The 113,335-nt window shown below is 72.1% G+C and carries 106 protein-coding genes and 2 pseudogenes (1 of these 108 cut by a window edge); 76 read left to right on the forward strand and 32 right to left on the reverse strand.

Annotated elements, in window-relative coordinates:
* From BIV01_RS12970 to BIV01_RS13005, 10 genes and pseudogenes are all read left to right on the forward strand, one after another.
* Positions 1-354, forward strand: a pseudogene (locus BIV01_RS12970) (ABC transporter substrate-binding protein); the annotation flags it as partial.
* An 80-nt stretch (positions 355-434) separates the two neighbouring features.
* On the forward strand, positions 435-1,499 hold the full coding sequence (locus BIV01_RS12975) for an LLM class flavin-dependent oxidoreductase (protein WP_071295311.1): 1,065 nt from the start codon (positions 435-437) through the stop codon (positions 1,497-1,499).
* A complete protein-coding gene (locus BIV01_RS12980) occupies positions 1,496-2,203 on the forward strand; it encodes a cysteine hydrolase family protein (protein WP_254791833.1) in 708 nt (235 codons plus the stop codon). Before BIV01_RS12975 ends, BIV01_RS12980 begins: the two co-directional genes overlap by 4 nt.
* A 5-nt stretch (positions 2,204-2,208) precedes the next feature.
* Positions 2,209-3,534 carry an NtaA/DmoA family FMN-dependent monooxygenase gene (locus BIV01_RS12985; protein ID WP_254791839.1) on the forward strand — a complete coding sequence of 442 codons (1,326 nt, stop codon included), beginning with the start codon at positions 2,209-2,211 and terminating at the stop codon, positions 3,532-3,534.
* 1 nt (position 3,535) lies between these two features.
* Complete coding sequence (locus tag BIV01_RS12990; RefSeq protein ID WP_254791834.1) at positions 3,536-5,257, forward strand: MFS transporter; 1,722 nt, start codon at positions 3,536-3,538, stop codon at positions 5,255-5,257.
* 53 nt (positions 5,258-5,310) lie between these two features.
* Positions 5,311-5,817: a flavin reductase family protein gene (locus tag BIV01_RS12995; RefSeq protein WP_071303097.1), complete on the forward strand. Its 507-nt coding sequence runs from the start codon at positions 5,311-5,313 to the stop codon at positions 5,815-5,817.
* Positions 5,818-5,977: 160 nt separating this feature from the next.
* Positions 5,978-6,109, forward strand: coding sequence for a hypothetical protein (locus tag BIV01_RS20365; RefSeq protein WP_302847426.1), 132 nt, complete (start codon positions 5,978-5,980; stop codon positions 6,107-6,109).
* A 43-nt stretch (positions 6,110-6,152) separates the two neighbouring features.
* Positions 6,153-6,344 carry a hypothetical protein gene (locus BIV01_RS13000; RefSeq protein ID WP_071303098.1) on the forward strand — a complete coding sequence of 64 codons (192 nt, stop codon included), beginning with the start codon at positions 6,153-6,155 and terminating at the stop codon, positions 6,342-6,344.
* A gap of 31 nt (positions 6,345-6,375) precedes the next feature.
* Positions 6,376-6,546, forward strand: a complete 171-nt coding sequence (locus BIV01_RS19845) for a hypothetical protein (protein ID WP_175473723.1) — start codon at positions 6,376-6,378, stop codon at positions 6,544-6,546.
* 6 nt (positions 6,547-6,552) lie between these two features.
* Positions 6,553-6,789, forward strand: coding sequence for a hypothetical protein (locus BIV01_RS13005; protein ID WP_071303099.1), 237 nt, complete (start codon positions 6,553-6,555; stop codon positions 6,787-6,789).
* 17 nt (positions 6,790-6,806) lie between these two features.
* Here the strand turns inward: BIV01_RS13005 and BIV01_RS13010 are convergent, their stop codons facing one another.
* Complete coding sequence (locus BIV01_RS13010; RefSeq protein ID WP_254791835.1) at positions 6,807-7,379, reverse strand: TetR family transcriptional regulator; 573 nt, start codon at positions 7,377-7,379, stop codon at positions 6,807-6,809.
* An 88-nt stretch (positions 7,380-7,467) separates the two neighbouring features.
* Between BIV01_RS13010 and BIV01_RS13015 the strand changes: the two genes are divergently transcribed.
* On the forward strand, positions 7,468-8,319 hold the full coding sequence (locus BIV01_RS13015; RefSeq protein ID WP_071303100.1) for an SDR family NAD(P)-dependent oxidoreductase: 852 nt from the start codon (positions 7,468-7,470) through the stop codon (positions 8,317-8,319).
* 316 nt (positions 8,320-8,635) lie between these two features.
* Here BIV01_RS13015 and BIV01_RS13020 read toward each other — a convergent pair whose 3' ends face one another.
* Positions 8,636-9,223: a TetR/AcrR family transcriptional regulator gene (locus BIV01_RS13020; RefSeq protein WP_071303101.1), complete on the reverse strand. Its 588-nt coding sequence runs from the start codon at positions 9,221-9,223 to the stop codon at positions 8,636-8,638.
* Between the two features lie 71 nt (positions 9,224-9,294).
* Positions 9,295-11,394: an MDR family MFS transporter gene (locus tag BIV01_RS13025; RefSeq protein WP_175473724.1), complete on the reverse strand. Its 2,100-nt coding sequence runs from the start codon at positions 11,392-11,394 to the stop codon at positions 9,295-9,297.
* Positions 11,395-11,504: 110 nt separating this feature from the next.
* Here BIV01_RS13025 and BIV01_RS13030 point away from each other — a divergent pair, with 110 nt between their 5' ends.
* The 3 genes from BIV01_RS13030 to BIV01_RS13040 all read left to right on the forward strand — a co-directional run bounded on the left by BIV01_RS13030 (position 11,505) and on the right by BIV01_RS13040 (position 15,445).
* The gene (locus tag BIV01_RS13030) at positions 11,505-11,981 is read left to right on the forward strand and encodes a MarR family winged helix-turn-helix transcriptional regulator (RefSeq protein WP_071303102.1); all 477 of its coding nucleotides are present in this window, start codon (positions 11,505-11,507) and stop codon (positions 11,979-11,981) included.
* Positions 11,982-12,095: 114 nt separating this feature from the next.
* Complete coding sequence (locus tag BIV01_RS13035) at positions 12,096-13,937, forward strand: DEAD/DEAH box helicase (protein WP_071303103.1); 1,842 nt, start codon at positions 12,096-12,098, stop codon at positions 13,935-13,937.
* Positions 13,938-14,128: 191 nt separating this feature from the next.
* On the forward strand, positions 14,129-15,445 hold the full coding sequence (locus BIV01_RS13040) for a fibronectin type III domain-containing protein (protein ID WP_071303104.1): 1,317 nt from the start codon (positions 14,129-14,131) through the stop codon (positions 15,443-15,445).
* Between the two features lie 80 nt (positions 15,446-15,525).
* Here BIV01_RS13040 and BIV01_RS13045 read toward each other — a convergent pair whose 3' ends face one another.
* The gene (locus BIV01_RS13045) at positions 15,526-16,452 is read right to left on the reverse strand and encodes an NAD-dependent epimerase/dehydratase family protein (protein WP_071303105.1); all 927 of its coding nucleotides are present in this window, start codon (positions 16,450-16,452) and stop codon (positions 15,526-15,528) included.
* 125 nt (positions 16,453-16,577) lie between these two features.
* Here BIV01_RS13045 and BIV01_RS13050 point away from each other — a divergent pair, with 125 nt between their 5' ends.
* The 5 genes from BIV01_RS13050 (at position 16,578) to BIV01_RS13070 (ending at position 23,086) form a co-directional block, all read left to right on the forward strand.
* Positions 16,578-17,297, forward strand: coding sequence for a TetR/AcrR family transcriptional regulator (locus tag BIV01_RS13050; protein ID WP_071303106.1), 720 nt, complete (start codon positions 16,578-16,580; stop codon positions 17,295-17,297).
* Between the two features lie 293 nt (positions 17,298-17,590).
* Positions 17,591-19,612, forward strand: coding sequence for a glycosyltransferase (locus BIV01_RS13055; RefSeq protein WP_071295305.1), 2,022 nt, complete (start codon positions 17,591-17,593; stop codon positions 19,610-19,612).
* Entirely contained in the window at positions 19,609-20,022 is a 414-nt protein-coding gene (locus tag BIV01_RS13060; protein ID WP_070416845.1) for an ATP-binding protein, read from the forward strand. Before BIV01_RS13055 ends, BIV01_RS13060 begins: the two co-directional genes overlap by 4 nt.
* Positions 20,019-22,529, forward strand: a complete 2,511-nt coding sequence (gene opgC / locus BIV01_RS13065) for an OpgC domain-containing protein (RefSeq protein ID WP_071303162.1) — start codon at positions 20,019-20,021, stop codon at positions 22,527-22,529. The genes BIV01_RS13060 and opgC overlap by 4 nt, the downstream gene beginning before the upstream one ends.
* Before the next feature lie 128 nt (positions 22,530-22,657).
* Positions 22,658-23,086 (forward strand): hypothetical protein, encoded by a 429-nt coding sequence (locus BIV01_RS13070; protein WP_139199356.1) that lies wholly within the window; start codon positions 22,658-22,660, stop codon positions 23,084-23,086.
* Positions 23,087-23,112: 26 nt separating this feature from the next.
* Here BIV01_RS13070 and BIV01_RS13075 read toward each other — a convergent pair whose 3' ends face one another.
* Together BIV01_RS13075 and pucL are read right to left on the reverse strand one after the other, a co-directional pair.
* Entirely contained in the window at positions 23,113-23,682 is a 570-nt protein-coding gene (locus BIV01_RS13075; protein WP_254791836.1) for a nucleotidyltransferase family protein, read from the reverse strand.
* Entirely contained in the window at positions 23,679-24,623 is a 945-nt protein-coding gene (pucL, locus tag BIV01_RS13080) for a factor-independent urate hydroxylase (protein ID WP_071303164.1), read from the reverse strand. Before pucL ends, BIV01_RS13075 begins: the two co-directional genes overlap by 4 nt.
* A gap of 284 nt (positions 24,624-24,907) precedes the next feature.
* Between pucL and BIV01_RS13085 the strand changes: the two genes are divergently transcribed.
* Genes BIV01_RS13085 through BIV01_RS13095 form a run of 3 tightly spaced genes read left to right on the forward strand, consistent with a single transcriptional unit; the run spans position 24,908 to position 29,492 of the window.
* Positions 24,908-25,726, forward strand: coding sequence for an FAD binding domain-containing protein (locus tag BIV01_RS13085; protein ID WP_071303108.1), 819 nt, complete (start codon positions 24,908-24,910; stop codon positions 25,724-25,726).
* A complete protein-coding gene (locus tag BIV01_RS13090; RefSeq protein ID WP_071303109.1) occupies positions 25,723-28,500 on the forward strand; it encodes a molybdopterin-dependent oxidoreductase in 2,778 nt (925 codons plus the stop codon). The genes BIV01_RS13085 and BIV01_RS13090 overlap by 4 nt, the downstream gene beginning before the upstream one ends.
* Positions 28,500-29,492, forward strand: coding sequence for an XdhC family protein (locus BIV01_RS13095; RefSeq protein ID WP_071303110.1), 993 nt, complete (start codon positions 28,500-28,502; stop codon positions 29,490-29,492). The genes BIV01_RS13090 and BIV01_RS13095 overlap by 1 nt, the downstream gene beginning before the upstream one ends.
* 20 nt (positions 29,493-29,512) lie before the next feature.
* Here the strand turns inward: BIV01_RS13095 and BIV01_RS13100 are convergent, their stop codons facing one another.
* On the reverse strand, positions 29,513-30,811 hold the full coding sequence (locus BIV01_RS13100) for an amidohydrolase family protein (protein WP_071303111.1): 1,299 nt from the start codon (positions 30,809-30,811) through the stop codon (positions 29,513-29,515).
* Positions 30,812-30,980: 169 nt separating this feature from the next.
* Between BIV01_RS13100 and BIV01_RS13105 the strand changes: the two genes are divergently transcribed.
* Entirely contained in the window at positions 30,981-32,378 is a 1,398-nt protein-coding gene (locus BIV01_RS13105; RefSeq protein ID WP_070416838.1) for an amidohydrolase family protein, read from the forward strand.
* Between the two features lie 9 nt (positions 32,379-32,387).
* On the opposite strand, the gene BIV01_RS13110 is transcribed toward BIV01_RS13105, so the two are convergent.
* Positions 32,388-33,341 (reverse strand): PDR/VanB family oxidoreductase, encoded by a 954-nt coding sequence (locus tag BIV01_RS13110; protein WP_083414022.1) that lies wholly within the window; start codon positions 33,339-33,341, stop codon positions 32,388-32,390.
* The gene (locus BIV01_RS13115; RefSeq protein ID WP_071295298.1) at positions 33,338-33,955 is read right to left on the reverse strand and encodes a helix-turn-helix domain-containing protein; all 618 of its coding nucleotides are present in this window, start codon (positions 33,953-33,955) and stop codon (positions 33,338-33,340) included. Before BIV01_RS13115 ends, BIV01_RS13110 begins: the two co-directional genes overlap by 4 nt.
* Before the next feature lie 187 nt (positions 33,956-34,142).
* Here BIV01_RS13115 and BIV01_RS13120 point away from each other — a divergent pair, with 187 nt between their 5' ends.
* The 7 genes from BIV01_RS13120 to BIV01_RS13150 all read left to right on the forward strand — a co-directional run bounded on the left by BIV01_RS13120 (position 34,143) and on the right by BIV01_RS13150 (position 41,247).
* Entirely contained in the window at positions 34,143-35,426 is a 1,284-nt protein-coding gene (locus BIV01_RS13120) for an amidohydrolase family protein (RefSeq protein WP_071303112.1), read from the forward strand.
* A gap of 37 nt (positions 35,427-35,463) precedes the next feature.
* The gene (locus BIV01_RS13125) at positions 35,464-36,231 is read left to right on the forward strand and encodes an ABC transporter ATP-binding protein (protein ID WP_254789361.1); all 768 of its coding nucleotides are present in this window, start codon (positions 35,464-35,466) and stop codon (positions 36,229-36,231) included.
* Positions 36,231-37,100: an ABC transporter permease gene (locus BIV01_RS13130; RefSeq protein WP_071295296.1), complete on the forward strand. Its 870-nt coding sequence runs from the start codon at positions 36,231-36,233 to the stop codon at positions 37,098-37,100. Before BIV01_RS13125 ends, BIV01_RS13130 begins: the two co-directional genes overlap by 1 nt.
* A 67-nt stretch (positions 37,101-37,167) precedes the next feature.
* Entirely contained in the window at positions 37,168-38,355 is a 1,188-nt protein-coding gene (locus BIV01_RS13135) for a nitrate ABC transporter substrate-binding protein (protein ID WP_071303113.1), read from the forward strand.
* Between the two features lie 86 nt (positions 38,356-38,441).
* The gene (locus BIV01_RS13140) at positions 38,442-39,806 is read left to right on the forward strand and encodes an FAD-binding oxidoreductase (protein WP_071303167.1); all 1,365 of its coding nucleotides are present in this window, start codon (positions 38,442-38,444) and stop codon (positions 39,804-39,806) included.
* A complete protein-coding gene (locus BIV01_RS13145) occupies positions 39,803-40,645 on the forward strand; it encodes a creatininase family protein (RefSeq protein ID WP_083295043.1) in 843 nt (280 codons plus the stop codon). The genes BIV01_RS13140 and BIV01_RS13145 overlap by 4 nt, the downstream gene beginning before the upstream one ends.
* Positions 40,646-40,674: 29 nt before the next feature.
* Positions 40,675-41,247 carry a pyridoxine/pyridoxamine 5'-phosphate oxidase gene (locus BIV01_RS13150; RefSeq protein ID WP_302847427.1) on the forward strand — a complete coding sequence of 191 codons (573 nt, stop codon included), beginning with the start codon at positions 40,675-40,677 and terminating at the stop codon, positions 41,245-41,247.
* Between the two features lie 26 nt (positions 41,248-41,273).
* On the opposite strand, the gene BIV01_RS13155 is transcribed toward BIV01_RS13150, so the two are convergent.
* The gene (locus BIV01_RS13155; protein WP_071303115.1) at positions 41,274-42,521 is read right to left on the reverse strand and encodes an MFS transporter; all 1,248 of its coding nucleotides are present in this window, start codon (positions 42,519-42,521) and stop codon (positions 41,274-41,276) included.
* A gap of 77 nt (positions 42,522-42,598) precedes the next feature.
* On the opposite strand from BIV01_RS13155, the gene BIV01_RS13160 reads away from it, so the two are divergent.
* Positions 42,599-43,102, forward strand: coding sequence for an AAA family ATPase (locus BIV01_RS13160; protein WP_217642557.1), 504 nt, complete (start codon positions 42,599-42,601; stop codon positions 43,100-43,102).
* Positions 43,103-43,115: 13 nt separating this feature from the next.
* Here the strand turns inward: BIV01_RS13160 and BIV01_RS13165 are convergent, their stop codons facing one another.
* From BIV01_RS13165 to BIV01_RS13195, 7 genes are all read right to left on the reverse strand, one after another.
* Positions 43,116-44,105, reverse strand: a complete 990-nt coding sequence (locus BIV01_RS13165) for a carboxypeptidase-like regulatory domain-containing protein (protein ID WP_071303116.1) — start codon at positions 44,103-44,105, stop codon at positions 43,116-43,118.
* Between the two features lie 165 nt (positions 44,106-44,270).
* Entirely contained in the window at positions 44,271-46,121 is a 1,851-nt protein-coding gene (locus BIV01_RS13170; protein ID WP_071303117.1) for a DUF7507 domain-containing protein, read from the reverse strand.
* A 161-nt stretch (positions 46,122-46,282) separates the two neighbouring features.
* Complete coding sequence (locus BIV01_RS13175) at positions 46,283-47,395, reverse strand: Gfo/Idh/MocA family protein (RefSeq protein ID WP_071303118.1); 1,113 nt, start codon at positions 47,393-47,395, stop codon at positions 46,283-46,285.
* Entirely contained in the window at positions 47,392-48,192 is an 801-nt protein-coding gene (locus BIV01_RS13180) for a ThuA domain-containing protein (RefSeq protein ID WP_070416827.1), read from the reverse strand. Before BIV01_RS13180 ends, BIV01_RS13175 begins: the two co-directional genes overlap by 4 nt.
* A gap of 58 nt (positions 48,193-48,250) precedes the next feature.
* Entirely contained in the window at positions 48,251-49,141 is an 891-nt protein-coding gene (locus BIV01_RS13185) for a carbohydrate ABC transporter permease (protein WP_071295289.1), read from the reverse strand.
* On the reverse strand, positions 49,138-50,088 hold the full coding sequence (locus BIV01_RS13190; protein ID WP_374115124.1) for a carbohydrate ABC transporter permease: 951 nt from the start codon (positions 50,086-50,088) through the stop codon (positions 49,138-49,140). Before BIV01_RS13190 ends, BIV01_RS13185 begins: the two co-directional genes overlap by 4 nt.
* A 62-nt stretch (positions 50,089-50,150) precedes the next feature.
* Complete coding sequence (locus tag BIV01_RS13195; protein ID WP_071303119.1) at positions 50,151-51,383, reverse strand: sugar ABC transporter substrate-binding protein; 1,233 nt, start codon at positions 51,381-51,383, stop codon at positions 50,151-50,153.
* A gap of 155 nt (positions 51,384-51,538) precedes the next feature.
* On the opposite strand from BIV01_RS13195, the gene BIV01_RS13200 reads away from it, so the two are divergent.
* The 4 genes from BIV01_RS13200 to BIV01_RS13215 all read left to right on the forward strand — a co-directional run bounded on the left by BIV01_RS13200 (position 51,539) and on the right by BIV01_RS13215 (position 55,977).
* On the forward strand, positions 51,539-52,555 hold the full coding sequence (locus tag BIV01_RS13200) for a LacI family DNA-binding transcriptional regulator (RefSeq protein WP_175473725.1): 1,017 nt from the start codon (positions 51,539-51,541) through the stop codon (positions 52,553-52,555).
* 286 nt (positions 52,556-52,841) lie between these two features.
* The gene (locus tag BIV01_RS13205; protein ID WP_071303120.1) at positions 52,842-54,161 is read left to right on the forward strand and encodes an ABC transporter substrate-binding protein; all 1,320 of its coding nucleotides are present in this window, start codon (positions 52,842-52,844) and stop codon (positions 54,159-54,161) included.
* Positions 54,158-55,129, forward strand: coding sequence for a carbohydrate ABC transporter permease (locus BIV01_RS13210; protein ID WP_175473726.1), 972 nt, complete (start codon positions 54,158-54,160; stop codon positions 55,127-55,129). The genes BIV01_RS13205 and BIV01_RS13210 overlap by 4 nt, the downstream gene beginning before the upstream one ends.
* Entirely contained in the window at positions 55,129-55,977 is an 849-nt protein-coding gene (locus BIV01_RS13215) for a carbohydrate ABC transporter permease (RefSeq protein WP_083414023.1), read from the forward strand. The genes BIV01_RS13210 and BIV01_RS13215 overlap by 1 nt, the downstream gene beginning before the upstream one ends.
* A 72-nt stretch (positions 55,978-56,049) precedes the next feature.
* Here the strand turns inward: BIV01_RS13215 and BIV01_RS19850 are convergent, their stop codons facing one another.
* Complete coding sequence (locus BIV01_RS19850; protein ID WP_156794753.1) at positions 56,050-56,205, reverse strand: hypothetical protein; 156 nt, start codon at positions 56,203-56,205, stop codon at positions 56,050-56,052.
* A gap of 160 nt (positions 56,206-56,365) precedes the next feature.
* Positions 56,366-56,812, reverse strand: a complete 447-nt coding sequence (locus tag BIV01_RS13220; RefSeq protein WP_070416822.1) for a MarR family winged helix-turn-helix transcriptional regulator — start codon at positions 56,810-56,812, stop codon at positions 56,366-56,368.
* Between the two features lie 119 nt (positions 56,813-56,931).
* Between BIV01_RS13220 and BIV01_RS13225 the strand changes: the two genes are divergently transcribed.
* Positions 56,932-57,921: a helix-turn-helix transcriptional regulator gene (locus tag BIV01_RS13225; RefSeq protein WP_071295287.1), complete on the forward strand. Its 990-nt coding sequence runs from the start codon at positions 56,932-56,934 to the stop codon at positions 57,919-57,921.
* Between the two features lie 73 nt (positions 57,922-57,994).
* Here BIV01_RS13225 and BIV01_RS13230 read toward each other — a convergent pair whose 3' ends face one another.
* Entirely contained in the window at positions 57,995-59,029 is a 1,035-nt protein-coding gene (locus BIV01_RS13230) for a LacI family DNA-binding transcriptional regulator (RefSeq protein ID WP_254789360.1), read from the reverse strand.
* A 148-nt stretch (positions 59,030-59,177) separates the two neighbouring features.
* On the opposite strand from BIV01_RS13230, the gene BIV01_RS13235 reads away from it, so the two are divergent.
* The 4 genes from BIV01_RS13235 (at position 59,178) to BIV01_RS13250 (ending at position 64,820) form a co-directional block, all read left to right on the forward strand.
* Positions 59,178-60,482 (forward strand): ABC transporter substrate-binding protein, encoded by a 1,305-nt coding sequence (locus BIV01_RS13235; protein ID WP_071303121.1) that lies wholly within the window; start codon positions 59,178-59,180, stop codon positions 60,480-60,482.
* A 5-nt stretch (positions 60,483-60,487) separates the two neighbouring features.
* Entirely contained in the window at positions 60,488-61,504 is a 1,017-nt protein-coding gene (locus BIV01_RS13240) for a carbohydrate ABC transporter permease (RefSeq protein ID WP_071295285.1), read from the forward strand.
* Entirely contained in the window at positions 61,501-62,376 is an 876-nt protein-coding gene (locus BIV01_RS13245) for a carbohydrate ABC transporter permease (protein WP_070416818.1), read from the forward strand. Before BIV01_RS13240 ends, BIV01_RS13245 begins: the two co-directional genes overlap by 4 nt.
* 110 nt (positions 62,377-62,486) lie before the next feature.
* The gene (locus BIV01_RS13250) at positions 62,487-64,820 is read left to right on the forward strand and encodes a glycoside hydrolase family 3 N-terminal domain-containing protein (RefSeq protein WP_083414034.1); all 2,334 of its coding nucleotides are present in this window, start codon (positions 62,487-62,489) and stop codon (positions 64,818-64,820) included.
* Positions 64,821-64,901: 81 nt separating this feature from the next.
* Here the strand turns inward: BIV01_RS13250 and BIV01_RS13255 are convergent, their stop codons facing one another.
* Positions 64,902-65,693, reverse strand: coding sequence for an SDR family NAD(P)-dependent oxidoreductase (locus BIV01_RS13255; RefSeq protein WP_071303122.1), 792 nt, complete (start codon positions 65,691-65,693; stop codon positions 64,902-64,904).
* Between the two features lie 91 nt (positions 65,694-65,784).
* On the opposite strand from BIV01_RS13255, the gene BIV01_RS13260 reads away from it, so the two are divergent.
* On the forward strand, positions 65,785-66,276 hold the full coding sequence (locus BIV01_RS13260) for a MarR family winged helix-turn-helix transcriptional regulator (protein WP_071303123.1): 492 nt from the start codon (positions 65,785-65,787) through the stop codon (positions 66,274-66,276).
* 1 nt (position 66,277) lies between these two features.
* On the opposite strand, the gene BIV01_RS13265 is transcribed toward BIV01_RS13260, so the two are convergent.
* On the reverse strand, positions 66,278-67,243 hold the full coding sequence (locus tag BIV01_RS13265) for an NAD-dependent epimerase/dehydratase family protein (RefSeq protein WP_071303124.1): 966 nt from the start codon (positions 67,241-67,243) through the stop codon (positions 66,278-66,280).
* A 55-nt stretch (positions 67,244-67,298) separates the two neighbouring features.
* Here BIV01_RS13265 and BIV01_RS13270 point away from each other — a divergent pair, with 55 nt between their 5' ends.
* From BIV01_RS13270 to BIV01_RS13285, 4 genes are all read left to right on the forward strand, one after another.
* A complete protein-coding gene (locus BIV01_RS13270; RefSeq protein WP_071303125.1) occupies positions 67,299-67,646 on the forward strand; it encodes a MerR family transcriptional regulator in 348 nt (115 codons plus the stop codon).
* A 55-nt stretch (positions 67,647-67,701) separates the two neighbouring features.
* Positions 67,702-69,270, forward strand: a complete 1,569-nt coding sequence (locus BIV01_RS13275; RefSeq protein ID WP_083414025.1) for an LCP family protein — start codon at positions 67,702-67,704, stop codon at positions 69,268-69,270.
* A gap of 37 nt (positions 69,271-69,307) precedes the next feature.
* Positions 69,308-70,069 carry a sulfite exporter TauE/SafE family protein gene (locus BIV01_RS13280; RefSeq protein ID WP_175473727.1) on the forward strand — a complete coding sequence of 254 codons (762 nt, stop codon included), beginning with the start codon at positions 69,308-69,310 and terminating at the stop codon, positions 70,067-70,069.
* Positions 70,070-70,131: 62 nt separating this feature from the next.
* Positions 70,132-70,707: a TetR family transcriptional regulator gene (locus BIV01_RS13285; protein WP_071303171.1), complete on the forward strand. Its 576-nt coding sequence runs from the start codon at positions 70,132-70,134 to the stop codon at positions 70,705-70,707.
* A 3-nt stretch (positions 70,708-70,710) separates the two neighbouring features.
* Here the strand turns inward: BIV01_RS13285 and BIV01_RS19855 are convergent, their stop codons facing one another.
* Positions 70,711-71,058 (reverse strand): DUF4190 domain-containing protein, encoded by a 348-nt coding sequence (locus tag BIV01_RS19855; RefSeq protein ID WP_071303128.1) that lies wholly within the window; start codon positions 71,056-71,058, stop codon positions 70,711-70,713.
* 87 nt (positions 71,059-71,145) lie between these two features.
* On the opposite strand from BIV01_RS19855, the gene BIV01_RS19860 reads away from it, so the two are divergent.
* Positions 71,146-71,535: a hypothetical protein gene (locus BIV01_RS19860; protein ID WP_071295279.1), complete on the forward strand. Its 390-nt coding sequence runs from the start codon at positions 71,146-71,148 to the stop codon at positions 71,533-71,535.
* Between the two features lie 20 nt (positions 71,536-71,555).
* Here the strand turns inward: BIV01_RS19860 and BIV01_RS13300 are convergent, their stop codons facing one another.
* The 4 genes from BIV01_RS13300 to xylA form a co-directional block, all read right to left on the reverse strand.
* Positions 71,556-72,596, reverse strand: coding sequence for a Fic family protein (locus BIV01_RS13300; RefSeq protein WP_217642558.1), 1,041 nt, complete (start codon positions 72,594-72,596; stop codon positions 71,556-71,558).
* 230 nt (positions 72,597-72,826) lie between these two features.
* Positions 72,827-73,813, reverse strand: a complete 987-nt coding sequence (locus BIV01_RS13305; protein WP_071303130.1) for an acetylxylan esterase — start codon at positions 73,811-73,813, stop codon at positions 72,827-72,829.
* Positions 73,814-73,952: 139 nt separating this feature from the next.
* The gene (locus BIV01_RS13310; RefSeq protein WP_139199358.1) at positions 73,953-75,422 is read right to left on the reverse strand and encodes a xylulokinase; all 1,470 of its coding nucleotides are present in this window, start codon (positions 75,420-75,422) and stop codon (positions 73,953-73,955) included.
* The gene (gene xylA / locus BIV01_RS13315) at positions 75,415-76,608 is read right to left on the reverse strand and encodes a xylose isomerase (RefSeq protein WP_071303131.1); all 1,194 of its coding nucleotides are present in this window, start codon (positions 76,606-76,608) and stop codon (positions 75,415-75,417) included. The genes BIV01_RS13310 and xylA overlap by 8 nt, the downstream gene beginning before the upstream one ends.
* A 97-nt stretch (positions 76,609-76,705) precedes the next feature.
* Here xylA and BIV01_RS13320 point away from each other — a divergent pair, with 97 nt between their 5' ends.
* The 14 genes from BIV01_RS13320 (at position 76,706) to BIV01_RS13385 (ending at position 91,283) form a co-directional block, all read left to right on the forward strand.
* The gene (locus BIV01_RS13320; protein ID WP_071295275.1) at positions 76,706-77,884 is read left to right on the forward strand and encodes a Gfo/Idh/MocA family protein; all 1,179 of its coding nucleotides are present in this window, start codon (positions 76,706-76,708) and stop codon (positions 77,882-77,884) included.
* Positions 77,885-77,935: 51 nt separating this feature from the next.
* Positions 77,936-78,583: a ThuA domain-containing protein gene (locus BIV01_RS13325; protein WP_070419197.1), complete on the forward strand. Its 648-nt coding sequence runs from the start codon at positions 77,936-77,938 to the stop codon at positions 78,581-78,583.
* Complete coding sequence (locus tag BIV01_RS13330; RefSeq protein WP_071295274.1) at positions 78,568-79,680, forward strand: Gfo/Idh/MocA family protein; 1,113 nt, start codon at positions 78,568-78,570, stop codon at positions 79,678-79,680. The genes BIV01_RS13325 and BIV01_RS13330 overlap by 16 nt, the downstream gene beginning before the upstream one ends.
* A gap of 31 nt (positions 79,681-79,711) precedes the next feature.
* On the forward strand, positions 79,712-80,761 hold the full coding sequence (locus tag BIV01_RS13335; RefSeq protein ID WP_070416804.1) for a sugar phosphate isomerase/epimerase family protein: 1,050 nt from the start codon (positions 79,712-79,714) through the stop codon (positions 80,759-80,761).
* 41 nt (positions 80,762-80,802) lie between these two features.
* Positions 80,803-82,065 carry an ROK family transcriptional regulator gene (locus BIV01_RS13340; RefSeq protein WP_071303132.1) on the forward strand — a complete coding sequence of 421 codons (1,263 nt, stop codon included), beginning with the start codon at positions 80,803-80,805 and terminating at the stop codon, positions 82,063-82,065.
* The gene (locus BIV01_RS13345) at positions 82,062-83,099 is read left to right on the forward strand and encodes an NAD(P)-dependent alcohol dehydrogenase (protein ID WP_071303133.1); all 1,038 of its coding nucleotides are present in this window, start codon (positions 82,062-82,064) and stop codon (positions 83,097-83,099) included. Before BIV01_RS13340 ends, BIV01_RS13345 begins: the two co-directional genes overlap by 4 nt.
* Before the next feature lie 109 nt (positions 83,100-83,208).
* Positions 83,209-84,585 (forward strand): MFS transporter, encoded by a 1,377-nt coding sequence (locus BIV01_RS13350; protein ID WP_071303134.1) that lies wholly within the window; start codon positions 83,209-83,211, stop codon positions 84,583-84,585.
* A 68-nt stretch (positions 84,586-84,653) separates the two neighbouring features.
* Positions 84,654-84,947: a hypothetical protein gene (locus BIV01_RS13355; protein WP_071303135.1), complete on the forward strand. Its 294-nt coding sequence runs from the start codon at positions 84,654-84,656 to the stop codon at positions 84,945-84,947.
* Complete coding sequence (locus BIV01_RS13360; RefSeq protein ID WP_071303136.1) at positions 84,944-86,815, forward strand: alpha/beta hydrolase; 1,872 nt, start codon at positions 84,944-84,946, stop codon at positions 86,813-86,815. The genes BIV01_RS13355 and BIV01_RS13360 overlap by 4 nt, the downstream gene beginning before the upstream one ends.
* A gap of 104 nt (positions 86,816-86,919) precedes the next feature.
* Entirely contained in the window at positions 86,920-87,333 is a 414-nt protein-coding gene (locus tag BIV01_RS13365; protein ID WP_071303137.1) for a hypothetical protein, read from the forward strand.
* Positions 87,334-87,435: 102 nt separating this feature from the next.
* Positions 87,436-87,915, forward strand: coding sequence for a hypothetical protein (locus tag BIV01_RS13370; protein ID WP_071303138.1), 480 nt, complete (start codon positions 87,436-87,438; stop codon positions 87,913-87,915).
* A 126-nt stretch (positions 87,916-88,041) separates the two neighbouring features.
* Positions 88,042-89,475, forward strand: coding sequence for a bifunctional UDP-N-acetylglucosamine diphosphorylase/glucosamine-1-phosphate N-acetyltransferase GlmU (gene glmU, locus BIV01_RS13375; RefSeq protein WP_071303139.1), 1,434 nt, complete (start codon positions 88,042-88,044; stop codon positions 89,473-89,475).
* A gap of 54 nt (positions 89,476-89,529) precedes the next feature.
* Positions 89,530-90,507, forward strand: a complete 978-nt coding sequence (locus BIV01_RS13380) for a ribose-phosphate diphosphokinase (protein ID WP_022907051.1) — start codon at positions 89,530-89,532, stop codon at positions 90,505-90,507.
* Positions 90,504-91,283: a putative protein N(5)-glutamine methyltransferase gene (locus BIV01_RS13385; protein WP_217637356.1), complete on the forward strand. Its 780-nt coding sequence runs from the start codon at positions 90,504-90,506 to the stop codon at positions 91,281-91,283. Before BIV01_RS13380 ends, BIV01_RS13385 begins: the two co-directional genes overlap by 4 nt.
* A gap of 82 nt (positions 91,284-91,365) precedes the next feature.
* Here BIV01_RS13385 and BIV01_RS13390 read toward each other — a convergent pair whose 3' ends face one another.
* A complete protein-coding gene (locus tag BIV01_RS13390; protein ID WP_071303140.1) occupies positions 91,366-92,949 on the reverse strand; it encodes a molybdopterin-dependent oxidoreductase in 1,584 nt (527 codons plus the stop codon).
* 242 nt (positions 92,950-93,191) lie between these two features.
* Between BIV01_RS13390 and BIV01_RS13395 the strand changes: the two genes are divergently transcribed.
* Complete coding sequence (locus BIV01_RS13395) at positions 93,192-93,818, forward strand: hypothetical protein (RefSeq protein WP_139199359.1); 627 nt, start codon at positions 93,192-93,194, stop codon at positions 93,816-93,818.
* Positions 93,819-93,912: 94 nt separating this feature from the next.
* On the opposite strand, the gene gndA is transcribed toward BIV01_RS13395, so the two are convergent.
* Positions 93,913-95,370: an NADP-dependent phosphogluconate dehydrogenase gene (gene gndA / locus BIV01_RS13400; RefSeq protein ID WP_083414028.1), complete on the reverse strand. Its 1,458-nt coding sequence runs from the start codon at positions 95,368-95,370 to the stop codon at positions 93,913-93,915.
* 111 nt (positions 95,371-95,481) lie between these two features.
* Here gndA and BIV01_RS13405 point away from each other — a divergent pair, with 111 nt between their 5' ends.
* Positions 95,482-96,021, forward strand: coding sequence for a gluconokinase (locus tag BIV01_RS13405; RefSeq protein WP_071303142.1), 540 nt, complete (start codon positions 95,482-95,484; stop codon positions 96,019-96,021).
* Here the strand turns inward: BIV01_RS13405 and BIV01_RS13410 are convergent.
* Positions 96,008-96,247, reverse strand: a complete 240-nt coding sequence (locus BIV01_RS13410) for a hypothetical protein (RefSeq protein ID WP_070416791.1) — start codon at positions 96,245-96,247, stop codon at positions 96,008-96,010. The two genes, BIV01_RS13405 and BIV01_RS13410, sit on opposite strands and share 14 nt — an antisense overlap.
* 214 nt (positions 96,248-96,461) lie before the next feature.
* On the opposite strand from BIV01_RS13410, the gene BIV01_RS13415 reads away from it, so the two are divergent.
* The 4 genes and pseudogenes from BIV01_RS13415 (at position 96,462) to BIV01_RS13430 (ending at position 100,024) form a co-directional block, all read left to right on the forward strand.
* Entirely contained in the window at positions 96,462-97,793 is a 1,332-nt protein-coding gene (locus BIV01_RS13415) for a sensor histidine kinase (RefSeq protein ID WP_071303143.1), read from the forward strand.
* Positions 97,790-98,482, forward strand: a complete 693-nt coding sequence (locus BIV01_RS13420) for a response regulator transcription factor (protein ID WP_071303144.1) — start codon at positions 97,790-97,792, stop codon at positions 98,480-98,482. Before BIV01_RS13415 ends, BIV01_RS13420 begins: the two co-directional genes overlap by 4 nt.
* 138 nt (positions 98,483-98,620) lie before the next feature.
* Positions 98,621-99,442: a sugar phosphate isomerase/epimerase family protein gene (locus BIV01_RS13425; RefSeq protein WP_071303145.1), complete on the forward strand. Its 822-nt coding sequence runs from the start codon at positions 98,621-98,623 to the stop codon at positions 99,440-99,442.
* Positions 99,439-100,024: pseudogene (locus BIV01_RS13430) on the forward strand (GNAT family N-acetyltransferase). Before BIV01_RS13425 ends, BIV01_RS13430 begins: the two are co-directional and overlap by 4 nt.
* Here BIV01_RS13430 and uxaC read toward each other — a convergent pair.
* Positions 100,014-101,453: a glucuronate isomerase gene (uxaC, locus tag BIV01_RS13435; protein WP_071303174.1), complete on the reverse strand. Its 1,440-nt coding sequence runs from the start codon at positions 101,451-101,453 to the stop codon at positions 100,014-100,016. The pseudogene BIV01_RS13430 and the gene uxaC sit on opposite strands and share 11 nt — an antisense overlap.
* Before the next feature lie 11 nt (positions 101,454-101,464).
* Entirely contained in the window at positions 101,465-102,502 is a 1,038-nt protein-coding gene (locus BIV01_RS13440) for a LacI family DNA-binding transcriptional regulator (protein WP_070416787.1), read from the reverse strand.
* 187 nt (positions 102,503-102,689) lie between these two features.
* Here BIV01_RS13440 and BIV01_RS13445 point away from each other — a divergent pair, with 187 nt between their 5' ends.
* The 10 genes from BIV01_RS13445 to BIV01_RS13490 form a co-directional block, all read left to right on the forward strand.
* Positions 102,690-104,048 carry an ABC transporter substrate-binding protein gene (locus BIV01_RS13445; RefSeq protein ID WP_175473728.1) on the forward strand — a complete coding sequence of 453 codons (1,359 nt, stop codon included), beginning with the start codon at positions 102,690-102,692 and terminating at the stop codon, positions 104,046-104,048.
* Positions 104,048-105,079, forward strand: a complete 1,032-nt coding sequence (locus tag BIV01_RS13450; protein WP_071303146.1) for a carbohydrate ABC transporter permease — start codon at positions 104,048-104,050, stop codon at positions 105,077-105,079. The genes BIV01_RS13445 and BIV01_RS13450 overlap by 1 nt, the downstream gene beginning before the upstream one ends.
* The gene (locus BIV01_RS13455) at positions 105,076-106,029 is read left to right on the forward strand and encodes a carbohydrate ABC transporter permease (protein WP_071303147.1); all 954 of its coding nucleotides are present in this window, start codon (positions 105,076-105,078) and stop codon (positions 106,027-106,029) included. The genes BIV01_RS13450 and BIV01_RS13455 overlap by 4 nt, the downstream gene beginning before the upstream one ends.
* Positions 106,030-106,122: 93 nt before the next feature.
* A complete protein-coding gene (locus BIV01_RS13460) occupies positions 106,123-106,959 on the forward strand; it encodes a sugar phosphate isomerase/epimerase family protein (protein WP_071303148.1) in 837 nt (278 codons plus the stop codon).
* Positions 106,956-108,152 carry a Gfo/Idh/MocA family protein gene (locus tag BIV01_RS13465; RefSeq protein WP_071303149.1) on the forward strand — a complete coding sequence of 399 codons (1,197 nt, stop codon included), beginning with the start codon at positions 106,956-106,958 and terminating at the stop codon, positions 108,150-108,152. The genes BIV01_RS13460 and BIV01_RS13465 overlap by 4 nt, the downstream gene beginning before the upstream one ends.
* Entirely contained in the window at positions 108,149-109,036 is an 888-nt protein-coding gene (locus BIV01_RS13470) for a sugar phosphate isomerase/epimerase family protein (RefSeq protein ID WP_071303150.1), read from the forward strand. Before BIV01_RS13465 ends, BIV01_RS13470 begins: the two co-directional genes overlap by 4 nt.
* The gene (locus BIV01_RS13475) at positions 109,033-110,319 is read left to right on the forward strand and encodes a mannitol dehydrogenase family protein (RefSeq protein WP_071303151.1); all 1,287 of its coding nucleotides are present in this window, start codon (positions 109,033-109,035) and stop codon (positions 110,317-110,319) included. Before BIV01_RS13470 ends, BIV01_RS13475 begins: the two co-directional genes overlap by 4 nt.
* Positions 110,316-111,668 carry a D-mannonate dehydratase ManD gene (manD, locus tag BIV01_RS13480; protein WP_254791837.1) on the forward strand — a complete coding sequence of 451 codons (1,353 nt, stop codon included), beginning with the start codon at positions 110,316-110,318 and terminating at the stop codon, positions 111,666-111,668. Before BIV01_RS13475 ends, manD begins: the two co-directional genes overlap by 4 nt.
* A gap of 17 nt (positions 111,669-111,685) precedes the next feature.
* A complete protein-coding gene (locus BIV01_RS13485; RefSeq protein ID WP_071303152.1) occupies positions 111,686-112,657 on the forward strand; it encodes a hypothetical protein in 972 nt (323 codons plus the stop codon).
* Positions 112,658-112,740: 83 nt separating this feature from the next.
* Positions 112,741-113,335 carry the 5' end (the start) of a sensor histidine kinase gene (locus tag BIV01_RS13490; RefSeq protein ID WP_071303153.1) on the forward strand. 623 nt of this gene lie beyond the right edge of the window, so only the first 595 of its 1,218 coding nucleotides appear in the window; the start codon lies at positions 112,741-112,743; the stop codon falls past the right edge of the window.

Consider the following 113,335-nt stretch of genomic DNA (forward strand, 5'->3'; position numbering starts at 1 on the left):
GCCGTCGAGGACGTCCTGCGCGCCGCCCTGCACGCCTACGACTTCTGCTCGTCGAGCGCCGCGAAGACGAAGCAGTGCGTCGGGTACGCCGCGAAGCTCTCCGGCGCGACCTACGACGAGGCGCAGAACGCGAAGATCTGGACGACCGAGACGAAGGTCATCGCGGACAACCCGACGCCGGGCCAGCCGCTCGGGGGCATCGACCCCGAGAACGTGTCGAAGCTCGTCGACATGCTGCACCAGTTCGACATCGTGAAGAGCTCGGTGACCGCGGACGACGCGAAGAGCTGGTTCACGAACGAGTACATCGACGCGATCACGAAGGACGGCGAGACCGTCTGGCCCGCGCCGTGACCACGGTGGGTCGCGCGGACGCGCGACCCACCCGGCACGACGTGACACGCACCGAGCAACGACCAGAGAGGCGGCGCACCATGCCCGCGAAGGAGTACGGGATCTTCCTCCCGATCGGCAACGGCGGATGGATGCTGTCCGACACCGCCCCCCACCCCGAGGCGACCTACGCCTGGAACAAGCGCGCAGCCCTGCACGCCGAAGCGATCGGCCTCGACTTCGTGATGTCGATGGCGAAGTGGCGCGGCTTCGGCGGGAGCACCGACCACTGGGGGCGCTCCCTCGAGTCGATGACGATGATGGCCGGGATCGCTGAGGCGACCGAGCGCGTGAAGATCTGGGCGACCATGCACGCGAACGTCCACAACCCGGCGGTCGCGGCGAAGATGTACACGACGCTGCAGGACCTCTCCGGGGGTCGGGCGGGCATGAACATCGTCAACGGGGCCTACGCGGCCGAGTTCGAGCAGTTCGGGATCTGGGACGCCGGCCTCAGCCACGCCGACCGGTACCGCATGACCGAGCTCTGGACCGAAGCGGTCACCCGCCTCTGGACCGAGGACAGCGTCACGATGCACACGCCGTACTTCGACCTCGACGCCTGCGAGTCCCGCCCGCACCCGGCCAGCAGGCCGACGATCATCAGCGCCGGCAAGTCCGAGGCCGCTCGCGCGTTCCAGGCGAAGTACGCCGACGGTGCGTTCCTCGCGGCGGACAGCCTCGACGAGATGCGCGACCTGTCCCGCGACGTCCACGACCGCGCGGCCGACGAGGGTCGGGTGTGCCGGACCTACTCGATGCTCACCGTCGTGCAGGACGAGACCGACGAGGCCGCGCAGCGGAAGGTGCGCGAGTGGGGTGCCGGCGTCGACCGCGAGGCACTGGCCTCGATGCGGGCGTCGTGGGGCGTCCCCGCCGAGCAGGCCCGTGCGTGGGCGGACGGTGCTGCGGGTGAGGACGCGTTCCAGACCGCCTACGTCGCCGGTTCCGCCGAGACCGTCACGGAGCACATCGAGTACATCGTCGACCGGGGCGAGCTCGACGGCCTCATGCTGATCTTCCCCGAGTACGACCAGGACATGGTGCGCTTCGGCGAGACCGTCCTGCCGGCACTCCGCCAGCACGACGCGGCGGTCGTCCGGTGACCGGCGGCAGCGGCGGGCTCGACCCGCGACTCGCCCGGTTGCTGGACGGCCCCTCGTCGTCCGGTGATGGTGGCCGCACGCCGGCGCTCGTCGTCGTCGACGTGCAGCGCGACTTCGGTGAACCCGCGCGCATCGCCGGCTACGGGCTCGACGACCGTGCGTTCGCCGCGGTGGACGCCGCGATCGTCCGGATCGGCGCCCTCGTCGACGAGGCGCGAGCCACCGGCGTCCCCGTCGTCTGGGTCGAGCTCGGCAGCGACCCGTCCGCCCCGTGGCACAGCAGCACGTGGCTGCGCGGCGGTGCGCTCGACGGACCGATGCCGGAGGACGAGCCCTGCCGCATCGGCACCGCCGGCGCCGAGTGGTACCGCACGGCGCCGGCGCCCGGTGAGACCCGCGTCGTCAAGCGCGGCTACAGCGGGTTCCTCGGCACGGACCTGGAGGCGCGGCTCACCACCGCCGGGATCGGCTGGCTGACCGTCGTGGGACTCACGTCCGAGTGCTGCGTCTTCGCGACGGCGCAGGACGCGATGCAGCTCGGCTGGCCCGTCGTGGTGCCGTCGGACGCCACCGTCGCCTACGACATCGACGTGCACGACGCCGCGCTCACGATGATCGAGCTCAACGTCGGTGTCGTCACGGACGCTGCCGAGACCACCGCGCTGTGGCAGGCGTGGGCGGCGTCGCCGGTGGGTGCCCCGTGAGCGGCATGCACATCGCCTACGACCTGTCCTTCACCCACACCGAAGGGCGCTGGGCCGCCGCCGGCAGCTGGGTCGGCCAGGACTTCCCCGACGTCCGCATGTACATGGAGGTGGCCCGGACGGCCGAGCGCGCCGGCGTCGACATGCTGTTCTTCGGCGACGGCTCCGGCGTCCCGAGCACGTGGCGCGGCAGCATCGACCCGGCGGTCGAGTGGGGGATCCAGTGGCCCCGGCAGGACATGTCGCCGGTCATCGCGGCGATGTCGACGGTGACCGAGCACATCGGGTTCGGACTCACCTACTCGTCGACCTTCACGCACCCGTTCTCCACCGCACGGCTGCTCAACTCGCTCGACCACGTCACGGGCGGCCGGATGGCGTTCAACGTCGTCGCGTCCTCGCGGGGTGCGGACGCCGCGAACTACGGCTCCGACCACCTGATCGACCACGACCTCCGGTACGAGCGGATGGAGGAGTTCATCGGCGTCTGCCGTGCGCTCTGGGACTCCGTGGCGCCGGACGCGATCGTCCGCGACCGGGCGACCGGGCGCTTCGCCGACCCGTCGCGCGTGCACCCCATCGACCACGACGGCCGGTTCTTCAAGGTGCGGGGGCCGCTCGCCAGCGTCCCGAGTCCGCAGCGCCACCCGGTCGTCGTGCAGGCGGGCAACTCGCCGCGGGGCATCGCCGCGAGTGCGTCGTTCGCCGACCTCGTGTTCGGGTTCGGGGCGAGTGTCGCCGGGCAGCTCCGACACCGGAACGCCCTCGACGCGGCACTGACGGACGCCGGACGGGACCCCGCCGGGGTCGGGATCCTCTGGGCGACCCAGGTGATCGTCGGCGCGACGCTCGCCGAAGCCCAGGCCCGACGGGACTCGCTCCTGTCGTTCTGGAACCGCGAGGCCGTCGGGACCTTCATCTCGCACAACGCCGGGTACGACTTCTCGACGCTGCCGGCCTCCTTCCGGCTCGGGGACCTGCGCGACGAGATCGTCGCCGCCCAGGCGAGCCCGGCCGGACTCGTCGGCAGCCTGGTCGCCGAGTTCGGGGAGGACCACACGATGGACCGAGACGACTTCTTCGAGCACGGGTGGCGCGCCGCGACCGGCCTCGACCACATGCTCGTCGGCGACGCCGCGGGGGTGGCCGACGCCCTCCAGGAGAACTTCGCCGCGACCGGTGGGCGGGGCGGCTACATGCTGTCCAGCCCGCTCGGGATGCCGTCCGGGTTCGCCGACCTCAGCGAACTGCTCGTGCCGGAGCTCCGCTGCCGCGGGGCCCTCGCGCCGCGGTACCCGGGGGCCACGCTCCGCGAGAACCTGGCGGTGTGAGGTGACCCCGGCCCGTCGGTGGCTCGCGCTCGGCGGGCTCTGCCTCGGCTTCTTCATGCTGCTGCTCGACAGCACGATCGTGTCCGTCGCCCTGCCCGACCTCGGGCGTGACCTCGGTGCCGACGCGTCGACGTCGGTGTGGGTGAACAGCGCCTACCTCTTCGCGTTCGCCGTCCCGCTGCTCGTGGCGGGCCGGCTCGGCGACCGGTTCGGACACCGGCGCGTGTACCTCGTCGGGCTCGCGGTCTTCACGATCGCCTCGGTCGGGTGCGCGGCCGCGCCGGGGATCGGCGCCCTCGTCGCCTGGCGTGCGGTCCAGGGCCTCGGCGCTGCGCTGCTCACCCCGCAGTGCCTGACCGTGATCCGGTCGCTGTTCGAACCGCCGAGGCTCGCCGTCGCGCTCGCCGTCTGGAGCGCCGGCGGCGGGGCGGCGACGGTCGCCGGGCCGCTCGTCGGCGGGCTGCTCGTCGAGGCGTGGGGGTGGCCGTCGGTGTTCCTCGTGAACGTGCCCGTCGGGATCGTCACGGCGATCGCGGTCCTCCGCTTCGTGCCCGTCTCCCGGCGCATAGCCGTCCCGCTGCCCCTGTTCGCCGTCGTCGGCGTGACCGTGGGGGTCCTCGGTGTGGTCGTCGGCGTGCAGGGCACGGACACCGGGCTGCTCGCCGACCCGGTCGCCCGTGGTGGTGGGGTCCTGCTCGGCGCCGCGGTGGTGGCAGCCGTCCTCGTCCGGCAGCGGCGTGCCGGCGACCGCGCCCTCGTCCCGCTCGCCCTCTTCCGCGACCGCGGTTTCGTGACCGGGTCGTGGGGCGCCACGGCCGCGTCGTTCTGCGTCGGGTCCGCCCCGATCCCGCTCATGCTCGACCTGCAGCAGACCCGCGGGCTGAGTGCGGGATCGGCGGCCCTCGTGCTCGTGCCGATGGGGGTCGCGTGCCTCGCCTCGGCGCCGTTCGTGGGCCGCATGACGAACACCGCCGGCCCTCGGGCGACCGCGACGGTCGGAGCCGTCCTGCTCGTCGTGTCGGTGGCACTGACCGCGGTGCTCGTCGGTGCCGCGGCGCCCCTCTGGACGATCGCCGCGGCCTTCACCGGGTTCGGGATCGCGAACGCGTTCGTCTGGTCGCCGTTCTCCCTCGCCGCGGTCCTCGGTGCGGGTCCCGCGACGGTCGGGGCGGCATCGAGCGTCTTCAACACCGTGAAGCAGCTCGGCGCCGTGCTCGGCAGCACCGCGACGGCCGTGCTGCTCGCCACCGCGGGTGACGCGGTCGCGCTCGGTGCGCTCGCGCTCGTGGCCTGCGGTGCCGTGGTCGCCGCGCGTGCGCTGTCCGGCCGTCCGGGTGCCCCGGTCGTCCTGACCGGCGTTATCGTCCACGGTGCCGGGGTCGGGCACGACCTGGGGTTCCCCACCGCGAACCTGCGGCCCGAGGACGAGTCTGCTGCTCCCGTCCCCGTCGACGGGGTCTACGTCGGATGGCTCGCGGCTCCCGTCGGCGCTCCGCCACGGCAGGCCCTCGTGTCGATCGGCAGCAACAGCACCTTCCCCGACCGACCGCGCACGGTCGAGATCCACGTGCTCGACTTCGACGGCGACCTGTACGGCTCGGTCGTCGAGCTCACCGTCGGTCGGCGCATCCGACGCCAGCGCAGGTTCCGCGGGCCGGACGCGCTCGTCGCCGCGATGCGGTCCGACGAGCGTCGGGCCCGTGCGGTGCTCGCCCGCTCCTGACCGTTCGTCCCTGACCGTTCGTCCCCGACCACTCGTTCCCCGAGGAGGACCCCGTGCACGACCACTTCATCGAGGACCCGCTCGACATCCGTGAGGCCATCGCCGAGGTGCCCTCCGTCGTGGCAGCGATCGCCGCGTGCGTCGACGGTTCCCCCGTGGTCATGGTGGCGACGTCCTTCACCGTCGGCGTCTCCTACGACCCGCCGTTGGCGACGATCGCCGTGCAGCACTCCTCCACGACGTGGCCCGACCTCGCAGCAGCGCCGACGCTCGGCATCTCGGTGCTCGGCGACGGACACGGGCCGCACACGGCGCAGTTGGCGTCCCGGGACCGTGCGCGGCGCCTGCACGGCATCGAGTACGTCGCCGCCGGGTCCGGTGCGGTCTTCCTCGACGGTGCCCACTCGTGGTTCGAGTGCTCGGTCGAGGGCGTCCACCGTGCGGGCGACCACGACATCGTGGTGCTCCGCGTCCTCCGGGTCGCGCGGGATGCCGCCCGGTCGGCGCTGGTCTGGCACCGGCCGGCGCGCTTGAGGGTCGCCGTCGACGCGCAGCCGTGACCACAGGGGCGCTGGCGCCGTCGTTCCTCCCCAGCGCGGGGCGAGCAGGAGCGAGGGAAGCTCGGTAGCGTTCACGATGCGTGCACAGGGCCGTCTCCTCACTGTGCTCGTCTGCTCGGCATGCAGCGTTCAGGAGGCGCCACGAACATCCTGGGAACACATGCCGCTGTCCATCGTCATCGTCGGTCTGCTCGCCGCTTCGGGTGGGCTGCTGTGCGCGCTCATCCCGCGACCGATCCCGCGCACGATGAAGGAATCCCTTCTGCTCGGGCAGAACGCCGTGGTGATCTGATGCCGTCCGGGGGCCGGACACTTCGCCCGGAGAGGGGCTTCCGATGTTCAGGATGAAGGGAAACCTCTTGCTGCCGACGGTCATCGCCTTGGTCGCGATCGCACTCGGTGTGGTCACGCTCCTCTCGCCCGGTCGCGCCGACGCCGGCGTCGCCATCTGGGGCGCGCTCGCGGGCTTGTTCGGCGTGTACGTGTTGTGCGGGGTCCTGGTCTCGTGGCGAGCCAGGAACAAGTGACGGAGTTCGCGTCAATGAGAACGGAGCCGCATTGAACGCACTCCCACTCGTCCTCGGGCTCGTGCTGGTGGTCGGCGGATTGGCGTGCATCCCGTGGGTGGCGCAGCGGAACCGCAACCACCCGCCCTCCGACCGTGGACGGCTGATCGCAGTCGTGATCGCACTCGTCATGCTCGTCGCCGGCGCGCTGCTCCTCCGGTGAACGTCGTTGACTGACTCGCTGGCGCTCTGGGTCCTCGGCGGCGCCTTCGTGCTCCTCGGCTGCGCGACCGCGGTGTCGCCGGAGGCGATGCACGACTTCCTGCGGCGGCAGATGCGCATCGTCCAGGGCAAGAAGGCAGCTGATCGTCACGCTCAGTTGCCCACGGCACTCTTCCGGGCCCTGGGCATCGCCATGCTCTGCGTCGGCATCGTGCTCGGCATGTTCGCCGCGACGGGCGGCTGAGCGCCGAAGGACCCCGCTCAGCCCCGCACGACCGCCGCCACCGTCGCCACGACGACCTCCCGCCGCCGCGCCGCCCCCACCTCGTCGGTCAGCCGGGCGTACTCCGGCGTCGCACCGCTCCACAGCGCAGCGGTGTGGATGACGATCCCGAGGAGCTCCGCCGCCGAGAACGTCGTCGGCAGCCGCCCGTCCCGCTGCGCGTTCTCGATCGCCCGGAGCTTGGCGGCGTTGCTCCGCACGACGGCGTCGATCGGGTGCGAGGTGTCGCCCCGCTCGAGCCGGTACCAGGTCGCCAGGCGCTGCACCCAGGGTCGGTGTGCGTAGGAGTCGTGCAGGCGTCCGGCGTACTCGGGCAGGTCGTCGGCGTCGATCGTGACCTCGTCGAGCGTCTCGGCGACCATCGCGTCGAAGACCGCGTCGAACAGGCCGTCCTTGCTGCCGAAGTAGTGGTAGATCTGCGCCTTGTTGCTCGCGGCGGCTGTGGCGATCCGGTCCACGCGCGCGCCGGCGATCCCGACCGCGGCGAACTCGTCGCGGGCGGCGACGAGGAGTCGGGCGCGGGTGGCGTCGGCGTCGCGGGGCATCGGCATCCGTCCAGGTTATCAACCGGACGGTTGACAAGTGAGAACCGGAGGTGTTCCATGAGTGCTGTCAACCAACCAGTCAGTTAGGAACACCATGTCCGTCTTCCTCGTCACCGGTGCCTCGCGGGGCCTCGGCCGCTCGATCGTCACCGCAGCCCTCGCCGCCGGTCACCAGGTGGTCGCCGGGGTCCGGGACCTCCACGCCCTCGACGACCTCACCAGCGCGGAGCTCGTCCCGGTCGCGCTCGACGTCACCGACCCCGACGCCGCCCGTGCAGCGGTCCGCACCGCGGTCGAGCGCTTCGGCCGACTCGACGTGCTCGTGAACAACGCCGGGTACGCGAACCTCGCCAGCATCGAGGACGTCGACCCCGCCGACTTCCGCGCCCAGGTCGAGACCAACCTGTTCGGCGTGGTGACCCTCAGCCAGGAGGCCGTGCACGTCATGCGCGAGCAGGGCTCCGGGCACATCGTGCAGGTCTCGTCCGTCGGCGGGCGCATGTCGACGCCGGGGCTCGGCGCGTACCAGACCGCGAAGTGGGCCGTCGGCGGGTTCTCCTCGGTGCTCGCGAAGGAGGTCGGGCCCCTCGGCATCCGCGTCACCGTCCTCGAGCCGGGCGGCATGCGCACCGACTGGGCGGGGTCGTCCATGACGGTCGCGCCGGTCCGGCCGGAGTACGAGGCGACCGTCGGGGCGTCCGCACGGATGCACGGGGGCACGAGCATCGGTGCGAGCGACCCGGACCTGGTCGCCGAGCTCGTGCTGCAGGTCGTGGCGATGGACGAGCCGCCGCTCCGCCTGCTCGTCGGCCCGGACGCGTTCGAGCACGGGACGGCCGCCGGCCGCGCGCTCCTGGCCGAGGACGAGCGGCACGAGGCGCTCAGCCGGTCGACGCAGGCGGCCGACGCGACGCCGGAGCAGCTGGACCCGCTGGCACGCGCCTGAGACGCGACCACCTGACGGACGGGAGGCGCGGTGCGAGCCGGCACCGTCCCTCCCGTCCGACAAGCGGTACCGTCTCCACGCGCTGGGCGACAGTCCACGGGCCGGTGCGCGCGTGACGTGTCGGTGAGCGCGAACGTTCACCCGCGTCGACGCGGACGCGTGGTCGCCCCGCGACACGCGCCGTTGCGCGCCGCGGGGCGAGTAGCCGGCCGACGGGTGCGGCCGGTGCGAGGAGCGTAGGCAGCCTCCGCGCCCGGTGGGAGGACCCCTGCGGGATGCCGAAACGGCCTGCGGGTCCACGCAGGCAGGCGTCCGGTCAGGCGGACGCGAGCGCGCCCATCTCGCCGACCACGGCGCGCAGTCGGACCGCGAGCTCGTCCGGCCCGCCGACGGTCTCGCGGTGCGCCACCTCGGACAGCGCGGACATGACGAGGGCCACCGCGGTGCGGGCGGTCTGCTCGTCGGTCCGCGTGCCGACCGTGGCGAGCAGGGACTGCCGGGACTCGGCCATCCACTGCATGACCATCGGCGCCATCTCCGGGCGGAGCACGAGCAGCTCCTTCATCCGGCGCCGGTCCTGCGAGAGGGGCACGGTGGCGGCGACGAGGCCGCACAGGTCGTCGATGAAGCGCCCCTCGGCGGTGGCGAACCAGGTCGCGGCGGCCGGCGGGACCTCGACCGTGTCGAGCCCGAGCGCCGCGTGCGCCTTCGAGGAGAAGTAGTTGAAGAAGGTCCGGGGGGAGACGTCGGCGTCGGCGCAGATCTGCTCCACGGTCACCCCGTCGAGGCCGTGCGCCGAGACGAGCGTCAGTGCGGCGTCGTGCAGCGCCGAGCGGGTCTGCTGCTTCTTCCGTTCACGCAGCGAGCACGGCTCCGTCGCCGTCGTCGCGGGGGTGGTGGTCACGGTGACTCCTGGTGCTGGTGGGGTGGGACGCCCGTCCACGAAGGGGGACAGCGGGCGGGCGCCCCGGTCGGTCACCGGCGCTGCGCGGGCTGCGTCGGGGTGGATCCGGTCATCGGGCCGGTGAAGGAGCCCGCCTCGGCGGCGGCCAGGCCGGCGGCCGTCTCGAGCTCGTCCTCCGCCGAGAGCCGGTCGTCGTCGGCGCGCTGCGCACCCGCGGCGTCCGCACGCTCCTGCAGCGCCGAACGCTGACGGAGCGGCGGCACCCGGAAGAACCAGGTGAGGACGAAGGCGAGCAGGATCACACCGAGACCGACCCAGTAGATCGTCACGGACGAGGCGTTGAAGCCCGCCATGAACGGCCGGGTGAGCCGGCTGTCCGCACCGGTCAGGAACGAGGTGTCGTTCGTGCTCATGGTGCTCGACCCGGAGCCGCTGCCGTCGGAGACCTGCTTCGCCACGGCCGGGGTGAGCTCGCCCACCCAGTAGGACCGCTGCGCCGCGTCCGACCAGTCGACGACGAGCTTGCCGTCCTGCACCGAGGCGTGGGCCTGGTCGGCTGCCGCGGCGAGGGCCTGGGCCTGCACGGCGGCCGGGGCGCTCGCGGTCGACTGCTGCACCTGGGCGGTGACGTCGTCGAGCGAGGCCTGCACGTTCTGCTCGAGCGGGGTGACGATCGGGGTCCAGATCTCGTCTATGACGCCCCGGTTCGCGGGCGCGGTGGCCACGGTCGGGTTCGTCGCCGCGTCGAGGGCTGCGCCGAGGTCCTTCTGGTTCGCGGTCGCGTGCAGGATGTTCGACGGCATCACCGAGAACAGGATCGACAGGAGCACGGCCGTGCCGAGCGTGCCACCGATCTGGCGGAAGAACGTGGCGGACGAGGTGGCGACGCCCATGTCCCGGGCCTCGACCGAGCCCTGCGACGCGAGGGTGAGCGACTGCATGACCGACCCGAGCCCGAGCCCGATGAGGAACATGCCGATCATCAGGAACCAGAGCGGCTTGTCGATGCTCATGAACGTCAGGACGACGTAGCCCGAGGACACCAGCGCCGTGCCGATCACCGGGAAGATCCGGTAGCGGCCGACCCGGGCGACGATCTGGCCGCTCGTGATCGACGCGATCATGAGCCCGCCGACGAGGGGGAGCGTCGCGAAGCCGGACTCGGTCGGGGTCAGGCCGACGACGATCTGCAGGTAGAGGGGGATGGTCAGCATGGCGCCGAACATCGCGAAGCCGACCAGGAACCCGATGACGGTCGCCATCGAGAACGTGCCGGAGCGGAAGAGCTTCAGCGGGATGATCGCGGCGTCGCCCATCTTCGACTCGATGAGCAGCAGCGCGACGAGGCCGACGACGCCGATGACGTAGCAGGCGATCGCGGCGGCCGAGCCCCAGCCCCAGGTGCGGCCCTGTTCGGCCACGAGCAGGAGCGGGACGAGCGTGACGATGACGGCGGTCGCGCCCCACCAGTCGACCTTCGGCTTCGCGGTGTCGCCACCGTGCACCTTCGGCAGGTGCAGGAAGACGAGCACCATGACGAGGGCCGCGATGCCGATCGGCACGTTGATGAGGAGCACCCAGCGCCAGCCGGTGATCCACAGGATCTCGGAGGAACCGGCGAGCAGGCCGCCGATGAGCGGGCCGATCACGGACGAGATGCCGAACACGGCGAGGAAGTAGCCCTGGTACTTGGCACGTTCGCGCGGAGCGAGGATGTCGCCCATGATCGCGAGCGGCAGCGACATCAGCGCACCGGCACCGATGCCCTGCACGGCGCGGAAGCCGGCGAGCATGAGCATCGAGGTCGACATCGACGAGAGCACGGCGCCGAGGATGAACACCACGATGCCGAAGATGTAGAGCGGCCGGCGCCCGAAGATGTCGGAGAGCTTGCCGTAGATCGGCGTCGCGATGGTCGAGGTGATGAGGTACGCGGTCGTCACCCAGGCCTGCTGGTCGAGCCCGTGCAGGTCGTCACCGATCGTCCGGATCGCCGTGCCGAACACCGTCTGGCCGAGCGAGGACAGGAACATGCCCGCCATCAGCCCGTAGATCACGAGGAGGATCTGGCGGTGGGTCATCAGCGGCTGCTGGCCGGGTGCGGCGGAGTCCGTGGGGACCCCGGCTGCGCGTCGGCCGTGCTGCACCGGGACGGGTGCGGTGGCGGTCATCGAGCTCCTTGCTTCGTGCTGTGTTTCCTGCTGTGAAAGTTTGCAGACCGCGCAACGATACATCCATTGCTTCCGACAAGCAACTAAATGTGGCCGCTACGCTGTCCGGCATGACCGAGGACCGGGACGACGCCGAGCGACTGCTGCGCGCGCAGCTCGACCGGCTGTGGGTCCGGCAGACCCTGCGGTCGTCGCTCATCGAGTCGCGCGGGGGACTGGACCCCACGGCGCGCGTGATCCTGCGGGCGGTCGACCACTTCGGGGCCGTCCGGTCCATGGCGATCGCGGACGCCACGGGGTTGTCGCGCCCGGTGATCAGCCGCCGCGTGGCATCGCTCGTCGAGTCCGGGTACCTCGGCACCGCCCCGGACCCGGCCGACGGACGCGCCAGCCTCGTCTCGATCGCCCCGGCCGGCCGGACGCTGCTCGACACGCTCGACGTCGCCGGCGCCGAGGTCTTCGACGACCTCACGGGGGCGTTCGCCACGGGGGAGCTGCACACCCTCGCCGGGCTCCTCGCCCGGCTCAACGACCGCGCCGACGCGGTCCTCGGGATCGGCGCCACGGACCGGCGCGACGCGTCCTGACCACGCGGCACGCGCCCGTGACGTGACCAGGAGGCGGACGGGAGGCGCGGTGCGGGCCCGCCCCGATCCTCCCGTTCGTCACTGCTCGCGCCGTATTCGAGATACCGTTTCCGCATGAGCACGGACACCGCCACCACCACTGAGACCCTCGACGACGGGCCAGTGGTGACCTTCGCCGACCTCGGCCTGAGCGATGCTGTGCTCAAGGCCGTCAAGGACATCGGCTACGAGACCCCCTCCGCCATCCAGGAGGCCACGATCCCGACCCTGCTCGAGGGGCGCGACGTCGTCGGCCTCGCGCAGACCGGAACCGGCAAGACCGCGGCGTTCGCGCTGCCGATCCTGTCCCGCATGGAGGCGGGCAGCAAGGTGCCGCAGGCGCTCGTGCTGTCGCCGACCCGCGAGCTCGCCCTGCAGGTGTGCGAGGCGTTCGAGCAGTTCGCCTCCCACATGAAGCACGTGCACGTCCTGCCCGTCTACGGCGGCCAGGCGTACGGCGTGCAGCTGTCCGCCCTGCGTCGCGGCGTGGACGTGGTCGTCGGCACGCCCGGTCGCATCATGGACCACATCGCCAAGGGCACGCTCGACCTGTCCGAGCTGAAGTACCTCGTGCTCGACGAGGCCGACGAGATGCTCAAGATGGGCTTCGCCGAGGACGTCGAGACGATCCTCGCCGAGACCCCGGACGACAAGCAGGTCGCCCTGTTCTCCGCGACGATGCCGGCCCAGATCCGCCGCATCTCGCAGCAGTACCTCACCGACCCGGCCGAGATCACGGTCAAGACGAAGACGAAGACCGCGGCGAACATCACGCAGCGGTACCTCATGGTGTCGTACCCGCAGAAGGTCGACGCGCTCACCCGCATCCTCGAGGTCGAGGACTTCGAGGGCATGATCATCTTCGTCCGCACGAAGAGCGAGACCGAGACCCTCGCCGAGAAGCTCCGCGCCCGCGGGTACGCCGCAGCGGCCATCAGCGGTGACGTCGCCCAGGCCCAGCGCGAGCGCACGGTGAACCAGCTGAAGTCCGGCAAGCTCGACATCCTCGTCGCCACCGACGTCGCCGCCCGCGGCCTCGACGTCGACCGCATCACGCACGTCGTGAACTACGACATCCCCGTCGACATCGAGTCCTACGTGCACCGCATCGGCCGCACGGGTCGCGCCGGCCGCTCGGGTGACTCGATCAGCTTCGTCACCCCGCGCGAGCGTCGCCTGCTGTCCGCGATCGAGCGGCACACCAAGCAGCCGCTCACGCAGATGCAGCTGCCGACGATCGAGGACGTCAACGAGACGCGCCTCACCCGCTTCGACGACGCGATCACCGCGGCGCTCGAGCAGCAGGACCGCATCACCGCGTTCCGCGACATCATCGCCCACTACGTCGAGCACCACGACGTCCCGGCCGACGACGTCGCCGCCGCGCTGGCCGTCGTCGCGCAGGGCGAGGACCCGCTGCTGCTCGACCCGAAGGCCGACGAGCTGCGGAACCGCGTCGACCGCGACGGCCGGAGCAGCGACCGTCGTGACCGTGACGACGACCGCGGTGCCCGTGGCGACCGGGCCGACCGTGGCCCGCGCCGCTCGCAGCCGATGACCGCCTACCGCATCGAGGTCGGGCGTCGGCACCGCGTCGAGCCGCGCCAGATCGTCGGGGCCCTCGCGAACGAGGGTGGTCTGCGCCGTGACGACTTCGGGGCGATCCAGATCCGCCCGGACTTCTCGATCGTCGAGCTGCCCGCCGACATGGACGCCGGGGTGCTCGACCGGCTGACGGACACCCGGATCAGCGGGAAGCTCATCGAGATCAAGCCGGACCGCCGTGGTGGCGGTGGCGGGGCGCGCCGGTACGACCGCGACGACCGTGGGCCGCGTGCCGGTGGTCGGGACCGTGACGACCGCGGGCCGCGTCGGTACGACCGCGACGACCGTGCGGAGCGCAAGCCGCGTCACTGACGCGCGTCCTCTCGACGGGAGGCGCGGTGCCAGCTGGCACCGCGCCTCCCGTCGTTTCCGGGTTGCGGGATGACGCATGAGGGCCTGCGCGGCCCGCACGATCCCGGCGCCGACGGGTCCGCGACGTCCGACCGGTGCTCTGATGTCCGTAGTCGTGGCGCATGGACCACGGGACGAACAGGGGAACGCACGTGTTCAGAGCCGTACTGACCGCCGCAGCCGCGGTGGCGCTCGTCATCGGGGGAGCCGCGCCGGCGACGGCCGCACCCTCGTCGGTGCCCGGCGCACCGACCTCCGTCCGCGTCACCGGAGCCGCGGACAGCGCGACCGTGACCTGGGGACTCCCGAAGTCCGGCGCGAAGGTCACCAGCTGGCGCGTCACCGTCTCGCCCGCGCAGCAGCAGCCGGACGCCGGCGTCGACCGGCTCCCGGCCGGCGCGCGGTCCGACCGGTTCGGCAACCTGACCGCGAGCACCGCGTACACGTTCTCGGTCCGTGCGGTCGGGACCCGGGGCACGGGCAAGGCCGTCTCGGTGCGGTACACCGCGCCCGGGTCGGTCCAGACCGTGCAGTCCCTGTTCGCACTCGACGGCGCGGGCTCGGTCGTGCGGTTCCCGACCTCCGGCACGTCCGCCCCGACCACGATCGCGCCGAACGCCGCCGGCTTCACAGCAGACGACGTGGGCGACGTGTTCGTGCCCTCGGCGGACCGCACCTCGATCGTGATGTACCCGGCCGGCGGCGCCGCTGCCCGGACCGTGGCGACCGGCCTGCGCCTCACGGCGGACCTCCGCTCGGACGTCGCCGGCAACCTGTACTGGGTCGACTCGGTCTCCGGTGCGATCACGAAGCTCCCGGTGTCCGGGGCCGCACCGACGGCGATCATCCCCTCGGCCGGCTCCGGCTGGGCGGTCGGACGCGACGGCACGGTCTCGGCCGTGACCTTCGGGACCCAGGGCGCCGCGACGAAGGTCGTCTCCGTGTCGCCGACGGGCGTCCGGACCACCCGGTCGATCCCCGAGACCGGCTACCGGATCTTCGCGGCGGTCATCGCGGACGGCGGCGGGAACCTCTACGTCAACTACCTCTCGACCGGCGCGTCCGGTGCGAGCGGATGGGTGCTGCTGGCGAAGGGCTCGAGCGAGCTCGTGTCGGCCGAGTCCCGGATCGGCTTCACCTACGCGGCGACGAACGGGCGGGCGCTGGTGTCCGCCAAGTCCGCCGGGTGGTGCGCCGCTCCGAGCGAGGGCAGCCCCGGCGGCTGCACCGCCGACAAGACCATCACCTCGCTGTCCTCGCGGACGGCCGACGGGACGACCACCGAGCAGACCACGAGCGGCGTGACCGCCCAGGGCCGTGGCGTGTGGATCGGTGCGGCGGACGAGGCGGGCAATCTGTTCTTCGACGTGAGCGCCGGCCCGACGACCGGCCTCTGGCGGCTGGACGCCGCAGGCGGCGTGGCGCAGCGGCTGTCCGCTGGACAGTTCTCGCGGTTGCTGGTGATCTGAGGTCGGACCCGACCAGGTGACTGACGGGAGGCGCGGTGCGGGCTCGCACCGCGCCTCCCGTCATGCAGTGCGCAGCCGGTTCAGGCGACGCCCTCGACGGTCCGTCGGCACACCTCGTCCCACGGGGTCGGCTCGATGCCGAAGTGGGCTCGGGCCGCCGAGTCGTCGACCACGTACGGGGCCGTCCACTGGTAGCTCATCTCGGCGATCTCGCGCATCATCGGTGAGAACAGGCCCATCGCGCGGAGCATGCCGGCGGGGAGACGCCGGACGGTGACCGGGGGCTTCGCCGCCGCGGCCAGTACCTCGGTGAGGGCCTGCACCTGCGACCGCGGCGCGTTGCTCGGCACCATCCAGGTGCGTCCGTGGGCGGTCTCGTCCGCCGCGGCCGCGACGAGCATCCGGGCGACGTCGAGCACGTCCGTGAAGGTGTGCGGCAGGTCGGTCCGGCCGATCATCGACACCGCCTTCCCCTGCAGCGCTGCCGGCAGGACGCGGGTGATGTGGCCGTTCTCGCCGATGCCGGCGCCGACGTAGTCCGAGGCGCGGACCTCGACGGCACGCAGCCGTCCCGCCTCGTGCGCCGTGCGTGCATCGGCCCAGAGCCGTGCCCGCAGGATGCCCTTGTGGTCCGTCGCGGCGTCCGGCAGGCTCTCGCGCATCGGTCCGTCGACGGGTCCGTAGGGGTAGAGGTTCCCGGTGATGGCGTACACCGCGCCGGTCCGCTCGGCTGCGGTGAGCAGCGCGGTCGCGAGCGGCGGCCAGGTCTGCTCCCACTGCGTGTAGTTGCCGGGGTTGGCGCAGTTGTAGAGAGCGACGGCCCCCTCGGTCGCCCGGGTGAGCGCGTCGGCGTCCGAGGCGTCCAGGGCGAGGTGCTCGACGCCGGAGACACCCGTGTCCCGGCCAGAGCGCGTGGCGACGGTGACCCGCTCGCCCCGTTCCGCGAGGAGTGCGGCGACGTGACGGCCCACCGGACCGGCACCGATGACGACTTGGTGCTGCGACATGGCTTCCTGCTTTCGTCTGTTTGCGAGAGCACCGCTCTCGGTTCTCAGCATGCACGAGCGGTCGCCGAATTGCAAGAGCAGTGCTCTCGATTGTGTGCAGTGCTCTCTCGTGTCATGGTGGAGGCATGACGGACAAGGCGCCCACTGCACGATCCCTCGCACGCGAGACCGTGCGGGCCGGCATCCTCGCCGCTGCCCGGGTCCGGCTCACCGAGGAGGGGCCGTCGCAACTGAGCCTCCGCGCCGTCGCCCGTGACGTCGGGATGGTGTCGTCGGCCGTCTACCGGTACTTCCCGAGCCGCGACGACCTGCTCACGGCGCTCCTCATCGCCGACTACGACGAGCTCGGCGGCGCGGTCGAGGCAGCCGAGGCGGCAGCGGGACCGGCACCCGGGGCTCGGTGGGTCGCGGTGTGCCGGGCGATCCGGACGTGGTCGATCGCGCACCCGGGGGACTTCGCGCTCCTGTTCGGCTCGCCGGTGCCCGGGTACGTCGCGCCGCGGTCGACCGTGGACCCGGCGTCGCGGACGACGCTCACGATCGTGCGGGTGGTCGCGGACGCGGTGGCGGACCCGGGGTACCGCGCACCGCTCCCGGCCGGGTCGGGTCCGGGGCCCGTCGCTGCGGCGGTCGCGGACGGGGTGGCGTCCCTGCGGGCGTTCGGCACCGAGCTGCCGGAGGAGGTCCTCGTCCGCACGCTGATGGCCTGGACGACGGTGTTCGGCACGGTGTCGTTCGAGCTGTTCGGGCATTTCGTCGGTTCGGTGTCGGACGGTGCGGCGTACTTCGACGAGGTCATCGCGCGGCTGGCCGAGGGACTCGGGTTCGTCGCCGAGTTCGACTGACGGGGTCGCGCTGCGGGTCGCGCCGTCCGTCGGTCGCGGGTCGCGTCGTCCGTTGGCCGCGTCCTGTTGTCCCCAGAGCGGGGTGCCGGTCTGACAGGGGGCCCGTTCCTGCGGTAGACAGGTCGTGGGCCCCGGTCGTACCCGACGACCGAGTCCACGCTCGGGACGGCACACCTGGAGTCTCCCCGGACGGACCACCACCCTCGGGCGCGCGCCGCGGCCGGGGGCCGACGGATCAGGGAGGCTCGCTTGCGACGCAGCACGTTCGGCGACGCCGTCGTCGGGGGCACCCGGTGACCGCGCTCGACGTCAGCCGGCAGGACCGCCGCCGTCTCACGACCGGGACACCCCGGAAGCGCCTCGTCGCCGTCCGGACCGTCGCCCTGCTCGCCTCGATCGCCGGCGTGAACTACATCGTCTGGCGCTGGGCCGCCTCGGTGAACTGGCACTCGTGGTGGATCGCCGTCCCGCTGATCCTCGCCGAGACGTACAGCGTGATCGACTCGCTGCTCTTCGCGTTCGGGGCCTGGCGGCTCCGTGAACGCGGGGAACCGCCGACCCCGCCGCAGGACCCCGTGACCGTCGACGTCTTCATCACGACGTACAACGAGCCCGTCGACCTCGTCGTCCGCACCGCGACGGCGGCGAAGGCGATCACGCACCCGCACACCACGTGGATCCTCGACGACGGCAACCGTCCGGAGATGCGCGCCGCCGCCGAGTCGCTCGGGATCGGCGTGATCACCCGGGGCGCCGACTGGATCGACCGACCGCGGCACGCCAAGGCGGGGAACCTCAACAACGCCCTGCTCGCGACCCAGGGGGAGTTCCTCCTCATCCTCGACGCCGACCAGGTCCCGGAACCGTCGATCCTCGACCGCACGCTCGGGTACTTCAAGGACTCGCGGATGGCGCTGGTCCAGACGCCGCAGTGGTTCGAGAACGTCCCCGAAGCCGACCTGCTCGGCAGCCAGGCGCCCCTGTTCTACGGGCCGATCCAGCAGTCGAAGGACGGGTGGAACGCCGCGTTCTTCTGCGGGTCGAACGCGATCCTCCGGCGCGAGGCGCTCATGCAGCTCGGGGTCACCCGGTACGTGCGCGAGGTCGAGGCGTCGGTCGCGCGGACGATCAAGACCTCCCGGAAGCTCCTCGCCCGTGCACGCGAGACGGAGACCGACCCGCGGGTGCTCGGGGCGCTCGACGAGGCCGAGGCCGTGGTCGACCGCGCCCGCGACCAGGTCCAGCGGGGCGAGCCGCTCGGCGACGTCACCTACGACTTCCAACGCGGCATCGACACGATCTCCTACCGGTTCGCCGCGTCCGACCTCGAATCGGTCCGCAACGACCTGCAGGAGCTCGCGGCGATGTCGACCGACGCGAACACCTTCGCGGGCCTCGACGACGCGGCACTCGACGTCCTCGGCCGCCGCGACGCCTCGCCGGTCGCCGCGATCGAGTCCATCGCCGTGCTCACCCGGGCGCTCGACGTCAACCGTGACGACGAAGCCCAGCCGATCATGCCCCTGGCGACGATCTCGGTCACCGAGGACATGGCGACCGCCATGCGCCTGCACGGCCTCGGCTGGAAGTCGGCCTACCACGACGAGATCCTGGCGAAGGGCCTCGCCCCAGAGGACCTGCCGACCATGCTCGTGCAGCGGCTCCGCTGGGCGCAGGGCACAATGCAGGTCTTCTTCCGCGAGAACCCGCTCGTGCAGAAGGGCCTGTCGTGGGGGCAGCGGCTCATGTACTTCTCGACGATGTGGAGCTACCTGTCCGGCTTCGCCGCGATCGTCTACATCGCGGCCCCGGTGCTCTGCCTGTCCTTCGGTGTGGTGCCGGTCCAGGCGTACAGCGTCGACTTCTTCGTCCGGCTCATCCCGTTCCTCGTCCTCAACCAGCTGCTCTTCTGGGTGGTGGCGGCCGGCAGACCGACGTGGCGCGGGCAGCAGTACTCGCTGGCGTTGTTCCCGGTCTGGATCGAGTCCGTCACGAGTGCGTTCGAGAACGTGTTCCGGGGCAAGCCGCTGGGCTTCCGGGTCACCCCGAAGGTCCGTGACGAGTCCGAGCAGAAGCCGCGGTGGGACCTCGTGAAGCCCCAGCTCATCGCGATGGGGGCCCTCGTGGCGGCGCTGATCCTGATCGGCATCCGGTACCTGACCGGCCAGGCGTCCGGCATCGCGCCGCTCGTGAACACCGCATGGGTCGTGTTCGACCTGTTCATCTTCAGCATCGTCATCCGGGCCGTGCTCTACCGCGGACCGGGCACCGCGCAGTCCGAGCACGAGTCGAGCACGGCCGGGGGACCCCTGTGAGCCCGGCGCGGGTCGAGTTCGACGTCCCGGCGGTGCCGGCGTCCCTCGACGAGGTGCAGGACCGCTTCGGCGCGTGGTGGGACACCCTCGGCATCGACGACGTCCGGCTCCGCTTCGGCCTCGAGACCGCCCTCGCCGAGATCGCCGCGAACATCGTCGAGCACACCCGACGCGCCGACCAGGAAGCCGGCCGGCGCTACACCGTGGAACTCGACGCGACCGACCACGAGCTCGTCGCCGTGCTCACCGACAACGGGCTGCCGGTCGACATCGACCTCGCTGCCGTGACGATGGCCGACGCCGACGAGGAGAGCGGTCGGGGCCTGGCCCTCGCGATCGCCGCGCTCGACCGGCTCGAGCACCGACACGAGGGTGGTCACAACGTCTGGACCCTGGTGTGCGCACGGTGAGCCGGACCGCTGCCCGGCTCGTCGCGTTCCTGGTGGTGCTCGCGACGTTCGCCCTGGGTGGCGCGCTGCCGGCGTCAGCGGTGCAGGCTGCCGCGACGAGCGGTGCGTCGATCGCGCCGTCCGACGGGAAGACCTGGTTCGGACCGGACATCGACTGGGGCGACGACGCACCGGCCGGGTACGCGGGACGACTCGGTGCGACACCGTCGATGTACGGCGTGGAGATCCAGTACCCGCTCGACCGCAGTGCCCGCAAGGAGTTCCTCCGGGCCACCCGCGCTGCCGCGACGCAGGGCGCCGTCCTCGTGGTGAGCCTCGAGCCCGACCAGTCGCTCCGGTCCCTCACCGCGGCCGACGCCCGTGCGGCGAACGCCCTGCTGGAAGAGGTCCACCGCCAGTACGACACCCAGGTGCTCGTCCGGTTCGCCCCGCAGATGAACGGCACGTGGGTGCGGTGGGGGCAGCAGCCGACACAGTTCGTCACGGCCTTCCGGACGCTCGCGACCGCGGTCCACGGCGGCAGCTCGGACGCGCTGATGGTGTGGTCCCCGTCCTACGGTGCGGGCTACCCCTTCGGCGAGTCCGCCGGCCGGCTGCAGGACCTCTCCGCGACCGACGTCTCGAAGCTCGACACGAACGGCGACGGACAACTCACCGCGGCCGACGACCCCTACGAGCCGTACTGGCCCGGGGACTCCGCCGTCGACTGGGTCGGGCTGTCGATGCTGTACTTCGGCAAGGGCAAGGCGACCGAGGCAGCCGGTCGGGACGTCCCGCTCACCCGGAACGACGTCCCCGAGGCCGGCGAGGTCACCGCTCGTTTCGACGAGACCTGGGGCTACGAGCAGCGACAGCAGGGGAGCTTCTACGACCGCTTCGCCGTGGCCGACGACCGGCCGATGCTGCTCGACACCGGGGCGCTGTACGACCACTCGCTCCGGGGTGCCGACGAACTCCCGGTGAAGCAGGGCTGGTGGCGACAGGTGATCGCCGCCGTGCAGGACCGCCCGTTGATCCGCGGCGTGACGTTCCTCGAGACGAACCGCCGCGAACCCGAGGCCGGCAACCGCGTGGCCGACTGGCGCGACACCGCCGTGCCCGGCATCGCCGGCTCGTTCCGCACCGACCTCGAGCGCGCGGGCGACTTCGTGTTCGGACCCGTGACGGACGAGGTCACGCCACGGGACGGTGCCGCGGCGACCGACCAGCAGTACGACACCGGCGGCGACCAGATGGCCTGGATCGTCTGGTGTGCCGTCGGTCTCGCGGTCGTGTTCCTGCTGAGCGGCCTGTTCGGTCGACTGCTGCCGAGCTGGCGCTACCCCGACGACGGCAAGCCCGGGCGCGACCTGCGGCTCGACCTGTTCCGCGGGTTCATCATCCTCGCCGTGGTGATCACCCACATCGAGATCGGCGGACCGTACTCGTACATCACGCTGCACGCCGTCGGCGCGATCACCGGCGCGGAGATGTTCGTGTTCCTGTCCGGCATGGTCCTCGGCATGACCTACCCGTTCGCCATCAAGAAGTTCGGCGAGTGGGCGGCCGCCATCGGGGCGTGGAAACGCGCGCGGAAGCAGTACCTCGTCACGCTCGGGGTGATCCTCGTCGTCTTCGCGCTGAGCTTCGTGCCCTTCCTGAACACCGACGCGATCACCACCTTCACCGACCGGGGGACCGGCACCGGGGGAGTCGGCGCCGAGGGGCGCGTGTACGACCTCTACCCGAACGCGATGCAGCTGCTGGCGTACCCGCCGCCCTGGTACGCGATCCGGCAGTTCCTGCTGCTCGAGATGGGCCCGTGGCCGTTCAACATCATGGGCCTCTTCGTGGTGCTGAGCCTGTTCATCCCGGCGTTCATGTGGGTGATCCGCCGCGGGTTCTGGTGGGCGCTGCTCATCGTCAGCTGGGCGCTCTACGTCTACCAGGCGCTCAACCCGGAGTTCCGGCCGCTGAACTCCCAGTTCGAGGCGGTCTTCCCGCTCCTCACCTGGCAGGTCGTGTTCACCCACGGACTCGTGCTCGGGTACTACCGCCGGCAGATCATCGGCGCACTGACCGGTCGCCTCGGCAAGGTCCTCGTCGGGGTCGGCATCGGCGGGTACGCCCTGTTCCTGGTCTACGTCTGGGCGGGCGACCACTTCGGGTTCACGCCCGTGCCGTTCCCGGCGACGATGTACGACCAGCTGTACAACACCGCCTACCAGCGCGTCGACCTGCAGTGGGGGCGCCTGGTCGACATCGCCTTCTTCGCGATCGTGTCGTACGCGATCCTCACCGTGTTCTGGAAGCCGATCGCGAAGGCCATCGGATGGCTGTGGATCCCGATCGGGCAGGCGAGTCTCTACGTGTTCGTCTGGCAGGTGTTCTTCGCGCTGGCGATCGCGTCGATCCCGGGTGTCGACTGGGGCAACGGCTGGATCGGCTTCGCGACCCACACCCTGCTGATCCTGCTGGCCTGGTACATGGTGCGGAAGCGGTTCCTGTTCTCGGTGATCCCGCGCTGACGCGCTGTGCGACGGACAGGAGGCGCGGGGCGGGCCCGCACCGCGCCTCCCGTCCGTCAGCTGGTCGCGGTGCGCTGGCACTCGCCGTCGCGTTCGGCGGCCTGTGGTTCCTGGTGACGATCGTCGTGATGCCGGAGCTCAACGCTGTCGAGCGAGCCGTGATCTCCGCCATCACGGGTGCCGCGTACGGCATCGTCATGGCGATCTTCCTCATCCGGCTGCGGCGCGGGTACGGCACCGTCCTGCAGGACGCGGGCTTCCGTCGAGCAGTCCGGCGCGGGGTCGTCCCGCCCGACGTCGACGTCGAGGGATGGCGACGTGCGGTGCAGCAGCACCGGAACCAGTACCACCCGCTGCGATGGGCGGCCCCGCTGGTGTACGTTCCGATGACCGGCCTCTCCGTCTGGGTCGCAGCGTCCGGACAACCGCTCTCCTGGATCTTCGTCGGCCTCTTCCTCGTCATGCTGGTCGCCTCCCTGATCGTTGCCCCTCGAGCGGTCCGCCGGACCGACGCGATGCTGACCGAACTCGACCGCCGTGAGCGGTCGGTCCAGTGAGACGCGATGGGTGACCGAGACCCCCGCTAGCAGCGGGGGTGGTCCTGGTCGTGACCGTCCCACAGGTCGCCGCACTCGACGGGTTCCGCGCCCGACGACGCGAGCCACGGCCCGGCGCCGTGCGCGGGGTCGCGGGACAGCGCGGCGATCAGCGCGGCGCGGTGCTCCGAGCCGACGACCACCGGGTGTCCCGGCACGCCGTGGTGGACCGCGCGGCGGAGCGCCGCCGGGCGGTCACCGTCGCCGATCACCCGCCGGACGGCCGACGCGGGGAGGCCGGGCAGGTCGACGAGGGAGACGCACGCCGACGCCGGACCGGTGACGGCCGCGAGCCCGACGGCGAGTGACGCGCCCGGACCCGCTGCCCAGTCGTCCGCGACGACGACGGTGACCGCGTCCACGGCGGGCACGAGGGCCCGCGCCCGGGCGGCGGCGGCGCCGAGGACGACGACGACCCGGTCGCAGCCCCCGACCAGGAGCGCGTCGACGCCGAGGTGCAGCCACGGAGTGCCGTCCGGCTCGGCGACCAGCGCCTTCGGCCGCCCCATCCGCGTCCCCGCACCGGCGGCGAGCAGCACGCCCACCACGTCGGTCACACGAACGCCGGCACCGACGTCCACGCGGCAGGGGCCTCGGCGACGCCGTCGCGCACGACGGTGCCGGAGATCAGACCGTAGGGCCGGTCGGCGGCGAAGAACACCTCGCCGGGGTTGTCCAGGCCGAACGGTGCGAGGTCGACCAGGAAGTGGTGCTTGTTCGGCATCGAGAACCGCACCTCGGCGATCTCCGGGAACGCCTCGATCGCCGAGCGGCCCATCGCGAACAGGGTCTGCTGCAGCGCCAGGGAGTGCAGCTCGGCGAAGGTCGCGAGCATCTGGTCGAGGACGCCCGCGTACACGGCGTCGTAGTCGATGCCCGCCGCCACCGCCTCGGGCGTGTAGCGCCAGCGGGCCGTCACCGAGGTCGCGAGGATCCGGTCGTCGGTCTCCGCGAGCGTCGTGTACCCGTCGCGCGGGAACCCGTGGAACTCGCTGCCGGTCGACTTCAGGACCGTCAGGTCGGTGACCCCGGCGAGCACGTGCACGTCGTCGCCGTCGACCTGCACCACGGCCGTGCGGGTTCCGCGGCCGGCCCGGACGAACGAGTGGTCGTGCTCCCGGCCGTCGACGACGATCCGCTCCCATGTGTGCTGCTCGGCGGACAGGGTGGAGCCGTCGTACCAGTCGAAGGCGGTGCTGAAGTGCCGGCCGAGGCGCAGGAGGAACTCCTCCGGCGTGCCCACCCCGTGCTCCTTCGCGAAGGCGTAGACGGTGTTCTTCTGCGTGTCCGTCGCGACGACCTTCGCGTTGTCGCCCTCGGTGTACGAGTCGGCGAGCGCCGCACCGCGCAACTGCGTCGTGACGGTCAGGTCCTCGATCTCGTGCCGGTCGGTGTCGCGCGTCACCCGGACGAGCCGGACCTCGGCCTTGCCGTACTGGTTCGCACCGAGGTGGACGGTCGTGGTGGTGGGGACTGGCTGGACGTCGGTGATCTCCATGGAGGCGACGATGACACCCGCGTGTTTCGGCGGTGGGTCGAACAGGTCACGAGCTCCGTCAGCGGCCACGGCCCGGTCGTGACGCAGCCGTCGAACGCCCGTAACCACACGGAAACACCCGTTCCATAGCGTTGCCGCCACGACGCACCCGATCGAGGAGGGCCCCGTGGCGCACACATCCGCACCCCGGCGGTCCTCGGCGTGGAACCGCGGGATGATCGCGCACGGACGACGGTCCGACGGCGCCACCGACACCCGTCCCACCATCCCGATCGGACCCTGCAATGGACCTCGTCTCCGTCCGCACCGTGCGGACACCGTCGCACCGCGACGACCTCTCGTTCGGTCCCGGTGAGCATCCCCTCGCCGGCGGCACCTGGTTGTACTCGGAGGAGCAGCCGGGCCTGACCGGGCTCGTCGACCTCACGACACTGGGGTGGCGCGACACCGAGCGCAGCGCCGGAGGGCTCCGGATCGCCGCGACGTGCACGATCGCGTCGCTGCTGCGCGTGGCGCCCGAGGACGACTGGCGTGCCTGGCCGCTCGTCGACCGGTGCGCCAACGCGTTGCTGGCGTCGTTCAAGGTGTGGAACCAGGCGACGGTCGGCGGCAACGTCGCGGTCGCCCTGCCGGCGGGGGCGATCACCGCGCTGCTCGTGACGCTCGACGCGATCGCGGAGGTCTGGACGCCGGACGGCGGGGAGCGCCGGGTCCCGGTGGCGGACCTGGTCACCGGGCCGCGGACGACCGACCTCGCGCCGGGTGAGGTCATCCGGGCGTTCGACGTGCCACGAGCGGCCCTCGTGGCGCGCACCGGGTTCCGACGGGTGTCCCTCAGCCCGCACGGCCGGACCGGTGCACTCGTCACGGCGCGGTGGTCGGCGTCGGGCTTCGTCCTCGTCGTGACCGGGGCGACCCCGCGGCCGCTCGTGCTCCGTCACCCCGGGGTCCCGACCGCCGCGGAGGTCGACGCACGACTGGAGGCACACGACGCCTGGTACGACGACCCGCACGGTTCCCCGGACTGGCGGCGCGCGGTGACCCGGCGGTTCGCGGCGGAGGTCGTCGCTGAGGCGCTCGGGACGACGGGCGGTGCGGCATGAGGTTCGAGGTCGACGGCGCGACGGTGGACGCCGAACCGCAGCCCGGTCAGGTCCTCCGCACCCTGCTCCGCGAGCACGGGGTGACGTCCGTGAAGAAGGGCTGCGACGCGGGCGACTGCGGTGCGTGCTCGGTGCTCGTCGACGGTGTGCCGGTCCACTCCTGCATCACGCCGGCGCACCGGATGGCGGGTCGTGCCGTCACCACGGCGGCCGGGCTCGGAACGCCGGAGGACCCGCACCCCGTGCAGCGCGCGTTCGCCGAGGCCCCGGGCTTCCAGTGCGGCTTCTGCACCGCCGGGTACGTCGTCACGGCGTCCACGCTCGACGAGGACGCCCTGGCCGACCGGCACCGCGCCTTGAAGGGCAACCTCTGCCGGTGCACCGGGTACCGGGCGATCGAGGACGCCCTGGACGGGGTCGCGAACACGGCGTGCGCGGCGGCCGGTCAGGCGATCGGCACGTCGGTCGCCGCTCCCGCCGCGATGGCGATCGTGACCGGACGCGAGGAGTACACGCTCGACGTGCGGCGGACCGAGGGTCTGTTGCACCTCGCGGTCCTCGGCAGCCCGCACCCGCACGCCCGCATCGTGTCGATCGACACGGCGGAGGCCGAAGCCCTCCCGGGCGTGCACGCCGTCCTCACCCACCACGACGACCCCGGCGTGCTGTTCTCCACCGGTCGGCACGAGTCCCGCCTGGACGACCCGGACGACACCCGGGTGCTCGACCGGGTGCTCCGTTTCCGTGGGCAGCGCGTGGCCGCAGTGGTCGCGGACAGCGTCCGGATCGCCGAGCAGGCCTGCGCCCTCGTTCGGGTGCGCTACGAGGTGCTGCCCAGCGTGCACGACCCGGACGCGGCCCGTGCCGCCGGCGCTCCGCTCCTGCACGCCGACAAGACGACCCAGGAGCACCGGATCGCCGAGCCGGGCCGCAACGTGGTCGCCGCCCTGCACGGTGAGACGGGCGACGTCGACGGAGCCCTGGCGACGGCCGCGGCCACCGTCGAGGGCACCTGGACGACCGGACGCGTCTCGCACGCCGCGCTCGAGACCCACGCGACCCGCGGGTCCGTCGACCGCGACGGGCGGCTCGTGCTCCGGACCGCGACGCAGGTCCCGTTCCTGGTGCGGGACGAGATCGCGCACGTGTTCGGCCTCGACCCGAGCCGAGTCCGTGTCATCGCGAAGCGCGTCGGCGGTGGGTTCGGCGGGAAGCAGGAGTTGCTGACCGAGGACCTGGTCACCCTCGCGGTGCTGCGGACCGGTCGCGCGGTGCAGTACGAGTTCAGTCGGCGTGACGAGTTCACGATCGCCCCGACCCGGCACCCGATGCGCGTGCGGGTCCGGCTCGGTGCCGACGCCGAGGGGCACCTGACGGCACTGCACGTCGACCAGACCATGGACACCGGCGCGTACGGCAACCACGGGATCGGTGTCATGTTCCACTCCGTCAGCGAGTCCGTCGCCGTCTACCGGTGCCCGTCGAAGCGCGTGGACGCGGAGTCCGTGTACACGAACAACCTGCCGTCCGGGGCGTTCCGCGGGTACGGGCTCGGCCAGGTCGTGTTCGCGATCGAGTCCGCCATGGACGAGCTCGCCCGGGAGCTCGGCATCGACCCGCTCGACCTGCGGCGGCGGAACGTCGTGGTCCCCGGAGACCCCCTGGTGGTCACGGACCCGCACGAGCAGGACGACCTGCGCTGGGAGGGCAGCTACGGACTCGACCAGTGCATCGACCTGGTGGAGGACGCCCTCCGTGCACCGGTACCCGAGGTCCCACGCATGGACGGGCCACCGCTGGACGACTCCGGGGACTGGGCGTTCGGCACCGGGGTCGCCCTTGCGGCGATCGCCACGATGCCACCGCGCGGGCACCACGCGCACGTGTCGGTCGAGGCCACGGCGGAGGGCCGGTACCGCATCGGCGTCGGCACGGCCGAGTTCGGCAACGGGACGACGACGGTGCACACGCAGCTCGTCGCCACCGCCCTCGGCACCACCACGGACCGGGTCGACGTGCACCAATCGGACACCGACGCTGCCCGGCACGACACCGGGGCGTTCGGGTCCGCCGGGGTCGTGGTCGCCGGCAAGGCGCTGTACGCCGCGGCACAGGCACTGCGGGAGGACATGACCGCGCGCGCCCTCGGGATCGTCGCCGCCCGGACACCCCGGACCGCGTCGGGTCCGCTCGGGCCGGCGGTCTCGATCGGGCCGGACGGCGTCCGCATCGGGGAGGAGCTCGTCGGGCACGCCGAGCTGCTCGCCGACGGCCCGCTCGTCGCGCACGGCAGCCACGACGGCACGCCACGGTCGCTCGCGTTCACCGTGCACGGCGCCCGGGTGGCGGTGCACCGGCCGACGGGTGAGGTCCGCGTGCTGCACAGCGTGCAGGCGGTGGACGCCGGCACCGTCCTGAACCCGGAGCAGCTCCGCGGCCAGGTGGAGGGCGGCGCCGCGCAGGCGATCGGCTCGGCGCTCTACGAGGAGGTCGTGCTGGACGAGACCGGTCGGGTGACGACCGACGCGTTCCGGGCGTACCGGGTGCCGAAGATCTCCGACGTGCCCCGCACCGAGGTGCGCTTCGCCGACACGCACGACCCGCTCGGCCCCCTCGGCGCGAAGTCGATGAGCGAGGCGCCGTACAACCCGGTCGCGCCAGCCGTCGCGAACGCGGTGCGCGACGCCGTCGGCGTGCGCCCCCACCGGTTGCCGATGACGCGCGACCGCGTCTGGGCGATGCTCCAGGACGCGACCGACGCCGGGGGTGCGTGATGTTCGAACTGGCACCGCGCCTCCTGGCCGCCCTCGACGCGGGGGAGCCCGTGGTCGTCGCGACGGCCGTCGCGATGACGGGCAGCGCGCCGACCGGCGTCGGCTCGTCGATGGCCGTCCTGCCCGGCGGCCAGGTCGTCGGCACCATCTCCGGCGGGTGCGTCGAGGGGGCGCTGTTCGACACGGCGGAGCAGGTCCTCGAGACCGGCGAGGCGGTGCTCGAACGCTTCGGGTTCGACGACGACCCGGACGACGTCGACGCGATGTGGGCACCGGCGCTCCGCTGCGGTGGTCGCGTCGAGGTCCTGGTCCGTCGCGTCCGTCCCGACGACGTCGACGTCGTGGACGCACTCCGGCGCGCGGCGTCCGGGGTGCCGACGTCGCTCGGCCTCTCGCTCGACCCGGCGACGCTCGGCGCGGTCGTGCACGTCCCCGACGGCTGCGGCGGCCGGCTCTTCGTCGAGCGGGCCGACGTCCGGCCGCGGTGCATCGTGGTGGGCGCGGTGGAGTTCGCCGTGGCCCTCACGAACGCGGCCGCGGTGCTCGGCTACGCCGTGACGGTCGTCGACCCGCGGCCGGTGTTCCTGACCGACGAGCGCTTCCCGGCCGCCGACGAACGCATCGTGGGCTGGCCGACGCGTGTGGTCGAGGCGTTGCCGGTGGACGCGACCACCGCCGTCGTGGTTCTCTCGCACGACGACCGGTTCGACGCCGCCGTGGTCGACTCGGCGCTCAGACGGGGTGCCGGGTACGTCGGGGCGATGGGCTCCCGCACGACGAACGCACGCCGGATGGCGGAGCTGCGGGCGCTCGGGACGCCGGACACCGACCGGCTGCGGTCCCCGATCGGGCTCGACATCGGTGCGACGACGCCGGCGGAGATGGCGGTCGCGATCATGGCCGAGGTGATCGCCGTCCGGACCGGCGCCGGCGGCGGTGCGCTCGTCGACGGTGCCGGTCCCATCCACCGCCGGGCGGTGTCCGCGAGCTGAGCCGGCGGCGCACGATCCGGTCAGGCGACGGCGGGTGTCCGGACCAGTCGTTCGGCGAGCCGCGCGGCGATCTCCCGCTCGTCCGCCGCGACGAGCGCCCCGTCACGCACCACCACGCGCCCACCCACGACGACGTGTCGGGGCCGCCGCCCGGGGGCGGCCCAGAGGAGTCCCGCGACGGGGTCGGCGACTCCCGCGTCCGCCACTCCGGAGACGTCCCACACGCACAGGTCGCCCGCGCTCCCGGCGCCGAGGTGCCCGAGCTCCGGACGCCCGAGCCCCGCCGCGGAACCCTCGGTCGCCGCGCCGAGCACCTGCCGCGCCGGCAGCTGCGGCCCGACGAGCGCCGACACCTGCATGGCCAACCGGGCGTCCGCGAGCAGGTGTCCGGCGTCGTTGCTGCCGCCGCCGCTCGTGCCGAGGCCGACCGGGACCCCGGCCGCGGCGAGCCGTGCGACGGGAGCGATGCCCCAGCCCATCGGCACGTCGCACCCGGGTGCGTGCGTGGCGGTGACGCCCGCTGCCGCGAGCCGGGCGATCTCGTCGTCGGTGACGTCGCAGAGGTGCGCGATCGTGACGTCCGGCGCGAGCCACCCCCACTCCTCGAGCAGGTCGAGCGGACGACGGCCGTAGCGCTCGAGCGCGATCGCGGTGTCGACCTGTTCGTTGGCCTGGGTCCGCCGGCGGAGTCCGTGCCGCGCCGCCACCTCGCCGAGCGCGCGGAAGGTCGCCTCGCCGTCGGAGTGCACGCCGGCCGGACCGACGGCGACCTGGAGCCCGCCGTCCGGGTCCACGCCGCCGACGGCGTCGCCGTGCAGCAGTCGTGACGCGATCGCGTCCGCCGAGGCCGCCGCGCGGTCCGGGTCGTCCCGTGCCGAGCCGCGGACGAAGACGACCCGACCGCCGAGACCGCGGACCGCGCCCACGGTGGCCGCGGCGAGCGCGACGGTGTCGTCCGTGGCCGCCTCCGCGGGCCAGTTCAGGTGGTGGTCGGCGATCGTCGTGACGCCGGACAGGAGGCCCTCCGCGGCTCCGGCGGACGCCGCCAGTGCGTACAGCTCGGGGTCGTGCCCCACCCGTCCGTACGCCGCGGCCATGGTCGGGAGCCAGTCCGCCATCGGCACGCCGCGAGTTCCGGGCAGGGTGCGGAACGCGGTCTGGAGGAGATGGTGGTGCGCATTGACGAGACCGGCCGTGACGACGCACCCGGACGCGTCGAGGGTGGTGACGAGGTCACTGCCGTCGTCGACGACGACGTCGCCCTCCCGTTCGGTCCGGGGGTCGACGAGGACGCGGAGGGCTCCGGTGACGGTCAGCATGGTGGTGTTTCTAGCAGTCCCCTGTTTCCGGTCCGTGACGGGGTGCGCTCGGACGGGGTGGGCACGGCCGGCGCAGCTGCTCCGTCCCGGCGTTCCAGGACCCTCGGTCGGCATCGCGGGGTAACCGCGCGGAAACACCCGGGGAACACGCGGACCGTAGGTTCGCCCCATGACGCAGACCCTGATCCGCGCCGGATGGGTGCTCACCGCAGCACCCGACGGCGCTGCCACGCCCGCCGCGATCCGCGACGGAGCCGTGCTCCTCGACGGCGACCGGATCGCCGCGGTCGGCACGTACGCCGAACTCGCCGCGGCCCACCCGGACGCACCGGTGCGCGGCGGTGCGTACGACATCGTCACGCCCGGCTTCGTGAACACCCACGGCCACTTCAGCGAGGGGCTCATCACGGGGATCGGTTCGCAGTACACGCTGTGGGAGTGGCTCACGGCGTTGATCGGGCGCGTCAACCCGGTGATGACCCGGGACAAGGCCTACGCGGGCACGGTGCTGCAGGGCATCCAGCTGCTCCGGAGCGGGGTGACGACGGCGAACGACATGTTCTGCGCCGACCCGGTGCCGGACGAACCGGCGACACCCGGCGTGGTGCAGGCGCTCGAGGACCTCGGGCTGCGCGGGGTCGTGTCGTTCGGCTCCGGCGACGTCGACCGCGACTTCGGCGCGACGCCCATCCTGGAGGAGTTCGAGGCCCTGCGCGAGGCCGCCGCCGCCAGCCGGTACAGCACGTTCCGGGTCGGCGTCTCGTCGATCGGGCGGTACACGGACGACACCTGGCAGGAGCACGTCGACTACGCGGTCGCCGGCGGCCACGGCGTGCACGTGCACTTCCACGAGGTGCGCGAGGAGGTCACCGCGGCCCGGCAGCGCACCGGACGGACGGCCATCGGGCACGCCGAGGCGACGGGCATGTTCCAGGTCCCGGTGATCGCCGCGCACAGCGTCTGGGTGGACCGCGAGGACCGGGAGCGGTACGCGGCCAACGGCGTCGGCGTGGCCCACAACCCGGTCGCGAACGGGATCCTCGCCAGCGGCATCGCCCCGATCGCGGAACTCCGTGCGCTCGGCGTCCCGGTGGGCATCGGGGTCGACGGCCCGGCGTCGAACGACTCCCAGGACTTCCTGCAGGCGATGAAGACGGCCGCGCTGCTCGCTCGGGTGCGGGACCTGCAGGCCACCGCGATGAGCGCCCGCGAGGCCTTCGAGATGGGGACGATCGGCGGCGCCCGTGCCCTGCGCATGGAGGACGAGATCGGCTCGCTGGAGCCGGGCAAGCGCGCGGACCTGGTCGTCCTCGACGGCGACTCCCCGACCCTCGCCAACGTCCACGACCCCTACCAGGCGGTGGTCTTCGTCGCCGGCAGTCGCGAGGTCCGCGACGTCTGGGTGGACGGCGAGCTGAGCGTCGCGGACGGCGACGTCACCCGGGTGGACGTCCGTGAGGCGGTCGAACGGGCGCGTCCGCTCGCCCGACAGCTCGTGGCCGAAGCGGGCCTTGAGCGCCTGTCCGCGCTCACCGGCGGCCCGCTCGACGGCACCGAGCGTCCGTAGTCCGTCCGGTCAGAGTTCGAGCACCAGTCGCGGGCAGCCGCGCCGGGCGCGGGACACGCAGACCATCATGGTGCGGTCGTCGGCCTGCTCCTCGGGGCTGAGCACGGTGTCCCGGTGCTCGACCGCGCCCTCGAGCACGGGGGTCTCGCAGGTGCCGCACGTGCCCTCCCGGCAGGACGAGAGCACGAAGGCGCCGGCGTCCTCCGCGACCTCGAGCAGGGTCCGGTCGGCTGGAACCGTCACGGTGACGCCGGTGACCGTGAGCTCGACCTCGAAGGCCTCGCCGGGGGCGTCGACGTCCGCGGCGGGCTCGAAGCGCTCGACGCGGACGCTGCCCGCCGGCCAGTGCGCGGCGGCGGCCTCGACCGCGTCCATGAGCCCGCGCGGCCCGCAGCAGTACACGACCGCGTCGCGCGGTGCGGCGAGGAGCGCGTCGACGTCGAGCCGGACGCCCTCGTCGGTCGCCGCCACGACGACCCGGTCGGGGTGCGCGGCGACGAGCTCGTGCACGAACGCCATGCGGTCGCGGGACCGCCCCGCGTAGTGGAGCTCCCACGGGGTGCCGGCGCGTTCGGCGGCGGCGATCATCGACCGGATCGGCGTGATCCCGATGCCCCCGGCGACGAAGACCGCGGGGAGCGCCGGGTCGTGGCCGAAGTGGTTCCGCGGCCCGGCCACCACGACCTCGTCGCCGACCGCCAGCCCCTCGTGCACGGCGACCGATCCGCCGCGGCCGTCGGGCTCGCGGAGCACGGCGATGCGCCAGTGCCCGTCGGCGGTCGTCGTGACGAGCGAGTACTGGCGCTCGGTCCCGGGGGAGACCTCGAGGTCGACGTGCGCTCCGGGTTCCCAGTCCGGCAGTGCCGGACCGTCGACCGGGGCCAGGTCGAGTGCGACGACGTCCGTGGCGACTTCGTGGCGGGCGGCGACGCGCAGCCGCCGACGCTCCGGCACGGCGTTCACGCGATCGCTCCGGCGCGCGGGGTCTCCTTGACCACGATCATGTGGAAGCGGCTGCCGTCCGCGCTGCACCACCGGTGGCCGGTGCCGCCGCGGTAGTACGCCGAGTCGCCGGGTCCGAGGTCGAGCGGTTCCCGTCCGCGCAGGTCGAGGTGCACGCGGCCGGCGAGCACGGTGAGGAACTCGTCCTCGTGGTGCTCGAAGTACTCGCCGAGGTCCGTGTTGTCGCCGACCCACTCCAGCGGCTCGAACGCGTGTGGGCCGGCGTGCACGAGCAGCCGGGCCTCGCCGCTCGAGAACGGTCCGCGGGCGCCCTCGCCGGCACGGATCACCTCGGGCAGGCGGACCTCGTGCTCCGGTCGCTCGGGGGCACCGGCGGCGAGCAGTTCGACCTGGGTCGTGCCGAGCGCCGCGGCGATCTTCTCGAGGGACACCATGCTGGCGCGGGAGTGCCCGCGCTCGACCTGGCTGAGGAACGGGTGCGACAGACCCGTCAACTCGGCGACCTGCACGAGGGTCAGTCGTGCGGCGCGTCGGCGGGCACGGATGTGCTCACCGATCCGCTGGGTCTGGTCGTCGACGACGCGGTCGGTCTCGGTGGTGGTGCCGGTGCTCACGCGCGCTCCTCTCGTCCTCGGTGGGGCCGTCCCGACCGCTCGGCCGGAACGCTCGTTCCCGCTCCCGGTCGCGTCGGGGCGGGCGTCACACACGGCAACCGCCTCGAAACGAGAGGGAAACACTGCCGCCCTAGCATCGGAGATGTTGATGCGATCAACATTCTCACACACGATCGAGAGGCTCCGGATGGACTCGTCAGTGCCCCGCCCGATCGCCCTCCTGCGCTCCGCGCTGCTGCCGGACGGCCGGTCGGTCGACGTCGCGATCGACGGCGAGACCGTCTCCACCGTGGCCCCGGCCGGCACCCTCGCGGCGCCGGCGGAGGAGACGATCGACCTCGGCGGCCGGCTGCTCCTGACCGCACCGGCAGAACCGCACGCCCACCTCGACAAGGCCCTCAGCGCCGACGTCATCCGGCCGCCGCTCGGCGACCTCGGTGCCGCGATCGCCTCGTGGACCGCGCACGCGACGACCATGACCGTCGAGGACATCGCCGACCGGGCCCGGACCGCCGCCCTCACGCTGCTCGCCGCCGGCACCACGGCCGTCCGGAGTCACGTCGACGTCCTCAGCGGCCGACACAGCGCGGCGGACCGGCCCGCCACCACGGAGCAGGCCCTGCGCGGCGCTCGTGCCCTCGTGCAGGTCCGCGACGAACTCGCCGGCCTGATGGACATCGAGCTCGTCGCCCTCGCCGGCCCGCTCGCCCCCGACGAGCACGTCGAGGCGGTGCTCGACCTCGGCGTGGACCTGGTCGGCGGCGCCCCGCACCTCGCCGAGGACCCCCTCGCGGACGTCGACCGACTCCTCGCCATCGCCCACCGACGGGGCCTCGGCGTCGACCTGCACGCCGACGAGAGCCTCGACGGCCCGGTGACCCTCGACCACTACGCCCGGGCATCCCGCTCGCTGCGACGGGACCGGCAGTACTCCGCCGGGCACTGCGTCCGGCTCGGCACCCTGGGGCCGGAGCGGCTCGCCGAGGTGGTCGCCGACGTCGCCGCAGCCGACCTCGGGGTGATCACGCTCCCGATCACGAACCTGTACCTGCAGGGCTGGCAGTACCCGGTCGCCACGCCGCGGGGACTGACCGCCATCCAGGCGCTCCTCGACGCCGGCGTCCGCGTCGCCGCCGGCGCGGACAACGTCCGCGACCCCTTCAACCCGGTCGGCCGGAGCGACGCCTTCGAGACCGCATCGCTGCTCGTCTCCGCCGGCCACGTGACGCCGGACCAGGCGTACGCGATGGTGAGCGACACCGCCCGGAGCGTGATGGGCCTCCCGGCCGCCGGTCCCGTCCCCGGGCGGCGCGCCGACCTGCTCGCCGTGGCCGCGACGAGCGTCACCGACGCCGTCGCGAACGCCCCCGCCGACCGCATCGTCCTGTCCCGCGGGCGACTCGTCGCCCGCACCGAGGTGCGACGGACCGTCGCCGCGCCGGCCGCAGCCGCGGCCGCCGTCCCCGCCTGACCCCTCCGCCCGCCCGCACCGAGAACCCGAGGTGATCGTGACCACCACCGCCCCGCCACCCGTCGCCACGACGGACACGCTGCTCGACTTCCGCAACGTCGAGATGACCTTCCCGAACGGCACCATCGCCCTGCAGGGCGTCGACCTCACCGTGGACCGCGGTCAGTTCGTCTCGGTCGTCGGCCCGTCCGGCTGCGGCAAGTCCACGCTGCTCCGCATCGCCTCCGGCCTCGAGACCGCGTCGGACGGGTCGGCCGGTGTCGCGGCCGACCGCATCGGCTACGTCTTCCAGGACGCCACGCTCCTGCCCTGGCGCACCGTGCAGGGCAACGTCGAGCTGCTCGCCGAGCTCGGACACGTGCCGAAGGCCGAGCGAGCCGCCAAGGCCGCCCACGCCATCGAGCTCGTCGGCCTGAACGGCTTCGAGACGAACCTGCCGAAGCAGCTGTCCGGCGGCATGCGGATGCGGGTCTCGCTCGCCCGGTCGCTCACCCTCGACCCGGAGCTCTTCCTGTTCGACGAGCCGTTCGGCGCCCTCGACGAGATCACCCGCGAACGCCTCAACGACGAACTCCTCCGGCTCTTCGTCGAACAGCAGTTCGCCGGGCTCTTCATCACGCACTCCGTGTCCGAGGCCGTGTACCTCTCCACCGAGGTGATCGTGATGTCCGGGCGCCCCGGCAGCATCGTCGGCCGGTTCGACGTGCCGTTCCCGATGCCCCGCGACCCCGACATCCGCTTCACACCCGAGTTCGCCGAACTGGTCGGCGAGGTCTCGCACGCGCTCCGGGAAGGACACCGCTGATGGTCACCCTGCAGGAGGCCGCCGAGACCCGCGCGGTCCGGGCCGCCGCCCGTCGCGCCGCTCCTCGGGCCCGCCGCGGCATCGCGTGGTGGCAGCCCGTCGTCGTCCTCGCCGTGCTCGTCGGCATCTGGTACGCCGCGGCCGCGTACTACGACCACGTCCGCGGCCTGGCCTTCCTCGTGCCGTACCCGCACCTCGTGGCGAAGGCGATCGTCGCGCCGACGATGCCGGACGGGTCGCCGTCCACGTTCGGCTCCGACCTCTGGTCCGCCCTCGGACGCACCACCGTCGTCTCGCTCACCGGCCTCGGCTTCGCGATCGTGATCGGCGTCGTCTGGGCGATGGCGATGGCGCAGGCGAAGTGGCTCGAGAACTCGCTGTACCCGTACGCGGTGGTGCTGCAGTGCGTGCCGATCCTCGCCCTCGTGCCGCTCATCGGCGCCCTGTTCGGCTACGAGTTCGTCAGCCGCGTGATCGTCACCGTGATGATCGCGCTGTTCCCGATGGTGTCGAACACGCTGTTCGGACTGCAGTCCGCCGACCGCGCGCAGCGTGAGCTGTTCCAGCTGCAGCGCGCCGGCCGGTTCGCCCAGCTCGTCAAGCTGCAGTTCCCCGCCGCGCTGCCGTCGATCTTCGTCGGCCTGCGCACCTCCGCCGGGCTGAGCGTCATCGGGGCGATCGTCGGCGACCAGTTCTTCCAGCGCGGCAACCCCGGGCTCGGCGTCCTCATCCAGGTGACCGCATCGCGCCTGATGGGCCCCGAGCTGTACGCGACCATCCTGATCGCCTCGCTCTACGGCGTCGCCGTCTTCCTCGTGTTCGGCCTGATCGGCCGCCTGGCCGTCGGCCGCTGGCACGACTTCAGCTGATCCCCCCCAGAACCCACACCCCTTCCCACCACAGCACCACGAGACCCGCACCACGAACGGAGCCTCCATGCGCACCACCTCCCGCCTCGGCGTCGCCACCGCCGCCCTCGCCGCCACCGCCATCGCCCTCACCGGCTGCGCGGCGGGGTCGTCCGGCAGCACCGGGACGACCGCCGCGACCTCGTCGACCGCCTCCGGGCCGAAGGTCGACCTCGCCGGCGCGTGCCCCGCGACCGTCGTCGTCCAGACCGACTGGAACCCCGAGGGCGAGCACGGCCACCTCTACCAGATGCTCGGCCCGAACCCGGTGATCGACTCCTCCGGCAAGACCGTCACCGGCGACCTCTACGCCAACGGGAAGAGCACCGGCGTCAAGCTCGAGATCCGTGCCGGCGGCCCGGCGATCGGCTACACCAAGGTCGCGTCGCAGATGTACCAGGACAAGGACATCACCCTCGGGTACATGTCCACGGACGAGCAGGTGCAGTTCTCCGGCAACCTGCCCACCACGGCGGTGTTCGCCGAGAACGACCAGTCTCCGATGTCGATCATGTGGGACCCGAAGACGTACCCGGAGGTCGACAGCATCAAGGGCCTCGGCAAGGCCCTCGAGAAGGACGGCGGCGTCGTCCGCTACTTCAACGGTGCCGCGTACATGACCTACCTGGAGCAGTCCGGGATCCTGCCGAAGAAGGTCCTCGACGGCAGCTACGACGGCACGCCGTCGAAGTTCGTGTCCGCAGGCGGCAAGGACGCCCAGCAGGGCTTCGCGACCGCCGAGCCGTACATCTACCAGAACCAGGTCGCGGCCTGGGGCAAGAAGGTCGACTACGCGCTCGTCTCGAGCACGGGGTGGAACCCCTACCCCGAGGCGATGTCGGTCCGTACCGGTGACCTGAAGAAGCTCGAGCCGTGCCTGCAGAAGCTCGTGCCGGTCATGCAGCAGGCCGACGTGGACTACCTGAAGTCCCCGGGTGCCACGAACGACCTCATCACGAAGCTCGTGCAGCAGTACAACAACGGCTGGACCTACGACTCGAAGGTCGGCGCGTTCGCCGCGGCCCAGATGGTGAAGCTCGGCCTCGCGAAGGACACCGACGGCTACATCGGGTCGATGGACGAACAGCGCATGCAGGACTTCATCGCCAAGGCGACGCCCGTCTTCGCCGGCACCGGTGACGTCAAGAGCGGCCTGAAGCCCTCCGACCTGTACACGAACGAGTTCCTCGACAAGTCCATCGGTCTGGGTTCCTGACCAACAAGCGGACGGGAGGCGCGGTGCCACGCCGCCCCGCGCCTCCCGTCCGTCGTCCCCGCACCACCCACCCACCAGGAGTGAGCATGACCACCGTCACCCCCACCTCCGTCGAGGCGCTGCGCGCCGAGCTCGTCGCTCTGCTCGGTGAGCGCGGCGTGAGCGCCGACGAGCGCACGCGGGCCCGCGCCTCCGTCGACGAGGCCACCATGAGTCCCATCCTCAGCGAGCAGCTGCCCCTCGGCCTCGCCGACCTCGTCGCGTCGCCGGCCAGCGCCGACGACATCGCCGCCACCCTGCAGGCCGCGGTCCGGCACGGCGTCCCCGTCACCACCCGCGGGAAGGGCACCGGCAACTACGGCCAGGGCATCCCGCTGCACGGCGGCCTGGTCCTCGACACGTCGCGGGCACGCGCGGTCGTCGAGGTCGGCGACGGCTGGATCACCGCCGAGGCCGGCGCATCCATGGTCGCCCTGGAGCAGGCGGCCGCCGCCACGGGCCAGCAGCTCTGGATGTACCCGTCCACCGCCCAGTCGACCATCGGCGGCTTCCTGTCCGGTGGTTCCGGCGGCACCGGGTCGATCGCGCACGGGTCGAACTGGCAGGGCTTCGTCACGGCGCTCGACGTCGCGCTCCCCGGCGCCGACGAGCTGCTGCACGTCGAGGGCGACGAGGCGCAGCCGTTCGTGCACACCTACGGCACCGCCGGCGTCATCGCCCGCGCCACCGTCCGGCTCGAGCCGCTGCAGGAGTGGCGAGCCGTCTACGCGGCGTTCCCCACCTTCGAGGACGCGCTCGTCGCCGTCCGCACGCTGCGCGGACTCGACCCGGTGCCGCGGCTCGTGAGCGCCGACCGTGCCGAGATCGCCGCGACGCTGCCGTCCGACCTGGCCATCCCGGACGACCGGGCGAGCCTGCGAGCGATCATCGACGACGTCGTGCTCGACGAGGCGCGGGCACGCATCGAGGCCGCTGGCGGTGAGGTCCTGGACGTCCGCGAGGGCCTGCAGCAGACCACGAAGGTGTCGATGCTGTCGTACAACCACCCGATCTGGTGGCTGAAGCGGAACACGAGCGACACCGAGTACTTCCACGTCGAGGTCGGCGGCGAGGCGCTCATCGACCGGATCGCCGAGGTCGAGGCCGTCTACCCCGGCGGCATGCTCCACATCGAGGCCGCGCACGTCGGACCGATCGGGATGCTCACCGCGCCCTACACCGGGGCCGAGGACGTCTACGCCGGCTACCCGGTGCTCCGCGAACTCGGCGTCCGGGTGCACAGCCCGCACCAGTACTACGTCGACCACGGCGTCGAGGAGCTCGTGGCGCTGAAGCAGCGCACCGACCCCGCGGGGCTGCTCAACCCCGGGCACGTCATCGACCCGTCGCTCGTGGTCAGCGGTGGCTCCACCGCGTCCGCGCAGCCCGTCGTCCCGGGGTTCGGCAAGTGAGCGCCGGAGTGAGTACGGTCCGCTCGCGTCGGCTCGCGGAACTGTCCGGTCCGGCCGTCGCGGCGGGCTTCGGGCCGGACACGATCGTCGTGCAGCCCACCGGCGCCGTCGAGCACCACGGCCCGCACCTGCCGCTCCTGACCGACCACCTGCTCGCCGAGCACATCGGCGGGGCGGCGGTCGAGCAGGCGGCCGCCGAGGGGCTGGACGTCTGGCAGCTCCCGACGCTGTCGTTCACGAAGTCCGACGAGCACAGCTGGGCACCCGGCACGGTGTGGCTCGACAGCGACACGATGTTCGACACCGCCGTGCAGATCGGCCGCGCGGTCGCCCTCACCGGTGCCGGCACCCTGGTGTTCGCCAACGGGCACGGCGGCAACGTCGCCCTGCTGCAGGTCGCCCTGCGTGAGATCCGGAAGCGCTACGGGTTGAAGACCTTCCTCATGCCGACCCTCGCCCGTGTCCCCGGCCCGGACGGCGAGGACGCGGACGAGCTCGGGCTGGGGATCCACGGCGGCGCGGCGGAGACGTCGATGATCCTGCACCTGCGCCCGGACCTGGTCGACATGTCGCTCGCGGAGCGATGGGTGCCGGAGCACATCGCCGGCTTCGAGAAGATCGCCTTCAACGGCGGCCCGGTGTCGTTCGGGTGGTTGTCCGACGACTTCGGGACGCCCGGGGTCGTCGGCGACGCCAGCCGGGCGACGGCGTCGTACGGTGCCGTCCTCTGGGAGCACTCGGTCGCCGAGGCCGTGGCGTCGCTGCACGAGATCGCACGGTTCGACCCGGCGGTGAGCCGTCCGGCGGTGGCCCGCCCCGCCGACGCCGCGGTCTCGTGACCGTGCCGCGAGGGGTCGACGATGAGCCCGTGCCGGCGGACCCGTTGACCCTCGCGGCATCGTGGCTCCCCGCCGCGTCGGACGCCCCGGGTCCGACCATGACCCTCTCCACCGTCGGGCTCGACGGCTACCCCGACGCCCGGACGGTCCTGCTCTCCCTGTTCGACGGGGAGCGCCTGCACTTCCACACCGACTCGCGCAGCCGCAAGGCCGCCGAACTCGCGGCGGTGCCCCGTGCCGCGGTGACCCTGCACTGGCCCGAGGCCGCGCGACAGCTCGTCGTGGTCGGTGACGTGGCGCCCGTCTCCGACCACGAGGCCCGTGCGGCCTACGCGGCCAGGACGCGGTACCTGCAGGTGCTCGCGTGGGTCAACGACCACGCGTCCGCTGCGGACACACCGGCCCGGCGCCGGGAGGCCTGGGCGGCGTTCGGCCGCGAACGGGCCGGCACGGACCTCGAGCCGCCGAGCACGTGGGCGGGGTTCGCGCTCACACCGGTGCGGATGGTGTTCTGGCGCGGGGCGACGGACGCGGCGAGCAACCGGCTCGCCTACCACCGGCGCCCGGACGGGTCGTGGTCGCGGGAGTCCTGGCCGGGGTGACCACCCCTGTGTCGGGTGGAGCCTTCCTAGCGAACGGTGGCGCTGGGCAGTGGAGACCACGCAGCGACGACGACGGCGGCCGCGAACACGACCGTCACGGCGAGCAGCGCGAAGCCGTCCCCGGTCAGGGTCACGAGGGCACCCCCGCCCACTGCTCCCACCGCGGCGAGCGTCCGGTTCGCGCTGCGCATCGTGCCGTTCACCCGGCCGAGGAGGGCATCCGGTGTGACGGTCTGGCGGAGGACCATCTCGTTCGCGTTCTCGCAGCCTGCTGCGGCACCGTGCACAGCGAAGGCGACGAACAGGACCACGACCGTCGTCGGCCGTGCTGCGCCGCCGGTACCGAGCGTCACGAGCGTGATGGCCGCCCAGGCGATCGGGTAGGCGGCTCGTGCGGCGATGATCGTCCGGCCGGCACCGAACCGGGTGCCGAGGCGTGTCGCAGCGGTCGCGCCGACGAGCATCGCGATCCCGCTGACCGCGATGACGGCTCCGTACAGCGCTGCGGGAAGCGCGAGCGTGCGGAGGGCGAGGGTCGCGAACACCGTCAGGCCGGCGGCGTTGGCGAGGAACCAGACGTGGGTGGACAGTGCCAGCGGTCTGAGCACGGCGTTGCCGTACGTCCAGCGCAGACCGTCCACGATGTCACTTCGGAGGCTCGTTCTGGCCGGCCGCGCCGGCTGGTGCTCGACGACGCGGACCCGGGCGATGAGGAACGCGTCGACGAAGTAGCTCACCGCGTCGAGCGCGATCGCGACCGGCGCCGTCACGATGCTGACCAGGACCCCGCCGAGCGCCGAGCCTGCCGTCTGCGCCGCCGCGTCGCTCTGGTCCACCCGCGCGTTCGCCGCCAGGAGGAGCGGGCGCGGCACGATCCTGGGGAGGAGCGACTGCGTTGCCGCGAACCCCACGACGGACAGGATGCCGAACAGGAACAGCACCGCCGCAGTCGCCCACAGGTTCAGGAGCCCGGTGAACCACAGCACCGGGATCGCACCGAGGCTCACGCCGCGACCGATGCTCGCCCAGATCAGCAGCGGCTTCCGCCGGAAGCGGTCGACGTACGCGCCGACGACCAGACCGAACACGGCGTACGGGAGGAACTGGGCAGCGTTCACCAGTCCGAGCTCGAACGGGCTGGCGTGCAGCACCGTCACCACGAGGACCGGCACGGCGACCGCGCTCACGGCTGATCCGAACGACGAGACGGTCGCGGCCGACCAGTAGGGGAGGAAGCCCGGCACGCGACGGAGCGTGGTCACGTCGTCGCCCATGTCCCAACGCTGTCAGACCGTGACACCGCGAGCAAGGGCGCAGCCGTCAGCGCTCGACCTGGTCGTAGTGTGGTGCCGTGTCGAAGGTGCTGATCACCGGGATGTCGGGGACCGGGAAATCGTCCGCGCTGAGCGAGCTCGCGTTGCACGGCTACCGGGTCGTGGACACCGATGATCCCGGGTGGCGCGAGTACCGGGCGCTGCCGGATCCACCCGACGAGGCGCACCAGGGCGAGTGGATGTGGGTCGAGGCGAAGATCTCCGGGCTCCTGGACGCGGTGGACGACCGCTCGCTCTTCGTGCAGGGGTGCGTCCGGAACCAGTCCGAGTTCTCCGACCGGTTCGATGCGATCGTGCTCCTGAGCGCTCCGCTCGACGTGATGCTCGATCGGGTCGCGCGCCGTACGACGAACCCCTACGGGAAGACCGCGCTCGAGCGCCGCATGATCGAGGCGGATCTCGTCGAGGTGGAGCCGCTCCTCCGCGCCGGGTGCACGCACGAACTCGACGCGGCTCGACCGCTGCACGAGGTGGTGTCCGACCTGATCACCATCGCGTCGTCCGTGAGCGCGTCCGGCTGAGGAACGTCGCCGGTCAGCGCGACGCTGCCTCCGGCACCGTTCCACCCCACCCGTTGAACCCGCCGAACACGACCTTCACCGGGACGGCCTGCGCCCGGTCGGTCACGTACCGGTACACGCCTCCCGGACGGCCGAGCCACAGGGAACCCGCCGGCGTCGTGGTCGTCGCCGTCGTCCGGAGCTCGACCACGTACTGCCCGGAGGGGATCTGGAACTGGGCCGTCTGCTCGTCGTCGAGCAGCGTCGAGAACCGGGTCGAGAACGACGCTCCGCTCGTCGCCTCCGTCACCACGACGCTCGCGCCACTGAGCTGCGGCGAAGGTGTGCGGGACGCCGTGTTGGCGAAGACGGCCAGGTCGTAGTCGCTGTGCGCGTAGTGCTGCGACAACGTCACCTGCGACGCCGGGAGCGTCCCCCGCTGCTGGTACACCCGCGTCTTCCACACGGCGGGCGACGCCGTGCCGCTGGCGTACGCCTCGATGCGGTACTGACCGGTGCTCAACCCGAGGAACCGGTACCGTCCCGCGCTGTCCGAGGTCGTCCGGAACACCTGCGAGGTGTCCTCGTTCCACGCGTACATCAGCCGTCCGGCAGCGGGACCCGAGGGGCCGACCACCCCACCCTGCACGGTGGCGCCACGGACGAGCGGCACGGTCACCGCGACCGTCGTGCCACCGCGGACCGCGATGTCCGAACGGAGTCCGGGGGCGTAGGTCTCCGTTCCGCGCGGAGGCAGTTGCCGTGTGGTCACCGTCACGGTGTCCGGGGCGGGGATGCCGGCGAACGTCGCGGTGCCGTCGACGTCGGTGGTGGCGGTCCCGACGACGGCGTCGGTGCCGATCGCGGCGAGTTCGACGTCCGCCAGCCGGATCGGGGTGCCGTCCGGCGTCGCGAGCTGCACGGCGATCGTGCCCGACCCGGCCGCGTGCGCCGGCGGCGCCACACCGATCAGCGCGGCCGTTGCCAGCGCCACGACCAGTGTCGTCCCGATGATCTGTCGCATCGCGTTCCCCGATCGCCCGCCAGCCACGTGTTGCGTGGGACTGTACGCGCACGGGAGGCGCGGTGCGGGTCCGACCCGCACCGCGCCCGGCGCGACGGTCGCGTCGAGAGCCGCACCGCGCCTCCTGGACCGGATCGCGTCACACGGCGCGACCCGGCGGCCGGATCAGGCGCGTCGCCGACGCGCCGCCGTCCAGATGCCGAGTCCCGCGACGAGGACGAGCACGCTCCCGACGGCGAGCGGCAGCAGCTCCGCGCCGGTGTAGGCGAGCGCGCCGACGTCCGAGCCGGTGTCGCGCCCGTCCCCCGCGTCCGGCGAGCGCTCGGCACCGGACTGCGCGGCGTCCGCGGACCCCACGACGACACCCGGGGTCGCGCTGCTGTCACCCGGTCGGCCCGAGCCGGACGACTGTCCGCCGTCGGCTTCGCCGGTCACGTCGCCCGGCACGGTGGCGACGGTCACCGGCACGGACACCGACGAGGCCGCCGACGACACCCGCTGCGGCTCACCCGCGGGGAGGGCGCTCGCCGTGGCCTCGTTGGTGATCGCGGGCGTCGCGGCGTCCTCGGTCGTGACGGTGTAGCGGACCGAGCACGAGGTGGTCTCGGCCGGCCGCAGGTCGGTCGCCGCGCAGCGGACGGGTCCGAGCAGGCCCGTGCCGGAGAAGCGGCCCTCGTCGATCGTGAGGCCGGACAGCGCCGCGTCGCCGGTGTTCTCGACGTCGAACGAGTAGACGAGGGTCTGCCCGGCGCCGGTCACCGACGCACGATCGGCGTGCTTCGTCATCGCGAGCGACGGGCGCTGCGCCGCGGAGGTCACCGTGGTGGCGTTCGACGCGGGTGCCGTGTCCAGGTCGGCTCCGGAGACGAGCGCGGTCGCGGTGAGGGCGGCGTCGCGGTCGGAGGGGGTCGTCGCACGCACCACGATCGGCTGGGCCGATGCGCCAGCGGCGAGCACGGCGTCGGCGGTGCCGTTCGGCGTGGTCAGCGCCGCGAAGGTCGGCACGGTGCCGCTGGGGGCGAGGGTCGAACCCGCAGGTGCGACCGTGCAGGTGACCGTGGTCCCGGCGACGGTGCACCCGTCGGGCGCGACGATGTCCGTGACGCCGGCGGGGAGTTCGGCCGTCAGCACGTACCCGTGCGAGGCGTTCGCGCCGTCGTTGCGCACCGAGAACGTCCACTCGGCGGTCCCCGCCGCGGGCAGGAGCGCCGGGGCGGACGCCTCGGCGACGAGGTCGGTCGTCGGCAGCAGGACCTGCACGGCGACGCCCTGGAAGGTCGACAGCACGTTGGTCGGACCCCCGTAGTTCACCATCGCCCGGAACGCGTTGTCGAGGTGCAGGGACCGGACGACCCCGTGCACCTGCAGGTACATCGCGCCGCCGATCGGCGGGTCGCAGGCGGACGCGGCGGACTGTGCGGGCCGGGTGATGGTGTCACCCTCGAGCGTCCAGCCGTTCGGCGAGGTCAGCAGGCTGAGCCGAGCGGCGTCGGTCGGTGCGCCGTCGATCCCGGAGACGGCGACGTCGTACCAGTCGAACGTGCACCGGCCGGCGGTGGAGCTGTTCGCCCCGCCCGACGCCGAGAGTCGGAGCACCGGGTCGACGACCGGGGCCGGGAACGTGATGTCGCTGCCGTACGTCGCACACGTGACCGGGGTGAGGTCCGGAGCGCCGGAGAGGCAGTTCGCAGCCGCACCCACGGCAGCGGCGGTGGGCCGGAGCTGCAGCGAGCCGACCGTCGCCGCGAGCGACCCTGCTCCGGCGACCGACACGGCCTGTGCGGGGTCCTGGTTGACGGCGACGACGTCGCCGAGGCCGGCGAGGTCCCCGGGCAGGGTGGTCGTCGCGCGCTGGCCGTCGACGGTCCAGGTGTCGGCCCGGAGGTGGTCGACCGGGTCGGCGATCGCCGCGGGGGCGATGACGAGGGTGCTCACGACGATGCCGCCGCCGGCGGCGATGGTCGCGGCTCGGCGGAGGCGGGCGCGTGTCCGCGCGGGCGGGTTGGTGTCGGTCAAGGCGGCTCCTGGGGCTGATCCGTGCCAGTCGGGATCGACTGACCGGCAAGATCTTTCCAGTGACCAACTGATATGGCAAGTGTTTGCATACATACGGATGGCAGACGGGAGGCGCGGTGCGGGTCCGACCCGCACCGCGCCTCCTGGACCGCCTGCGTCGCTCAGCCGAGCGCGGCCGTGTCCGGCGACCCCGTCGCGAGCGCGCCGCGCACCGAACCCCACGACGCGAGCCGCTCGCGGATGGCTTCGTCCTGCTCGACCTCGAGCGCCGTGGCGTGGGCCTGCTCGAGCACCTCGTCGATGACGATGCGCCGCCCGGTGCGGGCGGACGCGATCGCGGCGTCCACCATCGTGAGGCTCATCACGTTGCCGTGCACCTCGCCGTCGGGGCGCTCGCCGGAGCGGACCGCACGGACGAAGGACGCGAGGGCACCGGCGATCTCGTTGCCGACGCTCGGGGCCGCGTCCGGTGCGCCCGGCGTGCCGTCGAGGTCGCTCCACGGGTCGTGGTCGCCGTCCCACAGCGCCGTGCCCGCGGGGCCGGAGGCGCGCCAGTCGCCGTTCCACGAGGTCTCGGCACCCGGTGCGCACCACGAGCCGTCGTGCACGTAGCGGACGTCGTCCTCGAACGTGAAGACCGCGGCGGCCGCGGCGTCGCCCCGGTACCAGGACCACGACGGGTTCCACGACTCGCAGTACACCGACACCGGGTCCCGCTCGAGCACGTAGCGTGCGGAGTCGAACGCGTGGATCGCCATGTCGAGCAGCAGGACGTCGTCCATCTCCTCGCGGAAGCCGCCGAAGTGCGGGGCCTTGGCGAAGCGCGTGCTCAGCCCGCCGACGCCCCCGAGCCCACGGACGTGCTGCCGGAAGGCGACGAGGTGGTCGTTGTACCGCCGGGACTGCGACACCATGAACAGCTTGCCGGTGGCCTCGGCGGCGGCCGCGAGCGACAGTGCCTCGGCGACCGTCTGCGCCGCGGGCTTCTCGCCCAGGACGGGGAGCCCGGCGCGGAGGGCCTCGAGCGTGACGGGGTGGTGCGCGACCGGGACGGTGATGTCGAGGACGGCCTCGGCACCGGTCTCGGTGGCGAGGGCGGTGAGGTCGGTGCCGACGGGGATCGTCGGGTCGCCGGCGACCGCGGCTCCGGCCCGGGCGGCGTCGAGGTCGAGGTCGACGATGCCGACCAGCTCGACGTCCGGGTCGGCCGCGACGGTGGCGAGCCAGGCGCGGCCCATGCCGCCGGCGCCGACCTGCACGACGCGGAGGGTCATGCCTGTGCCCCTTCGTGCTCCTCGACCGGTGCGTCGTCGAACGGGCCGCGGTAGTGCTGGCCGTCGAAGTACTCGCCGAGGTCGTACCGGCGCAGCGTCGGGATCTCCCGCTCACGCTCCGGCCGCGCCCATTCGGTGGCGTTCGCGATCACGCGTCGGACGTCCTTGTGGTGGTACACGGGGAAGTCCTGGTCGCCGGGGGAGAAGTAGAAGATCTTCCCGAGACCGCGGCGGTAGGTCATGCCGCTCCGGAACACCTCGCCGCCGGTGAAGCCCGAGATGAACACGAGCTCGTCGGGGGTCGGGACGTCGAAGTACTCGCCGTACATCTCCTGTTCGGGGATGACGATCGGGTTCGGGACGCCGCGCGTGATGGGGTGCTGCGGGTTCACGGTCCAGACGAGCTCCTGGTCGTGCTCGCTGCGCCACCGGAGCGTGCAGGTCGTGCCCATCAGCTTCCCGAAGATCTTCGACCAGTGGCCGGAGTGCAGCACGACGAGGCCCATGCCGGACAGGACGTGCTTGTGCACGCGGTCGACGACGGCGTCGTCCACGTCCTGGTGTGCGGCGTGGCCCCACCAGGTGAGGACGTCGGTCTGGGCGAGGACCTCGTCGGTGAGGCCGTGCTCGGGCTCCTGCATCGTGGCGGTGCGGACGACGGCGTCCGGGAGGTTCTCGCGGATGCCGTCGGCGATGGCGCCGTGCATGCCGTCGGGGTACCGCTCGGCGACGTGCTGCTCGACCTGCTCGTGGACGTTCTCGCCCCAGACGGTGATGCGCAGCGGGGTGGTGGTCATGGTGTGCCTTTCTGGCTGGGGTTCGTGGTCGTCGCCGGCCGCCCGGCGTGGGCTGCCGTCACTTGACGGCGCCGCCGAGTGCGCCGGCGGAGATGTACCGCTGGGCGACGATGAGCAGCACGGCCGCCGGCAGCGACGCGAGGACCGACGTCGCCATGACGGGCCCCCAGTCGGTGACGTTCGAACCGATGTAGTTGTAGATGCCGAGCGTGATCGGCCGGACCGCGGTCGTCGACGTCAGGGTGAGCGCGATGAGGAAGTCACCCCAGGCGCCGAGGAACGTGAACAGCGCCGCCGTGACGATGGCGTTCCGGCTGATGGGCAGGACGATCGAGACGAACGCCCGGAAGTCGTTCGCCCCGTCGACGAGCGCGGCCTCGACCAGGCTCGGCGGGATCGACTCCATGAACGCACGCATGAGCAGCACGGCGAACGGCACCTGGACGGCACTGTCGGCCAGGATCAGCCCGATGTAGCTGTTCAGCAGCCCGACGTTGTTGAACAGCGTGTAGAGCGCGTTCGCGATGACGATCGCCGGGATCATCTGCGTGATGAGCAGCACGAGCAGGAACACCCGGGTGCCGCGCATCTTGAACCGAGCCAGCCCGTAGGCGGCCGGGGTCGCGATCGCCAGGGTCAGCACGACGGTGCCGAGGCCGATGATCATGCTCGACAGGAAGTTCTGCCCCTGCTGGGCGAACGCCGTCTCGTACCCGCGGAAGGTGGGGGAGAACGGGAACCAGGTCGCGGTGGCGGCCCCGGACGTGGCCTGCAGGCTCGTGTTCACCATCCAGTAGACGGGGAACACCATGATCGCGAGGAACACGCAGCCGAGGATCGTGAGCGGGATGCCCTTGACGCCGCGCTTCGGTCCGGGGACCCGTGCACTGCGCTTCGTGGTGATCGCCCGGGTGGCGGTGACGGTCTGGTTCGCGAGTCCGACGCTCATTCGTCGACCGCCTTCCTGGAGATCGCGATGTAGACCATCGCGAAGACGAACGAGACGACGATGAGCACGTTGCTCACGGCGGCTCCGATGCCGAACTGGAAGTTGATGAAGGACTGGTGGTAGGCGTTCGTGGCCAGGGTCTGCGTGGAGTTCGCCGGGCCGCCACCGGTGAGGCCGAGGATGATGTCCACGACCTTCAGCGTGTAGACGACCCCGAGCACGATCACGACGCTCACCACGCTCCGGATGCTCGGCCAGGTGATGTACCAGAACGCCTTGAAGCCCGTGGCGCCGTCGAGCGCGCCGGCCTCGTAGAGCTCCGGCGGCACGGACTGCAGCCCGCTGTAGAGGATCGTCGTGTTGAAGGGGATGCCGAGCCAGACGTTCACGCCGATGACGGCGATGAGGGCGAGGCTCGGGCTGACCAGCCACGGCACCGGGGCGATGCCGACCACGCCGAGGAGCTGGTTGAGCGCGCCGCTGTCCTGGTCGAGGAGCCACTTCCAGACCGCGCTGGACGCGATCAGCGGGAGCAGCCACGGCAGGAGGAGGAGTCCGCGCAGGAACCCCGACAGCGGGAAGTGCCGCCGGAAGAACAGTGCGAGGGCGAGGCCGATCACGAACTGCAGGATGATCGAGCCGGCGGTGAACAGCGCGGTGTTCACGACGCTCGTCGCGAAGACCGAGCTCTGGAACACCTGGATGTAGTTGCCGAGCCCGACCCACGGGGCCTCGCCCGTGAAGAAGGTCTTGGTCGTGTAGTCCTGGAAGGACATGATGATGTTCTTCACGACCGGGTAGCCGAAGAACACGGCCACGAAGAGTGCGGCCGGGATGACGAAGAGCCATCGGGTGATCCCGATCCGCATGCGCGCGCGGCGCTGGCCGGGTCGTGGTGGTGGGACGGACGCCTGGGTCCGTGGTCGGGTCTGTGTCGTGGCGCTCATGCCGGAACCGCTCCTTCCGAGGGTGGGGAGGGAGCCGGCCGGGTGGCCGGCTCCCTCGTGCACTACTGGCTCTGGGACTGCGCCTGCTTGAGCGCTGCCTCGGGGTCGGCCTTGCCCGTCAGGGCGAGCTGGACGGCGGTGTAGATCTTCGTCGCGGCCTTGGGCCAGTCCGGTCCGAGCTCACCGGTGCGGGCCCGGGCGGTCTTCACGGTCGTGACGAACGAGGCCACCTGCGGGTGGTCGGACGCCCATGCGGCGCCGGCCTCGAGGTTCGTCGGCACGTTGCCGCTCACCTCGGCGAGGGCCTTCTGCGTCTTCTCCGAGTGGAGGCAGCCGACGAACTTGGCGGCGAGCTGCATCTTGTCCTTGTCGCCGGTCTGCGGGACGGTGAACGCCTCGCCGCCGAGCGGTGCGACGGTCTCCGAGCCGGTGCGGGTCGGGATCGGCACACTGTCGAACTCGAGGCCCTTCTTCGCGTTCAGGGCGGGCAGCTGCCACGGGCCGTTGATCATCATCGCGGCCTTGCCGGCGAGGAACTGACTGTTCACGTCGGCCTGGGCCCAGTTGATCGAGCTCTTCGACATCGAGCCGTCGTTCTGCAGGTCCTCGACGAGCTGCAGGGCCTGCGCGGCCTCGGGCGTCGCGATGTCCTTCTCGTCACCGCCGTTCGACCAGAAGAACGGCAGGAACTGCCAGGTGCCCTCGTAGGTGTTGATGTTGCTCATCGCGAAGCCGTACGTGGACCCGGAGGTGAGCTTCTTCGCGGCGGCCTTCAGCTCGTCCCAGGTCTTGGGCGGCTGCACACCGGCGTCCGCCAGCAGCTTCTTGTTGTAGTAGAGCGCGATGGAGTTCGTGTTCGACTGCAGGCCGTAGAGCTTGCCCTTGTAGGTGCTCGCCGCCTTCACGCCGGGGACGTCGCCCTCGGCGCTGAGGCCGTAGTCGCTGAGGTCGGAGAGTGCCCCGGAGGCCGCGATCTGCTGCACGTCGGGGTTGTCGAGCATGAGCACGTCGGGCAGGGTCCGCGAGGATGCCTGCTGCAGCACCTTCGAGATCAGACCGGCGCCGGCGACGTGGTTGATCGTGACCGTCGCGTCGACCTCCTTCGCGCACTGCTTGTACACGGGGTTGTAGGTCGCGTCGTAGTAGTCCTCGATCGTCAGGGCCTTGCTCCCGCCGGACGAGGCCGATCCGGAACCGGAGCACCCGGTGAGGACCAGGGGGATCGTGGCGAGCACGGCGACCGCGCCGACGAGGGCGCGGGTCCGGCGCGACGGGGAGGGGAATCTTTGCTTCATTGCAGAGCTCTTCTCTTGACGGATGCAGGGGGCAGGCGCGCAACCACGAATCCGCTGACGTCATCGTCGCTGTGTTCCTTGGGGCGAGAAGCTAACAGAAAAGCGCTTCACCTGTAAAGCGCTTTTTTCGCATCCCGGACGGTAGGCTGAGCGGCATGGCCACGATGCAGCAGGTCGCCGATCGGGCGGGTGTGTCGATCGCCACCGTGTCCTTCGTCGTGAACGGCACGAAGTACGTCACCCCCGCGACGACCGCCCGCGTGCAGGCGGCGATGCGCGAGCTGAAGTTCCGCGGCAACGTCGTCGCTCGGGCGCTCGCGAGCCGCCGCACCCGGATCATCGCGCTGCTGTTCCCGACCACCGGCAACCGCTTCAGCCCGACCACCTCGCAGTTCTTCATGAGCGCTGCCGAGCGGGCGTCCGAGCGCGGGTACCACCTCGTGCTCTGGCCGGTCGACCCCGCCGGCGACGACCTCGACGACCTCGTCTCCGGGGGCCTCGTCGACGGTGTGATCCTCATGGAGGTGCGGATGGACGACCCCCGCGTCGCCGTCCTCACCGCGCTCGACGTCCCGTTCACGCTCATCGGCCGCACCCGGGACAGCAGTGGTCTGCCGTTCGTCGACATCGACTTCGAGACCACGATCGAGTCGAGCATCGACCACCTGCAGTCGCTCGGGCACCGGCGGTTCGCGCTCGTGCTCGAGGACCTCGAGGGCACGCCGATGGCCGGCTACGCGCCGCACCTCCGCGCCGAGGCCACCTTCCGGCAGGTGACGGCCGCGCGGGGACTCGGCGGCACCGTGGTCACCGCGGGTCCGGGGAGCGACGGCGGACGTGCCGCGGCGAGCGAGATGCTCGCGCTCGACCCCGGCGTGACCGCCGTGCTCGTGATGAAGGACGACTCCTCCGCCGGGCTGCTCGTCGGCCTGTACGCGGCCGGGCGCCGGGTACCGGAGGACGTCTCGGTGCTCAGCATCGCCTCGTCCGAGGCCAACGCCGACCAGCACTACCCGCGGCTGTCGACGATGGTGGCTCCGGGGCGCGAACTCGGGACCCGTGCGGCGGACGCGCTCATCGACCAGCTCGACGGGAAGTCCGACGAGCTGCCGCACTTCCTGCTGCCGTGCACCCTCCGCACGGCCGAGTCGACGGCACCCGCGCCCGCCTGACCGGCGCGCAGGGCGCGCGGGGCGCTCGCCGAGTCTCGCCTGGGCGGACACGTTCGCGGCTCCGACACCGCGAATGTGTCCGCATGGCCGAGTCTCGGGGCGTCGCCGCGCGCGGACGCGACCACCCGACGGACGGGAGGCGCGGGTCGGCCCCGCACCGCGCCTCCCGTCCGCCGCACCAGCGGCACCGCACCGCGCCTCCCGTCCGTCGCACCCACCGGGCACCCAGGGTGCGTTGGTTGTGTAGACGTACAGGTTCGCACCAGGGGACGTCGAGGAGGACGGGATGGCGATCGACCGCAGGATGTTCCTGCTCGGGGGAGCGGGGGTGCTGCTGCTCGCCGGCTGCTCCACCCGACCCGAGCGCACCACGGTCCAGGAGTGGCCGACCGACCCTCCCGAGGGTGACGTCACGATCAGCTGGTGGGCGGGGCAGGTGGCCTCGAAGGACGGCGGCGACCTGCGGCGTCGGCTCATCGCCGAGTTCCAGAAGGAGCACCCGAACATCCGGGTGCGCATCGTGAGCGCCCCGAGCGACACCGACACGAACCGCACCAGCCTGACGACCCAGATCGCCGCGGGCAGCAGCACCCCGGACGTCTACCTCGGGGACGTCGCGTGGCCCGGGCAGTTCGCGAAGAACAAGCTCGCGACCCCGGTGAACGAGCTCGTCGGCGCGGACTTCTTCGACCAGTTCCCCGAGGGGCTCCGGCAGGCCGCGAGCGTCGACGGCACGTACTACATGTTCCCGCTCTACATCGACGAGTCGTTCTTCCTGTACCGGAAGGACCTGCTCGCCAAGCACTCCCTGCAGGTCCCGAGGTCGTGGGAGGAAGTGCGCGAGACCGCGGCGAAGCTCGTCGACACCGGCGACGTCAGCTACGGGTTCGCGTTCCAGGGCGACGTGTACGAGGGACTCACCTGCAACGTCACCGAGTTCGTCGCGGACGCCGGCGGCTCGCTGCTGAACGACGACCTGACGAGACCCGAGACCACGAGCTCGGAGACGAAGCGCGCGTTCGAGTTCATGCGGTCCCTCATCACCGACGGCGCCAGCCCACGCGCCACTCTGACGTACCAGGAGCAGGACACGAACGACGCGTTCTCGGGCGGCCGAGCGGCGTTCCTCCGCAACTGGTCGTACGCGTGGGGCATCGCGAACGGGCCGGACAGCCAGGTCGCCGGCAAGGTCGGACTCGCCGCGCGGCCGACCTTCGACGGGCAGGACGAGCACCACTCGACCATCGGCGGGTGGGGCAACTACATCAACCCGCACACGCAGCAGCCCGCCGCGGCGCTGACGTTCGCGAGCTGGATGTCGAGCGAGACGGCGCAGCAGTTCCTCACCCGCGAGGGCGGGGTCCTGCCGGCCCGGAGCGAGTCGCTCACGAGCCAGGACGCGAAGCGCCAGCAGCGCCCGACGTACGACACCGCCGCGGGCATCACGCTCGTGCCCCGTCCGACGTCGACGGCCTACTACCCGAAGGTCTCGCAGGGCGTGTACCAGAACGGCAACAGCATCCTCGGCGGCCAGGCGTCCGTCGACGGCGGCACGAGCACGATGGCGTCGGCCATCGCGCTGGCCCTGAAGGGCGAGGCACTGTGAGCGCCGGGACCGCGACGCGGTCGTCGACCCGTCCAGGAGGCGCGGGTCGCCTCGACCCGCCGCCCCGCCTCAGCGGGCGGTCGCGGCTCGACCGCATCCGTGCGCGGGGCGCGTGGGGCTTCGCGGCCCCGGCGCTCCTCGTCGTCGCGGCGGTGACGATCTTCCCGGTGGTCTACTCGATCGTCCTGAGCTTCGCGGACGTCGAGGTCGGCTACGAGGGGTTCACGATCCGGTCGTTCGGCCTCGGCAACTACGCGGCCCTGCTGCAGAGCGCGGACTGGTACCGGGCGCTCGGGTTCACCGTGCTGTACACGGTCGTGACGGTGTTCGTCGAACTCGTGCTCGGCATGCTCGTGGCCCTCGTGCTCGAGCGGCTCGGGGCGACCCGGGGCTGGATGCTGGCGCTGATGCTCATCCCGTGGTCGCTCGTCACGATCGTGAACGCGCAGCTCTGGAAGTACATCTACGACTCGACGTACGGCGTCGCGACCTGGTTCTTCGGGCTCTTCGGCGAGGCCCCGGTGATCCTCGGCGAACCGGTGCCCGCGATCACCGGGCTGATGGTCGCGGACATCTGGAAGACGACGCCGTTCGTGGCGATCATCCTGCTCGCCGGGCTCGTGCAGATCTCCGAGGACCACTACGAGGCCGCTGAGCTCGACGGTGCCAGCACCTGGCAGACGTTCTGGCGGGTGGTGCTGCCGCAGCTCACCCCGACGCTGACGATCGCGGTGCTGTTCCGCATCCTGCAGGCGTTCGGCGTGTTCGACCTGCCGTTCGTGCTGACGAACGGCGGCCCGGGCACCGCCACCCAGTCGCTCGCGATCATGGGCTACAAGGTGCTCTTCCAGGACATCAACATCGGCCCCGGTGCGGCGATCGCGACGTCCACGGCGATCATCGTCGCGGCGGGGTGTCTGCTGTTCCTCCGGGCGTTCCGGAACCAGGCGAAGGGAGGGGATGCCTGATGCCCCGTCAACGCGTCCGCAAGGGCTGGCGGAAGTGGGTCAACACCGTCAACGTCAGTGGTGTCGTCATCGCAGTGCTCACCGCGCTGCCGCTGTACTGGCTCGTGTCGACGTCGCTCAAGCCGGCGTCCGAGATCGGGCAGTCGCCGCCCACCGCCGTCCCGCAGTCGTTCACCCTCGACAACTTCGTGGTGGCGTTCCGCGACAACGCGCTGGGCCAGTACATGGTGAACAGCGTCATCGTGTCGGTGTCGACGACGGTGATCGTGCTCGCGCTGTCGTTCCTCGCCGGCTACGCGCTCGCCGGGCGGTGGATCCGCGGGCGGACGGCGATCATGACCTCGTTGCTCATGCTCTCGGTGTTCCCGGCGATCGCCGTGCTGACCCCGCTGTACCTGCTCGAGCGGAACCTCGGGCTGCTCAACTCCTACCCGGGGCTGATCGTGCCGTACGTGGCGTTCAACCTGCCCTTCGCGATCTGGATCATGCGGAACTACCTCGTCGGGATCCCCTCGACGATCGAGGAGGCCTCCGAGATCGACGGTGCCGGAGCCTGGCGCACGGTGCTCTCCGTGATCCTGCCGATGGCGAAGCCCGGGCTCTTCACGGTCGGGGTGTTCACGTTCACGGCGTCGTGGAGCGAGTTCCTGATGGCGCTGACGTTCAACAGCGAGAACTCGTTCCGGACGATCCCGGTCGGGATCGCCCTGTTCGGGACGCAGTTCACCGTGCCGTTCGCCCAGATCTTCGCGGCGAGCGTGGCGGCGACGGTGCCGATCGTCATCCTCGTGCTGGTGTTCCGCCGGTCGATCGTGTCCGGCCTGACGTCGGGCGCGGTGAAGGGCTGAGCCGGGCCCGGAACGGGACGGGAGGCGCGTGGCGGACCCGCCACGCGCCTCCCGTCCGATCGCGACCAGTCGTCAGCGGCGACGCGGGTCGCGGGCGGTGTCCGTGAAGAAGTCCTCGTAGAGGCCGGCACCGTCCTGCAGCTCGCCGTACTTCCACCGCTTGCGCATCCGACGGAACGTCTCGATGCGCACCGGGTCGACGCCCTGCTGGGATTCGTACTTGCCCATGGTTCCTCCCCGCTCGTGGTCGTACCCCCGATCGGGGGCATCCGATCGTGACGGTACGGGTGCGTGGCCCGTCCGTCCGGCAAGATAGGTAGGGAAGTTACCTAACTGCGCTTGGTGGACAAACGTTCGAGGTGCGTCCGCCCGCGCCCGTACTCTGCCGTCAAGGGGACGGGGCGCCGAACTCGAGCGCCTCGATGACCCGGTCGATGACCCGGACGTACTTCGCCCGCTCCCGTTCCGTGAAGGAGGACAACAGCTCGTGCAGATGCTCGTTCGTGCTGTCCATCGCCGTCGCGTAGGCACGCTCGGTCTCGGGGGTCAGCTCGATGTAGCGACTCCGCCCGTCGTCCGGGTTCGGCACGCGGCACAGGTGTCCGGCACGCTCCAGTCGGTCGACGGTGCCGGTGACGGCCGGGCCGCTCAGGCCGAGGTGCGACGCGAGGTCCTTGACCCGCACCTTGCGTTCGGCGGCCTCGGCGCGGGCGACGAACTGCAGCACCGTCAGGTCCGAGCCGGAGACGTCCATCCGCTCGCGGAGTCGTCCCCGCAGCGCTCCCATCGCGGCTTCGAGCCGGGTGATGGCGGCCGTCAGGTCGATCTCACTCACGCGGTCGCCCCTTCGGTGCGGATCGGTTCCGCGCAACGATACGCCGCGCTCACCGGGACAGCGTATCCAGATAACGAGGGGGACCGCGGGATCTGGACATCCGAGCCGTGGGGGTACGCATGGCCGACCCGCTGACCGACGACTTCGCCGAGGGGCAGACCACGACGCCGGCGACGGTCCGGTTCGAGGTGTCCGGCGGACATCCGGACGACGCCGTGCGGGACCTCGGCGCGGTCTACGGCGGCACGCAGTGGGTCGCGCGGCTGACCGACGCGCCGTTCGACTACCGGTACACGGCGATCGGCGACGCCGAGGTGACCATCCGCCGGTCGCAGTTGCGCGGCGCCCTCTCCGGGGTGGTGCCGGCCGGTGGCGACTACGTCGTGACGTGGATCAGCTCCGGCACGGCCGAGATCGAACGGCTGGGGGAGCGGTACGCCCTGCCGCTCGACGCCCCGGCACTCTTCCCGCCGGACCACGACTACGCCTTCCGCACCGCGGACTACGACCAGCGGGTCGTGCACCTCGACCGAGCATTCGTCCGCCGGGTCGCCGTGACGCGCACCGACGTCGGCGACCACGCGCTGCGCTTCGACGACCGGCACGTGCCGGGGTCCGAGACGGCGCGGCGCTGGCAGGGGGCGTTGACGGCGCTCGCACGGTCGCTGCGCGTCGGCGGCACGGACTCCGTCGCCTGGCAGACCGCCAAGGTCACCGCCGCCGAGGTCTTCCTCGACATGTTCCCGCCGAAGCTCGACGACCTGCCCGGGGTGCTCGGGCAACCGCGCAACGCCCGTCTCCGTGCGGCGGTCGAGTACGTCCACGACCACGCCGCGGAGCCCGTCACGATCGGCGACCTGTCGGCGGCGTCGGGGTTGAGCGTGCGCTCGGTGCAGGAGTCGTTCCGTCGGGTGTTCGACGTGTCCCCGCTGACGTACCTGCGGCAGGTGCGCCTCGACCGGGTGCGCGCCGAGCTGCTCGACGCCGATCCGCTCGCCGGGGCGGTCGGGGACGTCGCTCGTCGGTGGGGGTTCGCGCACCTCGGGCGGTTCTCGGCGGCGTACGCGGAGCGGTTCGGGGAGTACCCGAAGCAGACACTGCGGCGCTGACGGTCGCGGTGCGGCGCTGACGGTGCGGTCCGCCGCGCGGTGCGGCGCGGACGGTGGGGTCCGCCGCGCGGTGTCAGCGGTCCGCGGGCGCCGGTCCGGTGCTCCGGCGCACGCGCAGGGTCGTCGGCAGCCGGACGTGGTCCGACGTCGGCTCGCCGCGCAGCATCGTGAGGAGCATCTCGACCGCCCGCGAGCCGAGCTCGACCAAGGGCTGCGCGACGGTGGTCAGCGGCGGCGTGGTGGTCGCGGCCTGGGGCACGTCGTCGAACCCGACCACCGACAGGTCCCCGGGCACGTGGAGTCCGAGTTCGGCTGCGGCGCGGAGCACACCCACCGCTGACGAGTCGTTCGCCGCGAACACCGCGGTCGGACGGTCCGGTCCGGCGAGCAGGTCGCGGGCCACCTCGGCCGAACGGTCCTCCTGGTAGCCGCCGTCGCGGACGAGTGACTCGTCCACCGACAGGCCCGCTGCCGCCAGTGCGCGTCGGTAGCCGGCCTCGCGCAGCTGTGCCGACGCCAGGTCCGGACGACCCCGGAGGTGCGCGATCCGGGTGTGCCCGAGCGCGACGAGGTGCTCGACGGCCTGGACGGCCCCGGCCTCGTTGTCCGAGTCGACGGTGGCGTGCCCCTCGGGGCCGGTGTGCGGGTCGATCGCCACGACCGGGATCGACGAACTCGAGAGCGCCGTGCTCGGGGTCACCACGATCGCGCCGTCGATGAGCGTGCCGGACAACCGCGAGAGCGACCGGCGTTCCCACCCCTTCTGCTCGGCACCGGTCACGAGCCCGGCGTACGCGAGCAGTTCGTACCCGGTGCCGGTGGTGGCGCCGGACACTCCGCGCAGGAGCTCGGTCGAGAACGGCTCGAACTCGGTGACGAGGATGCCGATGACGTTCGTCCGCGAGCTGCGGAGGCTGCGTGCGACGAGCGAGGTCTCGTAGCCGAGCTGCTCGACGACCTCCTGCACGCGCAGGATCGTCGCGGGGGCGACGCCGTCGCGTTGGTTGATCACCTTCGACACCGTGGGGATCGAGACTCCGGCGGCGCGTGCGACGTCCGCGATGGTGACCCGGCCGGCTCCGGGACGCATGCCGAGAGCCGTGTCCATGTGCACACCGTACCGCTGAGCTGACGCTCGAATTGGTAAAGAAAACGTTATCGATATCGATTGACACGGCTCGATGGCACCTGGCACGCTCTCCGCAGCGGCAGTCGATGTCGCTGATTGTCAACGACGACACTTCAGGAGATCCACGATGACGAGGAAGATCCGTGCCACGGCAGCCATCGCGCTGATCGGGGCGACAGCACTGGTGGCCGCAGGCTGCTCGGCCGGCAGCGACGCCGCCGGGGGCGACAGCGGCGACGGGAAGGTCTCGATGACCTTCTGGAACAACTCGACGACCGGGCCGGGCAAGGCCTTCTGGCAGGACACCGTCAAGGCGTTCGAGGCGAAGAACCCGAACGTCACGATCACGATCCAGGCGATCCAGAACGAGGACCTGGACGGCAAGCTCCAGACCGCCCTCAACTCGAACTCCGCCCCGGACGTGTTCTCGCAGCGCGGCGGCGGCAAGATGGCCGCGATGGTCAACGCCGGCCAGCTCATGGACATCTCCGACTCGATCGGCTCCGGCGCCAAGAGCGGGATCAGCGACGGATCGTTCAAGGCCTTCGAACTGAACGGCAAGACCTGGGCGATGCCGACGAACGTCGACCCCGAGGGCATCTGGTACAGCCAGGACCTCTTCGAGGAGGCCGGCATCGAGGGCACGCCGACCACGATGGACGAGCTGAACGCCGACATCCAGAAGCTCAAGGACAAGGGCATCCAGCCCGTGGCCGTCGGTGCGAAGGACGCCTGGCCGGCAGCGCACTGGTACTACAACTTCGCACTGCGTGCCTGCTCGTCGAACGTCCTCAACAAGACCGCGCAGGACCTCAAGTTCGACAACAAGTGCTGGAAGCAGGCCGGTGAGGACACCAAGGCCTTCTTCGACACGAAGCCCTTCAACGACGGCTTCCTGACGACCTCGGCCCAGCAGGGTGCCGGCAGCTCCGCCGGTCTCGTCGCGAACCACAAGGCCGCGATGGAGCTCATGGGCGCCTGGGACCCGGGCGTGATCTCCTCGCTCACCCCGGACGGCAAGCCGCTGCAGGACCTCGGCTTCTTCCCGTTCCCGGAGGTCTCCGGCGGCAAGGGTGCGCCCGGCTCGATGATGGGCGCCGTGGGCGGGCTCTCCTGCTCGGCGAAGGCCCCGAAGAAGGCCTGCACCGACTTCCTCAACTTCGTCACCACGAAGAGCGTGCAGGAGAACTACTACAAGGCGTTCAACTCGATCCCCGCGAACAAGGACGCGCAGTCGGTCGTGACCGAGCCGTACCTGACCACGGTGCTCAAGGCGTACAACGACGCCCCGTTCGTCTCGAACTACCTCGACACGCTCTACGGCCAGAACGTCGGCAACGCGCTCAACACCAGCGTCGTCAACCTGCTCGCCGGCAAGGGGTCCGTCTCGGACATCGTGTCGACCGTCAACCAGGCCGCGGCGAAGGGCTGAGACACATGACCACCTCCGTCGCACCGCGCTCGAACGAAGCGCCGGCCGGGACGGGGCGTCGCACGGGCGGGGCCGACGGTTCGCCGTCGGCCCCGGCCCGACGGGTCCGCAAGGGCACCGACGTCCGCACCCGGGTCGAGATCGCCGTCCTCGCCGGTCCGGCGGTGATCATGTTCGTCGGGTTCGTCATCCTGCCCGTCGCACTCGCCGCCTACTACGGCTTCTACAAGTGGCAGGGCTACGGCGCCCCGGTCGACTTCGTCGGCCTGCAGAACTACACCGTGATCTTCACCGACCCCGACTTCCGGGCGGTGCTCTGGCACAACCTGTTCATCGTCATCGGCTCGCTCGTCGTGCAGGGCCCGATCGCGATCGTCCTCGCGCTGCTGCTCAACCAGCGGATCCGCGGCCGCGGGCTCATCCGCGTCCTCATCTTCCTGCCGTACGTCATCTCCGAGGTCATCGTCGGCACCGGGTGGAGCCTCATGCTCCAGTCGAGCGGTGCGCTGAACGACCTGCTGCAGAGCATCGGCCTGGGCGGCCTGCGGAACGACTGGCTGTCGAACCCCGACATCGCGCTCTGGACCCTGCTCGGGATCATCTCGTGGAAGTACATCGGCTTCGCGGTGATCCTCTTCCTCGCCGGCCTGCAGAGCATCCCCGAGGAACTGTTCGAGGCCGCGCAGCTCGACGGTGCGAGCTACTGGCAGATCCAGCGACGCATCACGCTGCCCCTCCTCGGACCGACGCTCCGCATCTGGGCGTTCCTGTCGATCATCGGGTCACTGCAGCTGTTCGACCTCGTCTACATCATCTGGGGGCAGTACATCGCCTCGACCGCCGGGACCTCGACGATGGCGACCTACATGGTCGGCAACGGCCGCCTGTCCGGCAACTACGGGTACGGCAACGCCGTCGCCGTGGTGATCTTCCTCATCTCGCTGGTCGTCGCCCTCGTCTACCAGCGGTTCGTCCTGCGCCGCGACACCGCCGGCGCCCTGACCGAGAAGAGCGACCGATGACCGCCACCGCCTCCATCGTCGCGCCGAAGCGCCGCCAGCGTGACACCGGACCCGTCCGGCGTGAGCGCAACCTCGGCACGTACTTCATCGCGCTGCTGTTCATCGCCGTGTGCATCGGCCCGGTCGCGTACATCGTGCTCGGCGGGTTCCGCACGAACTCGCAGATCACCGCCAGCCCGGCAGGACTGCCGAACCCGTGGCAGATCGGCAACTACGTCACCGTCCTGACCAGCGGCGTGTTCTGGCAGCAGCTCGGCAACTCGGTGATCGCCGGCGTCACCACCACCCTCGGCGTGGTCGTGCTCGGCCTCATGGTGAGCTTCGTGCTCGCCCGGTACCGGTTCCGGGGGAGCGGCGCGCTCTACTCGCTGTTCGCGGCCGGCCTGATGTTCCCGATCACGGTCGCCATCACGCCGCTCTACATCCTCGTGAAGGACCTCGGCCTGACGAACAACCTGGCGGGTGTGATCCTCCCGCAGATCGCGTTCGCCCTGCCGACGACGGTCATCATCCTGGTGCCGTTCCTCCGGGCGATCCCGGACGAGCTCGAGGAGGCGGCCGCCATCGACGGCGCGAGCAAGCTCGGGTTCTTCTTCCGGATGGTCGTCCCGCTGTCGCTCCCCGGTGTCGTGACGGTCGGCATCCTCGCGTTCATCGGCAGCTGGAACAGCTACCTCCTGCCGCTGTTCATCCTGAACGACGCGTCGACCTACACGCTGCCGCTCGGGGTCCAGGCGTTCGCGTCCCAGTACTCGGTCGACACCGCCCGGGTGCTCGCGTTCACCTCGCTCTCGATGATCCCGGCGCTCGTGTTCTTCGCGATCTTCCAGAAGCGCATCGTCGGCGGCCTGACCGGGGCGGTGAAGGGGTGACGGCGACGGACGCGACACGGACCGTCGGACGCGAGCCGCGCCTCCAGTCCGACCCGCGCCGTGTCGAGGACGCGACCGGCGCCGACCGCGCGACCGCCCTGCTCGCCGCCATGACGCTCGAGGAGAAGACCGCGCAGCTCGTCGGCTACTGGCTCGACCAGAACGGCGTGGTCGCCCCGATGCAGGGGGAGATGGCGGCCCACGACGACGCCGACGGCCGCACCCTGGCCGACGTCACGCACCACGGCCTCGGCCAGTTCACCCGCGTCTACGGCACCCGCCCCGTCGAGCCGGACGAGCGCGCGGCCTGGCTGTGGTCGGAGCAGCGACGACTCAAGCGCGAGACGCGACTCGGGATCCCGGCACTCGTGCACGAGGAGTGCCTCACCGGGCTCGCCGCCTGGAAGGCCGCCACGTTCCCGACGCCGCTGGCGTGGGGCGCTGCCTTCGACCCGGAGCTCGTCGAGCAGGTCGGCGAGGCGATCGGCGACTCGATGCGACAGCTCGGCGTGCACCAGGGCCTCGCCCCGGTGCTCGACGTCGTCCGCGACCCGCGGTGGGGGCGGGTGGACGAGTGCATCGGCGAGGACCCGTACCTCGTCGGGACGATCGGCACCGCCTACGTCCGGGGCCTGCAGCGCGCCGGGGTGGACGCGACGCTCAAGCACTTCCTCGGGTACTCCGCGTCGCAGGCGGGGCGGAACCACGCTCCCGTGCACGCCGGGCCGCGCGAGGTCGCGGACGTCTTCCTGCCGCCGTTCGAGATGGCGCTGCGCGACGGCGGGGCCCGGAGCGTCATGAACTCGTACGCCGAGGTCGACGGTGTGCCGGTCGCGGCGAACGGTGACCTGCTGACCGACCTGCTCCGTGGCCGGCTCGGGTTCGACGGCACGGTGGTCGCCGACTACTTCTCGGTCGCGTTCCTCGAGGTCATGCACGGCGTCGCCGCCGACCGTGGCGAAGCGGCCGCACTCGCCCTCACCGCGGGCATCGACGTCGAGCTGCCCACCGGGGACGCCTACCTCGGGCCGCTCGTCGACCGTGTCCGCTCCGGTGACGTCGACGAGGCGCTGGTCGACCGTGCGGTGCTCCGCGTGCTCCGGCAGAAGGAGCGGCTCGGGCTGCTCGACCCGGACGCATTCGAGGACGAGCCGCCGACCGGGATCGACCTCGACACCCCTCGGCACCGGGCGCTCGCGAAGGAGCTCGCGGCGCGGTCGCTCGTGCTGCTGTCGAACGGACCCGAGGCCCCGGTCCTGCCCCTGGCCCCGGGTGCGTCGGTGGCCCTGATCGGGCCGAACGCCGATCGCGCCGAGGCCCTGCAGGGCTGCTACTCCTTCGCCAACCACGTGCTCGCCGCGCACCCCGACCTGCCGCTCGGCTTCGCCATACCGACCGTGCGCAAGGCGCTGACGGAGTCGCTCGGAGCCGACACCGTCCGGTTCGCCGCGGGCTGCGCCGTGACCGGCGACGACCGCTCCGGGTTCGACGACGCGGTCGCGGTCGCGGAGCGCTCCGACGTCGCGGTGGTCGTCGTCGGCGACCAGGCCGGACTGTTCGGCCGCGGGACCGTCGGCGAGGGGAACGACACCGAGTCCCTCGACCTGCCGGGCGTCCAGCGCGAGCTCGTCGAGGCGGTGGTCGCCACCGGCACGCCGACCGTCGTCGTGCTCCTGACCGGACGGCCGTACGCCATCGGGTGGGCGCTCGACGGCGACGCTCCCCGTCCGGCCGCGGTGGTGCAGGCGTTCTTCCCCGGCGAGGGCGGTGGTCTCGCGATCGCGGACCTCCTCACCGGCGCCGCCGCACCGTCCGGTCGCCTGCCGGTCTCGCTCCCGCGGGCCGCCGGCGCGCAGCCGTACACGTACCTGCACCCGCGCCTCGGCGGGCCGTCCGACGTGACCGCGACCGACTCGACGCCCGTCCGGCCGTTCGGGTTCGGGCTCTCGTTCACCTCCTTCGCGTACGAGGAGCTCGTCGTCGACCCGACCGTGTCCAGCGCGGGGGCCTTCGACGCGTGGGTGACCGTCCGGAACACCGGGGAGCGTGCGGGCGAGGACGTGGTGCAGCTGTACGGGCACGACGTGCAGGGGAGCGTCACCCGGCCGGTCGCCCAGCTGCTCGGGTACGCCCGGGTCGCGCTCGGACCGGGGGAGTCCGTGCGCCTGCGGTTCAGCGTGCCCGTCCAGCGCGTCGCGTTCACCGACCGCGCCCTGCGGAAGGTGGTCGAGCCCGGGGACGTGGAGGTGTGGGTCGCGTCCCACGCCGCGGCGTCCGGACCGACCGGTGGGGTGCGCGCCGACGGGATCGTCGCGGTGGGCGGCGGGACCGGCCCCGCGCCCGTCCCCGGGTCCGCCACGGCGCGTGCGGTCGTCCGCGTCACCGGGCCGGTGCGCGAGGTCGAGCCGTCCGACCGGCGCACGGTCACCTGGGAGCGGGTCTGACCGGACCGACGACGGCACGGACGGGAGGCGCGGTGCGGGCTCGCACCGCGCCTCCCGTCGCGTCCGTGGCGGGCATCCAGGTCAGAGCATCCCGGTGAGCACCCCGCCGTCGGCGCGGACCGCCGCACCGTTCGTGGCGGACGCCCGCGGGCTGGCGAGGTAGGCGACGAGGTCCGCGATCTCGTCGGGCCGGATGAACCGTTCGAGCAGGGTCGTGCGGTTCTGCCCGATCACCGCGGCCTGCACGGCCTCGACCGGGGCGTCCTGCGCGGCCGCGATCGTCTCGATCGTGGCCGCGACCCCGTCGGACCAGGTCGGGCCGCCGAGGACCGTGTTCACGGTGACGCCCGTCCCGCGGGTCCGCTTCGCCAGGCCGTTGCCGAGCGCGATCACCGCGGCCTTCGTGACGCCGTAGTGCACCATGTCGACGGGCACGTTCACGCCGGACTCGCTGCTGACGAACACGATCCGGCCCCAGCCGCGCTCGACCATCGGGTCGAGCAGTGCCCGGGACAGTCGGACGCCGCTCATCAGGTTGACGTCGAGGTACCGCCGCCACTCGGCATCGTCGACCGATCCGAAGTCGGCCAGGCCGAACAGTCCGACGTTGTTCACGAGCACGTCGACCTCCGGGAGCTGCTCGAGCAGCGCGTCCACCTGCGCCGGGTCGGCGAAGTCCGCCGGGATCCCGGACACCTCGGCGCCGGGAAGCGCCGCTCGCAACCGGGCGACGGCGGCGTCGACCCCCGTGCGTTCCCGTCCGTTCAGCACGACGCGGGCTCCCTCCGCCGCGAGGGCTGCTACGACGGCGTACCCGATGCCCTGCGTCGAGCCGCTGACGAACGCCGTCCGGCCCCTGATGTCGAGATCCACGTCGTACTCCTGTCGTGTCGTTCACTTGCCTGAGCAAGTCAATGTACGCAGGATCACTTGCCTGAGCAAGTCACGGTGGTACGCTCTCCCCATGCCGGACGACGTCGCCACCACCGGGCTCAGTGCTGAGGAGCTCGAGGTCTGGGTCGCCCTCGCGACCGTGCTCGAACGACTGCCGACCGCGCTCGACGCGCAACTGCAGCGTGACGCCGGCCTGACGCACTTCGAGCACGGCGTCCTGTTCGCCCTCGACAGCGAACCCGACCGGACGCTGCGGATGAGCGTGCTCGCCGCCGCCGCGAGCTGCACCCTGTCGCGGCTGTCCCGCGCGGTGACGCGGCTGGAGCAGAAGGGGTGGGTCCACCGCGTGGTCGACCCGACCGACGGGCGGTTCACCCTCGCGGTGCTCACCGACAGCGGGCACGAGCAGGTCGTGGCGTCCACGCCGGCGCACCAGGCGCTCGTCCGGCGGGTGGTCTTCGACGCGCTCACGCCGGCCCAGGTGCGGCAGCTCGGCGCGGTCAGTCGACGCATCGCCGAGGCCGTCGGCGGGACACCGGTCTGGTCCCCGCCGACGCGGTGAGTCAGGGGCGCGGCGGAGCCGTGTAGGACCCGTTCCGGACGTCCTCGACGAGTGACCGCTCGGACGGCTGCCAATCGAAGGTGGCCCGTGCCTTCGTCGCGAGGAGGTGTGTGGACGTCGTCAGCGTCCGGACCGCCGGGCCCATCTGTGCCTCGGCGACCTCGAGCGGGACGGAGACGCTCGGGGTGCCGGTGAGGTCGCCGATCGCCTCCGCGAGTTCCCGGAAGGTGAACGGCACCGAACCGACCGCGTTGACGACGCCGGCGACCGGGTGCTCGATCGCCCGGACGTACAGGTCGGCGAGGTCGTCGACGTGCACGGGGTACCAGGCGTTCGCACCGTCGCCGATGTACGTCGCGGCGCCGTTCGCGACGGCGGCGTCGATGAGGCCGGTGACGAGCCCGGTCCCGCCGCGGCCGAAGACGAGTCCGGCGCGGACGGCGATCCCGGTGATGCCCGGCGCGCCGAGCACGATGCGTTCGGCCTGTGCCTTGACCGGCTGGGCGCTGACCTCGGGGAGGACCGCGTCCTCGGTGACGTCCGTCGGGTCGAAGCCGTAGACGAGTCCGGTGGAGGTGTAGACGACGGGCTTCGGGGAGGTCCCGGTGGTTCCGGGCGTTCCGTTCGTTCCGGGCGTTCCGGGCGTTCCGGGCGTTCCGTTCGTTCCGGCGGCTTCTGCTGCTCCGGCGGTGACGGCCCGGACGGCCGCGAGCTCGTCCTCGGTCGACTGCGCGGTCGGTGCGTAGTCCGAGGCGGCGTACACCACCGCGTCGGCGGCCGCGGCTGCGGTGCGGAGCACCTCGGTGTCGGTGATCGAGCCGGCGACGGGTACTGCGCCGGCCGCGCGCAGGCGGGCGGCGCTCTGCTCGGAACGGGCGAGCGCGGTGACGGAGTGGCCGGCGGAACGGAGGTGTTCGACGAGGACCGAGCCGAAGTAGCCGGTGCCGCCGATGACGAAGATCTGCATGGACGGCACGCTAAACTCTGACATCAGTGTCAAGGTCAAGCGAGGAGCAGCGACGATGCAGATCGGCGATCTGAGCCGGGCCAGCGGGGCGAGTGCCCGGTCGCTGCGCTACTACGAGCAGCTCGGGTTCATCCGACCGGAGCGCCGGGCCAACGGCTACCGCGACTACGACGAGTCCGACGTCGAGACCGTCGGCACGATCAAGATGCTCCTCGACCTCGGGCTGCCGACGGCGCTCATCGAACAGGTCCTGCCGTGCACCCGCGGCCGGAAGGTCGAGGACCAGTGCCCGGGCATCATCGACCAGGTCGTCGCGATCCGGGACGACATGGACGCGCGGGCGCAGCGGCTCCTCGCGACGAGGGACGCCCTGTCGGAGTCGCTCTCGCGCGTCGGACGCTGAACCGCTCCGCAGGCGGATTCCGTAGGCGTGCAGCGACCGTCCCTAGGGTGACGCCATGCATGACGAACCTGACGGGGGACAGCACCCGATCGTGCCGACCGAGCACGGTGCCGTGCGCCACGGTCGCCAGCGGCGCGCAGCCCGCACCCTCTTCCCGGCGATCGGCGGCGTCCTCGCGATGGCACTCGTGCTCACGGGCGGGTACGCGGCCTGGTCGTACGCGCAGCTCGACAGCGCCGTGACCAAGGTGCACGTGGCGCTCCCGCACCCCTCGGCGTCCGCCGACGTCGACGGGTCGGCCGAGAACATCCTGCTCGTCGGGGACGACCACCGTCCGGCCGACGCCACCCCGCAGGAGCTCGCCGAGCTCGGCACGCAGCTCGACGACGGGGCGACGAACACCGACACCATGATCGTGCTGCACATCCCCGCGGGCGGGGGCAGCGCGACGATGATCTCGTTCCCGCGCGACTCGTGGGTGCCGATCCCCGGCCACGGCACGTTCAAGCTGAACAGCGCGTTCTCGGACGGTGCGGCGAACGGCGGCGGCGACGCCGGTGGCATGCGCCTGCTCATCCAGACCATCGAGAACATCAGCGGCCTGCAGATCGACCACTTCGTGCGCGTCTCGCTGCTCGGCTTCTACCAGCTCGTGAAGGCGCTCGGGCCGATCCAGGTCTGCCTGAACGAACCCGCCCACGACCCGAACTCGAACGTCGACCTCCCGGCGGGGAACTCGACGCTGAACGCCTCGCAGGCGCTCTCCTTCGTCCGGCAGCGCGACGGGCTCCCGCGCGGTGACCTCGACCGCGAGGTCCGCCAGCAGTACTTCCTCTCGCAGGAGGCCCGCAAGGTCCTCTCCGCCGGCACCCTCCTCAACCCGGTGAAGGTGTCGGACCTGCTGCACGGTGTCGGGGACGCCGTGCAGATCGACGACGGCCTGAGCATCCCCAGCCTCGTCAACACGTTCCGCAGCATCGACCTGTCGAGCATCCGGTCGACGACCATCCCCACCGCGGGGACCCCGACCATCGACGGCTACTCGACGGTGGCGGTGGACTTCGGCGCGGTGCCGGCGTTCATCCAGGGCATCGTGGGCGCGCCCGCGGCGTACACGGCGGCGAAGGCGGCGTCCCCGTCGAGCGTGCACGTGTCCGTGCAGAACGGCGGCTCCCTGCCGGGCGGTGCGACGGCCGCCTCGGCAGCGCTCACGGCGAAGGGGTTCGTGGTCGGGGCGCCGAGCGACACCACCACCACGGCGGCCACGGTCGTCGAGTACCCGAAGGGCGCCGAGGCCGCGGCGAAGGCCGTCGTCGCGGCGGTCCCCGGAGCCACGGCGGTCCGCTCGGCCACGGTGTCGGGGGTGACGCTCGTGCTCGGGACCGACGGGCGCACGGTCGGGGCCGCGGGGGCTGCCGGGTCCGGTTCCGGCTCCCGCGCGGCTTCGGCCGGTTCGGGCTCTACCGGCTCCGGCTCGGGTTCGGCCGGCTCGGGCGCTCGCTCCGGGTCGTCCGGGTCCGGCGCCTCCGGGTCGTCCGGTGCCGGGTCGTCCGCGCCGGCGGCCACCCCGTCGTCCACCCCGGTCGGCAACGCGTACGGCAAGCAGGGCACCTGCATCAACTGATCGCACCCCCGGCCACTGCGCCGTGTCAGCATGGAGCGTGCTGACCGTCGGGATCCTCGTCGTCGCGGGCGTGGTGGCCGGGGTGATCGGCACCGCCGGCGGGATCACCTCGCTCGTGGCCTACCCGGCGCTGCTCGCCGTCGGGGTCCCACCGCTCGCCGCGAACGTCACGAACTCCGTCGCGCTCATCGGCAGCGGTGCGAGCTCCGCGTTCCGCGCGCGGCACGAGGTGCGCGCCGAACCAGCTGTCCTGCGTCGCTGGATGCCGACGACCGTCGCCGCCTCGCTCGCGGGCGCGGTGCTCCTGGTCGTCACGCCGGCGCACCTCTTCGACCGCATCGTCCCGTTCCTCGTGCTCGCCGGGGGACTGCTCCTGCTGCTGCAGCCGTTCATCGACCGTCGTCGTGCACGGGCCGCCGGTGCCGCCGCGGGTGGGCACGGCGCCGCCGCCTCGGCCGGGATCGTCGGGGTCGGCGTGTACAACGGGTACTTCGGCGCCGGGTCCGGTGTGCTCATGATCGCCGTGCTGCTGCTCACCGGGGAACCGTCCCTGCACCGTGCGAACGCCGTGAAGAACGTGCTGCTCCTCGCCGCGGACCTGTTGCCGGCGGTCGTGTTCGCGCTGTCCGGGCACGTCGTGTGGTCCGCGGCCGTGGCCCTGGGCGCGGGGGCGGTGGTCGGCGGGCTCATCGGACCGACCGTCGCCCGGCGGGTGCCGCACGGGGTCCTCCGGGTCGCGATCGCGTGCTGCTCGGTCGCGCTCGCCGTGTACCTGTTCGTCACGGTGGCGTCGTCCTGATCCGCGGGGACGGTGGTCCCTGACGACCCGGGACGACCGTCCGGATCGGTACGGTGGTCGGCATGGCACGATTCACGCCCCCAGCCGCCGACGCCGTCCGCGCACGCCTCCTGCTCGCCGCGCGCGACGAGTTCGCCGCGGCGGGGCTCGTCGGCGGCAAGGTCGAGCGGATCGCCGCCGCCGCGTCGAGCAACAAGGCGCAGGTCTTCCACTACTTCGGCAGCAAGGAGGGGTTGTTCGACGCGCTCGTCGAGCAGACCGTCGCCGAGACCTTCGACCTCGTCCCGCTCGACACCGACGACCTGCCCGGGTTCGCCGGCCGGTTGCACGACTCGTGGACCGAGCGGCCGTGGGCCCAGCGGCTGGCGACCTGGCACCGGCTCGAGCGCGCGTCGACCGCTCCGCTCGAGGCGATCGTCGAACGTCGAACGTCGATGGTCGCCGAGGTCGAGCGGGCGCAGCGGGCCGGCGTCCTGCCGCGCAGCTACCGACCCGCCGTGCTGCTCGGCCTCGTGCTGCACCTCGCGGCGTTCTGGAGCGAGGCCTCAGCAGAGTCCGAGGCCCTGACGCGCGCGGTGGTGCCGGCGCGGCGACGGCAGATCGTCGTCGACGCGGTCACGTCACTCGTCGGCAGCTGACGGTCAGGAGCCCTCGCCGAACGGCAGGCCGAGGCCGAGGCCGAACGGCACGCCCAACCCGAGGAAGCCGGACGCGGCGACGGCGGCCGGCAGCACGACCGTGACGAGCGTCAGGGTCGCGCCGATGAGCACCGCCGCGAAGGCGAGGCCGTCGCCGCGCTCGCCGGTGCGCCGGACCTCACGGCGGGCGATGAACCCGACGACGACCCCGCCGATCGGCGCGACGAAGGCGAGCGCGATGGCCACGACCGCGATGAGGCTCAGCGGAGCGACCGCGGTCGGAGCACCCGCGGTCGGCGCGGCGTCGGGTCGGGTGGCGGGCACGTGGGCTCCGGGAGCGATGTCGGTCACGGCGACCGAGCCTACGAGTGCGACGACCGACGGGGGAGTACCCAGTCCTGGTGGCGTGGAGGCACTCCGGTGTGCCACGCTCGGTCCGTGGACGACGGACTCCTCTACGACCTCTGCAGCCGAGCGCGGCGCGTGCACATGCGAGCCGGCGGGTCGGAGCCGGCGCTCCGCGGGCTGACGGACTTCATCTCCGCCGCAGCCGACCCCCGGGGGACCTACTCGGACGCGGCGCTCGTGGCGCTCGTCGAAGCGGCGCCGGACCCGGTCGGGTTCCGGTGGGGGCTGGAACGGCTCGAAGCGGTGAGTGCCATCCGGACCGTCCCGCCGTCGGACTACTCCGCCGACGAGGTCGCCGAGTACGAGGACGCCCAGGCTGCCCTCCTGCGCCGGATCGGCCGCGACAGCGGGGAGCCCGCGCCCGGCCCCGTCCAGGTCGTGAAGAACGTCCTGGAGCAGTTCGTCCGCCGCTGGTACTGACCGCTGCGATCGCGCCCGGCTCAGCCGCGTCGTCCGGCGCGTGCGGCGAACGCATCGAGCGCCCCGAGCACCTCGTCGTTCCGGAAGAGGATGCCCTGCTGGTACTCGTTCTTCTTCGTCAGGATGCCAGCGGCGACGAGTCGGTCGAGGTGGGGGTACACGTTCTTCGCGTCGACACCCATCTCGGCTGCGAGGGTCGATGCGTTGAGGACGGGCTGCCGGGCGACCACATCGAGCGCCTGCCAGATGCCGGAGTCGCGACGGGCCGTGACGGCCGTTCGCCAGCGCGCTCGGATCGACGAGATCTCGTCCACGAGCTCGCGGGCGTTGCCGATCGCTTCGAAGGAGGCTTCGGCGACCAGACGGATGATCGGCTCGATGTCTCCCCGGCGGTAGTCGGTGAGCGCTCGGACGTACCCCGCGGTGTCGGTGAGGAGGCCGGCGGAGACCGGCACCGTCACGTTCTGGGTGAGTTCGTTCGACCGGAGCATCGCCTGGAGGAGCGCCCGGCCGGTGCGTCCGTTGCCGTCGGTGAACGGGTGGACCGTCTCGAACTGGGCATGCGTCACCGCGACCTGCGCGAGTCTGGGCAGGTCGAGTCGACGCGCGAACTCCATCACGTCGTCGACCAGCGACGGGACGCGTTCCCAGGCCGGCGCCACGTAGTCAGCGCCGACCGGCGTTCGCCCGCTGGTGCCGATCCACACGGCCTCTTCGCGGAACCGCCCGGCCTCGTGCCGGCGGTCGCCGCGGAGCAGCACTTCGTGCATGGCCAGCACGGTCTCCGTCGTCAACCGGTCGGACAACTCGATCGCGGTGCGCATCGCGCGGGTGTTCGACACGATCTCGCCCGCGTTGCGCTTCCCGACGCCGCCGAGTTCCGCAGTGAAGATCTGCCGCGCGCTCGCCGTCAGGTGTTCGATCTGCGACGAGGCAGCCGCTTCCGAGCGGAGCAGGAGCGGAGCGAACGGCGCGACCTCGCTCCCGAGGGACTCATCGAAGCGCGTGAGTGCTGTCGACGCCTCGTCTGCGAGGACCGACACGGCGTCGGACAGCCGCATGGAACGATGCGCGATGCGGGGTGGAACCGCTGCTCGGTACGGCTCGGTGGTCGTTTCCCGGCGCGCGGCTCGTGGACCGTGCTCCGCGTACCGGCTCTGCCACTGCAGATCCTCGAAATTGAGCGACGGCCACGCTTCGGGAAGCGACGTCATGAGTCGGACCTCGGATTTTCTGTGATAGGTCATTATCTCAGAAAATCTGCCGTCCGCACACTGCGATCGCGCCCGGCTCAGCCCCGCTCGCGCAGGAACGCCACCTGCCGCTCCCAGTGCGCGAACCCACCACCCTCGTGCCCGTTGTACGGGTACACCTCGATCGCCTTGTCCACCGAGCCGAGCGCGTTGTACGCCGCGAAGGTCGTCCGCGGCGGGACCACGTCGTCCATGAGCGCGACGGAGAACAGCGCCGGCGCGGTGATCCCCGCCGCGAAGTGCACGCCGTCGAAGTAGGCGGCCGTGTCCCACACGGTGTCGATCGCATCGCGGTGCACGGACAGGTAGCGCGCGAGCTCGAGGTACGGACCACCCACGGCGACGGCGGTGCCGTTCTCCCAGTCGCTGAGGAACGCGACGTCCGGCAGGAGCGCCGTGATCGGTCCGACGTGCGCCTCGACCAGCGCGGCCGCGGCGATGGTGATCCCGCCGCCCTGGCTCCCGCCGGTCAGCGCGATGCGGTCCGGGTCGACGCCCGGCAGCGAGCGGACGGCGTCGACGAGTCGGACGGCGTCGGTGTACGCGCGCCGGTAGTAGTGGTCGGCGGGGGCCCCGATGCCGCTCGTCATCCAGCCGCCGATGTGCGGGCCGGAGCCGTGCGGGTCCGGGGTGTCGCCGCCGGATCCCCACCCGCTGCCCTGGCCGCGGGTGTCCATCACGACGTGCACGTACCCGGCGAGGGCCCACGAGACCCGTTCGCCCGGCAGCCCGCGACCGCCGTTGTAGCCGAGGAACTCGATGACGACCGGCAGCGGCCCGGCGGCGTCGACCGGTCGTGAGACCCAGGCCCGGACGGGGTCGCCGGCGAAGCCCGGGAAGGTGAGGTCCTCGATGACGAGTCCGGTCACCGGGGTGTCGGCGGCGGCGAGGACGGGGTCGGTGCCCGACCCGGCGGCCCGTGCGTCGGCGACGGTCTCGGCCCAGAAGGCGTCGAAGTCGTCCGGCCGGCGGACGTCGGGTCGGTAGGCGCGCAGGGCGTCGAGGGGCAGGTCGGTGTACGGCATGTGGTCTCCTCCGGGGACGATGATGCCCCCGACGCCGTGGTGGACGGCGTCGGGGGCGGGAGTGTCCGCGAACGGACGAACGGACGAACGGACGAACGGACGAACGGACGAACGGACGGACGAACGAACGAGCAGCCGCTCAGCGCGCGGCGGCCCGGTACTGCTCGAGCACCTCGGGGTGCGGGTCGCCGGCCACGACCGTGGTCGCCGTCTCCCACGCCGGCAGGCTCCCGGTGAGCACCCACGCCGCCTGCTTCGCCGCGCCGGCCGCCACGTACTCGCCCGGCTCCGGCACGAGGACGTCACGGCCGAACACCTGCGCAGCGACGACCCGCACGGCCTCGTTGCGAGCGGCGCCGCCGATGAGCAGCAGCCGCTCGACGGTGACACCGGTGCCCTCGACCGCCGCGAGGCCGTCCGCGAGCGCGCACAGCATCCCCTCGACCGCGGCCCGGGCGAGGTGCGCCCGGTCCGTCGTCCCCGGCGTCATGCCGAGCAGCGAGGCCGTCGCGTCCGGTCGGTTCGGCGTGCGCTCGCCGACGAAGTACGGCACGAGCACGAGCCCGTCGGCACCCGCCGGCGCCTGCAGCGCCAGCTCGCCGAGCGCGTCGTGGTCCACGCCGAGCAGGCCGCCGATCACCTCGAGCACGCGCGCCGCGTTCAGCGTCGTGACGATCGGGAGGCGCGACCCGCTCCCGTCGGCGAAGCCCGCCACGGTCCCGCTCGGGTCGCGCACCTCGGCGTCGGTGACCCCGAAGACCGTGCCGCTCGTGCCGAGGGACACCGCGACGTCACCCGGGCCGAGTCCGAGGCCGAGCGCTGCCCCGGCGTTGTCGCCGAGTCCGGCGCCGACGAGGAGCCCAGAGGGTGCCACGGCGCCGTTCGGCAGCTGGACGTCCGCGGTGAGCGTGCCCATCGCCTCGTCGGGCAGGACGACCCGCGGCACGACGACGGAGTCCGGGGAGCCCGTGGCACCGGCGACGCGCATCGGTCGTCCGAGCGCCGACTCGAACAGCTCCGCGTCGTACTCGCGCCGCACCGGGTCCCAGTAGGCCGTGCCGCTGGCGTCGGAGCCGTCGGTGGCGAGGGCGTCGAGGTCGGGGCCGAGCGGACTCTCGTCGGCCGGACCGTACCCGCGCAGCCGCCACGACAACCAGTCGTGGGGGAGGGCGACGGCCGCGACCCGGCCGGTGTTCTCGGGCTCCGCGTCGCGGAGCCACCGCAGCTTGGTACCGGTGAACGACGCCACCGGCACCAGACCCGTGCGGGCGACCCATGCCTCCTGGCCCAGCTCCGCGACCATCTGCGCGGCCGCGTCGGCACTGCGGACGTCGTTCCACAGCAGCGCGTCGCGGACCACGCGGCCGTCCGCGTCCACCGCGACCATGCCGTGCTGCTGCCCGGCGATCGCGACGGCACCGACGTCGGCGAGCCCGCCGGCGTCCGCGACGGCGGTGCCGAGCGCGTCCCACCAGTGGCGGGGGTCGACGGACGTGCCGTCCGGGTGGGACGCGCGTCCCTCCCGGACGACGGCGCCGGTCGCGGCGTCACGGATCGTGACCTTGCAGGACTGGGTCGACGAGTCGACCCCTGCGACCAGGTCAGCCACGAGCGCCCATGAGGTGCTCGATGGCGAGCTGCTGCAGCTTCACGAAGCCGAAGCCCTTGCCGCCGAAGTACGCGTCGGCGTCGAAGTCCTCGTACGCGGAGCGGTCCGCGAGGAACGCGTCGTACGACTCGCCGTCGTTGAGGGTGGGGGTGCTGAGCTCGCCGACCTTCGAGGCCTCGAGCGCTGCCTGCACCTCGGGGTCGGCGCGGAACGCCTGTGCGCGCTCCTTGAGCAGGAGGTACATGCGCATGTTCGCGGACGCCGAGTCCCAGACGCCCGTGATGTCCTCGGTGCGGCTCGGCTTGTAGTCGAAGTGGCGGGGGCCGTCGTACGCCGGGCCGCCCTGGGGTGCACCGTGCTCGAGCAGGTCGACGAGCGAGAACGCGTTCTGCAGGTCGCCGTGCCCGAAGACGAGGTCCTGGTCGTACTTGATGCCGCGCTGACCGTTGAGGTCGATGTGGAAGAGCTTGCCCTGGTAGAGCGCCTGGGCGATGCCGGCCGTGAAGTTCAGCCCGGCCATCTGCTCGTGGCCGACCTCGGGGTTGATGCCGAAGAGTTCCGGACGCTCGAGCGTCTCGGTGAACGCGATGGCGTGGCCGAGGGTCGGCAGCAGGATGTCGCCGCGGGGCTCGTTCGGCTTCGGCTCGATGGCGAACCGGATGCCGTAGCCCTTGTCGGTGACGTACTGGGCGAGGAGGTTCACGGCCTCGCGGTAGCGCTCGAGCGCCGCCTGCACGTCCTTCGCGCTGTCGTACTCGGCACCCTCGCGGCCGCCCCACATCACGAACGTCGACGCGCCGAGCTCGGCGGCGAGGTCGATGTTGCGCAGGACCTTGCGGAGCGCGAACCGGCGCACCTGGCGGTCGTTCGAGGTGAAGCCGCCGTCCTTGAACACCGGGGCGGAGAAGAGGTTCGTCGTGACCATCGGCACGACGATGCCGGTGGCGTCGAGAGCACCCTTCAGGCGGTCGATCTGCGTCTGGCGCTCGGCGTCGGTCGAACCGAACGCGAAGAGGTCGTCGTCGTGGAAGGTCAGGCCGTAGGCGCCGAGCTCGTCGAGCTTCTCGACGGCCTCGACCACGTCGAGGGCGGGGCGGGTCGGGCCGCCGAAGGGGTCGGATCCGTTGTAGCCGATGGTCCAGAGACCGAAGGAGAACTTGTCTGCACGGGTGGGCGTCGTTGCCATGGTGGTCACCGTTCGTCGTCGAAACAAAATGTTGCCGCGCCCAACATAAGCGGTAGTGTTGACTCTGGCAAGGACGTGATCGCAAGGGAGCGAGCGGATGGCACAGGACCGACTTCGAGTGGCCATGGTGGGCCACGGCTTCATGGGAGCCGCGCACTCACAGGGGTGGCGCACCGCACCGAGGTTCTTCGACCTCGGGGTCGAACCGGAGATGGCCGTCATCGTCGGCCGTGACCCGGAACGGACCGAGGCGGCGCGGCAGCAGTACGGCTGGCAGGCCGCGTCCACCGACTGGCGCGCCGTGGTCACCGACCCGGACATCGACGTCGTCGACATCTGCTCGCCCGGCTCGTCCCACGTCGAGGTCGCGATCGCGGCGCTCGAGGCCGGCAAGCACGTCCTGTGCGAGAAGCCCCTCGCCAACACCGTCGCCGAGGCCGAGGCGATGACCGCGGCGGCCGCCGCCGCACGGGCGGACGGCGTCCGCGCGATGGTCGGCTTCAGCTACCGCCGGGTGCCCGCCATCGCGTTCGCGAAGCGGCTGGTGGAGGACGGGAGGCTCGGCACCGTCCGACAGGTCCGCGCGCTCTACCTGCAGGACTGGCTCGCCGACGAGGACGGCCCGATGACGTGGCGGCTCGACAAGGCGCTCGCCGGCTCCGGCTCGCTGGGCGACATCGGCGCGCACGCGATCGACCTCGTCGAGCACGTCACGGGCGCACAGCTGTCGACCGTGTCCGGCACCCTCGAGACCTTCGTGACCGAACGTCCGCTGATGGCCGAGGGTGTCGGGCTGTCCGGCACCGCCTCGACCGAACGCGGGCAGGTCACCGTCGACGACGCCGCCTTCTTCCTCGGACGGCTCGCCGGTGGCGCTGCCGACGGGGCGATCGGCACGTTCGAGGCGACGCGCTACGCGACCGGCCGGAAGAACGGCCTCACGCTCGAGATCAGCGGGTCGGCGGGCGCGATCCAGTTCGACCTCGAGTCGATGAACGAGCTGCGCTTCTACGACGCCACCGCACCCGCGGGCGAGCAGGGCTTCCAGCGGATCCTCGTCACCGAGCCCGAGCACCCGTACATGGCCGCCTGGTGGCCGACCGGGCACCTCATCGGGTACGAGCACACCTTCAGCCACGAGGTGAAGGACTTCGTCGAGGCGATCGTCGCGGGCACCGACCCGTCGCCGTCGTTCGAGGACGGGCTGCACGTGCAGCGGGTCCTCGACGCGGTCGAGCGGAGCGCCGCCGACGGCAGCGCCTGGACGGTGATCTGAGTGGCTCCGACGAAGCACGCCCTCGTCGTCCGCGGCGGGTGGGACGGGCACATGCCGGTCGAGACCACCGACGCGTTCGTGCCGTTCCTGCGGGACAACGGGTTCGACGTGCAGGTGTCGGACTCGACCGCGGTGTACGCCGACGAGTCGGTCATGGCGGACGTCGACCTGATCGTGCAGGTCGTCACGATGTCCACCATCGCCGACGACGAGTTCGCCGGGCTGCAGCGGGCCGTCCTCGGCGGCGCCGGCCTCGCGGGCTGGCACGGCGGGATCGCGGACGCGTTCCGCAACACCGCCGACTACCTCCACATGATCGGCGGCCAGTTCGCGCACCACGCGGGCAAGCACCCGTCGGAGCGCACCGGCGAGCAGTCCGACAACTACATCCCGTACACGGTGCACATCACCGACCTCGGCCACGAGCACCCGATCACGCAGGGCATCGAGGACTTCGACCTCGTGACCGAGCAGTACTGGGTGCTCTCCGACGAGTACAACGACGTGCTGGCGACGACCACGCAGGAGGCGCGGGACTTCGACGCCTGGAACCGTCCGGTCACGGCGCCGGCGATCTGGACCCGGCAGTGGGGCGAGGGACGCGTGTTCGTCTCGGCACCCGGGCACCGGCTCGAGGTCGTCGAGTCGCAGCCGCTCCGCACGATCATCGAGAGGGGACTCCTGTGGGCAGCCCGGTGAACGGTCCGGCACTGCGGGTCGGTGTCGTCGGTGTCGGCAACATCAGCCAGCAGTACTTCGAGCACTTCCCGGCCCTGCCCGGCCTGGCGCTCACGGCCGTGGCGGACCTCGACGTCGACCGCGCCCGGTCGGTCGGCGACGCCCAGGGCGTCCGGGGCACGAGCGTCGACGAGCTCCTCGCCGCGGACGACGTCGACGTCGTGCTCAACCTGACGATCCCGGCCGCGCACGCCGAGGTGGCCACCCGGGCCCTCGACGCCGGCAAGCACGTCTACGGCGAGAAGCCGCTCGCACTCGCGACGGCCGAGGCCGCACCGGTGCTCGAACTGGCCGCACGATCGGGCCTGCGGGTCGGCAGCGCGCCGGACACGGTGCTCGGGACGGGGATCCAGACCGCGCGCGCAGCACTCGACGACGGGCTGATCGGCGACCCGGTCGGTGCCGCGGTGTCGTGGAGCGCCCCGGGGCACGAACTCTGGCACCCGGCGCCGGCGTTCTACTACCAGCCCGGCGGCGGCCCGCTGCTCGACATGGGGCCGTACTACCTGACGAGCCTCGTGCAGTTCTTCGGCCCCGTCGCCCGGGTCAGCGGGAGCGCCACCCGGTCCACTCGTGAGCGGACCATCGCGACCGGGCCGTTCGCCGGCGCACCGATCCCCGTCGACGTCGACACCCACGTCGTCGCCGTGCTCGAACACGCCAGCGGAGTCGTCTCCACGGTCACCGTCTCGTTCGAGGTGTGGGCGACCCGGGCGCCGCTGTTCGAGGTGCACGGCACCGCGGGCAGTCTCGCCGTCCCGGACCCGAACCGCTTCTCGGACCCGGTGTCGATCGCGACGGCCGACGACCGCGAGTGGCGCGAGCTGCCCGTGTCGGCCGGGTACGCCGACGCCGGCCGCGGGTACGGACTCGCGGACATGGCGCACGCGATCGCGACCGACCGGCCGCACCGGGCGTCGGGGGACCTCGCGTTCCACGTGCTCGAGGTCATGGAGGCCGTCCAGACCGCCTCGCGGGAGCACACCGTCGTCACGGTGGCGTCCCGCGTCGACCGGCCGGAGACGGTCCCCGCCGGCGCGACCCCGGGATCATGGTGACCAGCACACGCAGCGAGGAAGGACGACGACGATGACGACGACGGACGGAACCGACGAGGCGGGGACGACCCGCGCCTCCAGGCCGGTCACCCTCTTCACCGGCCAGTGGGCCGACCTGCCCTTCGAGGAGGTCGCACGTCTCGCCGGCGAGTGGGGGTACGACGGCCTCGAGATCGCCTGCTGGGGCGACCACCTCGACGTCCGCCGCGCCGCGACGGACCCGGCGTACGTCGCGGACCGCACGGCGATCCTGGAGCGCAACGGGCTGCAGGTCTGGACGATCGCGAACCACCTCACCGGCCAGGCCGTGTGCGACGACCCGATCGACCAGCGGCACGAGGACATCCTCGCGCCGCACGTGTGGGGCGACGGCGACCCCGAGGGCGTCCGGCAGCGTGCCGCCGAGGAACTGCAGTGGACCGCGCGTGCCGCCGCGGCGCTCGGCGTCGACACCGTCACCGGGTTCTCCGGATCCTCGATCTGGAAGACCGTCGCGGGCTTCCCACCCGTCCCCGCGTCGATGATCGACGCCGGGTACCAGGACTTCCACGACCGGTGGTCGCCGATCCTCGACGTGTTCGAGGAGGTCGGCGTCCGCTTCGCGCTCGAGGTGCACCCCTCCGAGATCGCCTACGACTACTGGACGGCGAAGCGGACGCTCGAGGTGTTCGCCGACCGCCCCGCGTTCGGGTTCAACTTCGACCCGTCGCACTTCGTCTGGCAGGACCTCGACCCCGCCGCGTTCCTGCTCGACTTCGCCGACCGCGTGTACCACGTGCACTGCAAGGAGTCGGTGAAGCAGCTCGACGGGCGCAACGGACGACTGTCGTCGCACCTGCCGTGGGGCGACCCCCGGCGCGGGTGGGACTTCGTCACCGCCGGGCACGGGGACGTGCCGTGGGAGCGGGTGTTCCGCGTGCTGAACCACATCGGGTACGCCGGGCCGACGAGCGTCGAGTGGGAGGACGCCGGCATGGACCGGCTCGTCGGCGGGCCGGAGGCACTGGCGTTCGTCCGGAAGCTGGGCACGATCGCGCCGCCCGAGGCCGCGTTCGACGCGGCGTTCTCGCGCTCGCGGTAGCGCGCCGCCACCACCCGCCCACCGACCACGACGAGGGACCGATGACGAGCACGACCGCCGCGACGCCTGCGCCCGCGCCGGGCAACGCGGCGCGCGTCCTCCGGCTCGTCCACGAGGAGGGGCCGATCACCCGCGCCGAGATCACCCGGCGCACCGGCCTGAACCGCTCGACGACCCTCGCGCTCGTCGGCGAACTCGTCGACCGCGGCCTCCTCCACGAGGACCTCCCAGCAGCCGGTGCACCGGGGACCGGCGTCGGGCGGCCGAGTCCGGTCGTCCGGGCCGCGCCGGACGTCGTGGCCGCCGCGGTCACGGTCGAGGTCGACGCCGTCTCGGTCGCCCTCGTCGGGCTCGACGGCACGGTGCGGAGCCGCCTCGTCGAACCGCAGCACCGTCCGCCCACGCCCGCAGAGGCCGTCGGGACCGTCGCCGGGCTGCTCGACCGGATCCGTCCGGGGTCGGCCGGCACCGCGACGCTCCGGCTCGTCGGGATCGGGGTCGCCGTGCCCGGGACGGTCCGGGCGGAGGACGGGACCGTCCAGTACGCACCGCACCTCGGCTGGCACGACGCACCCTTCGCCGGGCCCCTCGCTGAACGGACCGGACTGCCGGTGCGGGCCGCGAACGACGCCAACCTCGGCGCCTGGGCGGAACGACTCGCCGGCAGCGGCCGAGGTGTCGACGACCTCGTCTACCTCAACGGCGGCGCGAGCGGCATCGGCGGCGGGGTCATCACGGCCGGCCGGCCGCTGAGCGGTGCCGACGGGTACGCGGGCGAACTCGGACACACCTTCGTCGCGGCGAACGGCATCCGGTGCCACTGCGGTGCCGTCGGCTGCCTCGAGACCGAGGCCTCCCGTGACGCCCTGGCGACCGCGGCCGGGACCGCTCCGGACGACCTGGTCGCCCTCGCCGCGGCGCTCGCCGAGGGCCGACCCGAGGTCGAACGGGTCGTGGACCGACAGGTGACCGCCCTCGCCACGGCCCTCCGCAACGCGATCCACACCGTGAACCCGTCGGTCGTCGTGCTCGGCGGCTTCCTCGGCGTGCTGCTCGACCACGTCGGCGACCGGATCCTCGACGACGTCCGAGCGCAGTCGATGACCGGGACCGCCGACCGGCTCCGCATCGTGCCGGCAGCGCTCGAGTCCGACGTGCTCGTGCACGGGGCCGCCGAGATCGCGTTCGGCGCCCTGCTGCGCGACCCGGACCGGATCACCGACGCGGTGTCGGCCACGGCCACCCCCACGACCACCCACCCGTCCGGCCGCGACGACGCGGCCGAGGAAGCGAGAACCGCATGACCTCCACCCAGCGCGTCAGCGTGCTGCTCGGCACCCAGGACCTCACCGTCGAGGACCGTCCCGTCCCCGCCGTCGACCCCGGCGACGTCCTCGTCCGGGTCGCCGCGGTCGGCGTGTGCGGCTCCGACGTGCACTACTACAGGCACGGCCGGATCGGGGACTTCGTCGTCGAGGAGCCCCTCGTGCTCGGCCACGAGCTCTCCGGCACGATCACCGCGGTCGGCGAGGGCGTCGACCCGTCCCGCGTCGGGGAACGCGTGGCGATCGAGCCGCAGCGACCGTGCCACCGCTGCGCCCAGTGCCTCGCCGGGCGGTACAACCTCTGCCCGCACATGCGCTTCTACGCGACGCCCCCGGTGGACGGGGCGTTCGCCGAGTTCGTCACGATCGAGTCCGAGTTCGCGCACACGTTGCCCGACTCGGTGTCGTTCGAGGCCGGAGCCCTGCTCGAGCCCCTCTCCGTCGGCATCGCCGCGGTCCGCAAGGCCGGGATCGTCCCCGGGTCGAGCGTGCTCATCGCCGGGGCCGGTCCGATCGGCATCATCTGCGCGCAGGCCGCGCGGGCGTTCGGTGCCTCGCGGATCGTCATCAGCGACCTCGTCCCGGAGCGCCGCGAGCGCGCGCTCTCCTTCGGCGCGACCGAGACCGTCGACCCCACCGTGGTCTCCGTGGCGTCCGACCTGCCGCCGTTCGACGCCTTCATCGACGCCAGTGGTGCACCGCGGGCCGTCTCCGACGGCATCAAGGCCGTGGGACCGGCCGGGGCCGCCGTCCTCGTCGGGCTCGGCAACTCCGAGATGACGCTGCCGGTCGAGCACATCCAGAACCTCGAGGTCACGGTCACCGGCCTCTTCCGGTACACCGGCACGTGGCCGGTCGCGATCGAGCTCGTCGCGTCCGGACAGGTGGACCTGGACTCGCTCGTCACGGGTCGTTTCGGCCTCGACGACGTCCGCGAGGCCCTCGAGAGCGACACCGACCCCGAGTCGCTCAAGTCGGTCGTCTACCCGGGTGGCGCGCCGTCCGCGACGTGACCGGACGACGGACGGGAGGGACGGGGCGGGCCCGCACCGTCCCTCCCGTCCGTCCTGTGGTCCCCACTGGGGCCACCGCCGCGACACCCGGACGCGCTACGGTTCGCGCATGACGGCTTCACCCGCGGCTGCCGTGCCGCAGCGCACCGACCGCCGTGCCCTCGTGTCCTGGGCCCTGTGGGACTGGGGATCCGCGGCGTTCAACGCGGTCGTGACGACCTTCGTCTTCAGCACGTACCTGGCGAGCCGCGCGTTCGTCGACCCGGCGCTCGTCGCCGACACGTCCGCCGCCGGGAAGGCGGTCGTCGAGCGGGAGCTCGCGCACAACGCGGCCGTCGTCTCGACGGCACTGACGATCGCCGGCATCGTCGTCGCGCTCGTGGCCCCGGCGGTCGGCCGCCTGGCGGACACCTCCGGGCACCGGCGCCGGTCGGTGCTCATCGCCACGATCGGCATCGCGCTCTCGATCGGCGGCATGGTGTTCGTCGCGCCGAGCCAGCCGTACCTGCTGCTCGGGGCGGCCCTGCTCGGCATCGGGACCGTCGCCTACGAGATCGCGAGCGTCGGCTACAACGCGATGCTCGGACAGGTCGCGTCGGGGGAGCAGACCGGACGCGTCTCGGCGATCGGTTGGGCGGCCGGGTACTTCGGCGGCATCGTGCTGCTCGTCGTCCTGCTCGTGCTCTGCATCCAGGACTTCGGCGGAGGCGACGTCGCGGGACTCCTGCAGCTCCCCGCGACCGTGGCCTCGGGGCAGTGGGACGTCCGCGTCGCGATCGGCATCGCCGCCGTGTGGCTCGCCGTGAGCTCGATCCCGCTGTTCGTCACCGTCCCCGAGGCCGCGCCGGACCGTTCGCGCGCCGGCAGCCTGCTCGGGGCGTACCGGGACCTCGGGCGGGACATCGCCCGGCTCTGGCGCGAGCGCCGGAACGTCCTGGCGTTCCTGCTGGCGAGCGCCGTGTTCCGCGACGGCGTCGGCGCCGTGTTCACCTTCGGCGGGATCGTCGCCGCACAGGTGTTCGGCTTCAGCCCGTCGCAGGTGATCCTCTTCGCCATCGCGGCCAACATCGTCGCGGGCATCGCCACGTTCCTGTCCGGCAGGCTCGACGACCGGTTCGGTTCACGCGCGATCATCACGGTGTCGCTCGTCGGGCTCGCGGTGTGCGGGATCGGCGTGTTCGCGGTGGGGAACGTCACCGCGGGCTTCTGGGTCCTCGGCCTGACGCTGGCGCTGTTCGTCGGGCCGGTCCAGTCGTCCTCGCGGGCGTACCTGGCGCGGTTGGCGACGCCCGGCCGCGAGGGCGAGCTCTTCGGCCTGTACGCCACGACCGGGCGCGCGGCGTCGTTCCTCGCGCCGGCGCTCTTCGGGGTGGCGGTGACGGTCGGCGGATCGACGCGGTACGGGATCCTCGGGGTCGTCGTGGTGCTGGTGGCGGGGCTGGTGCTCATGGCGTTCGTGCGGCGGGAGCCGGTGGACGGGCGCTGAGTCCGAGCGTGTCGGAGACCGTGGTGCTATCGTCTCCGACGTCCACGGGGGAACGACGGGGGGAACACATGGGGGCCGCAGAACTGCGGATCGAGTCGGAGACGCTCGTGGCGGTCGCGACCGCGCTGACCGACGCCCGGACCGCACTCGGTGCGGACACCGCTCGGTTCACGGGCCTCGACACCGGTTGCCTCGGCGTGACCGAGGTGGTCAGCCGCACCGCCGGCCTGTCGCTCGCCCACCAGGGCATGATCGACGCCGTCGACGCAGCCCTCGAACAGGCCGCGACCTTCCCGCACGACCTCGGTGCGCAGGTCGACGCGCAGGAAGCCGCCCTCGCGAAGCAGGCGGACGGCAAGTGAGCGGCGAGGAGCCGGACGTCGGCGACCCCGCCGGCATCACCGCCCTGGGGAAGCACTGGCACGACCGGGCCGACGCCGTGCAGGACGCCCTGGCGAAGATCGCCGGGGCGTCCGACGTCACCGCATCGCCGACGTGGAAGGGCGACGCGCAGACCCGCTTCGCAGCACTGCTCGACGAGATGCGGCCGAGCGCGTCCGGCCTCGTGGCGCTCTTCGACGCCGCCGGGGACGCCTTCGACCAGTACGCGAAGGACGTCCAGCGCATCAAGGACGATGCGGACGCGATCCGCCTGCAGCGCGGGACCGTCGCGGCCGAGCTCGCCGGACAGCAGTTCACGCTGCCGACGCTGCGCTCCGCCGCGAAGGCCGACGACGCGACCGAGGCGGACGCCACGAGCCTCGCGAACGCGGAGCGGGCGATCGCCGACGCCGGCGACCGGTCCGCAGCGCTCGACGCCCAGTGGGAGCAGCTCGTGCAGGACCGCACGACGGCCGACCAGGCGCTGCTCCGGGTGATCACCGGCCCCGAGACGCTCGGACGCCTCGGCAGCATCGAGGGACGTGGTGTCGGCGCGTCCGACGAGGACCTCGCGTCGATGCTCGCGGGCCTGTCGCCGACCGAGCTCGGCGCGCTCCTGATGCTCGACCGCAACCTCGCCGACCGCATCGCCGACATGTCGCCCGACGAGGTCGCCGCGCTCTGGAAGACCCTGGGCGGTGGGAAGGACACGACCGGCGCCGAGCACAGCGCCGCCCAGGACGCGCTCATCGCATCGCTGCCCGCGGTCGTCGGCAACCTCGCGGGGCTGCCGGCCTGGGCGCGGGACCGGGCGAACCGGATGACGCTCGTGTCGGCCGTGGCCCAGGCCGAGCAGGACCTCGCGGACGCGAAGGAGCGGCGCGTGGGGCTCGGGTGGCCGGCGTCGCAGGCGGCGGACCAGTCGATCGAGGCGGCGCAGGCGAACCTCGACGCGTACCGGAACATCGAGAAGACCCTGGCGTCGACGGCGAAGCCGGGTCGCGCGCTGCTCACCCTCGCCACCGACCACCAGCCGCCGCTCGCTGCGGTGGCGGTCGGTGACCTCGACACGGCCACGAACGTCTCGTACATGGTGCCGGGGATGGGCACGACGACCAAGGACACGACCGGGTGGACCACCGCGGCCCAGAACCTCTGGACGGCGCAGGAGGGCAAGAACGCGACCGGCGCCGAGCACGCGGTCGTCGCGTGGATGAACTACGAGGCGCCGCCGGTACCGAGCGGCCTCACCACGATGGGTGTCCTGCACGGCGACGCGGCCCGGGCCGGGGCGGACCGGCTCAGTGCCGACCTCCTCGGCTTCGGGGCGGCGCGTCCCGATTCGCCGACACTCAACGTGGTCGGGCACTCCTACGGGACCACGGTGGCATCGGACGCGCTCCACGATCACGGTGTGCACGTCGATTCCTTCGTCAGCGTCGCCTCGGCAGGCATCGAGCAGGACGTCGGAGGTGCGTCTGGTATCGCGGCCGACCACGTCTACGCCGGCCAGGGGAGCCCCGGTATCCCGTTCACGGACGACCCGCGAGACCAGTGGGCCTGGGTCGGCCGAGCAGGCAGCGGTCGCCAGGACCCGATGGACGCCTCGTTCGGCGCGACGACCTTCGGGACGAACGGTGGGGACCCCGGCGAGGGTGCCGGCGTGACCACACACGACCCGATCGGCTACGGCGGCAGCCAGGGGTACTTCAACCTCGGGACCGAGTCGCTCGACAACGTCGCGCAGGCTACGTTCGTGGGAGGCAAGGACCTCACTCCCGCGGACGACGCCGGGGTGAGCGCCCTGCAGCAGGACTACTTCGACAACCTGATGGGACCGACACTGTGATCGGACGCCCGCGAGGCACGGCAGCCGGGCCCGCACTCGCCCTGACCCTCGCCCTGACACTGGCGCTCGCCGCGTGTTCGGGTCCGCCGACAGGAGGCACCTCCGTGGAGACCACACCGAGCACACCGACCGTCCAGCACCAGCGTGATCTCGCCGCCGCCTACGTCGACGCGACCATGCGGACGTCGGGCGTCACGTGGGACGACTCGCAGGCGAACGAGTACGCCCAGGAGTGCCTCCTCGTTGACGGCACGTCCGGAGCGCTCTACAACCTCGCCCGCATCGGCGCGGGAGTTCCCGACCCCGAGGCTGCGGTGCGGACCGTCGGCCGGTCGTGGGCTGCGGACGGGTTGACCGTCAAGTACTCGGAGTCGTCGCTCAACGACGGCAGCCGGCAGTTCGTCGTCAAGGGGGCGGGTGGTGCCGTCGAGCGCATCCAGTTCGGGGCGGCGACCGTTCGAAGCTCGCTCGCCGCGGTCTCCCGCTGCGGGACGGGTGACGCAGCGGACCTCGGCTGAGGTGCGGGCGTCCGTGCGCGCCCCTGCGGTCGTCGTGGCATCGGAGCTCGGGTGAGCGTGTGGGGGCGGCGTTCGACGCCGATCTCCTCCAGGCGACCGACGGTGATCGGGACGGTGCTGCTCGCCGCGATCCTGCTCGCGGGCTGCGCGGCGGGCGCCCCGACCAAGGAGGACACCGTGCAGGCTGCACCGACCGCAGAGCACCAGCGCCGACAGGCGGCAGACTCCGTCGAGGAGACGATGCGCCGTTCGGGGGTCGACTGGGACGCGGACCAGTCCGACGAGTACGCGCAGGACTGCGTGCTCGCGGACGGCTCGGCGGGCGCGCTCTACAACATCGTCCGGACCGGTGCGGGCGTCGACGACCCGGAGGCCGTGACGAAGGCGGTGGGCACGGCCTGGGTGGCGGACGGACTGAAGGTGGAGTACTCGACGGACGAGATGACGTCGGGTGCGAAGCGGTACCTGGTGAACGGCGGCGGCGGCGCCGTCGAGCGCATCCAGTTCGGCGCTGCGACGACCAAGACCACCATGAGCGGCGTGTCGAAGTGCGGCACGGGTGACGCGGCGGACGTCGGCTGACGCCTCCCGTCGGGCGGTGCCAGGAGGCGCGGTGTGGGCCCGCCTGCAGGCTGCGGTTCCGCGCACGGTTGCGCCCCGGGCGCGGTTCCGCCGGACTCCGCAGCGAGCGTGCGCCAGGATGGAGCCATGACCGACCAGCGCATCGCCGTCGTCGTCCTCGCCGCCGGGCAGGGCACGCGCATGAAGTCGTCCACCCCGAAGGTCCTGCACCGCCTCGCCGGGCTGCCGCTCATCGCGCACGTGCTCCGGACGGCGTCGTCCCTCGAGCCCGAGCACGTCGCCGTCGTCGTGCGCCACGAACGGGAGCTCGTCGCGGCCGAGGTCACCGAGCGTGCCCCCGACGCCATCGTGGTCGACCAGGACGACGTCCCCGGCACCGGCCGTGCGGTCGAGGTCGCGGTCGAGGCGCTGCCGGCGGACTTCGACGGCGCCGTCGTCGTGCTGTCCGGCGACGTGCCGCTGCTCGACGCGGCGTCGCTCCGAGCACTCGTGGACGCCCACGTCGGCGGCGGCAACGGCGCCACCTTCGTGAGCGCGATCGCACCGGACCCGACCGGCCTCGGCCGCATCGTCCGCGACGCCGACGGGGCGTTCGTCGGGGTCGTCGAGCACAAGGACGCGACCGCCGAGCAGCTCACGATCACCGAGGCCAACGCGGGCATCTACGCCTTCGACGTCACGCACCTCCGTGCGGTCCTGCCGTCGCTCACCACGGCGAACGCGCAGGGCGAGAAGTACATCACCGACGCGCCGGCACTCATCGGGGCGCGGGGCGCGCGCATCGACGTCGTCACGCTGACCGACCCGTGGCTGGTCGCCGGCATCAACGACCGGGCGCAGCTCTCCGACGCCGCCCGGGTGCTGAACGCGCGCATCGTCCGTCGGCACCAGCTCGCCGGCGTCACCGTGCAGGACCCGGCGACGACGTGGATCGACCTCGACGTCTCGATCGAACCCGACGCCGAGGTCCTCCCGGGCACCCAGCTCATCGGCGCCACTGCGATCGCCTCGGGCGCGGTCGTCGGGCCGGACACCACCCTGCGGGACACCGAGGTCGGCGTCGGCGCCGTGGTGAACCGCGTCGACGCGACCCTCGCGGTGATCGGTGACGGCGCCTCCGTCGGGCCGTTCGCCTACCTGCGTCCGGGCACGATCCTCGGCGACGGAGGCAAGATCGGCACCTTCGTCGAGACGAAGAACGCGACGATCGGCCGGGGCAGCAAGGTGCCGCACCTGTCGTACATCGGCGACGCCGAGGTGGGCGAGGACTCGAACATCGGCGCGAACACGATCACGGCGAACTACGACGGGGTGCACAAGCACCGGACCGAGGTCGGCTCGAACGTCCGTACAGGGTCGCACAACGTGTTCGTCGCCCCGGTTAGGATTGGTGACGGAGCGTACACCGGCGCGGGTACGACCGTCCGCAAGGACGTCCCTGCCGGGTCGCTGGCGATCAGCTACGCCCCACAGCGCAACACCGACGGATGGGTCGAGGAACACCGACCCGGTTCGCCGGCTGCCGAGGCCGCTCGGCGCGCGAACGGCGAACAGATCTGACGGCTCTCGGGCCGATCAACACGGCCCCGCGGGGTCAGGGAGTGAGCACCGCACTTGTCCGGAATCAAAACGACCGGCCAGAAACGACTCGTCCTCGTCTCAGGGCGAGCACACCCGGCGCTCTCGGCCGAGATCGCCGAGGAACTCGGCGTGGACCTCGTCCCGACCGATGCACGGACCTTCGCGAACGGGGAGCTCTACGCCCGCTTCGACGAGTCGGTCCGCGGCTGTGACGCGTTCGTCATCCAGTCCCACACCGCGCCGATCAACGAGTGGCTCATGGAGCAGCTCATCATGGTCGACGCCCTGAAGCGCGCGTCGGCGAAGCGCATCACCGTCGTCGCGCCGTTCTACCCGTACGCGCGGCAGGACAAGAAGGGCCGTGGTCGCGAGCCGATCTCGGCGCGACTCGTCGCCGACCTGTTCAAGGCCGCTGGTGCGCACCGCATCATGAGCGTCGACCTGCACGCCGCACAGATCCAGGGCTTCTTCGACGGCCCGGTCGACCACCTGTTCGCCATGCCGGTCCTGCTCGAGCGCTTCCAGCAGACCCTCGACCCGTCGACGCTGACGGTCGTCTCGCCGGACATGGGCCGCGTGCGCGTCGCCGACATCTGGTCGGAGAAGCTCGGCGCGCCGCTCGCGATCATCCACAAGCGCCGCGACCCGCTCGTGCCGAACCAGGTGTCCGTCCACGAGATCGTCGGTGACGTCTCGGGTCGTGTGTGCCTGCTCGTCGACGACCTGATCGACACCGGCCGCACCATCGCCAAGGCAGCAGAGGCGCTCAAGGCCGCCGGTGCCACCGGCGTGGTCGTCGCGGCGACGCACGCGGTGTTCTCCGACCCCGCGACGGAGCTGCTCCAGAGCGAGTTCATCGACCGGGTCGTCGTCACCGACACCCTGCCGCTGCCGGAGGACAAGCGCTGGGACCGCCTCGAGGTCCTGCCGATCGCACCGCTCATCGCCCGCGCCATCCACGAGGTCTTCGACGACGGGTCGGTCACCTCGATGTTCGACGGCGCCGCTTGACCGCACCCGTGCGCGACGCGCTCGCGGCCCGGCTCCGGGCCGCGGGCAGCGTCTTCGCCGAGGACGAGGCGGACCTCCTGCTCGAGGCCGGCGACGGTGACGCGGTTCGCCTGCGGGCGCTCGTGCAGCGGCGGCTCGGCGGCGAACCGCTCGAGTACGTGCTCGGCTGGGCGGCGTTCGACGGGCACCGCCTCCGCGTGACGCCGGGCGTCTTCGTGCCCCGGGCCCGCACCACCGTCGTCGTGGAGCAGGCCGCACGCCGGTTGCACCGCTACGACCGTGTCGTGGACCTCTGCTGCGGTGCCGGGGCGATCTCGGTCGCGCTCCTCGGTCGTGTCGGTGCCCTCGACCTCGTTGCGGCGGACATCGACCCGGCGGCCGTCGACGTCGCTGCGGAGAACATCGGCGACCGCGGGATCGTCGTCGCCGGGGACCTCTTCGCGCCCCTGCCAGACCGGTTCCGCGGGCTCGTCGACGTCATCGCCGTGAACGCGCCCTACGTGCCGACGGGGTCCATCCCGATGATGCCGTCGGAGGCCCGTGACCACGAGCACCGGGTGGCCCTCGACGGCGGGGCGGACGGGCTCGACCTGCACCGGCGGATCGCGTCGGGTGCGGGGGAGTGGCTCCGACCCGGGGGTGCGGTCGTCATCGAGGTGTCGGCTGCGCAGGCGCCGACGTCGGCGGCCGTCTTCGAGGCTGCGGGCCTCGCGGTGGCCGTCGAGTCCGACGACGAGGTCGACGGGACCTGTGTCGTGGCGACGCGTCCCGCCTGAGACGATCCGCGTCGTCCGGGTGACCCGCGTCGTCGAGGCGCGCCGCGCCTCCTGTCCGTGACGGCGGAGGGTCCGCACCGTCTCAGGCCGCGCGGACCTCGACCGTGTGCCATCCCGACGCGCCGTTCGGAGCCGGGGGCCGCTCGACGCTCGTCTGCACTTCACCGTCCGCGCTCACCGCGCGGACCTGGATGCGGTGCGACCCCTTCGTCGGCGTCCACCGGTAGACCCACTGCCGCCACGTGTCGGCCGAGACGGAGTCCGCGAGGGTCGCCTCTTCCCACGCGCCGTCCCCGACCCGGACCTGCACGCCCTTCACCCCGGTGTGCGGCTGCCACGCGACCCCGGCGATCGCCACCGTCGAACCGGCGTCGACCGTCGCGCCCGCGCGCGGAGTGTCGATGCGCGACTCCAGCTTGACCGGACCGCGTTCCGACCAGCCGCGCGGCGTCCAGTAGCCCTGGGCGTCCGCGAACCGCGTGACCTCGAGCTCGGTGACCCACTTCGTCGCGGACACGTAGCCGAAGAGCCCGGGGACCACCATGCGCACCGGGAACCCGTGCTCCGGCGGCAGCGGCTCGCCGTTCATCCCCACGGCGAGCAGCGCGGCCGTGCCGTCGTCCTGCAGGACGTCGAGGGGCGTGCCCGCCGTGAACCCGTCGATGCTGCGGGACAGCACCATGTCGGCGCTCGCGTGGGGCCCGGCGCGCTCGAGCAGCTTCCGGATCGGGTAGCCGAGCCAGAGCGCGGTGCCGATGAGGTCCCCGCCCACCTCGTTCGAGACGCAGCTCAGCGTCGCGTGGTGTTCCTCGAGTGGGAGGGCGAGCAGGTCGTCCCACGTGAGCTCGACCTCGTGGTCGACGGCTCCGTGGATGCGGAGCTTCCAGTCGGCGGTGTCGACCGACGGCACCCGCAGCGCGGTGTCGATCCGGTAGAAGTCGCTGTTCGGGGTGACGTAGGGCGTGATGCCCTCGACGTCGAGCGACGCCCCGGCCGGGACCGCGGGTGCGGTGGTCGCCGGGGCCGGCAGCCGGACGGCCCGGCGTGCGGCAGCGGTCGCCTGCGCGGCGGCGGTGCCCAGACGGGAGGCGCTGCCCACCACGACCGCGACGGCCGCCGCCGTCACACCCCAGACCAGGAAGGCGCGACGTTCCGCAGAGGCGGGTCGCGGTGCGGCGGAGGGCACGGCGGCTGCCGACTCCCACCGGCGGAGCCTGGCGGTGAGGAGCCGGAGCACGACGACGGCCGCGGCGACCCCGAGCACGGACGGAGCCCCGTCCAGCGTGCCGCTGCCGGAACGGGTCGTGACGGCCAGGAGCGAGAGGACACCGCCCACGGCGAAGACCAGGGCCCCGAACGGCGGGCGGGCGCGTTCGAGGATGCCCGCCCCGGCGCTGACCACGGCGACGATGACCGCCATGAGCACGAACAGCGCGACCTTGTCGCCGGTGCCGAACAGCGTGACCATGAGGTCCTTCGCGCCCGGAGGTGCGAGGTCGATGACCGCCGAACCGACCGCGACGAGGGGGCTGCCGGCACCACCGAGGACGAGGGCGCCGAGTTCCGCGGCGGCGAAGAACGCGAGCGCGGCGACGATGCCCGTCGCGGCCGCGAGCAGGCGGGGGCGCGAGACCGCCACGGGGGCGGGCGCGAGGTCAGTGGTCACGGGCCGAGCGTAGGTCGACCGTGCCGCGTGTGTGCTGACAGTCGTGCATGCGGTGGACAGAGCCGGCGGTGTCCGCGCCCGTGGACGACCCGTACCCCGCACGAGCGGGTCCGCTGGTTCGTCGGGCGTTCACCGGTGCCGGCCAGCCGGTCGCGGGTGGAGCATGCGAGGATCGAGGGGTGCTGAGGCGTCCCGACCGTGTCCCGCGCTTCGGTCGCGCCCGGCGACGGGACCGCCACCCGATGTCGCAGGCACGACGTCTCCTGGTGCTGCGCTGGATCATCGTCGGCGTGTGGGCGGCCCTGCTCACGGCACGCATCATCGTGGTGTCCACCACGCCCGACGCGGACCTGACGTTCTTCGGCATCGCCGAGGTCGCCGTGATCGGTGTCGGTCTCCTCGTGATCGCCGGTGCCGTGCTGCGGGGCTGGTCGCTCCGACGGCGGCACGAGGACGAAGCCCTGGCCCTCGCGATCCGCCGGATCGACCCGACGGTGTGGCTCGTCCCGGCGGCACCGACCCCGGAGCTCCGGGCATCGGTGGAGTCCGTCCGGCCGGACGTGGCGCTCGGGCACCGGGTGACGTGGGCCTTCGGTGCGACCGAGGCCTCGCTGTGGGAACTCGAGGAACGTCGTGCGACCCGGCTGCTCGTGATCCGGTGGAGCCGGATGGTGCACGTCGGCCTCGAGGACGTGCACGGCGACGGCCGGTCGTGGGCGATCGCCATGCACTACGTCCGGCCCGACGACACGACTGCGGTGGCGACGTTCTTCGTCCGTGCGGCGCCGGGCTCGCGGCGGATGCTGGGCCGGGGCCCGCGGATGGAGCGGCTCGTGGCCGACCTCGCGCGCGAACGCATCGTCGCGTAGCGCGTGGCGGGGAACGTCGTGTAGCGCGTGGCGGGGAACACGGAGGGCCCCGCCGATCGGCGAGGCCCTCTCGTGGTGCGGTCGTCGCCGCTGCCTAGTGGGTCGACGGTTCCTGCTCGACCTCACGCCGGTCGTCGTCCGACCAGAGCGTGTGGAAGGTGCCGTCCTTGTCGATGCGCTGGTAGGTGTGCGCGCCGAAGAAGTCCCGCTGCCCCTGGATGAGCGCGGCGGGCAGGCGGTCGGAGGCGAGCGAGTCGAAGTACGACAGCGCGGACGAGAACCCCGGCGCCGGGATGCCCGACGCCGCCGCGATGCCGACGATGCGACGCCACGCGGCCTCGCCCTCCTGCACGGCGTTCGCGAAGTACGGGTCCACCAGCAGCGACTCGAGCGAGGGGTTCTTGTCGTACGCCTCGACGATGCGGTTGAGGAACTGCGCGCGGATGATGCAACCGCCGCGCCAGATCTTCGCGATGTTGCCGAGGTTGATGTCCCAGCCGTACTCCTTCGCCCCGGCGATGATGAGGTCGAAGCCCTGTGCGTACGCGACGACCTTCGACGCGTAGAGCGCCGCGCGGACGTCGTCCTCGAACCCGTCCGGGACCTCGGCGATGGCGGGACGGTCGGGGAAGGCCTTCTGCACCGCAGCGCGCTGGACCGGCTTGGACGACACCGCGCGGGCGAACACCGCTTCGCCGATGCCGGAGACGGGGATGCCGAGGCCGACCGCGTTCTGCACGGTCCACACGCCGGTGCCCTTCGACCCGGCCTCGTCGCGGATGACGTCGACGAGGGCCTTGCCCGTGTCGGCGTCCTGCTGCTTGAGGACCTCCACGGTGATCTCGATCAGGTAGGACTCGAGGTCGCCGCCGTTCCACTCGTCGAACACCTTCACCAGGTCCTCGACGGACAGCCCGCCGACGCGGCGGAGCAGGTCGTACGACTCGGCGATGAGCTGCATGTCGGCGTACTCGATGCCGTTGTGGACCATCTTCACGAAGTGGCCGGCACCGTCGGTGCCGATGTGGGTCACGCACGGCTCGCCCTCGGCGACGGCGGCGATCGACTTGAGGATCGGGCCGAGGGTCTCCCATGCCTCCTTCGAACCGCCGGGCATGATCGACGGGCCCTTCAGGGCACCCTCTTCACCGCCGGAGATGCCGGTGCCGACGAAGTTGAGACCCTTGTCGCGCAGGTCGTGCTCGCGCCGGATGGTGTCGTGGAAGTTGGCGTTGCCGCCGTCGACGATGATGTCGCCTTCCTCGAACCGTTCCGCGAGCTGCTCGATGACCGCGTCGGTGCCCTTGCCCGCCTGCACCATGATGATGGCCGTGCGCGGCTTGGACAGCGAGGCCACGAAGTCGTCGATCGACTCGGACGCGATGAAGCCGGCGTCCGCGTGCTCGTTCAGCAGTTCCTCGGTGCGGGCGTACGTGCGGTTGTAGACCGCGACGGTGTTGCCCTCCCGCGAGGCGAGGTTCCGAGCGAGGTTCGAACCCATCACCGCCAGACCGACCACGCCGATGTTCGCCTGTCCGTTGTTCTCTGCCACGAGGTCTCCTTCGTCCTGACGTTCGGCACCAACCTACGGTCCGCAGCCTGGGACCGCCCGGGTGTTACGGCAACTGGGGACGACTGTTCACCGGCCCAATACGGTGGAGGGATGACCGAGCGCGCTGTCCTCCCGCCCCTGCTCGTGATGGGGGTCTCCGGTTCCGGCAAGTCGACGATCGGGCAGGCCCTCGCCGACGCCCTCGCCGCCGAGGGGCAGCCCACGGTCTTCGTGGACGCGGACGACCTGCACCCCGCCGCGAACAAGGAGAAGATGCGGCAGGGGATCCCGCTCACGGACGAGGACCGCTGGCCTTGGCTGGACGCCTGCGCCGCGCGGATCGCCGAGGTCGAGGGCTCCGGCCACCGCTGCGTGATGGCGAACTCGGCGCTCAAGCGTGTCTACCGCGACCGTCTCCGCGCCTCGGCGCCGGCCCTCGTGATCGCCTTCCTCGACGGCTCGCACGACCTGATCGCCGACCGCCAGGCGCACCGTCACCACGAGTACATGCCGAGCTCCTTGCTCGACTCGCAGTTCGCGACGCTCGAGCGACCGCAGCCGGACGAGGCCGCCGTCACCGTGTCGATCGAGGGCTCGGTCGACGAGACGGTGACGGCGATCCTCTCCGCGCTCTCGGTCACTTCCGGCTGAGCTCGGACAGCCGCGACCGGTACTCCTCGGCGTCGATGTCGCCGCGGGCGAACCGGTCGGCGAGCACCGAGCGGGCGTCCGACCGCGCCCGCCAGCTGCCGCGTCGGAGCACGCCGAACACGAGGAACACGACGAGGAACGCGACGAAGAAGAACGCGGGGAAGACGGGGAACGGGAACCCGCCGCCGTGCCAGTAGGGCGCGGTGGCGGCGATGGTGGTGAGCATGGTGACCTCCTGTGGTCGGTTCGGCGTCGCTGTCACGACCGTCCAAGACTCGGCCCAGGAGGCGCGGCGCGCGTCCGTCCCGCAGCCCCACTTCCGCCTGCTCCCGCAGTCGTAGTGCACGTCCTCCTCCACACCCGACTACTCCCGCGGGAGTAGTCCACAGGTCGTGCGCACGCCCGATGCCGCGGGCGGCAGCCGACCCTAGGCTCGAGCCATGGACGCCACCCCGACCCTCGCCGACCCGGCGAGCGACGGCACCCGCTGGGTCGGGCGCCGTCGCTTCGCCCGGGTCGGTCGGGTGCTGCCGGTGGCGTTCCTGCAGATCGTCGGGACGCTGCTCGCATCGCGCGTGCTGGTCGGGCCCGGTGTCGGGACGGATTCGGCCGGCCCACCCTGGGCACGGCACGCGTCCACCGGTGCGGTCGACCCGGTGCACCTCGGCCCGCTCGCGGTCGGGTTCCTCGTGGCCGGCGTCGTGGTGCTCCCGTGGCGCTGGCGATGGCCACGGTCGGTGCTGCTCCTGACCCTCGCGACCACGATCGGGTACGCCCTCGTCGTGAGTCCGCGCGGGCCGTTCGTCGCCGCGCTGACGATGGCGCTCGCCAACGCCTGGCTCCGCGGACACCGCTGGTGGGTCCTCGCCTCGGCGGCGCTCGCCGTCGTCGTGCTCCCGACCGCCGATGCCGTCCTCGGCCGCTCGTCCGTGCTCGACCTCAGCGCCGTGCTGCTCTGCATCGCCTGGGTCACCGTGACGATCGCCGTGTCCGAACTCGTCCGGGTCCGGCTCGAACGGGTCGCGGAACGCCGTCGTCAGCGCGCCGAGGCCGACCGGCGCCGTGCCGCCGACGAGCGGGTGCGGATCGCCCGCGAGCTCCACGACTCGGTCGCCCACAGCATGTCCCTCATCAACCTCCAGGCCGGGGTCGCCCTCCACCTCGGCGCCGACCTCCCGGACCAGACGCGGGACTCCCTCGCGAACATCCGCGACTCCAGCCGCGACGCCCTCGTCGAACTCCGGACGATCCTCGGCGTGCTCCGCTCCGTCGACGGAGCACCCGACGGAGCACCCGACGGAGCACCCGACGGAGCGCCCGACCGCGAGGGGGCGGAGCGCGCCCCGACGGCCGGCCTCGACCGCGTCGCCGACCTGGTGGAACGAGCGCGTGCCGCGGGCGTCGACGTCACCCTGGCCGTCGACGGCGACCGATCGGCGGTGCACGGCATCACGGACCGGAACGCGTTCCGCATCGTGCAAGAGTCGGTGACCAACGTCATGAAGCACGCCCCCGGACACCGAGCCGACGTGACGATCTCGATCGGCCCGGACGTCGTGGACCTCGTCGTCGCCGACCGCCCGTCCCAGCCGCGGGTGGCCGACGTCGGCTCCACCGAGCCGCTCGCCCCGACCGGCAACGGGATCATCGGGATGCGCGAACGTGCGAACGCCGTCGACGGCACCCTGTCCGCCGGACCGACGACCGACGGCGGCTGGCGGGTGGCAGCACGCCTCCCGGTGGTCGGCACCGACCCCGAGGACGCCCGATGACCACGGACAGCATCGCCCCGGACCCGATCCGCGTGCTCCTCGTCGACGACCAGGTGCTCGTCCGCGCCGGGCTCCGCGCACTCGTCGATGCCGAACCCGGCATGACCGTCGTCGGCGAGGCGGGTGACGGCGACGCCGCGGTGGACGTCGCACGGCGGGAACGCCCCGACGTCGTCCTCATGGACATCCGGATGCCGGGCACCGACGGGCTCGCGGCGACGCAACGGATCTCGGCCGACCCCGAACTCGGGGGCGTGCACGTGGTCATCCTCACCACGTTCGAGGAGGACGACTACGTGTTCGAGGCGATCCGCGGTGGGGCTGCCGGATTCCTCGTGAAGGACACCGAACCGGCCGAACTCCTCCGGGCGATCCGGACCGTCGTCGCGGGGGAGTCCCTGCTCTCGCCCCGGGCGACCCGTTCCCTGGTCGAGGCGTACGCCACCCACGCGAAGCCGTCGTCCCTCGCGCCGGAGCTGGGCGTCCTGACCGACCGCGAGCGTCAGGTCATGCAGCTCGTCGCCGTCGGCATGACGAACGCCGAGATCGCCCAGCACCTCTTCGTCAGCCCGATGACCACGAAGACCCACGTCTCCCGGGCGATGATCAAGCTCGGCGCCCGCGATCGTGCCCAGCTCGTCGTCTTCGCCTACGAGACCGGCCTCGTGACACCGGGCTGGCGCCCGTGACCGCCCGCTCCGTTGCCACCGTGACTTCGAAGACCGTGCAGCTCGACGACCTCCTCGACGCCGAACGGCACTGACCGGACCCGTGGCAACGGACGGCAACGACTGCCGGACCGCCGCACCCCGAGTTGCATGGACCCCATGTCGTTCACCGGATTCGGCGTCGTCGCCGGAGCAGCACTGACCGAGGCCGTCCGTCGCGCGGGCGCCGACCACGTCGAGCCGACGATCGCCGACAACCTGGCGATCCGGCCGAACGGCGACGGCGGCGGCCACGACCACGGCGGTGGCTGGGTGCTCGACGACGGCTACGCCGGCGACCGCTTCCCGTCCTTCGCGATCCTCGTCCCCGGCGACCTCCCGCTGCTGACCGCCGACCCCGACGCAGTCCGGGACTACTTCGAGGCCGTCCTCCCGATCGTCCGCTCCGTCGCCGACCCGGGCGCGAAGATCGTGTTCGGCTCGGGGACCGCCCGCACGGCACCCGCCGGCATGCCCGAGGCAGAGGCCCACGGCCGCTTCGCCGAGGTGCTCCGCACGGCCCGGGACACCGCCGCAGCGAACGGCCTCCGCATCGTGCTCGAGCCGCTGAGCCGCTCGGAGACGAACGTCCTGCACTCCGTCGCCGAGACCGTCCGGTTCCTGGACGACGCGGCCGTCGACGGGGTGGACGTCGTCGCCGACCTGTTCCACATCCGGAACGAGGGGGAGTCGCTCGACGTCCTCCGGGAGCACGGCGCCCGCATCGGCCACGTGCACGTCAGCGATCGCGACCGTCGCCCGCTCGGTGCCGAGGGCGGCGACGACGTCTGGCGTGACTTCCTCGCGGCCGCGCACGACGGTGGCTACCGCAGCTCGGTCTCACTGGAGTGCAACTGGTCCCCGGACACCGCGACCGCCGAACAGGAGATCGGCCGATCGCTCGAACTCCTCCGACGATCGGGTGCCATGCTCGTGGCATGACGATCGAGGTGCGTCCCGCGACGTCCTTCGACGACGTCCGCACCATGGTCGGTCCGAAGCGTCCGGACGCGAACGTGTGCTGGTGCCTGAGCTACCGGATCCCGGCGAAGGAGAACCAGGCCCTCAGCGGCACGGCCCGTGGAGATCGCGTCCGGGTGCTCCTCGACGAGGACCTGCCGCCCGGGGTCCTGGCGTACGACGGCGACGAGGTCGTCGGGTGGGCCGCGGTGCACCCCCCGTCCGGACACCACGTTCGCGCGGAACCGGAAGATCCCGCACCTCGACGACCCGGGCGACCGGAGCGTGTGGAGCGTCTGGTGCATCCGGGTGCGGCCGGGCCACCGGGGCGAGGGCATCTCGCACGCGCTCCTGGCGGGCGCGGTCGACTTCGCCCGCGAGCACGGCGCCCGCACGGTGGAGGGGTACCCCGTCGACAACCGCGGCGAGCGGGTCGACCTGACGATGGCGTACGTCGGGACCCGCGCACTGTTCGAGCACGCCGGGTTCGAGCACGCGGCGGACACGACGTCCGTCCTGAACGGTTTCCCCCGCGTGCTCGTGCGCAAGCGCCTCAGAGCTTGAACGTCGCCCTCGGGATGTCCGACACGATCCGACGCGCCGTCCGTACCGCGTCCTCCTCGGACAGCTCGTGCGTCACCACGAGCGACGCCAGGTAGGCCGCGTCCGCTCGACGAGCCATGTCGTGCCGCGCCGGGATCGAGCAGTACGCCCGGGTGTCGTCGATGAACCCCGAGGTCTTCGTGAACGACGCCGAGTCGGTGATGGCCGCCCGGTACCGGCCGATCGCCGCGGGGGTGTCGATGAACCACCAGGGAGCGCCGGCGTACACGGCGGGGTAGAAGCCGGCGAGCGGGCCGATCTCGCGGGAGAACACGGTCTCATCGACGGTGAAGAGCACGAGGTGGAACCCCGGCGCGGTCCCGAACGACTCGAGCAGCGGCCGCAGCGGTTCGGTGAAGGACCCGACCGCGGGCAGGTCGTGCCCGGTGTCCGGCCCGAAGCGCTCGAGCGTGGGGGCGTGGTGGTTCCGCAGCACACCGGGGTGGAGCTGCATGACGAGACCGTCCTCGACGCTCATCTCGGCCCACCGGTAGAGCATGTCGTGCCGGTACGCGACGGCCTCCGACGCGGTCACAGCGGACGGACCCTGCATCGCGGCCGCGTGGATCCGCGAGCGCTCCGAGGCCGACAACGGCGTGGACCCGGCGTCGAGGACCCCGGTGTCCGTGGCGGTGGCACCGTGCTGGACGAAGTACTGGCGACGTGCGCGCAGAGCCGCCAACAGCCCGTCGTGGGTTCTCGTGTCGATGCCGGCGGCCTCACCGATCGACGCGACCACGTGCCTCCAGTCCGACCCCGACGGGTCGAACACGGCGTCCGCGCGGAACGTGGGGACCACCCGGCCGGTGAAGGAGGGGTCGGCGGCGAGCCGCGCGTGCGCGGCGAGGTCGGCGGTGGGCGCGTCCGTGGTCGCGAGGACCTCGATGCCGAAGGCGTCGAACAGGGCGCGCGGACGGAACGCGGGCGTGGTGAGGAGCTCGGCGATGTGGTCGTACTGGGCGTCCGCGTTCGCGGCCGACGGCTGTTCCGTCAGTCCGAAGACGTCGTGCAGCTCCGTCTCGAACCAGTAGCGGACGGGGGTGCCGAGGAAGTCGTCCCAGTGCTCGGCCAGGTTCCGCCAGATGGATCGTCCTGGAGGCACGGTGCCGGTTCCCGACAGGTCGACGCGACCCAGCGCCTCCAGTCCGACACCGTTCGCGTGCAGGAGCCGCAGGACGTAGTGGTCCGGCGTGATGAGCAGCGACGCGGGGTCCTCGAACGGTTGGTCGTCCGCGATGAGGGCGGCGTCGACGTGCCCGTGGGGGGAGATGATCGGCGCGTCCTTGACGGCGTCGTAGACCGTGCGGGCGACCGCTCGCGCTCCCGGGTCGGCTGCGAAGAGCCGGTCCGGGTGCGGGGCGAGCGCCGTGGCGGTGGTGGTCTGGGTCATCGTCGACTCCTTCATGACGCGTGGGGGACGGGTGCGGGACCGGTGGACTCGCGGACGGTGAGGTGGGTCGGCAGCGCGACCGCGCCGCTCATGTGCTCGCCGGGCAGTTCGTCGGCGGGGATCGCGCCGAGCCGGCCGAGGAGCATCCGGATCGCGACCCGGCCGGCCCGCTCGATCGGTGAGGTCATCGTGGTGAGCGGCGGGTTGCAGAAGTCGGCGCCGAAGATGTCGTCGCAGCCGACGATGCTCATGTCCTCGGGGACGCGGACGCCCCGCTCCCGGAGTCGGGCGAGCATGCCGATCGCGATCAGGTCGTTGAACGCGATGCAGGCGGTGGCACCGGCGTGCACGGCGGCGTCGGCGGCCGCTGCTCCGGAATCGACGAACGGCGCGTGCGGCCCGACGCGGCCGACCCGCACACCGAGGCGCTTGGCGACGCGGACGAGGGCCTTCCACCGGCGTTCGTTCGACCACGAGCTGTCCGGGCCGGCGACGTAGAGGATGTCCCGGTGGCCGAGGGACACCAGGTGCTGCACGGCCTGCTCGACCCCGCCGGGGGTGTCGATCAGCACGGAGGGGACCCCGGCGGGCCGGCGGTTCACCACGACGAGCGGGGTGCGTTCGGCGAACCGGGCGATCTGCGCGTCGGACAGTCGCGACGCGGTGAGCACGGCCCCGTCGGCCTTCCCGGCGATCGCGCTGAGGGCGGCCATCTCGGCGTCGGCGGACTCCTCGGTGTCGACGAGGAGCTGCGTCCACCCGGCACCGGCGAGCTGGTGCTGCGTCCCGCGGATGACGTCGAAGTAGAAGGGGTTCGTGATGTCGGACACGAGCACGGCGACCGCGCGGGTCCGGCCGGACGTGAGCGCCCGGGCCTGCGAGTTCGGAACGTAGCCGAGTTCCCGGGCGGCCTGCTGGATGCGCTGTTGCGTCGCCTGGTTCACACGGTCGGGCAGGGAGAGCGCCCGGGACACCGTGGACGGCGCCACACCGGTGGCGTCGGCGATGTCGCGGATGGTCACCCGCCGGGCGGTGTCGGTGTCGGTCACGGTTCCTCCGTCGTCCGGCCTGCGCGTCGGTGCGCCGGTGCGGTCTGCCGGTGCCTCGGTGCGCCGGTGCAGCGAACGTAAACCGGTCTGGCAACAAGTGGCAACCGATTGCCGCATGTTGCCAACCGCGGGACAGTGGATCGACCGGGCAGTGCCGCCCGGAGGAGGTCTCGAGGAGGAAACCCCCGTGAACACGCGAAGACTTCATGCCCGCACCGTGATCGGTGCCGCGGCCGTGGTCGCCCTCGCCGCGCTGTCCCTCCAGGGATGCGCCGTGGTGAACGGCAGCGGCGACGACCCGAACACCCTCCGCGTCATGATGGGCGCGGACACCACCTACCCCAAGGAACGCAAGCAGTGGCAGCAGGACGTCGCCGCTGCGTTCAAGCGCACCACCGGTGCGAACGTCCAGTGGGAGACGTACTCGTCCGCCCAGGAGGAGCTCACCGCCATCCAGACCAGCGTCATCTCCGGGCAGGGTCCGGACGTGTACGCGATCGGCAGCACGTTCACGCCCACCGCGTACGCCACCGGCGCCTTCGTCGAGATGGGCTCGAAGGAATGGAAGGCCGTCGGGGGCAAGGACCAGTTCGACCCCGCGTCCTTCGGGATCTCCGGACCGAGCACCTCGAAGCAGATCGGCATCCCGTTCGCCAGCCGACCGTTCGTGATGGCGGTGAACAAGGACCTGCTCGCCGACGCGGGGATCACGGAGATGCCCACGACCTGGGACCAGCTGACCGAGGACGCGAAGGCCACCACCACGGGTGGCCGGCACGGCCTGGCGATCGCCTACGCCGACGGCTTCGACCCGTGGAAGTTCGTCTGGGGCATGGCGCAGAACGCCGGCAACACGATCGTCTCGAAGGACGGCAAGGCGGAGATCGACTCGAAGGCCGTCGAGAACGCCTACCGCACCTACTTCGACTGGGTCACCAAGGACGGCGTCGTCGACAAGGCCGCGATCGGGTGGAACAACGCCCAGGCCCTCGCGCAGTTCACCGAGGGCAAGGCGGCGTTCTTCCCGATGACGACCACCACCGCGATCAACTCGTTCAAGAACACCCCCGTCGACGGCAAGTACGAGTTCGCACTCCTGCCGACGGTGCCCCCGGGAGCGACGTCGCGTCCGTCCGGCGGCATCGAGGCGGCGAGCATCCTCTCCGGCGACAACTGGGTCGTGGCCGACTACGGCAAGAAGCAGGACCTGTCGTTCGACTTCATCAAGCAGCTCAGCACGCCCAAGGCGCAGCTCGAGTACTACAAGCTCTTCGGCAACCTGCCGACGAACTCCGACGCCGCGGCCGAACTCGCAGCGGCGAACCCCCAGCTCAAGCCGATCATCGACGCCGGCAAGCTCTCGAAGCCGACCGCCTTCACCGGTGCCTGGTCGGACATCCAACTCTCCCTCGTGGACGTCGTCGTGCAGTCCATCCCGTCGCTGAAGAGCGGTGAGGTCACCGACGACCAGCTCCGGAAGCGTCTGCAGGACGCCCAGAAGGACGCCCAGTCCACGCTCGACCGGCAGAAGAACGGAGGCCTGTGATGACGCAGGTCCAGACCCCCGCGCCGCGCGCGACCGAGTCGCGTGACCGCGAGGTCCGTCCGCACGGCACGACCCCGCTCTACAAGCGGGAGCGTCCCCTCTGGATGCTCCTGCCCGGCGGCGTCCTCATGCTCGCCGTCATCGTGGTGCCGCTCCTGGTGGGCTTCTACATCGCGATGCTCGACCTCGACCAGTACACGCTCCGCCAGTGGTTCAGCGCCCCGTTCGTCGGGTTCGCGAACTTCGCCGAGGCGTTCACCGACTCGCCCCTGCTCCACTCGATCTGGATCTCGGTGTCCATCTCGGTGCTCGTCACCGCGGTCACCGTCCCGATCGGCGTCGCCGCGGCGATTTCGACGCAGAACCGGTTCCCCGGTCGCGGACTCGTCCGGTCGATCTACCTCATCCCGTACGTGCTCCCCGCCTTCGTCGTCGGCACGTTCTTCCGGACGATGCTCCAGCCGCAGGGCGTCGTGAACTCGATCCTGCACACCGACGTGCTCTGGCTGAACGGCTCCGCGTCGTACTGGGCGCTCGCCGGCGTGATGATCTGGACGAGCTGGCCCTTCGTCTACCTGCTCTCCCTCGCCGGACTGCAGGCGGTCGACAACGAGGTGCACGAGGCCGCCGCACTCGACGGGGTGACCTGGTGGGCGAAGCTCCGCTACATCATCTTCCCGTACCTGCGCGGACCCCTGAGCCTCGCGGTGATCATCGCGATCCTGCACAACATCAACAACTTCACCCTCCCGTTCGTGCTGTTCGGCATCCCGCTGCCGTCGAGCGTCGAGGTCATGCCCGTCCTCACGTACATCGCGAGCTTCCAGTCGTTCCGCTTCGGCCTGTCCGCGGCGATGGCGATCTGCTCGCTCGTGATCGTCGCGATCCCGCTGTTCGTCTACCTGCGGGCCGTGAAGCTCGACACCGGTGACGACGCGGGCCCCAACCGCAAGCAGCGTCGTGCCGACCGGCGCACCCTCGCGGCAGCGACCCCGGCTGCTGCCGCCGACATCGACGGAGCCCGAGCATGAGCGCCTTCACCACCTCCACGCGGACCCGCCCCACGGCGACGCTGACCGAGAGCATCACCGCCGGCGACCGCGGCCGTCGGCACAAGCGCCCGTACGACACCGACGTCACCCGGCTCCTGCCGCGCTGGCTGCTCATCCTCGTGATCGCGGTGATCATCGCGTTCATCGCCGTCCCCGTGCTCTACATCCTGTTCGGGTCGGTCAACTCCGACGTCGCGGTCGCCCGGGGCGAGTACTTCCCCTCGGAGTTCACGCTCGCGAACTACGTGGACATCTGGTCGACGGTCGCACTCGGCGAGGGGCTCGTGAACTCGATGCTCACCGCCGGTGCCGTCGCCGTCGCGAGTGCGGCGCTCGCCGTCTCCACCGCGTACGTGCTGGTCCGGTTCCGCTTCCTCGGACGCCTGACGTTCCTCCGCGGCCTGCTCGCGCTGCAGTCGATCCCCGGCACGCTCCTGCTCCTGCCCGTGTTCGTGGTGTTCTCGAACATCGCGAGCGCCACCGGCGTGCAGATCATCGGCACCCGCTGGGGACTGTTCGTCACGTACCTGACGTTCGCCCTGCCGTTCTCGACGTGGGTGATGGTCACGTACCTGCGCGGCCTGCCGAAGGAACTCGAGGAGGCCGCCCGCATCGACGGCGCGTCCAGCACCAAGATCCTCACGAAGATCGTCCTGCCGCTCTCGTGGCCCGGCATCGTCGTGTCAGCGATCTTCGCCTTCCTGCTCGGCTGGAACGACGTCCTGTTCTCGACGATCATGACCACCCCCAACACCCGCACGGTGGCGGTCGTCCTGCAGGTCCTCGGCACCACGCAAGAGGGCGGCGCCGTCCCGATCTACGGCCAGATGATGGCCGCCTCGATCGTCTGTGCGGTCCCGGTCGTGGCGCTCTACCTGATCTTCCAGCGCTACCTGGTCGGCGGTCTCACCGCCGGCTCCGTCAAGTAGCGCTGTGCAGTCTGCCGACTTGTCCACAGACTGCCTGGAGGCGCGGTGCCAGCCCGCCCCGCGCCTCCAGGCTGGTCCCATGAAGGGAATGCAATGACCCAGCCCAGTTGGGAACTCTCCGGTTTCGGCGACGAGATCGACGCCGATCCGGCGATCCAGGTCGCGGTGCTGCAGGCGCTCGGCGCCAGCGCCATCGAGGTCCGCAGCGCGTGGGGGGTGAACGTCGTCGACCTCGACGAGGACCAGCTCGCCGGCCTGCACCGCCTGTTTGAGGAACGCGGGCAGACCGTGTCCGCCATCGCCTCGCCGATCGGCAAGGTGTCGGTCGACGAGCCCGTCGAGCACGAGGTCGGACGACTCGGCCGCGCGATCGCCGCCGCGCACGCCCTCGGCACCACGAACATCCGGATCTTCTCGTTCTACTTCGAGGGCCGGCAGCCCGAAGCCGTCCGCGACGACGTCATCGTGCGGATGCGGGCCCTGGCCGACCTCGCCGAGCGCGAGGGCGTGACGCTGCTGCACGAGAACGAGAAGGACATCTACGGCGACGTCCCCTCGCGCGTGCTCGACATCGTCGAGAGCGTCGGCTCGCCCGCGCTCCGACTCGCCTGGGACAACGCGAACTACGTGCAGTGCGGCGTCAAGCCGTTCACCGACGGATGGGCGCAGCTCGCGCCGTACGTCGACTACCTGCAGGTCAAGGACGCCCTCGCCGCCGACTCGTCGGTCGTCCCCGCGGGCGAGGGCGACGGCGAACTGCTGCAGACCCTCACCGCGCTGCGCGACGCCGGGTACTCCGGCTACGCCTCGCTCGAGCCGCACCTCAGCGACTTCACCCACCTCGGCGGGTTCTCCGGCCCCGCGGCGTTCGGCCGCGCCGGTCGTGCCCTCCGGAAGCTCACCGACCAGATCGGAGTCACCCTGCGATGACCGAACCCACCCCGCTCAAGCTCGCCGTCGTCGGCGCCGGCGTCATCGGACGCCACCACGCCAAGGTCGCCGTCCACCACCCCGACCTGCAGGTCGTCGCCCTCGTCGACGCGATCCCCGCAGCCGCCACGAGCGCCGCCGACGAGATCGAGGCGATGGGCGTCACCCGCCCCATCACGACGTCCACCATCGAGGAAGCGATCGCACAGACCGACATCGACGTCGTCGCGATCTGCTCGCCGTCCGGCATGCACGTCCAGCTGGCCGAGGCCGCCCTCGCCGCCGGCAAGCACGTCGTCATCGAGAAGCCCCTCGACACCACGATGCCCCGCGCACGGCAGATCGCCGCGCTCGCCGCCTCCGCACGAGCGCGCGGACTGGTGACGAGCGTCATCAGCCAGCACCGCTTCGACCCGGCCTCCGCCGCCGTCGCAGCAGCCGCCCACGACGGCGGGTTCGGCACCGTGACCTCCGGCCTCGCGAGCGTCGCCTGGTACCGCTCGCAGGGCTACTACGACTCCGGCGACTGGCGCGGCACGTGGGCGCTCGACGGCGGCGGCGCGGTGATGAACCAGGGCGTGCACACCGTCGACCTGCTCGTCTGGGCGCTCGGACGTCCGGTCGAGATCTCGGCGCAGACCGGCCTGCTCGCGCACGACCGGATCGAGGTCGAGGACACCGCGGTCGCCACCGTCCGGTTCGCCGGGGGAGCGCTCGGCGTCATCCACTGCACGACCGCCGCGTACCCGGGCCTCTCCGCCCGGTACGCCGTGTACGGCACGCACGGGTCCGCGATCGTCGACGACGACCGCCTGGCGTACTTCCACATCGCCCCCGACGCTGCGACGCTCGAGTCCGCGTCCACCACCGCGAACGCCACGGCGGTCGCCGGTGCGGTCGACCAGAAGGACGAGGTCGTCCCGCCGGAGCACGTCGTCGGCGGTCCGGCCGAACCCGACCACTTCGCCGCCGGTCACGCCCGGCAGTACACCGACATCGTCGAGGCGATCCGCGACGGCCGCGAACCCGGCGTCACGGTCGACGCGGCCCTCGTGTCCCTCGCCACCGTCCGCGGCCTGTACGTCAGCGCGACGCTCGGCAAGCCCGTCCGGATCGACGACGTGATCGAGGGCGCGTACGACGACGTCGTCCCCGTCGTCGGCGCACACGCAGCAGAAGGAGCCACCCGATGAAGTTCTCCGTGTTCACCGCCTCCACCCCCGACTGGACCCCGTCTCAGGCCGCGCAGACGCTCGCCGAGCAGGGCTGGGACGGCATCGAGTGGCGCATCGTCGACGACCGTCCGGCCTCCGGCGAGGCTGTGCCCGCCGGGCGCTCGTTCTGGGCCGGCAACAACTCCACGTGGCAGTTCACCGGCATCGAGGACCAGGTCGGCGAGATCGCCCGCACCACCGACGCCGCCGGGCTGGAGTACTCCGGCATCGGCGGGTACCAGCAGGCGTCGAACCGTGACGGCGTCGACACCATGCTCCGTGTCACGAGCGAGCTCGGCGCCCGTCAGGTCCGCGTCTCGATGCCGATGTACCGGCAGGAGAAGGAGCGCACCGGCGAGACCTACACGCAGATCTTCGACCGCACCCGCGCCGACCTCGAGTGGGCCGTGGCCCGGGCGACCGAGCTCGGCGTCAAGGCGCTCGTCGAGCTGCACCACATGACGATCACGCCCTCGGCCTCGGCGGCGCTGCGGCTCGTCGACGGCCTCGACCCGGAGCACATCGGCGTCATCCACGACCTCGGCAACCTCGTGATCGAGGGCCACGAGGACCACCTCGCCGCGTTCGAGCTCCTCGGCCCGTACCTGGCCCACGCGCACGTGAAGAACGCCCGCTGGGTCGACACCGGCGACACCCGGGCCGACGGCAGCACGATCTGGCAGAACGAGTGGGCACCGCTGCGCACCGGCCAGGCGTCCGTCTCCGAGTACCTCGACGCGCTCCGCCAGGTCGGCTACGACGGCTGGGTCACGATCGAGGACTTCTCCACCGACCTCCCGCTCGAGGCCCGCACCGCCGACAACCTGGCGTACCTGCGGTCCCTCGTACCGGTGTCGGCATGACCGATCGCCGACCCGGCATCGTGCACCTCGGGGTGGGTGCGTTCGCGCGCGCCCACCTCGCCTGGTACACGGCGCACGCCGACGGCGAGCCGTGGGGCATCACCGCCTTCACCGGACGCTCGCCGGACACGGCCGATGCGCTGGACGCCCAGGGATGCCGGTACACGCTCGTCACCCGGGCCGCCTCGGGCGACGACGCCGAGGTGGTCGACACGATCGTGGCCGCCCACCCGGGCAGCGACTCCTCGACCTGGAGGCACGTGGTCGCGTCCCCGGCGACCACCGTCGTCACGCTGACGGTCACCGAGCAGGGCTACCGGTCCGGTTCCGACGTCCCGGCCCGCCTGGTCGAGGGGCTCGAGGCCCGCCGCGCCGCGGGGTCGGGGCGCATCGCGCTCGTCAGCCTCGACAACCTGACCCACAACGGCGACGTGCTCCGTGACGCGGTGACGTCCGCCGTGTCCGACCCGGCGCTGCAGCACTGGGTCGACGCGAACGTGTCGTTCCCCTCGTCGATGGTCGACCGGATCACCCCGGCCACGACCGACGACGACGTGGCGGGGCTGGCGGAGCTCCCCGGTGCGCTCGACGGCGACCGGGTGCCCGTGGTCACCGAACCCTTCGCGGAGTGGGTGCTCGAGGACGGCTTCGCGGGGATCGACCGTCCGGCGTGGGAGACCGCCGGCGTCCGCATCGTCGACGACGTCACCCCGTACGAGCAGCGGAAGCTCTGGCTCCTGAACGGGTCCCACTCACTGCTGGCGTACCTCGGCCTGCAGCTCGGCCACGAGACGGTCGCGTCCGCGATGGGCGACCCCGTCTGCCGCGCGGCCGTCGAGCAGCTCTGGGACGAAGCGGCGCTCGAACTCCCACTGCCCGAAGCCGAGGTCGCCGCGGCACGCGACGCCCTGGTCGACCGGTTCGCGAACCCCCGGATCCGGCACACCCTGCGGCAGATCGCCGCCGGCGGCTCCGAGAAGCTCCCCGTCCGCGTGGTCGACGTGCTCCGGCACCGGCTGGACCGCGACCCGTCCGCGGGCATCGGTCCCGGTGCCGCGACCGCCATCGCGGCGTGGTGGCTGCACCTGACCGAGCAGCCCGACCTGGTGAGCGACGACGGAGCCCCCGGGGCAGACTCGGACGTGCACGACGTGCTGCGCGTCATCGCCCCCGACCTCGACACCACCCCCGTCGTCGCGGCGATCACCGCCGCGGCCGACCGCATCCGTGCCGCGCGGGACACCGCGGAGCGCACGAGAACCGACGAAGGAGTCCACGCATGACCGACACCACGACGAACCCCGCGGCCCCGGTGCCGGGTGCGACCGACGCCGGCGCGGCGACCGACCCGACCGCCGGACGTCCGGACACGTGGGCGTCGGCCGACCGTGGGCAACTGATCGACCGCGCCGAGGTCATCGTCACGAGCCCGAACCGCAACTTCGTGACGCTGAAGCTCACCACCGCCGACGGCGTCACCGGTCTGGGCGACGCGACCCTGAACGGTCGTGAGCTCGCCGTCGCCACCTACCTGTCCGAGCACGTCGTGCCGCTGTTGGTCGGCCGCGACGCGAGCCGGATCGAGGACGCCTGGCAGTTCCTCTACCGCTCGTCGTACTGGCGGCGGGGTCCGGTCACCATGGCCGCGATCGCCGCGGTGGACATGGCGCTCTGGGACATCAAGGGCAAGGTCGCGGGGATGCCCGTGTACCAGCTGCTCGGCGGCGCCTCCCGGACCGGGCTGATGGCGTACGGCCACGCCTCGGGCAAGGAGCTGCCGGAGTTGTTCGACTCCATCCGTGAGCACCAGTCCGAGGGCTACCGCTCGATCCGCGTGCAGACGGGCGTCCCCGGCCTCGAGTCGATCTACGGCATCGCGTCGAACAAGACGACGACGGGGAACGAGGGCGTCCGCTACGACTTCGAGCCCGCGCAGCGCGGTGCGTTCCCCGCGATGGAGGACTGGGACACCCGGGCGTACCTGCGCCACGTGCCCACCGTGTTCGAGGCCGTCCGGAACGAGTTCGGCCCCGAACTGCCCCTGCTGCACGACGGCCACCACCGGATGACCCCGCTGCAGGCGGCGAAGCTCGGCAAGTCGCTCGAGCCGTACGACCTGTTCTGGCTCGAGGACTGCACCCCGGCCGAGAACCAAGAGGCCCTGAAGCTCGTCCGGCAGCACACCACGACGCCGCTCGCGATCGGCGAGGTCTTCAACACGATCTGGGACTTCAAGGACATCATCCGCGACCAGCTCATCGACTACGTCCGCGGCGCCGTGACCCACATGGGCGGCATCTCCCCGCTGCGGAAGACGATGGACTACGCCGCGATGTACCAGATCAAGTCCGGGTTCCACGGGCCGACCGACATCTCGCCGGTGGGCCTCGCGGCGCAGATGCACCTCGGGTTGGCGATCCACAACTTCGGCATTCAGGAGTACATGCAGCACGGCCCGAAGACGAACCAGGTGTTCCGGCAGACCTTCACCTTCACCGACGGGTACCTGCACCCCGGCGACGAGCCGGGCCTCGGGGTCTCGCTCGACGTCGACGAAGCCGGCAAGTACCCCTACGAGCAGGCGTACCTGCCCTTCAACCGCCTCGCCGACGGCACCGTCCACGACTGGTAGCGGGCAAGCTGGGCCGCATGGGGTTCGCGGACGTGGCGAGGGAACTGCTCCTCGTCGCGCCCGCGGACTTCGTCGCTGAGCGGACCGCGCGTCAGCGGGCGGTCCGGAAGGACGACCGTGCGCTCGCGACGGCGATCGGCGGCCTCCGGAAGCCCGCGCCGGCCGCGTGGGTCATCGACCTGCTGGCGCACGAGGGTGCCCTGGACGAAGCGGTCGACCTCGGACCCGCCATCCGGCAGGCACAGGCGGACGCCGACCCGGCCGTCATCCGGAAGCTCCGGCGTCAGCGAGCGGGCGTGGTCGACGCGCTCACGCAGGCCGGTGCCGACCTCGCGTCCGATGCCGGGCACCCGGTGACGCCGGCCGTGCTCGACCAGGTGCGGGCGACGATCGAGGCCGCGATGGCGGACCCGCACGCCGGTGCCGCGGTGCGCTCCGGGCTCCTCGTCCGCGCGCTCGAGAGCGCCGGGTTCGACGACGTGGACCTCGACGGGACGCTCGCCGACCCGGATGCGGTGCCCGATGCGTGGTCGGGGAGCGGCGCGGCGCCGATCCCCATCACGGAGGGGAGACGCGCGGCGGGGACGACCCGCGCCTCCCGGAAGCCCGAACGCAAGCCGGACCGCGAGCGCGAACGCAAGCCGGACCACGAGCCCAACCGCAAGCCGGACCGTACGACGGACCGCGAGCCGGAGCCTGCCCCGGACTCCTCAGCCGAGCCCGATCCGGCCGCCGAACGCCGCGCAGCGCGCGAGGCCGAGACGGCCGCACGGACGGAGTCCCGCGACGCCGACGCCGCACTCGACGCGGCCGAGGAAGCCCTCGCGAGCGCCGAGGACCGCCGGGCCGACCTCGAACGCCAGCTCGCCGAGGCCACCGCCGAGGTCACGCGACTCGGGCACGCCCGCGACGACGCCGAGACCACGAGCGACCGAGCCCGCGAGCTCCTCGCGGCCGCCCAGCACCACCGACGCGAGGTCGGCCGCTGACCACTGGCTGAGCCTCATCCACTCGGATGAAAGCCGCCTCCAGCGCTCGCTCCCCGCCGGACACCGCCCCTACGCTCGGCCGCATGCGCTTCTTCCTCCGTCGCCGTGCACGGCACCTCGTCGCCCCGATCGCCGGGGCCGTCTACCTCGTGCTGTGGCTCGTCGCCGAGGCCAGCCGCACGGACCCCGACCACGTCGTCGTCCTCGTCGCCTTCGCCGTCGCGATCGGGCTCGCGGCCTGGATGCCGGCGACCGCGCTCGGGATGATCGCCGGCGTGCCACTGCTGCAGGCGCTGCGGCTGCTCGCCCGACCCGAGGCGACGGTGTGGCCCGAGTACCTCGCCATCGCGATCGTCGCCGGCATCGTGGGGGCGGGACGCTCCGACCTCCTGCGGTGGCTCGCGATCCCGGCGCTCGGCGTCGGCAGCGCTGCCGCTGCCTGGGCGATGGTGGTGGCCTCCGCGGCGGACCAGGACGTGTGGGCGACGTGGACGGGGTCCACCGCCGGTACCCGGTCGGACCTGGTGTTCATCGCGCTGACCATCGCGGGCGGCAGCGGGATCGCCTGGGCGGTCGGCGTGGCGATCGGCGCGACGTGGCGGATCGGCCTCGCCCGGGTCCGCACGGCGCGGGCCGAGCACGAGACCGAGGTCACGAGCGCCGAGTTGCGGGCCGAAC

It is taken from the genome of Curtobacterium sp. MCBA15_013, from assembly GCF_001865095.1.
Lineage (GTDB): Bacteria > Actinomycetota > Actinomycetes > Actinomycetales > Microbacteriaceae > Curtobacterium.

Bases quoted from the DNA above. Each gene is read 5' to 3' on its own strand.
- BIV01_RS13120 (WP_071303112.1), top strand. From the start codon at position 34,143: ATGGACTCGTCAGTGCCCCGCCCGATCGCCCTCCTGCGCTCCGCGCTG.
- BIV01_RS13015 (WP_071303100.1), top strand. From the start codon at position 7,468: ATGTCCGTCTTCCTCGTCACCGGTGCCTCGCGGGGCCTCGGCCGCTCG.
- BIV01_RS13340 (WP_071303132.1), top strand. From the start codon at position 80,803: ATGACGAGCACGACCGCCGCGACGCCTGCGCCCGCGCCGGGCAACGCG.
- BIV01_RS13105 (WP_070416838.1), top strand. From the start codon at position 30,981: ATGACGCAGACCCTGATCCGCGCCGGATGGGTGCTCACCGCAGCACCC.
- BIV01_RS13095 (WP_071303110.1), top strand. From the start codon at position 28,500: ATGTTCGAACTGGCACCGCGCCTCCTGGCCGCCCTCGACGCGGGGGAG.
- BIV01_RS13300 (WP_217642558.1), bottom strand. From the start codon at position 72,596: ATGCGGCTGTCCGACGCCGTGTCGGTCCTCGCAGACGAGGCGTCGACA.
- BIV01_RS13425 (WP_071303145.1), top strand. From the start codon at position 98,621: ATGTCGTTCACCGGATTCGGCGTCGTCGCCGGAGCAGCACTGACCGAG.
- BIV01_RS13025 (WP_175473724.1), bottom strand. From the start codon at position 11,394: ATGACCGCCACCGCACCCGTCCCGGTGCAGCACGGCCGACGCGCAGCC.
- BIV01_RS13465 (WP_071303149.1), top strand. From the start codon at position 106,956: ATGACCGAACCCACCCCGCTCAAGCTCGCCGTCGTCGGCGCCGGCGTC.
- BIV01_RS13000 (WP_071303098.1), top strand. From the start codon at position 6,153: ATGTTCAGGATGAAGGGAAACCTCTTGCTGCCGACGGTCATCGCCTTG.
- BIV01_RS13155 (WP_071303115.1), bottom strand. From the start codon at position 42,521: ATGGGCGACGACGTGACCACGCTCCGTCGCGTGCCGGGCTTCCTCCCC.
- BIV01_RS13355 (WP_071303135.1), top strand. From the start codon at position 84,654: ATGGGGGCCGCAGAACTGCGGATCGAGTCGGAGACGCTCGTGGCGGTC.
- BIV01_RS13240 (WP_071295285.1), top strand. From the start codon at position 60,488: ATGACCACCTCCGTCGCACCGCGCTCGAACGAAGCGCCGGCCGGGACG.
- BIV01_RS13195 (WP_071303119.1), bottom strand. From the start codon at position 51,383: ATGAAGCAAAGATTCCCCTCCCCGTCGCGCCGGACCCGCGCCCTCGTC.
- BIV01_RS13485 (WP_071303152.1), top strand. From the start codon at position 111,686: ATGGGGTTCGCGGACGTGGCGAGGGAACTGCTCCTCGTCGCGCCCGCG.
- BIV01_RS13190 (WP_374115124.1), bottom strand. From the start codon at position 50,088: ATGAGCGCCACGACACAGACCCGACCACGGACCCAGGCGTCCGTCCCA.
- BIV01_RS12975 (WP_071295311.1), top strand. From the start codon at position 435: ATGCCCGCGAAGGAGTACGGGATCTTCCTCCCGATCGGCAACGGCGGA.
- BIV01_RS13200 (WP_175473725.1), top strand. From the start codon at position 51,539: ATGGCCACGATGCAGCAGGTCGCCGATCGGGCGGGTGTGTCGATCGCC.
- BIV01_RS13175 (WP_071303118.1), bottom strand. From the start codon at position 47,395: ATGACCCTCCGCGTCGTGCAGGTCGGCGCCGGCGGCATGGGCCGCGCC.
- BIV01_RS13285 (WP_071303171.1), top strand. From the start codon at position 70,132: ATGGCACGATTCACGCCCCCAGCCGCCGACGCCGTCCGCGCACGCCTC.
- BIV01_RS13275 (WP_083414025.1), top strand. From the start codon at position 67,702: ATGCATGACGAACCTGACGGGGGACAGCACCCGATCGTGCCGACCGAG.
- BIV01_RS13215 (WP_083414023.1), top strand. From the start codon at position 55,129: ATGCCCCGTCAACGCGTCCGCAAGGGCTGGCGGAAGTGGGTCAACACC.
- BIV01_RS20365 (WP_302847426.1), top strand. From the start codon at position 5,978: ATGCCGCTGTCCATCGTCATCGTCGGTCTGCTCGCCGCTTCGGGTGGG.
- BIV01_RS13010 (WP_254791835.1), bottom strand. From the start codon at position 7,379: ATGCCGATGCCCCGCGACGCCGACGCCACCCGCGCCCGACTCCTCGTC.
- BIV01_RS13325 (WP_070419197.1), top strand. From the start codon at position 77,936: ATGCCGGTCGAGACCACCGACGCGTTCGTGCCGTTCCTGCGGGACAAC.
- manD (WP_254791837.1), top strand. From the start codon at position 110,316: ATGACCGACACCACGACGAACCCCGCGGCCCCGGTGCCGGGTGCGACC.
- BIV01_RS13450 (WP_071303146.1), top strand. From the start codon at position 104,048: ATGACGCAGGTCCAGACCCCCGCGCCGCGCGCGACCGAGTCGCGTGAC.
- BIV01_RS13100 (WP_071303111.1), bottom strand. From the start codon at position 30,811: ATGCTGACCGTCACCGGAGCCCTCCGCGTCCTCGTCGACCCCCGGACC.
- BIV01_RS13230 (WP_254789360.1), bottom strand. From the start codon at position 59,029: ATGGACACGGCTCTCGGCATGCGTCCCGGAGCCGGCCGGGTCACCATC.
- BIV01_RS13345 (WP_071303133.1), top strand. From the start codon at position 82,062: ATGACCTCCACCCAGCGCGTCAGCGTGCTGCTCGGCACCCAGGACCTC.
- BIV01_RS13070 (WP_139199356.1), top strand. From the start codon at position 22,658: ATGCCGGAGCTCAACGCTGTCGAGCGAGCCGTGATCTCCGCCATCACG.
- BIV01_RS13270 (WP_071303125.1), top strand. From the start codon at position 67,299: ATGCAGATCGGCGATCTGAGCCGGGCCAGCGGGGCGAGTGCCCGGTCG.
- BIV01_RS13470 (WP_071303150.1), top strand. From the start codon at position 108,149: ATGAAGTTCTCCGTGTTCACCGCCTCCACCCCCGACTGGACCCCGTCT.
- glmU (WP_071303139.1), top strand. From the start codon at position 88,042: ATGACCGACCAGCGCATCGCCGTCGTCGTCCTCGCCGCCGGGCAGGGC.
- BIV01_RS13405 (WP_071303142.1), top strand. From the start codon at position 95,482: ATGACCGAGCGCGCTGTCCTCCCGCCCCTGCTCGTGATGGGGGTCTCC.
- pucL (WP_071303164.1), bottom strand. From the start codon at position 24,623: ATGGAGATCACCGACGTCCAGCCAGTCCCCACCACCACGACCGTCCAC.
- BIV01_RS19850 (WP_156794753.1), bottom strand. From the start codon at position 56,205: ATGGGCAAGTACGAATCCCAGCAGGGCGTCGACCCGGTGCGCATCGAG.
- uxaC (WP_071303174.1), bottom strand. From the start codon at position 101,453: ATGACCCAGACCACCACCGCCACGGCGCTCGCCCCGCACCCGGACCGG.
- xylA (WP_071303131.1), bottom strand. From the start codon at position 76,608: ATGGCAACGACGCCCACCCGTGCAGACAAGTTCTCCTTCGGTCTCTGG.
- BIV01_RS13045 (WP_071303105.1), bottom strand. From the start codon at position 16,452: ATGTCGCAGCACCAAGTCGTCATCGGTGCCGGTCCGGTGGGCCGTCAC.
- BIV01_RS13035 (WP_071303103.1), top strand. From the start codon at position 12,096: ATGAGCACGGACACCGCCACCACCACTGAGACCCTCGACGACGGGCCA.
- BIV01_RS13235 (WP_071303121.1), top strand. From the start codon at position 59,178: ATGACGAGGAAGATCCGTGCCACGGCAGCCATCGCGCTGATCGGGGCG.
- BIV01_RS13420 (WP_071303144.1), top strand. From the start codon at position 97,790: ATGACCACGGACAGCATCGCCCCGGACCCGATCCGCGTGCTCCTCGTC.
- BIV01_RS13460 (WP_071303148.1), top strand. From the start codon at position 106,123: ATGACCCAGCCCAGTTGGGAACTCTCCGGTTTCGGCGACGAGATCGAC.
- BIV01_RS13165 (WP_071303116.1), bottom strand. From the start codon at position 44,105: ATGCGACAGATCATCGGGACGACACTGGTCGTGGCGCTGGCAACGGCC.
- BIV01_RS13225 (WP_071295287.1), top strand. From the start codon at position 56,932: ATGGCCGACCCGCTGACCGACGACTTCGCCGAGGGGCAGACCACGACG.
- BIV01_RS12985 (WP_254791839.1), top strand. From the start codon at position 2,209: ATGCACATCGCCTACGACCTGTCCTTCACCCACACCGAAGGGCGCTGG.
- BIV01_RS13090 (WP_071303109.1), top strand. From the start codon at position 25,723: ATGAGGTTCGAGGTCGACGGCGCGACGGTGGACGCCGAACCGCAGCCC.
- BIV01_RS13185 (WP_071295289.1), bottom strand. From the start codon at position 49,141: ATGAGCGTCGGACTCGCGAACCAGACCGTCACCGCCACCCGGGCGATC.
- BIV01_RS13245 (WP_070416818.1), top strand. From the start codon at position 61,501: ATGACCGCCACCGCCTCCATCGTCGCGCCGAAGCGCCGCCAGCGTGAC.
- BIV01_RS13050 (WP_071303106.1), top strand. From the start codon at position 16,578: ATGACGGACAAGGCGCCCACTGCACGATCCCTCGCACGCGAGACCGTG.
- BIV01_RS13350 (WP_071303134.1), top strand. From the start codon at position 83,209: ATGACGGCTTCACCCGCGGCTGCCGTGCCGCAGCGCACCGACCGCCGT.
- BIV01_RS13130 (WP_071295296.1), top strand. From the start codon at position 36,231: ATGGTCACCCTGCAGGAGGCCGCCGAGACCCGCGCGGTCCGGGCCGCC.
- BIV01_RS13455 (WP_071303147.1), top strand. From the start codon at position 105,076: ATGAGCGCCTTCACCACCTCCACGCGGACCCGCCCCACGGCGACGCTG.
- BIV01_RS13085 (WP_071303108.1), top strand. From the start codon at position 24,908: ATGGACCTCGTCTCCGTCCGCACCGTGCGGACACCGTCGCACCGCGAC.
- BIV01_RS13030 (WP_071303102.1), top strand. From the start codon at position 11,505: ATGACCGAGGACCGGGACGACGCCGAGCGACTGCTGCGCGCGCAGCTC.
- BIV01_RS13395 (WP_139199359.1), top strand. From the start codon at position 93,192: ATGTCGCAGGCACGACGTCTCCTGGTGCTGCGCTGGATCATCGTCGGC.
- BIV01_RS13410 (WP_070416791.1), bottom strand. From the start codon at position 96,247: ATGCTCACCACCATCGCCGCCACCGCGCCCTACTGGCACGGCGGCGGG.
- BIV01_RS13265 (WP_071303124.1), bottom strand. From the start codon at position 67,243: ATGCAGATCTTCGTCATCGGCGGCACCGGCTACTTCGGCTCGGTCCTC.
- BIV01_RS13475 (WP_071303151.1), top strand. From the start codon at position 109,033: ATGACCGATCGCCGACCCGGCATCGTGCACCTCGGGGTGGGTGCGTTC.
- BIV01_RS13320 (WP_071295275.1), top strand. From the start codon at position 76,706: ATGGCACAGGACCGACTTCGAGTGGCCATGGTGGGCCACGGCTTCATG.
- BIV01_RS13180 (WP_070416827.1), bottom strand. From the start codon at position 48,192: ATGACCACCACCCCGCTGCGCATCACCGTCTGGGGCGAGAACGTCCAC.
- BIV01_RS13140 (WP_071303167.1), top strand. From the start codon at position 38,442: ATGACCACCGTCACCCCCACCTCCGTCGAGGCGCTGCGCGCCGAGCTC.
- BIV01_RS13335 (WP_070416804.1), top strand. From the start codon at position 79,712: ATGACGACGACGGACGGAACCGACGAGGCGGGGACGACCCGCGCCTCC.
- BIV01_RS13260 (WP_071303123.1), top strand. From the start codon at position 65,785: ATGCCGGACGACGTCGCCACCACCGGGCTCAGTGCTGAGGAGCTCGAG.
- BIV01_RS13415 (WP_071303143.1), top strand. From the start codon at position 96,462: ATGGACGCCACCCCGACCCTCGCCGACCCGGCGAGCGACGGCACCCGC.
- BIV01_RS13205 (WP_071303120.1), top strand. From the start codon at position 52,842: ATGGCGATCGACCGCAGGATGTTCCTGCTCGGGGGAGCGGGGGTGCTG.
- BIV01_RS13135 (WP_071303113.1), top strand. From the start codon at position 37,168: ATGCGCACCACCTCCCGCCTCGGCGTCGCCACCGCCGCCCTCGCCGCC.
- BIV01_RS13250 (WP_083414034.1), top strand. From the start codon at position 62,487: ATGACGCTCGAGGAGAAGACCGCGCAGCTCGTCGGCTACTGGCTCGAC.
- BIV01_RS13305 (WP_071303130.1), bottom strand. From the start codon at position 73,813: ATGCCGTACACCGACCTGCCCCTCGACGCCCTGCGCGCCTACCGACCC.